The sequence below is a fragment of the Aeromonas sp. NJAU223 genome, assembly GCF_051125555.1.
GTDB classification, from domain to species: domain Bacteria; phylum Pseudomonadota; class Gammaproteobacteria; order Enterobacterales; family Aeromonadaceae; genus Aeromonas; species Aeromonas veronii_G.
Map to the genome: position 1 here is coordinate 1,240,590 of NZ_CP144204.1, position 113,019 is coordinate 1,353,608.

Below are 113,019 nucleotides of genomic sequence, written 5' to 3' on the forward strand. Positions count from 1 at the left end.
CAGGGTGAGGTGCATGGTGTCCACCAGGGCCCGGCGCAGGGGCTCGTCATCCTGCTGGCGGATGAGGTTGTCGGCCAGCGATCGGAACTCCCCCCCGAGCCGGCTCAGCTCGCCCAGCAGCTGACCGTCCTCGATGATGGCCTGACGGGAGAGACTCTTTAGGGCATTCTCCAGCGCCATCACCCGGTTGTCATCGGGGCTCGCATCGCTGCTGAGGGTGAGGGCATAGGCACTCTGACCGCCGAGGCTGATGGGCAGGGCACGGGCGTTGAGCTCATCTTTCTGCCCGGCCACCAGGAAGCTCAGGGAGCACTCCTGTTGTTCATCCAGATCGGGCCATTGGTGGGCCAGCGGCGTGGCCAGCCACTCGTCGAGGGATTGCCCTTCCATGGCTTCCGGTTCCTGGCCGAGCAGCCGCGCCAGCACCCGCGAAGCGAACAGCACAGTGCCCCGGGGATCGATGAAGACCATGGGGTCGGCCCCCTCACCGAGCAGGGCCAGCAAGCGTTCCTGATCCTGATGGAGCTGTCCCTGCAGGCGCAGACGGTGCTCTATCTCTTGCTTGAGCAGGCGGTTTTCCACCAATGAGGCGCGACCGGCGCTCGCCTCCAGCAGGGCCTTGACCCGGGCAAACAGCTCCTCCTTGCAGAATGGCTTGACCAGGTAGTCGTTGGCCCCGGCGTTGAAGCCCTCCTCGATATCTTTTGGCTGGTTGAGGGCGGTGAGCAGCAGCACCGGCAATTGATCCTTGGGGTGCTGCTCCCGCAGGCGACGACAGACATCGAAGCCCGACAGGGTCGGCATCATCACATCCAGCAGGATGAGGTTGACCGGCTCCTGGGCCAGCTTGGCGAGGGCATCGTGGCCATCGCTGCTCGGCAGGATGCGGTAGCCGCAGGGTTGCAGCAGATGGCGCAGTATGTGCAAGTTGATGGGCTCGTCGTCCACCACCAGGATAAGGGGGGCGCCATCGGGGGGGATAGGCAGATCATCGCTCTCCCAGTCCGGCAGGATCAGGGGCTGCTGGCGCACCAGCTGATGCTCTATCTGGCGGCTGTCCAGGGTCAGGCTGCCCGCCTTGCCGCTGGCAAGGGGTAGGGTGAAGGCGAAGGTGGAGCCGACGCTGGGCTCGCTCTCCACCTTGAGCTCTCCCCCCATCAGGTGGACCAGCTGGCGGGTGATGGAGAGGCCGAGCCCGGCCCCCTGTTTGCCAAGCTCCGGGTTCATCTGCACCAGGGGCTCGAAGATGTGTTCCAGATGTTCCCGGGGGATGCCGATGCCGGTGTCCGTCACCTTGATGCGCAGGAACTGGCCTTCGACCTGTGCGCTCAGCACCACCTTGCCCTGGGGGGTGTACTTGATGGCGTTGCCCACCAGGTTGTAGAGCACCTGTTCGAGGCGTTGTTCGTCCGCCAGCACGGGGGGCAGTTCGGCCGGGCTGATATCCACCAGGGTGAGAGGCTTGGCCTGCACCAGGTGCTGGCAGAGATCCAGCACCAGCCGGATGACCCCCTTGGAGGAGACGGGCTGGGGGTGGATCTCCAACTGGCCGTAGCGCATCTGGTGATAGTCGAGCAGATCGTCTACCAACCGGGCCAGGCCGTCGGCGCTCTTGATGATGAGGCCGAGCTGTTTTTGCTGGCCCTCGGTCAGGCTCTGCTGGCTCGCGAGCATGGACTCCGCCATCCCCTTGATGCCGTGGATGGGGGTGCGCAGCTCGTGGGAGGTGTTGGCGAGCAGCTCATCCTTGAGTTTGTCGGCCTGTTGCAGGCTCTGGTTCTGCCTGTGGGTCAGCTTGACCTGCTGTTGCAGTTCCTGGGTCTGGCGCTCGATGAGTTCGATCTTGTCCTTCACCGAGCGCTGCATGTGACGAAACGCCTGGGCCAGGCGGTCGATGTCATCGTCGGTGCGGGGAATGGTGATGGGGTGATCCAGGGCGCCGTCGGCCACCTGCTCGGCGGCGGCGGTGAGGGATCGCAGGGGCGCCGTGATGGAGTGGGATAGCCAGCGGGAGAACAAAATGAGCAGTAGCAGGGAGGCGGCTCCCAGCAGGATCACCAGCGTCTCCAGCTGGCGAATGGGGGAGTAGGCCTCGCTGGTGGAGATCTCGGCGATGAAGGCCCACTCGGTATCGAATACCTTGACCTGGGTATAGGCGGCCAGCACCTCGTCATCGTGGTAGGAGAGGAAGGGGCCTACCCCCTGCTCGCCGGAGAGCGCCGTGAGGATGAGCGGAGTCTGCAGCGGCCTGAAGTTGGGGCTGAAGCTGTTCTCCACGCTGAATTCCGGGGCCAGCCAGGCGTCGGCCCGCATCCGCTTGTCCGGGCCGATGAGGATGGTCTCCCCCGTGTTTCCGAGTCCCTCGCGTTCGGCCATGATCTGGTTCAGCTTGTCCGGCAGCAGCTCGAAGATCACCACGCCGCGCACGTCGTCGTATTGCATGACGGGGGCGGCCAGGTAGGCGACCACCTTGCCGGTCAGCTCGTTGCGACCGAAGTCGGTGAACTCGAAGATCTGCCGCGGTGGCTGGCCGCCGTCAAGACGGCGTTTGACCTTGGCGAAGGTGTTGCCGAGTCCGCTCGCCTGATAGGGACCGGAGAGCAGATTGGTGGCGAAGTTGGGCTGCTTGGTGACGGAATAGACCACGTCCCCGTTGAGATCCACCAGGAAGATGTCGCTGTAATTGCTCTTGCGCACCATGTCGGCGTAGCCGCGGTGGAAGCGCTGATGGACCCGGCCATACATCTCGTCCGCCAGGATGAGGGCACTGATGGAGGGCTCGATGACCAGCTTGCTGTCCGGCTGCTGCAGCTTGTCCCAGGAGCCAGGCACATAGCGGGCCTGGGCGCGGGCGCGGGCACTTTGCGGCGTGGTGCCGAGCTTTTCGAAGGCGCCGGTGAAGCCGTAGAAGCGGCCTATGCTGTCGCCGGCAAAGTCCTGCTGGGAGAAGTTGGTGATCTGTTCTTTGAGGTTGCCGAAGTAATCCTCCAGCTGGCTCTTCTTGATGTTGCGCACCGAGACTAGATGGTTGGAGGTCTGGGTGGTGAGATCCTTGCCGTGGCTATAGAGGAAGAAGAGAGTAATGACCAGAAAGGGCACCATGGCCAGCATGAAAAACGCCAGCATCAGCTGCGGTCTGAGCCCACGAGGCCTGAAGGTCCATTTCATTTTGTGATTTTCAATTGAGAATCCAGTTACTAAGCCATGTAAGTTTCTGATTAAAGGCTAATTATTTCAATGACTTTATCCCGGATTCGCCTGTCAGATCACAAGGATTGGAGGGATTTTCGAGCAAGCCGTTTAAAGCCTGAGCAAACAGTCGGCAAAAGCGCTGAAACTCATAAAAAAGGGTTGTGCCCGGGCTCGGGGTACGTATAATGCGCCTCGTTGTCAGGTAACTGGCATCAGGCAGTCAGGCGGGAATAGCTCAGTTGGTAGAGCACGACCTTGCCAAGGTCGGGGTCGCGAGTTCGAGTCTCGTTTCCCGCTCCAATTTCTCATGTTCACCAAGCATGAGTATCACTCTCAAGACACTTGTCTTGCAGCATGGCGCGTTAGCAAAGCGGTTATGCAGCGGATTGCAAATCCGTTTAGTCCGGTTCGACTCCGGAACGTGCCTCCATATCTCCCCATTGTTTTCATCTTCTTGTCCAGAACGCTTCGGTCGGATTGACCCGTCTTCACTGATCCGCAATCAACTGATCGCACCCCTGCAGTCGCCACTCCTTTTGCAGATAACGCTCCAGATCGGCGATGGCCTGACCGCGAAACTGGTACTGCATCTCGGCCGAATGTTCGCCCAGCTGCCCCATCTTTTGTTTCAGCTGACCACATTGCCACAGGCTGACCGTGGGGGCGCCATGATAGGCGATCTCGATGGCGTCATTGCGATTGAGCTCCCACTCCTGCCACTGGGCCCGGATCAGCAGCGCCAGCAGCCCCAGGATCGCCACTTCTGCCAGTTTCATACCCTGTTCCTCCTTGCCGCTCCTCTCGTTGATTAACTCTGAACCAGCCCAGGCCTTTTGCCACTCTTGTTGTATTTTGGTTAATGAATGTAACCGACTTTCATTTACCTCCTGAAAAGGCATTTTTTCATAAAAAAATGGCCTTCATGGTGTAGTAATCCTACAATTTATGGCGTAATCTTTGTTCAGTGGTCTTACCAGTGAGGTGTTCATCATGTTTCATCCCTTCTCTCTGACTCAGATAATCCTTCGTCGCAGCTTTGCCATGCTGGTGGGTGTGCTGGCCTTTCCGGTGATGCTGTTTCGCAGCGATCGTGCCCGCTTCTACAGCTATCTGCATCGCATCTGGAACAAGACCAGCACCAAGCCGGTGTGGCTCAAGATGAGTGAAAAGGCAGACCGGATCTTCTACTGATCCCGGCATCGAATGAAAAAAGAGAGCCTAGGCTCTCTTTTTTATGGGCGTTTGTCACTGACGAGCCAGGCGCTTACGGGGTTCGTGGTGTGATCCCCATGAGCGCCGTTTGCAGACGAGCCAGCCCGATGGGTTTGAACAGACACTCGTTCATGCCGGCGGCGAGGCAGAGCTCCCGCTCCCTCGGCAGGGCATGGGCGGTGAAGCCCCAGATGGGGAGATCATGGCCGTAGGCCCGCAAGCGACGGGCGAGCTCGAATCCATCCATCACCGGCATCTGGCAGTCGGTGATGACGAGATCGAAGTGGCTGCTGTGGATGGCCCTGAGCGCCTCGGCGCCGTTGCCACGCACGCTCACCCGGTGTCCAAGGTGTTTGAGCTGCTGGCGCAGCAGGGTCTGGTTGGTGTGGTTGTCATCCACCACCAGGATGCGTAAGGGGGGGCGATCCATCGGGGCCTGCTCGGCGGGCAGGGGATGAGGGGGCATGACCTGGGCTTGTGCCAGTTGCAGGGGAATGCTCACTTCGAGCCGGGTGCCTGCCCCGAGAGTGCTCTCGACCCTGATGTCACCGCCCATCATCTGGCACAGGATGCGGGAGATGTTGAGTCCAAGCCCGCTCCCCTCCTGAGGCTGGGAGCTGCGACCACGATAGAAAGGGGTGAACAGCCGCGGCAGCTGATCGGCGGCAATGCCTACCCCGCTGTCATGGATGGAGATAAGGAGCAGCGGATCCTGCCCGTGGGTATCCAGCCTTGCCGCTACGCTCACCTCTCCCTGATGGGTGAACTTGATGGCGTTACCGAGCAGGTTGAAGAGGATCTGACGCAGGCGCAGGGGATCCATGACCACCTGGGGCAGGGCGTCGGTGGCGATCTCGACGCGATAGCCGAGCCCCTTGTGCTCGGCCATGCCCTGGAATGCCCGGCAGACCGAATAGAGCAGGGGGCTGAGGGTGCAGGGAACGGGGTTCAGTGTCATCTGACCCGCCTCTATGCTGGAGATATCCAGCACATCCCCGATGAGATCCAGCAGCCCGAGTGCCGACTCCGAGGCAATGCCCAGCTGCTCCGCGCTGCGATGGTTCAGAGCCGGATCCTGGCTGACCAGCTCCAGCATGCCGAGGATGGCGTGCATGGGAGTGCGGATCTCGTGACTCATGGTGGCGAGGAAGTCGCTCTTGGCACGGCTCGCCCGATCGGCCTGCTCCTTGGCCAGGCGCAAGTCCTCCTCCAGTGTCTTGCGATCCGTGATGTCTATCCAGCCATCGATCACCCCGCTGACGACCCCCCCGGCATCGAAGTAGGGCACCATCCAGTGATAGATGACGGAGCAGTGCTCCCCCTGGTGGAACAAGCGATCCGCGAAGATGGGCTCGGCCGTCGCCAGCACCTGGGCAAAATCCTGTTCCAGTACGGCGATGTCTTCGTCATTGACCCGGCCGGCGAGCCCCTCTGCGAAGGCATGATCCAGCACCCGCTCCCGCCTCGCTCCCAGCTGCGTCAGAAACCGGTTGTTGCACATCAATACCCGGCCATCCCTGTTTCGCACCACCATGGGGTGGGGCAGGCTCTCCCCCAGCGCCTCGATGAAACGCACATGGGCCTCGAGCTGATGGCGCGAGTGTTGCTCGGATTGCGCCAGCCGCTTGAGCATGCGGTTGCGATAGCACAGCAGCAGGGCCAGCCCGAACAATGCCGCAAACAGCAGGTAGAGGTAGTGGGCATGGCGATCGATGAAGCTGGGCGCTGGCAGGGTTCGGTTGCGCCACTCGTAGTTCATCATGGCCAGCTCGCTTGGCGAGATGGAGAGGATGGTCTTGTCGAGGATCTGCATCAGCATGGCGTTGCGCGGCATGCCGGCAAACCCCATCTGGATGGGCTCGTCACTGGCGGGGCCGGTGATGCGCAGTTGGGCCTCGCTGCTCCCCATCATGTGCTGGGCGAAGTAGAGCGGCACGATGGCGGCATCGAGGCGCCCCAGTTTGAGTGAACGTATCGCCTCGGCCGCGCTTTCCGTGAGGGTGAGTCGGCTGCTGCCAAGCCGCTTGGCGAGAGGATTGTGGCGGGTCATGCCCACCTGTTTACCTGCCAGATCCCCCATGCCGTGGATGCTGGCATCTGACGATTGGGCCAGGATCACGTAGATGTCGTCGGCGGCATAGGGGGCAGTTGTCTGCAGGCCATAGTGCTGGGCAACGGGGCGGGAGATGGCACCGATGAGATCGACCTCCCCGTGGCGGACCGCCTCGCTCAATTGCTGTTCCGAGTGATAGGAGACGAAGTTGAAGTGCAGGCCGGTGCGCTTGCTCACCTTGGTCAGCATGGCGACCGCCATGCCGGTCAGCTGATCGTCATAGTCTCTGGCGCCATAGGGGTAGAGGTTGTCCATCAGCCAGACCTTGATGGTGGGAGCCTGGCGTAGCCAGGCGAGTTCATCGGCATCAAAGAGGTTGGCCGGGCTGTCTACCGTATCCCGGATGGGGCCGCTCCACTGGCTGAAGATGAAGTAGCGGGTCAGATCGCCGAGATCTTTCAGCGTGGTGTTGATGAGGTTCAGCAGCTGGGGGGCCTGGCTGGAGACGGCGAAGCGAAATGCGCCGGGGGCAAGACCGGATTGGGCTTCGCCGCGCGCTCTGAGCTGATCGAAGCGTTCGCCATTGAGGTAGCGCATGGCATAGGCATCGCTCAGCAAAACGTCCTGATGACCGAAGAAGACCGCATCGAAAGCCGCCTTGTTGGAGGGATAGGTCACCAGTTTCAGGGTGGGGTAATAGCGCTTGAACTGGGCTGCATCCGCATAACCGGCGACGGTGGCCACGCTCTGACCCGGGGTCAGCAGGGGACCCTGGCGCTGCCTGAGGGCGGAGAAGATGGGGGTGCTGCTGAAATAGGGGCGACTCAGGCTGATGCCGGTCTCCTGTTCATCCAGGGCCTGGTTGCCGATATTGGCGATGTCGAGTTTGCCTTCGCGCAGGGCCGACAGCATGGCGGTTTTATCTGCATACACCGTGAATGACAGGGGTTTTTTCAGGGATTTTGCGATGATATCGAGATAATCGGCTGATACACCCTCGAAACGGTCATCCGGGATGAGAATGCTGAACGGTTTGTAGTCGTGGCGCAGTATGCCGACCCGCAACTGCGGGGTCTGTTGCAACCAGCGTGCTTCGGCCGGTGGCATCGGGGAATAGACAGGCTGGAAATCGTGGCGACTGTGCAGGATCAGCGCCTGCGCGGGCAGGGCGAACAGCAGGCAGAGCAGGATCAGTGATCGAAGAGGGTTCATCATGCCACCTGGAATGCGACAGCCATCCTTGCCAGTCGATATTACCCGAAAGAGGGCATTCTACCGGAAGTTCAGCACGATGAGTCTCTTATTAAGTCATTTATCGGCGAAAACGACGGAAAAAAATGGCGGGAGTGACCCGCCATGCGCAGAGATGATTGACCCCCTTGTCGGGGTCAGCCGAAGCGGTAGGCACCCATGTAGAGGCTGCCGTAATCCCAGCTGTCGTGCAGTTTCGAGGGCTTGTCACTCCCTGCCGCCCCCAGCGCCACAAACAGCGGGCGCAGGTGATCGTCATGGGGGTGGGACTCCACGGCCCCCGGGGCGCGGGCCCGGTAATCTTCCAGCGCGGGGCGGTCCCCCGCCGCCATGGCCTGCTCCAGCCAGTGGGCAAAGTCGCTGGCCCAGCCGGGGACCGGGGAGCCGTCCGGCCCGAGGGCCCGCAGGTTGTGGGTAATGGCGCCGGAGGCGAGGATGCCGATGCCCTGTTCACGCAGGGCTTGCAGCGCTTCGCCCAGTCGCCACAGCTCCGCCTGGCTGAAGCTGGCGGGGATGGAGAGCTGCACCAGGGGAAGCTCGCTCGCCGGATCCATCAGGGAGAGGGGAGACCAGACACCGTGATCCAGCTCGCGCTTGACCGGAGTGGCGGGCAGGCCGCTCAGTAGCAACTGATCGCTCACCGCCTCCTGCAGCCAGGCCGGAGTGCTGGCAGGCCAGCGGATGCTGTAGAGGGGTTCCGGGAAGCCGTAGAAGTCATACATCAGGGCCGGATTGGGCTCGACGTTGATCTGCAGCTCGGTGCGGCTGAACCAGTGGGCCGAGATCACCACCAGTCCCTTGACCCCTTCGAGGCGCAGGCTTTTCAGAAATTGGGTCGCCGGTTGATCCCGCAAGACCAGATCCGGGGCGCCGTGGGAGATGAACCAGACGGGAGCGATAGCCATGATGAGACTCCTGGTTGGCGGTGTAGGCACAACCGGCCGCAACCGCATGATAGGGGGTCAGGGCAGGATGCCACTGACATTGAAGTCATTATCTGCCCAAGTATCATGGTTAACAATCTGGTGATATGTATAAGCACTGTTCACTATTAATTGATAGTGGCCGGGGTCTGGCGAGGAGTATGGGTTCAGAGAAGGGGAAATAAACCAGGCCAGCGGAGCTGGCCTGGTAGAGAATAGTGGGTACTTGCCCGGGGTTACTGGATGCCGAGCAGCTCCACGTCGAAGATGAGCACGGCACTCAGTGGGTACTTGCCCGGGGTTACTGGATGCCGAGCAGCGCCACGTCGAAGATGAGCACGGCACTCAGTGGGAGCTTGTCCCGGGGTTACTGGATACCGAGCAGTTCCACGTCGAAAATGAGCACGGATCCCGGCGGGATCTTGCCGGCGGCTCTGTCGCCATAGGCCAGGTTGGCGGGGATGTAGAAGCGGGTCTTCTCCCCTTCCACCATCAGTTGTACCCCTTCGGTCCAGCCGACAATGACTTGATTGAGGCCAAACTCGATGGGCTCACCGCGGGCGACCGAACTGTCGAAGACGGTGCCGTCCAGCAGCTTGCCCTCATAGTGCACCTTCACCTTGCTGGTGGCGGTGGGATGGACTGTGCCTGTGCCCGGAGTCAGCACCTCGTATTGCAGACCGGAGGCCGTGGTGGTGACAAGGGGCTTTTCCTTGTTGCTGGCGAGGAACTCGGCCCCGAGCCGGACGTTCTCGGCCGCCACCTTCTTGTTGTTGGCGCTGGAGTAGAAGTAGTAGGCGACCCCGGCAACCAGCAGTGCTATCAGAATGAATTTCATCAGTTTTCCCTATTCCCTGTCATACAAAGAGAGCAATGAGAGCGGCATTTTATCCCAGCGGGCCAGAGAGGGCGAGCGGGAGCGTGGAGGATGCGACCGGGCAGACAAACAACGAGGGGCAACTCGAATGTTGCCCCTCGCTGCACAGCATCTTCCCTTACTTGACCGCCACCATCATCAGGGCAGGCAGGGCGAAGAAGAGGCCAGCCACGTAACCCAGCGCCAGCAGCTTGTTTTCGCTGCCGACCCGGGCCAGGGTCTCGGCGGCCTTGATGGGCAATTCCCGCAGGAAGGGCACGCCATAGATGAGCGCCACGGCGAAGACGTTGAACAGCACATGCACGAAGGCGATGGTCAGCGCCAGCTGGGCGCCGGCGCCGCTGATGGCGGTGGCCGCCAGCAGGGCCGTGATGGTGGTGCCGATGTTGGCCCCCAGGGTGAAGGGGTAGAGCTGACGGGTGTTGAACACGCCGCCGCCTGCCAGCGGGATCATCAAGCTGGTGGTGGTGGAGGAGGACTGCACCATGACGGTCACCAGGGTGCCGGAGGCGATGCCGGTCAGGGGACCACGGCCCAGCGCCTTGTGCAGCAGCTCCTTGGCACGACCCACCATGACCCGTTGCAGCACCTTGCCGAGGGCGGTGACGCAGCCGAGGATCAGCAGAATGCCGATGACGATGGTGGCGATGGCGGGGCCCTTGCCCGGCAGGAAGGCGACGGCGCTGTCGATGAGATCCAGAGAGGGGGAGATGATGGGCTTCATGAAGTCCATGCCCTTCATGGACATGTCGGCGGAGCCCATCAGCAGACTGGACAACCACTCGGCGCTCTTTTGCAGCAGACCGAACATCAGCTCCAGCGGCAGGAAGATGAAGACGGCCAGCAGGTTGAAGAAGTCGTGCACGGTGGCGGCGGCAAAGGCACGGCGGAACTCGCCCCTGTCACGGATATGGCCGAGGGAGACGATGGTGTTGGTGATGGTGGTACCGAGGTTGGCCCCCATTACCATGGGGATGGCCATGCTCATGGGCAGGCCGCCCGCCACCAGGCCGACGATGACGGAGGTGACGGTACTGGAGGATTGCACCAGGGCGGTGGCCAGGATGCCGAGCAGCAGGGCGACGAAGGGGTTGTTTGCGAAGGCGAAGATCTGGGCCGCGCCCTCGGCGCCGCCGGAAAACCCTTTGAAGCCGTGTGAGACGGCCCCGACGGCGACCAGGATCAGGTAAACAAAGGTGATCACCGCTAGCCAGTTGAACAGGGGGCCGGTAGCGCGGGTCTGCGGGGATGACGGTTTGCTTTGCATGGTGCCTCTTGGGACGTCTGCGTTGAATTGGACGGGCGCATTACAGCAGTGCTCTATGACAGAAATATGACAAAGTGACACTTTGATGATGATTTGATGACAGGGGGCTCGGGATTGGCGGCCCAGATGGGGAGAGTAGTGATTAATTCTGATTATTTTGCTGTTTGAAGTGAATTGGTCTGCCGAATGTAGGGATGCGTTAGAAACTGACGGACTGGGTGCCACCCGCTGGTGGATCCTGTGCCGCCACTCTGCCAATGGGAGTAGACTGCCTCGTCATTTCATCAGTAATTGCGAGTCTGTCATGAAACATTGGTCCCTTCTTCTCCTGCCCCTGGCGATGGCCTCTCTCTCCTCTCATGCTGCCGTGTTGCCCTCCGATTGCAGCTCCAAAGACGTGGCGATCGGCTCGGCCGTCAACAGCGCGACCGGGGTCAACAGCCATTGCTCCGCGCAGAGCGCCAAACAGCGTGTGGACAACGCGGTCAACGATCCCGCTGGCTATGCCAAGCGCAAGGCGGCCCAGGCCACCGGCGTGGATGACGCCTACTACAAGGCCAAGAACACCCAGCAGCGGGTCGAGAATGCGGTGGACAATCCCGGTGACTACGCCAAGCGCAAGGCCGCCGAGGCTGCCGGTGTGGGCGAGACCTACAACAAGGCGAAGAACACCCAGCAGCGCGTCGAGAACGTGGTGGACGATCCCGCCAAGGCGGCAGGCCGCGCCGTGCTGCGCAAGACGGGCACCTACTGAGGGGAAACCCGGCAGCGGGCGATGCGTCGTGCAAACAAGAGAGGGGAGCCCGTGGGCTCCCCTCTTTGCATCTTGCCATCGAGATGGCTTATTGGCCGTCGGCCGCTTCCTCGTACTGACGGAAGGGGATGCGGAACACCGCCAGACGCAGGAACAGATAGGTCACCCCCAGTCCCGCCCAGATGAGGCCAAGCTCCAGGGAGCTCTTCTCCAGGTTGATCCACAGCGCTCCTATGGTGGCGGCGCCGAGCAGCGGCAGCACCAGGAACAGCAGGTGATCCTTGAGGCTCTTGTTGCGCTTCTCGCGCACCCAGAACTGGCCGATGACGGAGAGGTTGACGAAGGTGAAGGCCACCAGGGCGCCGAAGTTCACCAGGGCCAGCGCCATGTCCAGGTCAAACGACACCGCGGAGAGGGCCAGGGCTCCCACCAGCAGCACGTTGATGGCCGGAGTGCGCCAGGTGGGGTGAATGTAGCCAAACACCCGCTCCGGGATCATGCGATCACGACCCATCACGTAGAGGATGCGCGACACCCCGGCGTGGGCGGCCATGCCGGAGGCGAGTACCGCGACCGTGGTGCACACCAGCACCACGCTCTGGAACAGGGTGCCGCCGACGTAGAGGGCGATCTCCGGCAGCACGGCGTCCGGCTCCTTGAAGCGGGCCAGATCCGGGAAGAACAGCTGCAGGCTGTAGGAGACGGTGACGAAGATGATGCCGCCGATGAGCGCCGTCAGCACGATGGCGCGAGGGATCACCTTGCCGGCGTTCGGGGTCTCTTCAGACAGCGAGCTCAGGCCGTCGAAGCCGAGGAAGGAGAAGCAGAGGATGGTGGCGCCGGTGAACAGCGGCAACATGCTGGCGGACTCCACGTGGAACGGGCGGCTGCTGAGCAGGGTGCCGGCTCCCTCACCCTGGGTCAGGCCCCAGCCGATGAGGCCGAGGAAGGTGAGGATGATGGCGATCTGGATGAAGACGATGACGCCGTTGAAGTTCGCCACCAGGTTAATGCCGCGCAGGTTCAGGAAGGTCATCACGGTCACCAGACCGAAGATGAAGATCCAGGGCTCGACGCCGGGGAACATGGCGGTCAGGTAGATCTTGGCCAGCAGGATGTTGATCATCGGCATGAACATGTAGTCCAGCAGGGAGGACCAGCCGACCATGAAGCCGATATAGGGGTTGAACACCTTCTGGGCATAGGTGTAGGCGGAGCCCGCCGACGGGAAGCGGCGCACCAGATGGCCGTAGCTGAAGGCGGTCAGCAGGATGCCGCCCAGCGCCAGCAGATAGGCAGTGGCCACGCGGCCATCGGTGATGTCGCCGACGATGGCGAAGGTATCGAACACCGCCATGGGAGTGAGGTAAGCCAGACCCATCACCACCACCTGGAACAGGGTGAGCGTCTTGAGCAGCTTGGCACCGGCCATCATGCTTGCTCCTCTGCACACGCCCGGGAGGCGAAGGGGGACGGGATCAGGGACGCGGCGGCGCGTGCCTGGACACAGGGGGCGCCAGTCTGGGATAAAGACGGGTGGCGCACGCCAGCGGGGACCGGCAGGAAAGCAATGAAATGCCCCATGTATTTCCTCACAATGTCGGGAGATTGTTTGGCAATCTCGGTATCAATTCCGGCGCAAAGTCCGGCCTCTTGGTGAATGGTGGTTTGCCCCTAAAAAGCAAAGAACCGATGTTGCAAAAACATCGGCTCTCAAGGGGCGGCGTATTGTGCCCCCAGAGGGGGGGGGTGACAAGCAAAAAAGGCCGCTTTTGGGCATTTTGTTGACGGGGGTCAGGGTGGTGCCGTTGCCTGTGCCAGATGCCTCGAAAGCGGGGCGCACCAGGGGCTGCGGCCGGACGGTCGATGACGGCTGTCCGGGGGAAGGTATCCAAAAGAAGAGCCCGCACGGGGCGGGCTCTGTGGGCAGGGGGATGGCTCAGGAGGCATCCGTCTTGGGCTGGCGCAACTGGACCCCGAAAATGGTCAGGCGCAGCAGCAGATAGAGGGCGCCGAGGGCGGCCCAGATCAGCCCCAGCTCGAAGGAGGCAGGCTCCAGGTTGAGCCAGAGCACCCCGATGCAGGCGGCGCCGCACAAGGGGAGCACCAGGAACAGCAGGTGATCCCGCAGACTCTTGTTGTGGCCGAGCTTGAGGTAGAAGTGGGCGATCACCGCCAGGTTGACGAAGGTAAAGGCCACCAGGGCGCCGAAGTTGATGAGTGCCAGCGCCATCTCGAGATCGAACGACACGGCGGAGAGGGCCAGGGCCCCTACCAGCAGCACGTTCAGGGCCGGGGTCTGCCACCTGGGGTGAACATAGCCGAAGAAGCGGCTCGGCAGGGCCCGATCCCGTCCCATCACGTAGAGCAGGCGCGACACCCCGGCGTGGGAGGCGAGCCCGGAGGCGAGCACCGCCACCGTGGTGCACACCAGTACCACCGCCTGGAACAGCTTGCCGCCGACGTAGAGGGCAATTTCCGGCAGCACCGCATCCGGCTGCTGGAAGCGGGAGATGTCCGGGAAGAACAGCTGCAGGAAGTAGGAGACCGAGATGAAGAGCACGCCGCCGATGAGCGCCGTCAGCAGGATGGCGCGGGGGATCACCCGATCCGCATTGGGGGTCTCCTCGCACAGGGTGCTGATGGCGTCGAAACCCAGGAACGACAGGCAGAGGATGGAGGCGCCGGTGAACAGGGGCACCAGGTGCATCTGTTCGGAGAAGAAGGGGCGACTGCTCTGGAGGGTGCCGAGCCCCTCGCCGTGATAGACGCCCCAGGCGATGAGGCCGATGAAGACGGCGATGATGCTGAACTGCATCATGACGATCAGGCTGTTGAAGTTCGCCACCAGCTTGATGCCGCGCAGGTTCAGGAAGGTCATCACCGCGGTCAGGGCCAGGATGTAGGTCCAGGGTTCTACGTCCGGGAACAGGGCCTCCATGTAGATCTTGGCCAGCAGCATGTTGATCATCGGCATGAACATGTAGTCGAGCAGGGAGACCCAGCCCACCATGAAGCCCACATAGGGGTGGAACACCTTCTGGGCATAGGTATAGGCGGATCCCGCCGAGGGAAACTTGCGCACCAGGTGGCCGTAACTCATGGCGGTGAACAGCATGCCGACGAGGGCGAACAGGTAGGCGGTCGGCACGTGGCCTTCGGTGATCTCGGTGACGATGCCGAAGGTGTCAAACACGGCCATGGGGGTCAGGTAGGCCAAGCCCATGATGACCACGTGCCACAGCTTGAGGCTTTTTTTCAGACCGGTGGGGTGAGCATGCATCATGCGTTCCCCTCTGCCTTGGCCGGGGGGATCAGGGTGACCTGCGGGTCATCCTGTACAGTGGGGGCGCCAATGTGTTGCACAGACGGCAGGCGCAGACCGGCATGGGCCGGCAGGAAAGCGGTGAAATACCCCATGGTGTTCCTCACTCAAGAAGCGGGTGTCGTGAGATGGCAGCCCATCTCGCTATCATTTCCGGTCGGTTCCGGCCTCGTTATGGATTTGGTTGCCGCAAAAAAAGACCGGGCTGCGATGAGCGGACGGTCCTTGAAAGCGGAGGCGCATTGTGCATTCGTGATGCCCCCCTGACAAGCATATCAAGGGGGAAAAAACGCATTTTTTAGCACAAACGCGAGGTGCTGGTGAGCAACCTAGGCACTGGCGGCTGTCAGCGCCTGTTCGAGCAGGGCCAGGCCCTCATCGACGATGGCCGCCGAGGCGGTCAGGGGGGCCAGGAAGCGGATCACGTTGGCCCGCACACCACAGGCCAGCAGCACCAGGCCGCGTTTGCCCGCTTCGGCCACCAGGCGTTTGGTGAGATCCGGGTCGGGCTGGCTGGCATCGCGCCCCTTGACCAGCTCCATGGCCACCATGGCACCGGGGCCGCGGATATCGCCGATGCAGTCGAAGCGCTCCGCGAGTTGATGCAGTCGGGCCTTGATCTGTTCCCCCTGGGCCAGCGCCCGCTGGTTGAGCTGCTCCTCCTCGATCACCTCCAGCACCGCCAGGGCGGCGGCGCAGGCGATGGGGGAGCCGGCATAGGTGCCGCCGAGTCCGCCCGGCTTGGCGGCGTTCATGATCTCGCTCTTGCCCACCACGGCCGAGAGCGGGAAGCCCCCCGCCAGACTCTTGGCCAGGGTCATGATGTCCGGCTCCACGCCGCTGTACTCGGTGGCGAAGGTCTTGCCGGTGCGACAGAATCCGGTCTGGATCTCGTCGCAGATGAGCACGATGCCGTGCTGGTCGCAGATCTTGCGCAGCTCCTGCAGGAAGCTCGGGCTGGCGACATAGAAGCCCCCCTCACCCTGGACGGGTTCGATGATGATGGCGGCAACCCGGGCCGGTTCGATGTCGGCGCTGAAGCAGAGATCCAGCGCGGCCAGGGCATCGGCCTCGCTCACCCCCAGGTAGTCGGCGGGGAAGGGCAGGTGATAGACCTCCCCCGGGAAGGGGCCGAAGTCGGTCTTGTAGGGGACCACCTTGCCGGTGAGCGCCATGCCCATCATGGTGCGGCCGTGGAAGCCCCCCTTGAAGGCAATGGTGCCGCTGCGACCGGTGTGGGCGCGGGCAATCTTGATGGCGTTCTCCACAGCCTCGGCACCGGTGGAGAGGAACAGGGTGCGCTTGGGGGTGGGGCCCGGCACCAGGGCGTTCAATTTTTCCGCCAGTTCGATGTAGCCGGGGTAGGGGGTGACCTGGAAGCAGGTGTGGCTGAACTTCTCCAGCTGATCCCGCACGGCGGCGACCACCCTGGGGTGGTTGTGGCCGGTGTTGAGCACGGCGATGCCGGAGGCGAAATCGATGTAGCGATTGCCCTCCACGTCCCACAGCTCGGCGTTTTTCGCCCGCTCGATAAAGACCGGCAGCAGGGTGCCGACCCCCTGCACCACGGCCGCTTCACGGCGGGCCTGCCATGCCTGATTGTGGGCCCCGTTACTCTGTGAATGACTCATCTTTCCTCCCTGAGGGGCTTTGCCCCGGATCTTCCTGTGCCGTCTGGCTATCAATCAAATCGCGCACTGCCAACGGGCAGGGCGACATGTCTGGTGTGGGGGCTGGCTGCGCCCTGATGAGCCTATCTGGCTCACGGAGACGGTGGCCATCCCCCCCTTTTCTATCTATAAAAGCGATGGATTGGTGCCTAAGGCATCTTTTCTATAGATGCCTTTGCCCCGCACCGGCCTCAGCGAATGCCGCCAAAGCAGAGATACTTGGTCTCGAGATACTCTTCCAGCCCCTCGGCGGCCCCTTCCCGGCCGAGCCCCGACTCCTTGATCCCGCCAAAGGGGGCCAGCTCGGTGGAGATGATCCCCTCGTTGATGCCCACCATGCCGTACTCCAGCTGCTCGGCTACCCGCCATACCCGGGCGATGTCCCGGCCATAGAAGTAGGCGGCCAGCCCGTAGGGGGTGTCGTTGGCGAGCGCGATGGCCTCGGCCTCGGTCTCGAAGCGCACCAGGGGGGCCACGGGCCCGAAGATCTCCTCAGCCAGAATGGGGTTGCCCTTGGCCACCTCGGTCAGGATGGTGGGACTGTAGAAGAGCGGGCCGGCGCCGTGGGGTTCGCCACCGACCAGCACCTTGGCGCCGGCGGCCTCGGCCTGCTTGACCAGGCTGGCCACCTTGTCGACGGCGGCCGGGTTGATGAGGGGGCCGATCTGCACGCCCTCGCCCAGACCATCCCCCACCTTGAAGGCCCGCACGGCGGCGGCCAATTTGTCGGCGAAGGCATCATAGACGCTGGCTTGCACCAGGATACGGTTGGCGCAGACGCAGGTCTGGCCCGCGTTGCGGTACTTGGAAGCCAGCGCCCCGGTGACGGCAGCGTCGAGATCCGCATCGTCAAACACGATGAAGGGGGCGTTGCCACCGAGTTCCAGGGAGAGGCGCTTCATGGTGTCGGCACACTGGCGCATCAGCAACTTGCCGATGCGGGTGGAGCCGGTGAAGGAGAGCTTGCGCACCCTGGGGTTGGCGCACAGCTCATTACCCACCGCCGAGGCCTGATGGGAGGTGACGATGTTGATGACCCCGGCCGGGATCCCTGCCGCTTCCGCCAGTGCCGCCAGGGCCAGGGCGCAGAGTGGGGTCTCGGCGGCGGGTTTGATGACGATGGTGCAACCGGCCGCGAGCGCCGGCCCCGCCTTGCGGGTGATCATGGCGATGGGGAAGTTCCAGGGGGTGATGGCGGCGACCACGCCCACCGGTTGCTTGATGGTGGCCAGGCGTCTGTCCCCGGAGAAACCGGGGATGGTGCGACCATAGGCGCGCTTGCCCTCTTCCGCGAACCACTGGATGAAGCTGGCGCCGTAGGCGACCTCGCCTTTGGCCTCGGCCAGCGGTTTGCCCTGTTCGGCGGTCATGAGGCGGGCGAGCTCGTCCTGATTGGCCATGATGAGCTCGAACCAGGCATATAGCCTGGCACTGCGTTCCTTGGCGGTGAGGGCCGCCCAGGGGGCCTGCGCCTGGTGCGCCGCCTCGATGGCACGACGGGTATCCGCTTCGTTCATGTCCGGTACCCGGGTGATGAGCTGACCGTTGGCCGGGTTCAGCACCTCGAACTGGCGACCATCTTGGGCCTCGCACCAGCGGCCACCTATATAGGCAAGAGACTTGAGCAAGGGATGAACGGGTTGTGATGCTGACATAAGAAGCCTCGATTGTGGGTTCAGGTGGCCGACTCGTCCCAGGTGCCACCGTATAGAATAATAAGCACACAACGACCATAAATTGAGCTGAAATGTTTTTCAAGTGTTAAATATATTTGAGTAAATCGGACGTGGCATGCTAGAAATGGAGCTGTCAGGACGATTCTACCGGTTTTTATCGAAACGGCTGTGCAAAATAATGAACAGCTTGGCCTGTGAAGGATAACGAACACCGGGACGGAGTTGGTCCACTATTTTAACCAGATAACAGCGCACTCGATCGGCACACAGGGAGGTGGGCGATGCAGCAGTCACACGGAGAGGCCAGATGGCAGGCCATGACGGACAATCCCCTTGCCCCGCAAGACGCAGAAACTGGGCACGACAAGCGGGTCGAGGAAAGAGGTGAGTCGAGCATGGGAGAGCGGCTCGCCGCCACCCGCCGCCGGCTCGGGCTTTCCCAGCGGCGTGCCGCCGAGCTGAGTGGCCTGACCCACGGTGCCATTTGCATGATAGAGCAGAACAAGGTGAGCCCCTCGGTGGCTTCCCTGCAAAAGCTGCTGAGTGTCTATGAGCTGCCCCTGTCGCGCTTTTTCGCCGAAGAGGAAGGACGCAGCCCGAGCGTGGTGATCAAGCCTGATCAGCTCATCGAGCTGGGCAGTCAGGGGGTCTCCATGAGGCTGGTGCACAACGGCAACAACCGGCGCCAACTCGGTTTCATGCTGGAGACCTATGCCCCGGGTACGGGCACAGGGGGTCAGGTCAAGCATCTGGGGGAGGAGGTGGGAACCGTGCTGGAAGGGTCGGTGGTTCTGACCCTGGGCGGGCAGAGCTACAGCCTCAGCGCCGGAGACAGCTACGTCATCGACACCGGCGAGCCCCACAGTTTCAGCAACCCGTCCGGGGAGACCTGCCGCATCGTCAGCGCCCATACCCCGGCCAGTTTTTAATGTTTTGATGCCTCTGATTTGGAAAAGAACCGGTAAGGAAGCAAGGATCATGACCGAACATGTAAACAGTTACTACACCGCCAGTGCCAATCAACATACCCCCTATCCGACCCTGACCGAGCAGCTCGAGTGCGATGTCTGCATCATAGGCGCGGGTTACACCGGCCTATCCAGCGCGTTGCACCTGGTGGAGAAAGGCTATTCGGTGGTGGTGCTGGAGGCGGCCCGTGTCGGCTTTGGCGCCAGCGGTCGCAACGGCGGCCAGATAGTCAACTCCTACAGCCGTGACATCGACACCATAGAAGCGAATTGCCCGCCGGATCAGGCGAAGCTGCTCGGCTCCATGTTGTTTGAGGGGGGGGACATCATCCGCGAGCGGATCAAGCGCTACAACATCCAGTGCGATCTGCAGCAGGGGGGCGTCTTTGTCGCCGAGAGCGAGAAACAGCTTCATGAGCTCAAGGCCCAGCACGATCGCTGGCAGCGTTGGGGCAACGAGGAGTTGACGCTGCTCGATGCAGAGGGGGTGCGCGAGGTGGTGGCGAGCGATCGCTACGTCGGTGGCCTGCTCGACAAGCGGGGCGGCCATATCCATCCCCTCAATCTGGCACTGGGGGAGGCGGAAGCCATCCGCATCCAGGGGGGCAAGATTTTCGAGCAATCCGCCGTGACGGCCATTACCCCGGGCCAGCCCGCTCTGGTGAAGACCGCCAAGGGGGCGGTGAAAGCGCGCTTCGTGGTGGTGGCGGGCAATGCCTACCTCGGCAACCTGGTGCCCGAGTTGGCGGGCAAGAGCATGCCTTGCGGCACCCAGGTGATCGCCACCGAGGTGCTGGGGGAGGAACGGGCCCGCTCCCTGCTGCCACAAAACTACTGCCTGGAGGATTGCAACTACCTGCTCGACTACTATCGCACCACCGGGGATCATCGCCTGCTGTACGGCGGCGGCGTGGTCTACGGGGCGCGGGATCCGGCGGATATCGAGCGGCTGATCATCCCCAAGATGCTCAAGACCTTCCCTCAGCTTGCAGACGTCAAGGTGGAGTACACCTGGACCGGCAACTTCCTGCTGACCCTGTCACGGTTGCCCCAGTTCGGCCGTATCGGCCACAACATCTACTACATGCAGGGTTACAGCGGCCACGGAGTGACCTGTACCCATCTGGCGGGCAAGTTGCTCTCCGAGGTATTGAGTGGTCAGGCGGAACGGTTCGATGCTTTTGCCAAACTCCCTCACTACCCCTTCCCGGGAGGGCGCCTGTTCCGCATCCCCTTCACCGCGGCCGGTGCCGCCTGGTATACCCTGCGGGATCGCTTGGGGGTTTAAGCGGGAGGGTATGATTGGCTGATTGGCTGATTGGCTGATTGGCTGATTGGCTGATTGGCTGATTGGCTGATTGGCTGGGCACACCTGAAGACTGGGGCTAGCTGACGACAATCGATTGCGGGTGACGGGGAATGGCTGAATCGGCAATGCGCCTTCAACGAGTCCCATGCTTTGAGCGGTCTCTATTGAGGGAGATTGAATACCCGCTGGCCGGAGTGCATCTTGCTGTAGGTCGAGGTTGCTCAGGGATGATTTGCATCGATAGACAGGGGGAGGCGATATGCCTCCCTCTCTGTTTGACCTGTTTGTCGAGCGCCATGGGGGTTGTTGGCAGGCTCGACAGCCTGGTGGTGGTTGAGTACTGGCCGCTGCCTATCAGAAGCGATAGGGGAAGCGCAGCCCAATGCTGTAGTCCGGCGCGTCCGTGGTGAGACCGGCAGACCAGTTCACCGCCATGGAGAGGTTGTCGGTGATGGCCCAGGTCGAGCCCATGCCGAAGCTGGCGGCATTGGCATCCGTCCCCGTGACTTTTTCCATGTCGAAGCCTTCGCTGCCCTGTTCGGATTCCCGCGTGATGCGTTGATTGATGTTGAAGGAGAGGCTGAAGCGCTCGTTCAGCGCAAAAGCTACCCCGAGTCCGTATTCATACCAGTCACCGAGCTGGATGCTGCCAGGTTGGTTGCCCGGCAGATAGGAGATGTCGTCAAAGTCTTGCTTGAGGCTATGACCATAGTTGAAGTTGGCAAACAGGATGGCGGGATCCAGCGTTCTGACCAGGGAGAAACCCGTGGACAGTTCCCAGAGTCCGTTGCCGGTGGCGAGCTCTTTGGGCGTATTGAGGTTGCCCGATGCCGAGGTGTTGAATTCAATCCCGTAGGGATCCTTGCCCGTGGGGGCCTTGGCTCTCAAGTTCCACACCAGATCCGGCCAGTTTTCATCCTCGGCCAGGACGCGATAATAGACGGCCATGCTGAGATCGCCGAGGCCACCATCACTCACGCTCTGCTCCTCAAAGTCCCGGCTGGAGTTCTCCTTGCCGGTGCTTTGATAGTTGGTGTTGCGATACAGATAGGGGATGGCGAGCTCCAACTGCCAGCGATCGTTGAGGGTGTAGCGGGTAACGAGATCCGCGGTCCATTGATCGGAGCGTACCCTGTCCAGATTGATCTCCCCGAGGAAGATGGCATCCAGCGCCAGGAAGCCACGCAAGGCGAGATCCTTGCGATTGTAATGCTGGTAGGATAGGCCGAAATCCAGAGTCAAGGCCCGGTCGAAGACGTTGTGCTGCTCCAGCATCAGGTCTTCGGTACTGCGGCCTGCTTCCGGGGTGCGGCGAGTCGCCGAATCTTGTGGGGCGGTGGCTGCGGTGGCTGCGGTGGCGCCAGCGACAGCGCCTGTGGCGGCTGCCGTGGTGTTCGTGGCGCCGGCAGCCTTGACTGCTTCCAGTCGGGCCTGTAACTGATGGAGTGCCTGATTCTGCTGGATCAGTTGCTGACGCAACTGGTCCAGCTGTTGTTGTAGGGCTTCTTCCTCTGCGGTTGCGCCCCAGCAGGTGATTGGGGCCAGCGCAAGCAACAGCACGGTAGACTGTTTCATCGCATCACATCCTTGTTGTTTATTGTCCTTCTATTACACAAGTCCACTGGATGCATCAGGGCTAACGGGAGAGCCAGATCCTGGTCTGATTCAGCGTTTGAAAACCATCACCCTTGACTCGGTTGAGTTGCAACAGGCCTCGGCTGAAGTCGGTCCCTCTCAGGCTCTGTTCCAATTGGACTCGTCCATCGGACGAGTTTAGCTGCAGCCCTGCATAATTGCCGGAAACCCGATAACTGGAGGTGCCCAGACTGCCTTGGCTCTCGTAACTGCCGATCGCGACGGTTTGCCCTGTCATGACGGGGGCTGTCAGTGCAATACCGGCCTGGTTGACTGAGCTGTTACCGGCCCCTTCCAATTGCATCACCTGCACCAGTCCCGAACCCTGGATGGGGGCGTTCTCGGGGGGGCTGGTCACCGTCTTGACGTCATCCTTGATCCGGATGTCGAGCTTGGGTTGATTCTGCACCACACTCAGGGCCAGATTCATGGCTGCCGTCTGCTGGGCCTGGACCGTGGTCAGGGTCGAAATAAATTCGATGCCGAAATAGCTGATCCCGCGAGGGGTGACATAGCGACCCCGCTGACTGGCCAGCTCGCCGTCTGCCATCTCGGGCGCGAACTGATCTGACAGCAGCGCCAATGGGTCAGAGGCGGCCATGAGTGGGCAGGCAACACCACCTAGGCTACAGATGAGGCATAGAGCGGGTCGGGTGTTCATGTTGACCTCACATTAGCTCTTTGGACTGGAAACCGAATTCCAGCAAGGATGTTTCGTTGAGGGGGGCAAAGAGTCCATCCTTGCCCCTGACAGAAAGTGGCGGGGCGGGATTGGCCAGAGGGGCATCCGCGCGGTAACCGGAGCCGATGACGGCCAGGAGGATCCCGTTCCAGCTATCTTTGAATTCTTTGAACGTGATGACACGATTGCCGAGGGCTGGATCGGCCAGGTAGACGCGATCATGCCGGTCGATGGCGCGCAGCACGGCGAAGTGCTGATAGCCACGAATATTGAGCAGCACTATGGTGGGCACTCTCACTTCACGTAGTTTGGCATCGCTCAGGCGATAGCCCCGGGCGCGCATGCCGAGCATCTGTACATATTGCTTCATGTCGAGCATGGAAAACCCGTAGCGTTTGACCAGCGCCGGGTCGGCCATGGCCATCATGCCATCCATCACCCAACGTTCGTTGGTTGCCTGACCGTAGGAGTAACGCAATATGGTGGCGACGGCGGCAGCGCCGCAGCTGAAATCCGTATGCTGGCGCTCTATATTTGCGTACTTGCGCTCCAGCAGGCTCTGTACTGGTTTGTTGAGATCCCCCAATCCCGAGAGGTGCTCTCCCATGGGCAGGGTGGCGGTCCAGGCCATGGGGCAAAACAGCAACAGCAGTAGCCAGCGCATCTGTCTCTCCTTATCCCTGGAAAAAGGGGGCACCAAGGCCCCCATGCAGTGTGTTATTTGGCAAATCCGGCAGCCAGCGAGAGATTGTTCGCTTGCAGGTTGTTGCTGCCAGAAGAGACGTTCACCCCGATGTTACCCACGGCACCGTTGAAGGAGCCGCCATCGATAGTGGCGTGGTTGAAGGTCTCACGACTGGTGTAGGTGTTGACCACGGGGATGTAGCCGGTGGCATAACCACTGAGCTTGATATCCCCCTCTTCCTTGAACTCGAACTTGCCGTCGTTTTTACCTTCATTGTCGTAGTCGATGTGGCCCCACATATTGCCACCACCCGGGTGATCCCCACTTTGCCAGATTTCCGGATAGACGTCGTTGGACTGCTTGCTGGTTCCCTTGTAGTCACCATCAGCTTTGAGCTTGAGGTAGATCGGGTTGTAGTCCACGGTCTTGGTGGCGCTGAGGCTCTTGTTCTCGGTCAGGTTCTGGGAGACGCTCTGGCTGTTGGCGACGGTTGCGACAGCCATGTTGCCGGTGGAAACGGAGGCTGCCATGTTGTTGGCCTGCACGTTACCAGAGCCTGAAGTCACGTTGACCCCGATGTTGCCTGCGGCATCCTTGAAGGCACCATCGCCGACACTTGCCTTGTTCTGATGTCCCTGATTACTGGTCCAGTTGTGGTTGGCGCTTTGGTCGGAGAAGATCTCGGCATCTGAGGAACCACCCGCGGTTCCGTGTTGCTGACTTCGTCCCATGACAAATTCAGCGTCGGCATCGACCTGGTCGTAGGCGGCCAAGGCTGCACTGTTGCCTTGGACGTTGGAGTCACCGGCCGCGACGTTGGCGCCGACGTTACCGGATGCATCTTTGAAGGAACCGTTAATCTTGCTGGTGTTGTCGGTTCGGGTGTTGGCAGTGCCGATCATGGTGCTGGATTGCTGGTTGTCCACGACCGCCATGCCAAGCTTGTTGACATTGATGTAGCCACCAACATTGACCCTGCCTTCATATTCCACATCGACTTCTGCCTTGACCTTCTTGGTCAAGGTTGCCCCTGTCTCATCTCTGTCACCGCGATATTCGGCGTATGCGGTGCCCGACATTGCCATGACGACCGCTGCGGCTAATGAGCTATAGATAAGTCCACGCATAATGAGTCTCTCCATTGAACTTTCTGTGGAAGACGGTTCCAGCGGCCAATCCTCTGTCACCAGATCCGGTTTCCAATCCTTGCGGCATCATGGTGATACCGTTACTGCGCCTGCCAGAGGCAAGGAGACCATGTTGACTGCCTGGTTTCCTTGTCCCGTGACCTGGTTCACCTGGATGACCCCTTTGGTGCCCGTCAGGGCGTTGTCATCCAGATAGATGCTGGTGGTGCTTGGTGCTGAACCTTTGCCAGTGGGAGAGGTCGCGACGCTGGTGCTGAGGTTGATGTCGGTCACCACCCCGATACCGCTGTCGTCATTGAGGGAGAGGGCGAAGGCGTTGAGCTGTTGATTGGCCTCACCAGCACCTTGATTGATGCCGACGAGTCCTTGGTTGTGGCTGAGAGCCGACCCCAGAATGGCCACGCTCTGGTGGCCGGTGAGATTGGTAGTAGATTGATTTTGCTGGCTAAATTGAATGACTGCCGGACCGGAGATGGCGATGGCGGCAAGGTTGCCTTGCTGGTTGTTGTCACCGGAAACCATATTGACGCCCATGGCGCCCCGGATATTGCTCAATGCTTGCGAGCCCAGATCCACGCGGTTTTCCGCTCTGGCCTGGCTTGCCAATACCGAAAGGGAATACAGTGCCACTGCAATATAAATCTTCATGCTTTTTCTCCATTTGCCACTTGGGCAAATCAGAGAGAGCAATGGATGTGCCAAAATATAATCATTTGATTTTTAACTGTTTTTTAATTGCCTTCATTGTAATCAAGTCTCAGTGTTGAGACGAATTTCTATACCAGTCATTAACACACTGTTTATCAATGGTTTTATTCGTTCTCACTCATAAAATGACGTTCTCATTATTGTGGTGCTATTAGTCTATAAATGGGATGAGTTATAGTTAACATCGTCTGGCGATGGGAGATTGGCGTCATTTGAAAGCGTTAATATGTCTCCGAGAATAAAAAGAGTGAGCCCTGATGCATCATGTTCCGGCTCTCTCGTTTTTAAGGCACATCGTGGAGGTTCCCATATGACCGAAACGGCATTGTTACTCATCAACTCATGCGCCGTGCTGGAAAGCCTGTTGGTGGAGGGGGAGTGGCGAATCGAGCGGGCGGCCTCCCTGGCGGTGGCAGAGAAAAAACTGAAGGAGCATGACTATCCGCTGGTGCTGGTGGCGATAGAACCGGATCAGCACGAGGCGCTGCACAGCCTGATTGCCGATCATGCCAGCAGCCTGTGGATTGGCTTGATCCATCGGGACTGCCTGGCGAGCGAGCCGCTGCGCAATCTGCTTGCCGCCTGCTTCCATGACTTTCACACCTTTCCCCTCGAGCCGGACAGGCTCGCCCACAGCCTGGGGCATGCGCTGGGAATGGCGCAGCTTATCCGGCGTCATCGGCCCAAGTTGCCGGCACAGTTGCGCTTCATTCAAGGGGAGAGCTCCCCCATCCGGGAGCTTCGGGATCAGATCATGCGTTTGCAGCATTGTCGCCTGCCGGTGCTGGTGACGGGGCCGAGCGGTACCGGCAAGGAGCTGGTCGCCAGGGAGCTGCACTACAGCACCTTCGGGGAAGAGAGCCCCTTCGTCGCCGTCAATTGTGGCGCCATGTCCCATCAGCTGATCCAGTCCGAGTTGTTCGGCCATGTGAAGGGGGCCTTCACCGGTGCCCAGAGCCGCAAGATAGGCAAAATAGAGGCGGCCGATGGCGGCACGCTGTTTCTGGACGAGATAGGTGAGTTGCCGCTGGAGGATCAAGCCACCCTGCTGCGCTTCTTGCAGGAGCAGAGCATAGAGGCGGTGGGCAGCCACTTGTCTCGCAATGTCGATGTCAGGGTCATTGCCGCCACCAATATCGATGTGGAGCAGGCGGTCGCCAATGGCGGCTTTCGCATGGATCTCTACTACCGGCTCAACGTGGTGAGGTTGCGCACCCCCGCCCTGCGCGAGCGAACCGAAGACATCCAGCTGCTGGCTGATGACATTCTGGCCGAGGTGCGCGGTGGGCGGGTGCTGAGTTTCACCCACAAGGCGCGCCAGGCCATGCAGTCTTACGGCTGGCCGGGCAATGTGAGGGAGCTGCGCAACCGGGTGCAGCGGGCAGCCGTCATGTGCTCCGGCCCCTATATCGAGGCCCACGACATGGAGTTGACCAATATGGACTCCCTGCTGCTGGATGGTTCTCTCAAGGCGGTGCGGGAGGCGGCAGAGCGCCAGGCCCTGCAGCAGACCCTGGCACGTTTCCCGGATCAACTGGAAGAGGTCGCTCGTCAGCTCGATATCTCCCGCGCGACCCTCTATCGGCTGCTGGACAAGCACGATCTGCTGTAACCCCATGGAGGATGTGCCTGCCACCATGTAAATCGCCCGGGTTATTGACCCGGGCGATTGTATTCATGGTTCATGTCATGCTGGCATGGCCTGCATAGAGAGGGATCAGGTCGGCTGAGTCGCCAGTTGACAGAGGCGGCGCGCGGCCTCCTCTTCCTGCTGCACGACCTGATGTACCCCGCGTACCCGCAGATGATGCACCTCTTCGGCTTGCTGGCCACAGGCGGCAATGCGCAGCAAGGCACCCTGTTCCCGAGCCGCAGCAGCGATTTCACCTGCTAGCAGGCTGTCTTCCAGGGTGATCAGTAACCAGCTGGCATTGGGCAGGGCCACCGACAACAGATCCTGCTGGATAGGATGACCGGTGAGGCAGGTGATCCCCTGTGCGCGCCAGGGCTCCAGCAGTCGCTCTTCCGTGTCGATCACCACCATCTCCCGCCCTTGCTCGTGCAACTGCCGAATGAGATGGCTGCCGATGGCCTCGGCCCCCACCACCACGACATGTCCCTGCAGGGCGCACTGAGGAGGAACCTCGTGTGGCTCCGGACTGCGCTTTAGCCAGCGCTCGGCCTGGTTGAATACCAGGGGGTTGAGCATGATGGAGAAGCAGGCCCCGACCAGCACCAGATCACGGGCGACGTCCGGCACCAGTTCCAGCATGACCCCGAGTCCCATCAGGATGAAGGAGAACTCCCCCACCTGGGCCAGGCTGGCGGAGATGGTCAGCGCCGTGCGCTGGCTGTGGCCAAACAGTCGCACGATGGCGAAGGCGGCCACCGACTTGCCGAAGACGATGACGAAGATGGTCGCCAGCACTGCCAAGGGCTCGCGCAGCAAGATGGTAGGGTCGAACAGCATGCCCACGGAGACGAAGAAAAGCACGGCGAAGGCATCCTGCAATGGCAGGGTATCGTTGGCGGCCTTGTGGCTGAGGTGGGAGCTGTTCATTACCACTCCGGCGAAGAAGGCGCCGAGGGCGAAGGAGACCCCGAACAGCTTGACCGCACCGAAGGCGATGCCAAGAGAGCAGGAGAGCACGGCCAGGGTGAACAGTTCGCGGGAGCCGGTGGCGGCGGTGCGGGCCAGCAGCCAGGGGATGAGACGTCGACCGCCGATGGCCATCAGTGCGATGAAGGTGGCCACCTTGGCCAGGGTAAAACCGATATCCCGCAGCACATGACCCAGGGTCAGGCTCTCGTCCCCCTGTTGCAGGTTGGCGAGGATGGGGAGCAGCACCAGCGCCAGCACCATCACCAGATCCTCGACGATGAGCCAGCCGATGGCGATGCGCCCCTCGTTGGTATCAACCTGGCCCCGGCTCTCCAGGGCCCGCAGCAGCACTACCGTGCTGGCGGTGGAGAGGGCCAGACCGAATACCACCCCGGCGGTGATGCTCCAGCCGAGCAACTGGGAGAGGCCGAGGCCGAGCAGGGTCGCGAGCGTTATCTGGACGATGGCGCCCGGGATGGCTATGTGTTTGACGGAGAGCAGATCTTTCACGGAAAAGTGCAGGCCGACCCCGAACATCAGCAAGATGACCCCGATCTCGGCGAGCTCGGGTGCGAGCTGCAGATCGGCGACATAACCCGGGGTGAACGGGCCGCATATGACTCCGGCGGCAAGATAGCCCACCATGGGGGAAATGCGCAGGCGGCTTGCCAGCATGCCGAAGATATAGGCCAGCACCAGGCCGCCAACCAGGGTCGTGATAAGGGGGAGTGAGTGGTCCATGTCGTCACCTCGCTAATGGCAGTCAGGGGCTACCAGATCGCTTGGTGGCGAAGAGGGCAGCTGTCAATGAGCAGGGGGCGAAAGAGACAGTGTTGGCCGCAGCAAGCAGGAAACTGGGGGACAACAGTTGCCGTTTCTATTGAAAAATAATGTATTTATCTTTTTGGAACAACACTTATCCAAGTTTAAGACGTAAATTGAGATAAAAGGCGCATAAATATAATTATTATGGAGAGAAATGGTGTCTTTTCTTCTTCCCTTGGCAGATTTAATCAATCGGTGATGAGTTGTCGTGCTAAATAGAAAGGCGGCCCCAGGCCGCCTTCGTCGTGATGGAAAGACCACGTTATATGCGAGTCGTTACTCGCCCCTGGCGACCCCTTCGCGCCGGGGATCGGCGGCGCCAAACCAGCCGCTGGCGTTGCGCTCCACCCCCTGCAGTCCCGAGGTCTGCTCGTTTAGCACCACCTCGTGCCCTCTGGCCTTGAGCCCCTCGATGACGGTGGCGGGGGTTCGCCCCTGCTCCAGCTCGGTGGGGCCGTTGCGGCTGCCAAAGTTCGGCAAGTCGATGGCTTGCTGCAGATTGAGTCCCCAGTCCTGGGTGCCCAGCAGCGCCTTGCCCACGTAGTTGATGATGGCGGAGCCTCCTGGCGAACCGAGGCTCATCTCAAGCTCCCCGTTTTGCTTGTCAAACACCAGCAGGGGGGACATGGAGGAACGGGGGCGCTTGCCGGGCTCTACCCGGTTCGCCACCGGCAGGCCGGCCGCATCCACCGAGGTGAAGGAGAAGTCGGTGAGTTGGTTGTTGAGCAGGTAACCGTTCACCATCAACCTGGCGCCGAAGCCATCCTCGATGGAGCTGGTCATGGAGATGGCCATCCCCGCCTTGTCGACGATGGAGACATGGCTGGTGGAGGGAAGTTCCGGGGTGGCATCCCGGCCACGGGCGAGCGCCTGGGGCGGGTTGCCGGGTTTGGCCACTCCCATGGAGCGCGGCCCGATGAGGCTGCCCCGCTCGGCGAGATAGCCTTTGTCCAGCATGCCCGCCACCAGTACGGAGACGACGTCGCCGTCGGCCACATATTGATTGCGGTCGGCAAAGGCGAGTCGCGCCGCCTCGCTGTAGAGGTGGATGGCCTCGGCGGAGGCGGCGAGTTTGCCGTCAGGCCCGGTCACCGGCTTGAGGGCCGCCATGTCCCGGCTCTCCAGCATGCCGAAGATCTGGCCGAGGGCGATGGTGCCGGACGAGGGGGTGGGGAAGCCGCAGATCTCGCGCTGGCGATAATCAAAACAGAGGCCGTCCCGCAGTTTGGCGCTGTAACTGGCGAGATCCGTCGCCGCCAGCACGCCCGGATTGGTGGGGTGCCGCTGTACCTTGGCCACCATGGCGTCGGCGAGCGGCCCCCGGTAGAAGGCATCGGCCCCCTCATTGGCCAGGGTCTTCAGTACCTTGGCCAGGGCCGGGTTGGTCAGCCTGGTGCCGGCGGGCTTGGGGGAACCATCCGGTTGATAGAAGTAGGCGCGGGCCTCGGGGTCGCGCGCGAGATAGGGATCCTTGGCAATCAGGGTGGCGAGACGCGGGCTGATGACAAACCCCTGCTCTGCGAGCGTGATGGCGGGTTCAAACAGGCTGGTCCAGGGCAGCTTGCCATAGCGATGATGGGCCATCGCCAGGGCGCGCACCGTGCCCGGTACGCCGACGGAGCGTCCCCCCACCACACCGTCGTAGAAGGCCATGGGCTTGCCGTCCTTCATGAACAGTTGATCCGTGGCCGCCGCCGGCGCCGTCTCCCGGCCATCCACCGCCATGACCTGTTGACCGTCCCACACCAGCAGCAAGGAGCCGCCCCCGATGCCGGAAGATTGCGGCTCCACCAGGGTCAGCACCAGCTGCACCGCGATGGCGGCATCGACGGCGCTGCCACCGGCCTTGACGATCTGGTAGCCCGCATCCACCGCCAGCGGGTTGGCGGCGGCCACCATGAAGTCGTGGCCCTGCCAGCCGGGCTTGTCGGTCCAGCCGCTGGCCGCCTCGGGGGCGATCAGGGTCTGGGAGGGGGGCACATAGTGGAAGGCACTCTGGGGGGCGCAACCTGCGAGCAGGCCAAGGGCTACCAGCAGGCCGAGGGGCTTGAGGGACATGACACTCTCCTTGTCGGTTTCTTGTTCAACCATCGAAATCTGTCACAACTTGAACACTATTGAAAGATTGTCTTTCTGCTCATATGGTTACAAATCTATCAATGATTGAATGCCAGGTTCCAAGGGGGAAGAATGAGAAATGCCGTGATGGGCTTGCTCTGTCTGCTGCTGGTCGGGTGTGGTGAGTCCGAGTTCAGGCCTTTGGGCGCAGGAGAAACCATTCTGGCCTTCGGCGACAGCCTGACCGAGGGACGCGGAGTCAACCCGGCCCAGAGTTACCCCAGCGTGCTGGCGACACTGAGCGGTCACCCCGTCATCAACGCCGGCGTCTCGGGGGAGCTCAGTGAGGCGGGCAGGGCCAGGCTGCCCGCCTTGCTGGCCGAGCACAGGCCGGCGCTGGTCATCCTGCTGGAGGGGGGCAACGACATCCTGCGGGGCAGCGGGGAGGGGGCCCTCAAGGCCAATCTCGCCGCCATGATAGAGATGGTACAAGGCAGCGGCGCCCAGTTGCTGCTGGTGGGGGTGCCTCGCAAGTCCCTGTTCGCCGATGGGGCGCCCCTCTACGGGGAACTGGCGGATCAGTATCGGCTGGTGCTGGACAACGAGAGCATCGGTGAGTTGCTGCGCAGCCCGGCCCTCAAATCCGATGCGGTGCACTTCAACGAGCAGGGCTACCGAACCCTGGCAGAGCGGCTGCACGGGCTGTTGCAGGAGCGCGGAGCCCTCTAGTGCGGCGAAGGCCGACGAGACATGAAAAAACCGCCAGCTGGCGGTTTTTTTACGCTAGATCCTGTCGTCAGGGCGGCGTTCTCAGATGGATTGCTCTTCCCCACCCAGGGCGGCGAACAGCGCCGGGATGAACTGGGCGAGCTCCGCGGTCACCAGGGCGAAGTCGGCATCCAGACGGGCGGCGGGATCCTCGCTGGTGACATCGTCATTCTGCTCACGCAACTCTTCGCTGAACTTCAGCCGCTTGATGGAGAGATCGTCCCCCAGCACGAAGCTCAGGGTCTCGCCCCAGTTCAGGGCCAGCTTGGTCACCAGCTTGTCGTTGGCCAGGTGGTTCTTGATCTCGTCGCTCATCAGATCCTGCTGCTTGCAGCGGATGATGCCACCGTGTTCCATGGCGCTGCGCAGCTCGGCCTCGTCCTCCAGGGTGAAGCTGGCGGGCAGGTTGCCTTCGTTGAGCCACTCGGTCATGGTGATCTCGGGCGGATTCTTGAGGGCCACCGGCACCACCGGCAGGGTGCCGATGGATTTGCGCAGCAGCGCCAGCAGATCGTCCGCCTTCTTGGCGGAGCCCGCATCCACCACCATCAGGTTGTCGGCGGGGTTGATCCAGGCGAAGGTCTGGCTGGTGCGGCTGAAGGCGCGGGGCAGCAGGGTATGCATGATCTCCTCCTTCAGCGCCTCCTTCTCCTTCTTCTTGAGGGCACGACCCTGTTCGAACTCGATAGCCTCGACCTTCTCCGCCAGCATCTCCTTGACCACGGTACCCGGCAGCATCTTCTCTTCCTTGCGAGCGCAGATGAGCAGGTGGCCAGCGGCCGCGTGGGTCAAGGTGGAACCGAATTTGCCGAGGGGCTTGACCCAGCCGAAGCGAGAGATGTCCTGGCTGCCACAGGGGGTGAAAGCGCAGGCCTCAAGCTGGGTTTCCAGCTGCTCTGCGGTCAGCTCGAAGGGGCGGGTAAAGCGATAAATCTGCAGGTTTTTAAACCACATGGCGTCCTCGGTCTCATAGATTGTCCGGCCGGCATTGTACTAGAGAGGCGCTTTGTGATCAGCCAATCATTCTCGCTAAATAAAGGATGATCATGCTCACAGGGCACCATATTGCTCCCCAAAATCAGCAGGAAACTCCCCTAGACTGCATGTGTTCAGCTTGTTAACAAGGATAAAAAAATGTTGAGACTGAGTCGGCCGGAAGACATGGAAGAGATCGTCGAAATCTGGCTGCTGGCCTCCTTGCAGGCCCATGATTTCGTCGACGCTTCCTGCTGGTGGCAGGCTCAGGAGGACTTGCGCACCCGCTACCTCGATCATGCCCGTATCTGGGTGTTTGAAGAACGGGGTGATCTGCTCGGTTTCACGGCATTGGTGGAGGATTTCCTGGCCGCCCTCTTCGTGCGCCCCGACCGTCAGGGGCGAGGGGTGGGCCATGCCTTGCTGCAGGAGGTGAGGGCTCAGGGGCGGGAGCTGCATACCCGGGTATTCGTGGAAAACGAGCCGGCGGTGCGCTTCTATCGCCGCCATGGCTTCGTCATCGGTGATGAGGTGTCCGATCCCCTGACGGGCCATCTGCAGTACAAGATGTCTTGTCCGGCCCTCTGACACCGAGGCTAGTGCCCTGATTTAGCGGGCTGTCTTGCTTGAAAAAAGGGAGCGCTGTCCGCATCCTGTCTGCACAGGGTAGCGTGACTACCTCCCTCTTTATCCGAGCCGCTTTCTCATGAAGATCCTGCACACAGCCGATTGGCACCTTGGCCATCAACTCCATGGCCATGAGCGCCGTTTCGAACACGATGCCTTCCTCGACTGGCTGGCCGATACCATCAAGACGCGGCAGATAGACGCCCTGCTGGTGGCCGGCGATCTGTTCGACACCGCCAACCCTCCCGCCAGCGCCTGGCAACAGCTCTATCGCTTCCTGGCGCGGCTGCGCGCCGAGCTGCCCCATCTCAACATGGTGCTCATCGGTGGCAATCACGACTCTCCCTCCAAGCTGGATGCCCCCCACGAGCTGCTGCGTGCCTTCGATCTGCACCTGGTGGGCAGCATCAGCCGGGACGCCGAGGGGCGGCTCGAAACCGAACGTCTGCTGGTGCCGCTGCAAGACAAGACGGGCAAGGTTGCCGCCTGGTGCGCCGCCGTGCCGTTCCTGCGCAGCAGCGATCTGCGGGTCGAATGCCTGGAAGAGGGGCAGGACAGACTGATAGAAGGGGTTCGCCAGGTTTATGCCGCCGTGCTGGATGCCGGCCGGGCGCGCTGTGAGCCGGGCCAGGGGCTCATCGCCATGGGTCACGCCTATCTGGCGGCGGGCCAGCTCTCCGAGCTCTCCGAGCGGCGGGTACTCGGCGGCAACCAGCACGCCCTGCCCGCCGACATCTTCGCCCTGGCCGATTACACGGCTCTGGGGCATCTGCATCTGGCCCAGAGCCCGGCGCCCGGGGTGCACTACAGCGGCTCGCCGCTGCCGTTGTCTCTCGCCGAGGCGAATTACAACCATCAGGTGCTGGAGGTGACGCTGGAGGAGGGCAAGCTGGCCGGGCTGGAGCGGATCCCCGTGCCCCGTGCGGTGGAGATGATCCGGCTGCCGGAGAGCGCCCTCGATGAGGCGCTTGACGCCATCGCCGCGCTCGAGGTGCCCCCATTGCCCGCAGAGGCCCAACCCTTCCTCGAGGTGCGACTGCTGCTGCCCAAACCCGAGGCCCGGATCCGCGAGCGCGTATTGGCGGCCATGGCGGGCAAGCCGGTGCGTCTGGCCCGTATCAGCACCCGCTATCAGGGTTCCGGCCAGGGGCTTGCCGACGGGGTGAGTCGACGCAGGCTGGACGAGATCTCCCCCACCGAGGTGTTCAGGCTCTGTTATCAGCGTCAGTTCGAGGGGGAACCCTCTCCCGAACTAGTGGCCTCGTTTGAAGAGATCCTGGTGCAGGTGAAGGAGGAGCAGGCATGAAGATCCTTTCCCTTTCTGGCGAGAACCTCGCCAGCCTGACCGGTCAGTTCACCATCGACTTCAGCCGGGGGGCCCTCGGCGCCGCCGGCCTGTTTGCCATCACCGGCAACACGCGGGCTGATGGGGGCAAGAGCATGCGCGACATCGGCTTGCCATGGATGGAGGCGTGAACGCATGAAGATCCTTTCCCTTTCTGGCGAGAACCTCGCCAGCCTGACCGGCCAGTTCGCCATCGATTTCAACCGGGGGGCCCTCGGCGCCGCCGGCCTGTTTGCCATCACCGGCAACACGGGCGCGGGCAAGAGCACCCTGCTCGATGCCATCTGCCTTGCCCTCTATGACGAGATGCCGCGTTTTATCGCCAATCGCAAGAATGTTGAAAAAATTGGCCGAGCAGATGAGGACGAAAAAGAAAAACTAACAGCCAATGATGTTAAAAACATCCTCAGCCGCGGTCATGCCAGCGGCTTTGCCGAGGTGCAGTTTCGTGGCTGTGACGGCCGCCGCTACCTGGCTCGCTGGGCAGTGCGCCGTGCCCGCAACCGCGCTGAAGGGCGTTTCCAGGCTCAGGAGCGCAGCCTGACCGATGTCGAGAGCGGCCAGGTCTTCTCCGGCAGCAAGCGGGAGCTGCAGGATCGCATCGACGAGCTGGTGGGCCTCTCCTGGGAGCAGTTTCGCCGGGCGGTGATCCTGCCCCAGGGGGAGTTTGCCGCCTTCCTCAAATCGAGCGCGGACGAGCGCTCAGCACTCTTGGAACGCATGACCGGTACCGAGCTCTACTCCGCCATCTCCATCCAGACCCATGAGCGGGCCCGGGCCGAGCAGCAGGCGTTGGCCACACTGGCACAGCGCCTCGGCGATGTGCCCCTGATGGACGAGACGACCCGCGAGGAGTGGGTCGCTCGCCAACAGAGCCTTGCCACCGAACTAAAGCACGAGCGCCAGCAGCAGCAGTTGCTGCAGGATTTTCGCGATCTGGGCGAGCGTATCGCGGCGTTGAGTCAGGCTTGCCAGGCCGGCCAGACTGAACTGGCCGCCGCCGAGCTGGCCCACCGTGAGGCGGCCCCCTTGCGAGAAGAGTTCACCCGCGCCGAACAGGCCCAGGTGGCGCGTGCCGACCATGACGAGTTGGCGCGTCTTGAACGTGAATTGCAGCAGCAAGCACTGCTCATTGGCCAGTTGGGGCCTGAGTTGATCCAGGTTGAACAGGCGCAGCAGCAGGCCGTGCTGCATGAGCAACAACTGTTGGCACAAAAGAGTGCGACTGAGCGCGAATGGGGGGCCATGCAGCCCGAACTCAAACGGGCTCAGGATCTCGACACCCGGATCAGGGAAAAAGCCGACCTGCTGCAGGAGATCAAGCAGCAGGGCACCCAGGCCCGGGCCCTGCAAGTTGCGTTGCAGCAGGAGTGCCAGCAGCAGCGCGAGCAGGTGCAGGCACTGGAAGAGAGCCGCCAGCGCTGGGCTAACAGGCTCGATGAGCGCAAGACGCTGATCCCGCTGGCGCCCCAGTGGCAACCCCTGCTGGCCGCCATGCAGGACTGGGCAGAGGGCAAGGGACAATTGCAGCGCCTGCGTCAGCTCCATGAGCAGCGGGATCTGGCCCTGCGAGAGTTGAAGGCCGATCTGGAGCAGGGGCAGCAGGAGCGGGACTATTGGCAGCAGGAGCAGATCCGGCTGCAACAGCAGCACGATCAACGGCTGGCCGAGGAGTGGGATGTCAGAGTCGCCAGCGTGCAGGAGCAGCGCCAGGCCGATACCCAGCAACTGGCGCGGGTGCATCAGTTGCTGGAGCTGGCCCGAAGCGGGCGCAGCCACAGCGAGCAGTTGGAGCGTCTCTGCCAGGAATTGAGTCAGCTTGAACAGCAGCTCGCCCGTCTCGCAACCCTGCATGACGAGCGGGAGCCCGTGCTGACTCGCCTCGCCATCCAGCGCGACGAGGCACGCTTGGCGCTGGAGCAGGCCCGGGCCGTGGCCAGTTTCGAGCAGCATCGCCATGAGCTGCAAGATGAGATGCCCTGCCCGCTCTGCGGCTCAACCGACCATCCCTATCGCCAGAGCCAGCCCCAGGTCGCGGGCATTCTGGCCCAGCAGGGGGAGCGTGCCCGTCAACTGGCGCTGGAGTGGGAGCAGCTCAATCACTTGCATATCCAGGGGCGGAGTGAGCAGGCCGAGCTGACCCGCCAGCTGGCGGCCCGCCAGCAACAACGGCCTGAACTGATGGCAAGATCCGAACAACTTGCCCAGCGCTGGGCCGAGCTCGGGGGGCAGCGTCTGTCGGGGCTGTCGTTGCCGCCTAACCCGAGCCCGGCTGAATGGGCCGAATTGCAGGCCCGGCTGCTGACAGAGGGAGAGTCGCTGGAGCAGCGCCTGGCGGCGTATGAGCAGCAGTTGCAGCAGGCCCGGCAGGGACAGCAGGCGCTGGCGGGCTTGCGGGAGCAGCTCGCCCAGCTCGGTACCCGCCTGCAGGCCTTTGAGCTGCGCTGGCACGAGCAGGCGCGGCAGAAGGCCGAGTGGGAGGCCGAACTGAAGGGGCTGGAAGAGCAGGAGGCGGGCCTGCGCCAACGACTGGTCCAGGGAGAGGCCAGGCTGGATCGGCAGATGGGAGCAGAGCCCTGGCGTCCCTGGGCCGAAGGGGCTCGCTGGCAGGCGTGGCAAGAGAGTTGTGAGGCCTGCCTGCAGGGACAGAGGGAGCGGGAGCGGCTCGGCGCCGAGGTGGCGAATCTGACGCCCATGCTGAGTGCACAGGAGGCGCGGACGGCGAGCCAGAACGAACTGCTGCACAAGCTGGAACGGGATTACAAGGAAGGGGAGCTGCAGCGGCAAGGATTGCTCGCCAATCGAGACGCCTGCCTTGCCGGGCGCCCCATAGCCGAGGTGGAGGAGGAGTGGCAGCAGCGGCTGCATGGGCTGAACCATCAGCTGGAGGCAGCGACCCAGGCTCTGCATGCCCTGCGGGAAAAACACACCGAACTCAAGACTCGCCTGGCCCATCTGGAGCAGGACAAGCAGATAAGCAGCCGTCGTCAGCGGGAGGTGCTGGGTCATTGGGCCGCCCATGCCAGCAACCTCGGCATCGCCGAGTACGAATTGCGCCGTCTGCTGGCTCTCTCCGCCGAGGATCTCAAGGGGCGACGTGCGGCCCTGCAGCAACTGGACGAGGCCCTGGCCGAGGCGCGCACCCGACTCGGTGAACGCCAGCGAGCGCAGGCGCAGGAGGAGGCCAAGCTCGAGCGTTATCGCGAACATCACGGCGAGCTCTGCGCTCTCTCCGTCGAGGCGCTCGGCCAATCCCTGATCATCAGCGAAGCCCGTTGCCGCGAGCTGGAGGAGCAGTTGTTCCAGTGCAAGAGCACCCAGGCCCAGGCCGAGGCGGCGCAGGCGCAGGCGGGCAGCCTGCAAGCGGCGCTGGCGCGCCAGCAAGGGGTGGCGGATCACTGGCAGCAGCTCAGCGATCTCATCGGCTCCGCCAGCGGCGCCAAACTGCGCACCTTCGCCCAGAGCCTGACCCTTGAGCGTTTGTTGCTGGAGGCCAATGCCCAGCTCGCCGAGCTCTCTCCCCGCTATCGGCTGGAGCGGGTACCCGGCACGGATCTGGCGTTGCAGGTGGTGGATCTCGACATGGGGGATGAGGTGCGCTCGGTGGACTCCCTCTCCGGTGGCGAGAGCTTCCTGGTGTCGCTGGCGCTGGCGCTGGCCCTCTCCAGCCTCTCGTCACGCCAGACCCAGGTCGAATCACTGTTTATCGACGAAGGGTTCGGTACCCTGGATCCGGACAGCCTGGATCTCGCGCTCTCCAGCCTCGACTCCCTGCAGGCGGCGGGGCGCCAGATCGGCGTCATCTCCCATGTACAGACCCTGGTGGAGCGCATCGGTGTGCAGGTGAGGGTCGAGGCCCTGGGCGGCGGTGAGAGCCGGATATGCCTGCCCTGACTCGGCGGTGACGGCCATCACAACCCTGCCGGATGAAGATCTGGCAGGGTTTTTTATTGGGTATTTTTGTTTTGCGGTGTGTTGCTGCGGTCAGTTGCCGGATGGGTGGATATCTATGCTGACATGGTTGATGGTCTCTGACACGGGACCATAAAAAAACCGAAGCCCAGGGCTTCGGTTTTTTGTTGCAGTCACTGGCGCGAGGCCAGGATCGCATTACTTCTTGATGCGGATCACCGGGGTCTCACCGACGGTCACGGCGCCAGTCATCTTGATCAGCTCTTTGATCTCATCCATGTTGGAGATGACCACAGGCGTCAGGGTAGACTTGGCTTTGGCTTCCAGTACGGCCAGATCGAATTCGATGATGGTGTCACCGCGCTTGACCTGCTGACCTTCCTGGGCGATACGGGTGAAGCCTTCGCCTTTCAGCTCAACGGTGTCGATACCGAAGTGAACGAACAGCTCGATACCAGAGTCGGATTCCAGAGAGAACGCGTGGTTGGTCTCGAAGATCTTGCCGATGGTGCCGTCGCACGGCGCGACCATCTTGTTGCCAGCCGGCTTGATGGCGATGCCATCGCCAACGATCTTCTCGGCGAAGACCACATCGGGCACGTCTTCGATCGGTACGATTTCACCTGACAGGGGGGCAAAGATCTCGATGCCACCGGTGTCAGAGCTGTCATCGGAAACCAGTTTCTTCAGTTTATCAAACAGACCCATAGTAAAAGCTCCTAGAGATGATTGTCGCTGTTTGCAGCGATCTTAGCAGACTGCCTTCTGCTTAATAAAGTTATCTACACAGGCTTCGATTTCGGCGGCGGTCGCATAGCTCAGGGCCTGGTCTGCCATTGCCTTCACATCTTCGAAGTTGGTGTTACGGATAAGCTTCTTGATACGCGGTACAGAGATGGCGCTCATGGAGAACTCATCCAGACCCATACCCAGCAGCAGCAAGGTGGCGCGTTCGTCACCGGCCAGTTCGCCGCACATACCTGTCCACTTTCCATTGTCATGGGAAGCGTCGATGACCATCTTGATCAGGGTCAGGACGGAAGGTGACAGCGGGTTGTACATGGCGGAAATCATCTCGTTACCACGGTCGACGGCCAGGGTGTACTGGGTCAGGTCGTTGGTACCGATACTGAAGAAATCCACTTCCTTGGCCAGATGATGTGCCATCACGGCTGCAGCCGGGGTCTCGATCATGATACCCACTTCGATGGATTCATCAAAGGCTTTGCCTTCGGCGCGCAGTTCGGCTTTGAGCGTCTCCACGGTGGCCTTCAGGCTGCGGAACTCTTCGACGGAGATGATCATCGGGAACATGATGCGCAGCTTGCCGAAGGCAGAGGCACGCAGGATGGCCCGCAGCTGGGCGTTCATGATGTCGGCGCGATCGAAGAAGATCCGCACGGCACGCCAGCCCAGGAAAGGGTTCATCTCTTTCGGGAAATTCATGTAGGGCAGTTCTTTGTCGCCGCCGATGTCCATGGTACGGACGATGATCGGCTGATCCGGCATGGCCTCTGCCACTTCTTTGTAGGCCTTGAACTGCTCGTCTTCGGTCGGCAGCGCATCACGGTCCATGAACAGGAACTCGGTGCGGTACAGACCCACGCCTTCGGCGCCGTTGCGGATGGCGCCTTCGGTATCCTTGACGGTACCGATGTTGGCGCACACCTCGACCTGGTGACCGTCCAGGGTGATGGCGGGCAAGTCTTTCAGCTTGGCCAGCTCATCTTTCTCTGCCTGGAACTGGGCCTGCAGCTCTTTGAACTTGGCCAGTTGTTCGGCGGTCGGGTTGAGGACGATCTGATTGTTGATCGCATCCAGTACCAGCACGTCACCATTCTTGACGCGCTCGGTGATATCGTTTGTCCCCACGATGGCCGGCAGCTCCAGGGAGCGGGCCATGATGGAGGTGTGAGAGGTACGGCCACCGATGTCGGTAACGAAACCCAGCACGTATTTCAGGTTGATCTGAGCGGTTTCGGACGGGGTCAGGTCTTTGGCGACCAGGATGACCTCTTCGTCGATGGTGCTCAGGTTGACAACGGCGATGCCGAGCACGTTCTTCACCAGACGGGTACCGATGTCACGGAAGTCGGTGGCGCGCTCACGCAGATAGGGGTCATCCAGCTCGGCCATCATCTTGGCGTACTGCTCGATCACCTCGTAGATGGCTTTGTCGGCGGATGCCTTGTTGTCTTTGATGAAGGATCTGATATCCCCTTCGAGCTCCTCGTCTTCGAGCAGCATGATGTGGCCTTCGAAGATGGCCTCTTTTTCTTCACCGAAGGTGCGACCGGCCATCACCTTGATGGCTTCCAGCTGTGCGGCTGACTTGGTGCGGGCTTCGAGGAAGCGGTTGATTTCGGCGTCAATCTGGTCAACAGAAATCTTGCCCTGATTGATAACGATTTCATCTTCTTTCAGAAGAAGCGCCTTGCCGAATGCGATACCGGGGGACGCAAGAATGCCAGATATCATAATCCTTCCTATTAAAACGACTGTGGGGGAGGAATAAAGCTGGATTACTCCAGCTCGTCCATCAGGGCAACCAGCTTCTCAACGGCTTTCTGTGCGTCCGGGCCGTCGGCCTGGATGGTCACGTTGGTGCCTTTGGTCAGGCCCAGGGTCTGCAGCTTGAACAGGCTCTTGGCGCTGGCGGATTTGCCACCGGAGACCACAGTGATCTCGCTTTGGAATTCTTTGGCTTCCTTCACGAACTGAGCTGCAGGACGGGTGTGCAGGCCGTTTTCAGCAGTAATAACAACAGACTTCTCGTACATGGTTTCACCCCATATTATTGATATTGTGTGGAGAGGTGGTCGCTTTTGAGGCTTCCAGTCTCACCGTGTCAGTATGGATATGTTGTAAAGTAACGAAATAAGACCTGCAATGGTTTAATCCAGGTCAATTTTCTGTGCAGTATTCAGCGCCCCGGCTAACTCTTTTTCGTTATCGCTCTACAGGCCGCATCAGTACTGGCTTGAGATTAATTTATAACGAAAAATAACACTTTGTTACCTTGTGATACCTAGCCGGGAATCACCTCGTGACGGGGCACAGGATATGAGATTTATCACAGAATGTCTGCTTTTTTTGTCATCCCGGAATTTGTTATTTTACCCCAAAAAATAAGGGTCGTCTGACACTGTCGGCTACAGAGTTTAGCTCATAAAGAAAACGGCGCTCCGAAGAGCGCCGTTGTTTTGATGTAAGGGGATCAATTATTGCTGCAGTTCCTGCTCGCTGAACACCCCGGCGAACAGGGCGCTGGAGAGGTAGCGCTCGGCGGCGCTCGGCAGGATGACGACGATGGTCTTGCCCTCGAATTCCGGCAGTTCGGCCAGACGGGCGGCGGCCACGACGGCGGCGCCAGAGCTGATCCCAGCCAGAATGCCTTCCTCTTCCATCAGGCGACGGGCCATCTCGATGGACTCCTCGCTGCTCACCTGCTCGACGCGGTCCAGCAGGGTCAAGTCCAGGTTGCCCGGGATGAAGCCGGCGCCAATGCCCTGGATCTTGTGAGGACCGGGTTTGATCTCCTGACCGGCCAGTTTCTGACTGATGACAGGGGATTCTGACGGCTCGACGGCGACGGAGACGATGGCCTTGCCCTTGGTCTGCTTGATATAGCGGGAGACACCGGTGATGGTGCCGCCGGTGCCGACGCCCGCCACGAACACATCGACGTCACCGTCGGTGGCTTCCCAGATCTCGGGGCCTGTGGTCTTTTCGTGGATCTCCGGGTTGGCGGGGTTTTCGAACTGTTGCAGCAGCACATACTTGCCCGGCTCGGATTCGAGGATCTCGTTGGCCTTGGCGATGGCGCCCTTCATGCCGAGTGGGCCTTCGGTCAGCACCAGATTGGCCCCTAAGGCCTTGAGCAGCTTGCGGCGCTCCAGGCTCATGGTGGCGGGCATGGTTAGGGTAATGGGATAGCCGCGGGCGGCGGCCACGAAGGCCAGAGCAATGCCGGTGTTACCGCTGGTGGGCTCGATGATCTCCTTGCCCTTGGTCAGCACGCCGCGCTTTTCGGCATCCCAGATGAGGTTGGCACCGATCCGGCATTTGACGCTGAAGCTCGGGTTGCGGCTCTCGATCTTGGCCAGCACGCGGCCCTTGGTAACACGGTTGAGACGAACCAGCGGGGTGTTGCCTATGGTCTGGCTGTTGTCCTCAAAAATTTTGCTCATGGTGCTATCCCTGTGTTTGTTAAGGCGATGAAACAAGATTACCCTGTGATTTCTGAATGAGAAGTGACGAATCGTTATAACAATATGTTATTACAACATATAGAACTTATTCTTTATTACCGAGGTCCAGCCCGGGCCTTGTGCTACCAAGGAAATGGACACCATGGGATTTGCAGGAAGCGATCGCTATCTCGCCTCTAAAGAGCTGAGCATGGCCGTCAACGCGGCCGTGGTGCTGGAGAAACCGCTGCTGATCAAGGGAGAACCCGGCACCGGCAAGACGGTGCTGGCGGAGGCGGTGGCCGAGTCACTTGGCGCTGAGCTCATCGCCTGGTACATCAAGTCCACCACCAAGGCTCAGCAGGGGCTCTATGAATACGACGCCGTGGCGCGGCTGCGGGACTCCCAGCTCGGGGATCCCCGGGTGGGGGATATCAATCACTACATCCGCCGTGGCAAGCTGTGGCAGGCTTTCGCTGCCGAGCAGCGGCCCGTGCTGCTCATCGACGAGATAGACAAGGCGGATATCGAGTTTCCCAACGATCTGCTGCTGGAACTGGATCGCATGGAGTTCGACGTCTACGAGACCGGCGAGCGAGTGAAAGCGCGCCAGCGCCCCGTGGTCATCATCACCTCCAACAACGAGAAAGAGCTGCCGGATGCCTTCCTGCGCCGCTGCTTCTTCCATTACATCCGCTTCCCCGACAAGGCCGAGATGCAGGCCATCGTCCAACTGCACTATCCCGGATTGAAAGCGGCGCTGCTGGACGAAGCCATGGCCCTGTTCTTCGAGCTGCGGGCGGTAGAGGGGCTGCGCAAGAAACCCTCCACCTCGGAACTCCTTGACTGGATCCGGCTGCTGCTGGCGGATGACATATCCCCGGAGGCGATGCGGACCCGGGAGCCGGGCAAGCTGGTGCCGGCCCTCTACGGTGCCCTGCTCAAGACGGAGCAGGACTTGCACCTGTTCGAAAAGCTGGCCTTCCTGGCCCGGCGTGGCGGCTGAATGCTGGTTGATTTCTTTCTTCATCTGCGCCGTTACAAGCTGCCCTGCAGCCTGCGCGAATTGCTGGACTTGCACGGGGCGCTGGCAGCGCGGCTCGCCAGCCTCGACATGGATGAGTTCTACCTGCTCGCCCGCTGCCTGCTGGTGAAGGACGAGGCCCACTACGATCGCTTCGATCGCGCCTTTGCCGAGTATTATGACGGGCTGCAGGCCAGCCCCTTGTTGCCGGAGTCTCTGCCGGACGACTGGCTGCGCCAGGAGCTCACGCGGCTGTTGAGCCAGGAGGAAAAAGCCCTGCTGCAATCCTTGGGGGGGCTCGACAAGTTGCTGGAGACCCTCAATCAGCGGCTGGTGGAGCAGAAAGAGCGCCACGCCGGTGGCAACAAGTGGGTGGGTACCGGCGGCAGCAGTCCCTTCGGTCACGGTGGTTTCCACCCCGAAGGGATCCGCATGGGGGGCGAGGGGCAACATGGCCGTGCCGCCAAGGTGTGGGAGGCACGCCACTTTCGCAACTTCAGCGACGATGACTCCCCCCTGGGTCAGCGCGCCATCCAGTTGGCCCTGCGAAGTCTCAGACGCTGGGTGCGCAAGGGCAATGCAGACGAGCTGGATCTCGATGACACCATTCGCAGCACGGCCCGTCAGGGCTGGCTCGATGTGAAACTCAGACCCGAGCGCCACAACGGCGTCAAACTGCTGGTGTTTTTCGATGTGGGGGGCTCCATGGACAGCCACGTGGCCGAGGTGCAACGGCTGTTCTCGGCCCTGCGCCACGAGTTCAAGCACCTGGAGTTCTTCTATTTTCACAACTGCCTCTATGACTTCGTCTGGCAGGACAACCGCCGCCGTTTCGAGGAGCGCTTCGACACCTGGCGTTTGCTGCGCACCTATGGCAGCGACTATCGGGTGATCTTTGTGGGGGATGCCAAGATGGGCCCCTATGAGATCACCTGGCCCGGTGGTGCGGTCGAATACTGGAACGAAGAGGCGGGTCAGGTATGGCTCACCCGGCTGCAGCACCAATACCCCAGACTGGTGTGGATCAATCCCCTCCCGAGGCGGGAGTGGCTCTGGCATCCTTCCATCAAGCTGATGAATGACCTGATTGGCGGGCGTATGCACCCGCTGACACTGGCCGGTCTCGCCGAGGCGATCGACAGGCTATAAACCCTCATCCTACAAAACAGACAAGCCGGGATTGCACCCGGCCAGGAGCAAAGATGACTTCCATCGTGATCAGTGGCTCAGGCCTCTATACCCCTCCCTTTGCCGTCAGCAACGAAGAGTTGGTGGCCGCCTTCAATCAATATGTGGATCTCTACAACGAAGAAAACGCCTCCGCCATCGATGCGGGCCAGCTCGATGCCAAGCAGCATTCGAGCTGCGAGTTCATCGAGAAGGCCTCCGGCATCAAGAGCCGCTATCTGGTGAGCAAGGAGGGGGTGCTGGATCCGGACATCATGCAGCCGCTGCTTCCGGAGCGCCCGGACGACAAGCCCTCCATCATGGTGGAGATGGCCGTGGCTGCCGCCGAGCAGGCGCTGATCGCCGCCGGTCGCGAGCCGGGGGAGATCGATCTCGTCATCGTCGCCGCCTCCAACATGCCGCGGCCCTATCCGGCGCTCTCCATCGAGCTGCAGCATTACCTCGGTGCGACCGGCATGGCGTTTGACATGAACGTGGCCTGCTCGTCGGCCACCTTCGGTATCAAGACGGCGGCGGATCTGCTGGCGGCGGGCTCGGCCCGGCTGGCGCTGGTAGTAAACCCGGAGATCTGCTCGGGTCACCTCAACTTTAGAGATAGAGACAGCCACTTCATCTTCGGCGATGCCTGCACCGCCGTGCTGCTGGAGCTGGCGGAAGATTGCAAGGTGGCCAATCCCTGGCAATTGGTGACTAGCAAGCTGGTGACCCAGTACTCCAACAATATCCGCAACAACTTCGGCTTCCTGAACCGCTTCAGCCCGCGCACCCGCTACGGGGATGACAAGCTGTTTCGCCAGCAAGGGCGCAAGGTGTTCAAGGAGGTGCTGCCATTGGTGTGCGATCAGATTGCCGGCCAGCTGGCCGAGCAGGGTTGGCAGGCAGGGGAGCTGAACCGACTCTGGCTGCATCAGGCGAATCTCACCATGAACCAGTTCATCGGCCGCAAGCTGCTGGGGCACGATGCCAGTCAGCAAGAGGCACCAGTGATCCTCGACCGTTACGGCAACACCAGCTCGGCGGGCTCCATCATCGCCTTCCACCTGTTCAATCAGGACTTGCCGAGTGGCGCCCGGGGTGTGCTCTGCTCCTTCGGTGCCGGTTATTCGATAGGCAGCCTGCTGCTGGAGCGCGGGTGAGGAATCTTGTGATATGACGATACTTGCTGTCGATTTGGATAACGTTCAGGAGAAGACTCTGGGGCGCAGCACCCTGCATCACGGGGTCGCCTTGCTGCTCTTTTGCCTGTATGGCTTTCAGGTGTGCCCGTTTCTGGACACCCTGACCCTTGCCCAGCTTTTTATTCCCACCCTGGTTGTGTTCGGGATCATGGCCGTCGCTCGCCACATATTGCTCAACCGTCTGACGCTGCCAGAGGTGGAGTTCAGCAGCTTCGGGCTGGAGCTTGGGATCTATCTGCTGGGGGCCGTGCTGCTCTGCATCTATAACGGATTGCTTTTTGGCAACTTTCCCCTGGAAAGCTACCTCAAGATCCTGCTCGGCATGTTCACCCTGGGTTTTCTGGTTGCCGCCGATCTCTCCCTCGAGCGGGATTGGGAGCTGGCCAGGCAGCGTGAGAAAGAGGGCATTTTTGCGTTGACCCAGTCGTCGACCATGGCGTTTTCCCGCAAGTTTTCCCTGTTTGCCTTGGCCACCCTCACGCTGCTGGGAGGGGTCATCTTTCTATTGATCAACAAGGATCTGGAGTGGTTTGTGACGGTTGGCAGCGACTTGCCCCGCGGTCTTGCCCAGCGCTACATATTGCAAGAGGTCGCCTTCATCATGGTGGTGACCTTCGGCTATCTCTGGCTCATCATTCGTGCGTTCAGCCGCAATCTTGCCTTCTCCCTGACCCATCAGATCCAGGCCATGGCGCAGGTTCAGCACGGCAATCTGGAGGTGCGGATACCCGTGACCCGGGACGATGAGTTTGGTCTGATCGCCGCGAGCACGAACGAGATGATCGAGGAGCTGAAGGCGCGCAACGACGAGATCAACCTGACCCGGGATGTGGCCATCCTCGGCCTGGCCACCCTGGCAGAGACACGGGACAACGAGACCGGCGCCCACATCATCCGCACCCAGTACTATGTCAGGGTGCTGGCGGAGCATCTGAGCCAGGCCGATCCCGCGCGCTACCCGCTGGACCAAGAGACCATAGAGCTGCTGTTCAAGTCGGCGCCGCTGCATGATGTGGGCAAGGTGGGCATTCCAGACGCCATCTTGCTCAAACCCGGCAAGCTGACCGATGAAGAGTTTGCCATCATGAAGCGCCATGCCTCGATCGGCGCCGAGGCGCTGGCCAATGCCGAATCGCAGCTCGGTTCCAACTCCTTCCTGCGACTGGCGCGGGAGATAGCGCTCACCCACCACGAAAAATGGGACGGCAGTGGCTATCCGAATGGGTTGAAGGGGGAGGCAATCCCCATTTCAGGCCGATTGATGGCACTGGCAGACGTCTATGACGCCCTCATCTCAAAGCGAGTCTACAAGCCTGCGTTCAGCCATGAACAAGCCAGGGAGGTCATCCTCAAGGGACGGGGCAGCCATTTTGATCCCGCCGTGGTCGACGGGTTCCTGGCTTGTGAAGCCGCCTTCCAGCAGATTGCCGATCAGCACAGAGATCATGATTGACATGGCCTGGACCGTAGCAACACATGCCATGGTCAAGGCCCCACCATCGCCAGTCACTCAGCGGGGCGCTGATCAGGGCGGCCATCAGCAGGGGGTGATGGCCAGCACCAGGCACTCAGGCTCGGTTATCTGGAACCTGACGTTCAGGTCGAACAATCTCACTCCGTACTCTTTCTCATCCGGCTTGCCCTTCTTGTAGGCCGGACGCGGATCCTGGGCCAGCACCTCGCTCACCAGCTGGCGCAGCTCGGGATGGCGGGGGGCGAGTTGACCAAGCTGTTGCTCTGCCTCCTGGCTGAAACTCACCATCAGCGGCGGAGTGGGGGCGTCCGGCGCAAAACCGCCGCGGGCATCCGGCAGGCTGTCGGCGTAGGGAATGTAGGGCTTGATGTCGACGATGGGGGTGCCATCGAGCAGGTCGACTGCCCCGAGTTCGAGCCACAGCTTGCCGCGCTCACGGCCTACGCCGTGCAGCTCGACCACAGAGAGGCCGAGCGGGTTGGGACGGAAGGTGGAGCGGGTGGCGAAGACCCCAACCCGTTCGTTGCCACCGAGGCGCGGCGGGCGCACCGTCGGGTGCCAGCCCTGGGCCATGGTCTGGTGGAACACGAAGCTGAGCCAGAGGTGGGAAAACTGCTCGATGCCGCGCAGCACGTCCGGCTGATCGTAGGGAGGCAGCAGCTCGAGGCGGGCGCGGGCCGACTTGACCAGGCCGGGCTGGCGGGGAATGGCGAACTTCTCCTTGTAGGGAGAATGGATGATCCCCAGGGTGTCGATTTCGAACTTCATGGCACACTCGTGGCTAAAAACCCCGGCAATTTAGCACAAGCAGCCCCAAAACGCAGGCTCACTGCCTCGCCCATCCCTTCGATACCATAGTGATCCCCGTCCCACCCCTGCCCGCTGGGGGCTGCCTCTTGGCGTCGACTTGCGTAGGGTAGGGGCAGGAAAAACGATCGCCATCCGGCCGTGACGCTCAAGGTCGCCGGTATGGCTGACAGGGAGTCACAGGATGAAACTGCTTATCATCGGCGGCACGGGATTTCTGGGCCGCTATCTCAGTGCGCTGGCGCTGGACTGGGGCCACGAGGTCACCTTGTTCAACCGCGGCCATCGTCAGCACCCGGACTGGCGGGATCTGGTGCAACTGCACGGAGACAGGGATGGCGATCTCGGGGCCCTGCACGGGGAGGGGCTGCACTGGGATTTGGTCATCGATACCTGTTGCTATCGACCCGAGCAGGCGGCCAGCCTCTCGGCGGCGTTGCTTGGGCGCTGCGAGCGCCTCATCTTCATCTCCACCATCAGCGTCTACCGGGACTTTGCCCGGCCCGGAATGGATGAGTCGGCCCCTTTGCACGAGATCCCCCAAGGGACGATGCCGGATGACTACGGTCCCCTCAAAGTCTTGTGCGAGCAAGCGTATCAGGCCCGCTGGGGGGAGCGACTGTGCATCCTGCGCCCCGGGGTTCTGTGCGGCCCTCACGATCACACGGGTCGCCTTGCCTGGTGGGTGAGACGAGTGCAGCAGGGCGGCCCCTGGCTGTTGCCGGGGGAGGGGCAGGACAGGTTGCAGTATCTGGACGTACGGGACTGCGCCGAATTCGTGTTGCGGGCCGCCGAGCAGCGCCTTGGGGGCGTGTTCAACCTGCTCAAGCCCGGCATATTGCTGGGGGACTGGGTGGAGCGTATTACCGCCCGTCTGGCCCCGGCGTCGCCCATCCAATTCGAATGGGCACCCTGGCCAGCGCTGCTGGCCGCCGGGGTTGAGCCCTGGCAGAGCTATCCGACCCTGCTGCCAAACGAGCTGGCCGAGTATGGGGGGTATGGCCGGATCAGCGCCGAGGCCGCGATCGTGCAGGGGCTCAACTTTCGTCCCCTGGAGGAGACGGTGGCGGATGTCGCCCTCTGGCTGGCGGAAGGGGGGCAAGGAGAGGCCGCAGGCATGACGGCCGAAGAGGAGGCGACGTTGCGCCAACGGGTGCTGGCTGCACACGCCATGCAGTAGGCAAGTCATGCTTGCAGCCTGAGCACGGCGCCATGTGTACCGGAAAGCCGAATCAAAGAGAGGGCACCCCATGGGGCGCCCTCTCTTTTTGCAATGGGACTGCAGGATTTAGCGCAAGACAGCGCCACAGCCGGCCAGCAACTCTTTCAGGATGCCGCGATGACAGCGGGATTCATGTTCGCAGTAGCAGCCCACCGAGAGATCCGTGTGGTGGGAGAGCGCTGCCAGCAGGGCCAAATCGTGCTTTGCCGTCGGCGTGGTCATCTCGGCCTTGTACTGTTTGCAGAAGGCGGCCCACTGGGCCGGCGTCTCGGCACCCTGACCGAGCTTCATGGTCTCGGGGCTGGGAGCCAAGTTGGGGAACCAGACGTCGTACCAATCCTGGCTCGCAAATTCAGCTTTGGGCACGCCCCGGGGCGGGCGACGCACCGTGCCGATGCGAAGCCCCTCACCGGGCAGGCGAGGGGTGCCGAGACGGACGACGGCGAGAGCCACAGGCTTATTTCTCTTCGGCGACTTTCAGCGCCTGGCCATAGCAGATCACCTGCTTGAGGCAGCCCGGCACATCGCTGAACTCGGCGCACTTGTCAAAGCTCACGCCGTTGCCCCCCATGTCCGCCACCCGGCGGCGAGCCAGGGTGCGGGCTTCACCGGCATTCGGCACCGCCTGGTTGGCATCGCTCTGGCAGGATTCCCCCTCGACGGTACCGAGATAGAGGTAGTTGAGATCGGCCAGCTCGCCCTGTTCATAGATCCGCACGCTCCCGGGCTTGAAGTACTCGTCGAAGTTTTCCTTGTCCAGGTTGCTGTTGAAGGAGAAGTAGGAGCAACCGGAGGCGAAGAGGGGCAGCAGCAATAGAGTCAGGCGTTTCATGGCGATGTCTTGTTGAACAGTGAGGGGGTCATTATAGGGGCCAGTCGCAGCTGGCGACCAGCCCCATTTTTAGCCACCGGGACGGGGGGTGACCAAGAGCTGGCCTGGCGCGACATCGGGGTCGGCAGGTTGTCATGAGAATGGCGTCTTGCCAAAAGTAGAGAGGGGGCATGATGCCCCCCTTTGCACTTAACGGATTCAGACCGGCGCGAGCCGCTGGTGCAGACTGCGGTAGTAGTCATCGCTCAGCAGCTCTGCGTGAGGGGCGCACAGGCGAATGCGCCCCTCTTCCATCAGGGCGATCCTGTCCATCTGCTCCAGCCCCAGCAGGCGGTGGGAGATAAACAGCAGGGTGCGATCAGCGCCCAACCTGAACAGCAGGGCCATGATTTCCCGCTCGGTCTGGCTGTCGAGCCCCTCGGTGGGCTCGTCCAGCAGCCAGAGCGGGGCGTCGTGCAGCAGGGCGCGGGCGAGGCCGATACGACGACGCTCCCCGCCGGAGAGCGGTCGACCGCCATCCCCGAGCCAGGCATCCAGTCCCCCTTCCGCCAGCTCCTCCGGGTTGTCCAGGAGGCCAGCGAGGCCCACCTGCTCCAGCACGGCGACGAGTTGCTCGTCGCTGGCTGTCGGCGCCGCCAGCTTGAGGTTGCCGCGCAGGGTATCGGCAAAGAGGTGTACCCGCTGGCTCACCACCGAGAAGGAAGCCCGCAGCGCCTCTTCGCTGTAATGAGTCAGCGGTTTGCCATCCAGCAGGATCTCCCCGCTCACTGGAGTCCACTCCCGGGTCAGCAGCCCCATCAGGGTGGATTTGCCACAGCCGGTCTGGCCGAGCAGCGCGAGTTTTTCCCCGGCCTTCAGTTGCAGGGAACAGCCGCGCAGCACGGGACTGGCGTCTGCATCAGCATGGGCACTGGGGTAGGCGAAGGTGAGGTCGTTTATCTGCAGGCTGCCCGCAATGGCAGGTTGTTGCTCGCTACCCCATTCCGGGGCCTTGGCCTCCTGCAGGATCTCGTTGAGACGACGGGCCGAGGTGAGGCTGGTGGAGAGATGCTGGAAGGCTCCCGCCAGCGGCAACAGGGCCTCGAAGCTCGCCAGGGTGGCGAACACCATGAGCGCCGTGATGGGGTCCGGGGTGGCACCGCCGACCCCGTGACCGGCAAGCCAGAGCATCAGGGTCAGGGTCCAGCCGCTCAGCAACTGGACGGAGGCATTGGCCAGCCCGCTCACGCTGGCCATGCGGGCCTGGGCGCGGATCAGGGCCTGCTCCGCCTGTTGCAGTTCATCGAGGGCCTGGGGGGCGGCGGCAAACATCTGCAGCTCGGCCTGTCCGTCCAGGTAGTCCACCAGTCGGGTGCGCAGGCGGGACTTCTCGGCGATCAGGGCCTGACCGGGTTTACGACCGAGGAAGTAGAACACCAGGGGCAGGGCCAGCATGCCGACCAGCAAGATGGCTCCCAGGGTCAGGGCCAGTTCGCTGTCGAAGAAGGAGAGGAAGAACACCAGACCGGCGGTGCTGAGCAGGGCCGCCCCTATGGGGGTGATGAGGCGCAGGTAGACGTGATCCAGCGCATCGATGTCGGTCACCAGCCGGTTGAGCAGATCCGTCTGGCGGAAGCTGGCCAGGGTGCCGGTGGAGAGCGGCGAGAGCTTTTGCCAGAACCAGACGCGCAGCCGGGTCAGCACCCGGAAGGTGGCATCGTGGCTCACCACCCGCTCTCCCCAGCGGCTGGCGGTGCGGATGATGGAGAAGAAGCGCACCCCTCCGGCCGGGGTCATGTAGTTGAAGGTGTCGCGGGTGGCGACAGCCAATCCGGCCACGGCTGCGGCGGAGAGGAACCAGCCGGAGAGGGACAAGAGCCCCATACCGGCCACCAGGGTCACCAGGGCCAGCAGCAGACCGGTGGAGAGGCTCAGCCAGTGCTGGCGATAGAGGCGCAGGAAGGGCAACAGATCACGCATCGAGAGAGTCTCCATTGGTTTGGGACTGGTGTTGCGACAGCAGCTTCGCGAAGGGGCCCGCTGCCTGGCTCAACGAGGAGAAGCCGCCCTGCTCCACCAGTTGGCCGCGCTCCAGCACCAGGATGTTGTCCATCTGGCTGAGCTGATCGAGGCGGTGGGTGATCATCAGCAGGGTCTGACCCGTCGTCGCCTGCTCGAGGGTGCTCATGATGGCGCGCTCGGAGTGGCGATCCAGGCTGGCGGTGGGTTCATCCAGCACCATCATCTGGGTCGTCTTGAGCAGGGTGCGGGCGAGGGCGATGCGTTGGGCCTGACCCACCGAGAGCCCGCCTGCCTGATCCCCGACCCGATAGTCAAAGCCTTTCTCCTGTACGAACTCCCAAGCCTGCGCCCGTTTGAGCACGGCTTCGAGCTCGGCGTCACTGGCCGTGGGCTTTGCCAGCAGCAGGTTGTCGCGCAAGGAAGCGTGGAACAGCTGGGGGCTCTGTGAGAGCCAGCCGAGCTGCGATCGCCACAGGCCCATGTCGAGCTCGGCGAGCTCCTGGCCGTTGACCCTGAGGGAACCGCGGTAGGGGGTGAAGCCCAGCAGGGCATTGACCAGGGAGCTCTTGCCCGCACCACTGATGCCGACCAGGGCCGTGCGTGAACCGGGTTCCAGCTGGAAGTCGATGGGGCCGACCAGTACCTTGCCCTCGGCGCTCAATACCTCGAGTGCGCTGGCCTCAACCCGGATAGGGCCCCGGGTATGGAAGGGGGCCGTGCCGGAGGCGGGTTCGCTGACGTCGGCCTCCAGGAATTCCAGCAACTGTTCGGCGGCGCCGATGGCCTGGGCCTTGGCGTGATAGTGGGCGCCGAGCTCTCGTAGCGGTGCATAGAACTCGGGGGCGAGGAAGAGCACGAACAGGCCGGTGAACAGGGTGACCTTGACGCCGTAGCTGCCAAAGTTCAGGTGGTCGATGTAGGAGAAACCGAAGTAGACCGCCACCAGAGCCACGGCGAGGGCGGCGAAGAACTCCAGCACGGCGGTGCTGAGGAAGGCCAGTCGCAGTACCTCCATGGTGCGCTCCCGAAAATCTTCCGAGGCGTCGCGAATGGCTTCCCCCTCGGCCTGGGTGCGCATGAAGAGTTGCAGGGTGCGCAATCCCTTGAGCCGGTCGAGGAAGTGGCCGGAGAGGCGCGCCAGGGAGAGGAAGTTGCGGCGGTTCGCATCGGCGGCGCCGACCCCCACCAGGATCATGAACAGCGGGATCAGGGGAGCCGTGCCGAGCAAGATGATGCCGGCGGCCCAGTTGACCGGGAACACGGCCACCAGGATCACCAGGGGAATGAAGACGGCGACCGCCATCTGGGGCAGATAACGGGAGAAGAAATCCTGCATCTCTTCGATCTGTTCCAGCAACAGGCTGGCCCAGCTGCCTGCGGGGCGACGCTGGATATAGGCGGGGCCGAGGCGGGCGAGGCGGGTGAGTACCAGCTCGCGGATGGCCAGGCGCACCGCGCTGCCCGCCTTGAAACTGGCCACTTCACGGCCATAGGCCAGCAGCGCCTTGGCCGCAGTGACCAGCAACAGGCTGATGAAGAGGGGAATGGATTGCTCCGGGGTGCTGCCTGCGATGATGAAGCCATGGAGCAGGGTAGCCAGCAGCCAGGCCTGTGCCACCATCAGCATGCCCTGACCCAGGCCCAGGCCGATGGAGAGACCGATCCAGCGTCGGCCATGGCTCGATTGCTTGCGCAACCAGCCATAGAGATGTTTCTGCGTACCTTTGTCCATTACCACCCTCCTCAAACGAGTGGCGCAAGACTATCGTCGCCCCCAGGGCTTGGCAACCTTGTCGATGCGGGAGTCTGGAGTCGGTTGCCTGAAAAATAGACTTCATGCTCATTAGTTGGTCGAACAGCTTGATTTACGGCAAAAAATACCAGGGTGGTGATTGCGCTCGCCGGCAAAATGCATATAGTAGAGGCCACTGACGCGGGTGTAGTTCAATGGTAGAACGGTAGCTTCCCAAGCTGCATACGTGGGTTCGATTCCCATCACCCGCTCCAATTTCAAGACCTGATAAAGCGCCAGTCTCGTTCCTGCCTCTGCCTAGCACGCCATCCTGACGTTGACCCCATATCCGGTACTTACTGCTAGTTTTGATGCCTTGCGGGCATCGTATAATGGCTATTACCTCAGCCTTCCAAGCTGATGATGCGGGTTCGATTCCCGCTGCCCGCTCCAGCTTTCATGCAAAAAGCCCACTCCTGCGAGTGGGCTTTTTGTTTGCCGCATCCTTGTGGGAAAGCGGGATTGGCAGTGCCTTTCTCCTGTACCTCGTGGCCGTCAAATGCCAGAAACAGCAGAGGCGCCATCGGCGCCTCTTTTCAACCACACACATCATCCTGAACGGATTATTCCTGCTCCAGCTCACCACAGAAGCGGTAGCCTTCGCCATGTATGGTGGCGATGATCTCCGGGGTGTCGCCCACGCTCTCGAAGTGCTTGCGAATGCGGCGGATGGTGACATCCACGGTGCGGTCGTGGGGCTTGAGCTCACGACCTGTCATCTTCTTGAGCAGCTCGGCACGGGTCTGGATCTGGCCCGGGTTTTCGCAGAAGTGCAGCATGGCGCGGAACTCGGAACGCGGCAGCTTGAACATGTCGCCAGCCGGACTGACCAGGGCGCGGCTGTTGATGTCCAGGGCCCAGCCGTTGAACAGGTAACGTTCGACCAGCTTCTTCTCTTCACCACCGGCGGCCACGTTCATGGTGCGGCTCAGCAGGTTGCGGGCACGAATGGTCAGCTCACGGGGGTTGAAGGGCTTGGTGATGTAGTCATCGGCACCGATCTCCAGACCCAGGATCTTGTCCACTTCGTTGTCACGACCGGTCAGGAACATCAGGGCGATGTTGTCATCTTCACGCAGCTCGCGCGCCAGCAGCAGGCCATTCTTGCCCGGCAGGTTGATGTCCATGATCACCAGGTTGATGGTGTGGGCGGTCAGGGCCTGGTGCATCTCGTCGCCATTGTTGGCTTCGAGCACAATGTAACCCTCTGCCTCGAAAATGCTCTTCAGGGTATTGCGGGTAACCAGTTCGTCTTCGACGATCAGTATGTGTGGTGTTTGCATTGAGTATTCCCAGATTCTTATCAGTTAATTTTCGAAATTTTAACACTCTTTGGCGTTATCCGACCGGCCCTGAAAATTTATTACGTCATCCTGGGTATGAATATCGGGTCGAATCATCGCGAATTTGGTCACTGTGCCGGCAAACATCCATATGCCACAGACGGGGTCTCAACAAGCCTGATTGAGCGGTGCCCTGAAAGGTAGTCCATTGCAAAAGTTGCTGCATTTTATCAGTTAACAGGCGCATAACAACACTCTTTGCTGTCAGATAGCAACTTTTTAACTCTGGCTTGATATAAGTCAAACCCTGAGTTATCTGCATGATACTTGGGCTTGGCTCCATTTTCGCCCCTATGAAATGTAATGAGATGCAACATATGGTTGACATGACTTTGTGGGAAAACTACAGAAAAGTGTGCTTTATTGCCCCTTTTTCGCCGCCGGACTGGCCTGACTATGCCATCGTCACGGCCTGGAATCCGGGAAGCCAGCCCACGGGAAGGCGTCGCAACACCCGCCGCCAGCATGCCCTTCTGCGTGTCATCCATCGCTCCGACACCTTGTCTGCCATGGGGCCGGTATGGGGCAGTGCTCTTGATGAAAACTGGCAGGAGGAGTCCTGGCTGCTGCGCGCTTCTCGCCTTGATGCCACCCGGTTGGCGGCCGCCTTTGGACAATATGCCCTCTACCGGGTCGAGCGGGGAGAACTCTGGCTGGAGCCTGCGCTGCTGAATGTGCCTCCCTGCCATCTGGGGCCCCTTGCCGCTCACTGGATTGTCAGAGCGCCGACATGATGGAAGAATGGCGACTCACCTGTGTGTTTATCACTCACCCATGGAAGGATGACGATGATGCTGGATTTACTGCCCGATCTCTGTGATGAACACCTCGATAATGTGCAAGTGGCCGAGCCGCTGTTTCGCGATTATGGCGGCAAGCCGTTGTTTCATGGGGAGGCGGTGACGCTTTCCTGTTTCGAGGACAACAGCCTTGTGCGGGAGCTGGTGAATCGCCCGGGCCATGGCAAGGTGATGGTCATCGACGGTGGCGGTTCCCTGCGCCGTGCCCTGCTCGGGGATCAACTGGCCATCAAGGCCGCGGAGCAGGGATGGGAGGGGATCCTCGTCTATGGCGCAGTGCGGGATGTGGGCACCCTGGCCACCCTGTCGCTCGGGGTCAAGGCGCTGGCGGCCTGCCCGGTCAAGACGGAAAAGCGTGGTCTGGGCGAGCTCGATGCTACCGTCTCCTTCGCGGGGGTGACCATATCGCCGGGGAATTATGTCTATGCCGATCTCAACGGCGTGCTGGTGAGTGCCAGCCGGCTGATCTGAAAGGCTAGAAATGCAGCCCGAGCCCCAGCATGAGGAACTGTTCCGTGCTGAAGGCGCTGACACCGTAGTTGGCGGTGAGCGCCAGCTGGGGCGTCAGCAGCAGGCTGCTGTTGAGCTCCACCAGGGTGCTGGGCTTGCTCGTCTCCAGCTGCTTGACCTGACTGCCGATGTTGAGGGACGGGGAGAGCTGATAGCGCACCCCGGAACTGATGTTGAAACCTGCCTGATCGCTGCGGGCACCGAGGGCGGGGCCTGCCTCCATGTAGAGGCTGATGTCCTCTTCAAGCGGATATTGATAGCCGGTATTGATGAGCCAGATGTCGAAGCTGTCGCTGGGGTGGGTCTGAGTGCCGAGCAATACGCCGGAATAGCTTTTGACGTAGAGCTGGCTGTCGGTATCGTCCTGGAGAAAACTCCAGTCGGCCGCCTGGGCCGAAAGCGCGAATGCAGATGCGAGTGCGATGGCGAGAGATTTGACCATTCGTTTCCCCTCCCTGGGTCCGAACAGGACTACAAGCATGGCACATCGCTTCTGCCTGTAAAGGCTACTTTCGTCACAATAAAAGAGTTTAAATTGGCACCCGACTCATGCTACACAGGCCCGGTCACTCTGAGTCTTCATTAATTTTCTTCATCAAGAGGCGATCTCATGAACAAGAAACTGACCCTGCTGGCCGCCCTGGCCCTGGGAGGCTGCGCCATGGCAACGGGTTCCAATCTGGCTAACTTGCAAGCATCGACCTGGCAGTTGCAAGGGGCGAGCGGCGATACCTTCACCTTGCAACTGGCAGGGGACAAGGTGGCTGGCAAGGGCGGCTGCAACCGCTACTTCGGCGCCATCAAGCAGCAGGGGGATGGTGTGCTGGCCCTCGGTCCCATGGGGGCGACCCGCATGATGTGCATGGGGGATCTGGCAGGCAAGGAGATGAATTACCTGCAGGCCCTGGAGAAGGTCGCAAGCTTCGAGATCAAGGGTCAGCAACTGGTACTGCGTGATGCCAGCAAGGCACCCCTGCTCACCTTCGATGCGATGAAATAAGTCGAGGTACCGTCAATGGCTGTCGCAACCCGGCCGTCATGTCGTGCACACAAAGAGGGACGCCGCGGCGTCCCTCTTTGCATTTCGTGAAGATCCCTATCGGACCTCTTCATCCCCCGCGCTGGAAGCGAAACCGCTTCTTGCGCCGGTAGGGATAGACGTCCTCGAATACCCCTTCCTTGATGTTGCTTTGCAGCATCTTCCAGTAGTTGGCATCAAACAGTTCCTTGTGCAGTTGCATCATGATCTCCCGCACCTGGGGTTTTTGCAGCAGGAAGGTGGCGAACTCCTCGGGGAAGATGTCGTTCGGTGCCACCGAATACCAGGGTTCGGCGCTCCACTCGTCTTCCGGGTAGCGCGGCGGCGGGATCTGGCGGAAGTTGCACTCCGTCATGTAGCAGATCTCGTCATAGTCGTAGAACACCACCCGGCCGTGGCGGGTGACGCCGAAGTTCTTGAACAGCATGTCACCCGGGAAGATGTTGGCGGCCGCGAGCTGTCTGATGGCGTTGCCATATTCCTCCAGCGCGAGCCGGGTCTGCTGCTCGTCCGCTCTGTCCAGATAGAGGTTGAGCGGGATCATCTTGCGCTCCGTGTAGAGGTGCCTGATCACCAGTTTGTCGGCGGTGATGGCCAGCGCAGAGGGGGCCACCGTCTTGAGTTCCGCCAGCAGCTCGGGGGAGATGCGATCGAGGGGAAACTCGAAGTTGGTGAACTCCTGGGTATCGGCCATGCGGCCCACCCGGTCGTGCTGTTTGACCAGCCGGTATTTTGCCTTCACCTGCTCGTGGCTCACGTCTTTCGGGGGCGTGAACTCGTCTTTGATCACCTTGAACACCACGTCGTAGGAGGGGAGGGTGAACACGCTCATCACCATGCCCTTGATACCGGGGGCGATGACGAACTGCTCCCGGCTCTCGCCGAGGTGCTGTTGATAGTGGCGATAGAGTTCCGTCTTGCCGTGCTTCTGGCAGCCGATGGCGTTGTAAATTTCGTAATCGGGCTTGCGGGGCATGATCTGGCGCAGAAACAGCACATAGAGGGCCGGTACCGGGGCATAGACCATGAAGTAGGCACGGGCGAAGCCAAACACGATGGAGGCGAGCTCGGGCTCGAAGATGACGGTATCCACATAGATGCTCTGGCCGGTGCTGAGCAGGGGCAGGATGAAGGGATACACCTCCTTTTTTACCCGGATGAGCCCCACCAGATAGGCCCCCTTGTTGCGGTAGAACACCTCCCTGAGCAGCTCGATGGCGAAGGGTTCCTCGTGCAAGATGGCCGGGCCGTTCTCGGCCAGATGGCGGTGGATGTCGACAATATCCCGCTGTTTGTCCTCATAGGGCAGGGTAAAACTGTAATCCCCCAGCAACTTGCTCAGGGTCTGGGGCAAATGGGCCAGATCGGTGCGATAGATTCGCAGCAGGCTGCCGAGATCCGGGTGTTCCCCCCGGCTCACGAAGGGGTGGATGTAGAGGTTCTCGTCGCGGATGTTGCGATGACGGAAGATGCGGCGGTAGACGGAGTTGAAGAAGGACTCCGCCACCTCGAAGTTCTCGCACTGGGGCAACAGATCGCTGAAGGCCCCCTTCACCTGCTTGAGCAGTCCCTGGCTTGGCAACTGTTCGCCCATCATCTGCTTGATCTGGGTCGTGGTGGCGCCCACGTGGTGATCGTAGAGGCGGATGCGCTCGCGCCCTGCGAGCTGGACGCCCAGCCAGTCGCTGTTCTCGAAGCGGCTCTTGCTGCCCTGGGTTATCTCGAGAAAGCGGCTGTAAAACGACTCGAAGCGCTGCAAGATCGTCTCGGCGACCGCCTGTTCCAATGGCTGCTGCATCTCTCTCTTCCTTGTGATCTGTCCATCCGATGGCGTCTGCACTTGTCTGCAGTTTGTTCACATATCGGGCCACTATGGCAACATTCAAACATCCGTTCAAGTGGCATTTTTCGGGGATAAACGGTAGATTGCGCCCCTGTTTTGCCGATGGTCCCACGCCCTTTTCGACCGCGGCCCCTCCAGGAGAAAACCCGATGAAACTCTATTTTGTACTGGTGGCACCGGCCCGCGCCGCCAACGTGGGGGCCGCCGCCCGCGCCATGAAGACCATGGGCTTCGATGCCATGCGCCTGGTGGCGAGCCGGGTGCATGAAGAGGATGAGGCGGGCTGGGTGGCGCACGGGGCGCAGGAGATCCTGACCGAGGCCGAGGCGTTCGATACCCTGGAGGCGGCCCTCGCGGACATGGATCTGGTGATTGCCACCACCGCCCGCCAGCGTGGCCGTTATCAGCACTACCTCACCCCGGCCGAGATCCGCGATCAGATCCGTGCCAAACCGTCGTTGAACAAGGTTGCCATCGTGTTTGGCTGCGAGGAGTCGGGTCTCTCCAACGAGCAACTCGCCCAGGTGGATCTCATCAGTTACCTGCCCCTCAAGGTGAGCTACCCCTCCCTGAACCTGGGGCAGGCGATCATGCTGTATGCCTACGAGATGAGTCCGCTGCTGGATGAGCCCGAAGCCGTAGCAGAAAATTTTGATAACCTTGGACAGGTTCGGGTACTGAAATCAAAAACAGCAGAAATTCTCGGTGAACTCGGTGTTTCGCAGGATGAAAAACTGCATCAATGGGTGATGGACCGAGTGCCCATGCTGCCGCAGCGGGATCTGAATATGCTGCATCTGCTCTGCAAAGACCTCGTTCGCCGTTTTGAACGCAAGGAGTGAAGCGGTTTAAGTTGACAGCCCATCGCCCGGCGCGGTATTGCTAAAAGCCAGCTTCGTTCAAGAGTGTTCGTCATGCAGTCATTCATCAACGTCATCACCACCACCATTATTACCGGTACCACCACAGGTGGCACTGGGGCCGGTTGATGCGCTGACGAACAAGCACAGAAATCAGAAAAGGCCCGTACCCACCCAGTACGGGCCTTTTTGTTGGATGATTTTCGGGTCAATTTGTCGGTCGGTTTGCAAAAAAATACAGGGAGAGAAAGCGATGAGAGTGTTGAAGTTTGGCGGGTCGTCACTGGCCGATGCAGAACGTTTCCTACGGGTTGCCGATATCGCGGTGAACACCCATGGTCAGTCCCAGGTCGCCCTGGTGTTGTCGGCCCCGGCCAAGGTGACCAATCATCTGGTGGCCCTGGTAGAACAGACCAGTCGCGGCATGGATGCCAGTAGTACCCTGTTCGAGATCAACGGTATCTTCTCCCGCCTGCTGGCAGGGCTCAAGGCGGCCTATCCGGCCCTGGATGACAAGGCCCTGCTGGCCCGTCTGACCAGCGAACTGGATCAGGTCGAGCGGTTGATGCAGGGCATCCGGCTGCTCGGGCTCTGCCCGGACAACGTGCAGGCCCGCATCCTGAGCCGGGGCGAGAACCTCTCCATCGCCTTCATGCACGAGCTGCTGCGGGTACGTGGTCTCGAACTGGATCTCATCGTGCCGGAACAGTTGCTGGTCACCGACGGCGGCTATCTGGAGGCGCACGTCGACATCGAGGCCTCCCGCCTGCGCTTCGCCGCCAAGGGCCTGCGTTCCGATTGTCTCTATCTGATGCCGGGCTTCACCGGTGGCAGCGACAAGGGTGAGACGGTGCTGCTGGGCCGTAACGGCTCCGACTACTCCGCCGCCGTGCTGGCCGCCTGCGTCGATGCGGAGTGCTGCGAGATCTGGACCGACGTGGAGGGCTGCTACAACTGCGATCCGCGCCTGGTGCCGGACGCCTACTTGCTCAAAACCCTCTCCTACAAGGAGGCGATGGAGCTCTCCTACTTCGGTGCCAAGGTGCTGCACCCGAAAACCATCGCCCCCGTGGCCCAGTTCCACATCCCCTGTCTCATCAAGAACAGCTTCAACCCGCAAGGGCCGGGGACGCTTATCGGGGTTGAGCAGGGGGATGATGACCTGAAAGTGAAGGCCATCTCGGATCTCTCCGGCATGTGCATGTTCAACGTCTCCGGCCCCGGCATGAAGGGCATGGTGGGCATGGCGGGCCGCATCTTCTCCGCCGTCTCCCGCGCCGGGGTCAGCATCGTCCTCATCACCCAGTCATCCTCCGAGTACAGCGTCAGCTTCTGCATCCACAGCTACGATTGCGACAAGACCCGCAAGGTGCTGGAGCGCGAGTTCGAACTGGAATTCAAGAACCAGCTGCTGGATCCCCTCGAGATCATGACCGATCTCGCCATCATCTCCCTCATCGGGGACGGCATGCGCACATCCAAGGGGATGGCGGCGCGCTTCTTCACCTCCCTGGCCCAGGCTTCCATCAACATCGTCGCCATCGCGCAGGGGTCGAGCGAGCGCTCCATCTCCGCCGTGGTGCGGGATCGCAAGGTGGCGGAAGCCATCAAGGCCTGCCACCAGAACTTCTTCGGCAGCCAGCAGTTCATCGATCTGTTCGTGGTCGGGGTCGGCGGCGTCGGTGCGGCCCTGGTAGATCAGATTGCCCGTCAGCAACCCGTGCTGGCCGAGCAGGGCACCGGTCTGCGGGTGGTCGGCATCGCCAACAGCCGCCAGATGGCGGTCAACAAGGATGGTCTCAACCTCGCCAACTGGCGTGAACAGCTGGTGGAGGCCCGGGACAGCTTTAGCCTGGAGTCGGTGAAAAAAGCGGTGGAAGAGAGTCATCTCATCAACCCGGTGATCGTCGATTGCACCTCCAGCGAAGCGGTCGCCGTCCAGTATGCGGACTTCCTGGCCGCCGGTTTCCACGTGGTCACCCCGAACAAGAAGGCCAACACCGGTTCGCTCGATTACTACAAGGCGCTGCGCCGCACCGCCCGCCAGACTCGCCGCAAGTTCCTGTACGAAACCAACGTCGGCGCCGGTCTGCCGGTCATCGAGAACCTGCAGAACCTCATCAAGGCCGGCGACAAGCTGCGCGCCTTCGACGGCGTGCTGTCCGGGTCGCTCTCCTTCATCTTCGGCAAGCTGGACGAGGGGATGAGCTTCTCCGAGGCCACCGGCATCGCCCGTGGCAACGGCTTCACCGAGCCGGATCCCCGCGACGATCTGAACGGCATGGACGTGGCCCGCAAGCTCTTGATCCTGGCCCGTGAGGCCGGCATGGCGCTGGAGCTGTCCGATGTGGAAGTGGAGCAGGCGCTGCCGCCGGGCTTTGACGTCAGTGGCGATGTGGAGGCCTTTATGGCCCGTTTGCCGGAGGCAGACGGCTGGTTCCGTGACCAGTTCGCGGCTGCCCAGCGTGAAGGCAAGGTGCTGCGCTACGTGGGCTCCATCGAGGGGGGCAAGTGCAAGGTCGCCATCAAGGCGGTCGGCGCCGATGAACCGCTGTTCAAGGTCAAGGACGGGGAGAACGCGCTCGCCTTCTTCTCCACCTATTACCAGCCCATCCCCCTGGTGCTGCGTGGCTATGGCGCGGGCACCGAGGTGACCGCCGCCGGTGTCTTCGCCGACGTGCTGCGCACCCAGAACTGGAAGCAGGAGCTATAAGCATGAGTTCAGACATGTACCAGAGCCGCAGTGTAGTGGCTTATGCCCCGGCCTCCAGCGCCAATCTGAGCGTGGGCTTCGATGTGTTGGGGGCGGCGCTCGCCCCCGTGGATGGCTCTCTGCTCGGGGATCGCGTTCAGGTCAAGGCGGCGGAGGTGCCGTTTGCGCTGTCGGCGGTGGGGCGCTATGCCCACAAGTTGCCGGACGATCCCAAAAAGAACATCCTCTACGACTGCTGGGTCGGTTACGGCGAGGCGCTGGCCAAGCTGGGCAAGGCACTGCGGCCGCTGGAAATGGTGCTGGAGAAGAACCTGCCGGTGGGTTCCGGCATGGGCTCCAGCGCCTGCAGCGTGGTGGCGGCCCTGGAGGGGCTCAACGCCTTCCACGACAACCCGCTGAGTGAGCACGATCTTCTGCTGCTGATGGGGGAGATGGAAGGACGTATCTCTGGCTCCGTGCACTACGACAACGTGGCCCCCTGCTATCTCGGCGGCATGCAGCTGATCGTGGAAGAAGCAGGCGTCATCAGTCAGGGCATTCCGGTGTTCGAGGAGTGGTACTGGGTGGTCTGCTACCCGGGCACAGTGGTCTCCACCGCCGCCGCTCGCGCCATCCTGCCGGCCCAGTATCGCCGCCAGGATTGCCTCACCTATGGTCGCCGGCTGGCCGCCTTCGTGCATGCAAGCTACACCCGCCAGGAGGGGCTGGCCGCCAGCGTCTTGAAAGACGTGATTGCCGAGCCCTACCGCGCGGCCCTGATCGAGGGTTTCAACGAGGTGCGGGCCCAGGCCGCCCAGAACGGGGCGCTCGCCACCGGCATCTCGGGTTCCGGCCCCAGCGTCTTCGTGGTGATGAAGGATCTGGCCCAGGCCGAGCGCATGAAGGATTGGATGGACGCACATTTCGTGCAGAACGAAGATGGATTTGCCCGGGTCTGTAAATTGGACATGGCCGGGGCACGGGTAACAGGAAGCGAGCTATGAATCTTTACAATATCAAGGACAAGAGTGAACAGGTCAGCTTCGCCCAGGCGGTGCGCCAGGGGTTGGGCCGCGAACAGGGGCTCTTCTTCCCCGAGAAACTGGAACCGCTGGCCGATGTGGATGCCTTGCTGGACTTGCCGCTGGCCGAGCGCTCGGCGCGCATCATCAGCCACCTGCTGGGGGATGAGGTGCCCTTGCCTAAGGTCAGCGAGCTGATCAGCGCCGCCTTCACCTTCCCGGCGCCCCTGGTGAAGCTCAAAGACGGCACCTATGCCCTGGAGCTGTTCCATGGCCCGACCCTGGCGTTCAAGGACTTCGGCGGCCGCTTCATGGCCCAGTGCCTGGCCGCCTTCCGCACCAACGACAAGATCACTATCTTGACCGCCACCTCCGGCGACACCGGCGCCGCCGTAGCCCACGCCTTCTATGGCCTGGAGGGGATAGAAGTGGTCATCCTCTATCCCAAGGGCAAGATCAGCCCCTTGCAGGAGGCGCTGTTCTGCACCCTGGGCGGCAACATCCGCACCATCGCCATCGACGGCGACTTCGACGCCTGCCAGGCGTTGGTGAAACAGGCCTTCGACGACGAGGAGCTGAAAAAGGCCATCGGCCTGAACTCCGCCAACTCCATCAACATCAGCCGCCTGCTGGCCCAGGTCTGCTACTACTTCGAAGCCGTGGCCCAGCTGCCGCGATCCGAGCGCCATAAAGCGGTCATCAGCGTGCCGTCCGGCAACTTCGGCAACCTGACCGCGGGCCTGATTGCCAAGGCGCTGGGGCTGCCGGTGAAGCGCTTCATGGCCGCCACCAACGCCAACGATACCGTGCCGCGCTACCTGAAATCCGGCCAGTGGGAGCCGCACCAGACGGTCGCAACGCTCTCCAACGCCATGGACGTGAGCCGCCCCAACAACTGGCCTAGGGTAGAGGAGCTGTGCCGCCGCAACGGCTGGGCGCTGGAAACCCTGGGTTCAGGCATGCGTGACGATGCCCAGACCCGGGATGCACTCAAACGCCTGCACCAGCTGGACTACCTGTGCGAGCCCCACGGCGCCATCGCCTGGGATCTGCTGAATGAGCAGCTTGGGCAAGACGAAGTGGGGGTGTTCCTCTGCACCGCCCATCCCGCCAAGTTCAAGGAGTCGGTGGACGCGATCCTGGGGCTGGATGTGCCGCTGCCGGGGCCCCTTGCCAAGCACGCCGTGCTGCCGCTCTTGTCCCACAACCTGCCGGCGGAATTCGCGCCGCTAAGAGCCTTCCTGCTCGGTTAAGCAACCTGAAACATCCCCCGGCTTCGGGGGATGTTTGTTTTCGGCCAGAGGCTGAAACCGTCTTGGATTAACCCAGAGGATTGAGGAGCAGAGCATGAGCCAGCATCCCCTTCGCACGCTTATCGAAACCTGCGACGCCGCCATCTCCCGGCGCGACTTCGACGCCCTGATGGCCTTCTACGCCGAGGACGCCGCCCTGGTGGTCAAACCCGGCATGGTGGTGCGCGGCATCCCCGCCATCCGCCGCGCCTTCGGGGCCATCTCGGATTACTTTGACGGGCAGCTTGAGGTGACTCAGGGCGCCATGGAGGTGATCGAGGGGGCCGACAATGCGCTGGTAATTATGGAGACCCGGCTGCGCTACCCAGACGGGCAAGGTGACTGGATCGATGAGACCCGCCGGGCCACCTATGTGTTTCGCAAAGAGCCTGATGGGCAGTGGCGTTGCACCATCGACAACTCCTACGGCACTGCACTGCTGGCGGCAGAGGGGTTCTTCCACCATTGATGCCGGGGTAACGCCTTGGTCATAAAAGGCTTTTTCTGGTGTGAGCTCAGGATCACAGCCTGGCTCCCGACACAAGACCCCGAATGGATGCCCATCACAACCTGCTGCCTGCAGGTTTTATGGCAGTGGTTGCTGTTGTCTGGTCATGGTTTGGTGATCACTTCTGCTATCAAAACCGGCCCCATAAGGACAATCAATATCGAGGTATAGACAGGGTCACAGAAGCCCTATTGACCCTATCCCTCCCGGCTGTTAATCAGGGGGCTGCTTGAAAACCATCATGGACGAGCAAGGCCGCAGACTTCCCATGGGCGCGGCCGACTGACAACAACAAAACCACAGTGCAGGGAGCAAACCATCATGTGGCCGTACCGAAAGATAGTGACCCAGTCCCTCAAGACGCCGCTGGCGATCGCCAGAATCATGTTTTACCTGGCCCTGTTATTGGTATTCCCCCCTGCCAATGATGATGCTATCGGACTCTCCGGCGGCAGAGATCGGGCGTTTCTCTTACGTCCTGGTGACGTTTCCCATCGCCATGGGGCTGATGTTGATATCGAGCTTCATGGCCATCCTGATCGCCATGGTGGAGGCGAAAAACAGGAGTCATCCCCGCGGCGAGTGGTGATGCAGGGGCTGTCGTTTATCGGCGGCCTTGCACAAGGCTCTGTCATGGCCGTTATTCATGTCCAACAGCCGCCCTCGGGATGGGGGCGGCTTTCGCCCGTTTTTGAGGTGAATCAAGCGCCCCTTGAGTGTCGGTTGACCTTGCTGCCGGCATTGGGTTAGCCTCTGGGCTCCCTTGATACCCGAGTATTTCCTCCGATGCGCATTTAACCTGTCCGCACCCCTTATCGTCTTTGCCCTCGCTTTGCGAGGCCGGGTGCGTCTTTACCGTGACAGGTTGATGTTGATTCCTCATTGCTTCGTATCCGTGGACGCACGTCCCTGTCATTTGGCTTGGCTCTTGGCTTGATGCTCCGGCATTGACCCACAGGAGTACAGATGACCCCTATTTCATGTCATATCAAACAGTTGCAACTGCCTTATCTGCCCGGCATTGCGCCCCTCACGTTTTCCCTGCCCCAGGCGCCCTGTACCCTGATCGGTCGCAATGGCATCGGCAAGAGCCTGCTGCTGGCGGTGTTGGCCGGTTTGCGCTCCCCCGTATCGGGCAAGGTGGAATGGGCTCAGCCCATCGCCTGGCTTTCCCAATTCGCCCCCGACCGTGAAGGCTCGGTGGCTGACCTTATTGGCTGGGGGGAGGCCCTGGGCGCCCTTGAGCGCATCGAGCAGGGCAGTATCGACAGTCGAGATTTCGATCTGTTGGCAGAGCGCTGGACCCTGCGAGAGGATCTCGCGGCGCTGCTGGCTAAGGCCAATCTGGCTGTCGATCTCAAGCAACCCCTGACCCGTCTAAGTGGCGGTCAACTCACCCGGCTAAGGCTGCTAGCGCTCTTCGCCAACCCGGATCACTTCCTGCTGCTGGATGAGCCTGACAATCATCTCGACACCGAGGGTATCGACTGGCTCGGGCAGCAACTGGCGCGTCACCCTGGCGGTTATCTGCTGGTGAGCCACGACCGGCGGCTGCTCAATCAGGCCCAGCAACTGTTCGAGTTAAGCGAGCAGGGGCTGCAAAGCTCGCAGCTTTCATTCCAGGCCTATCTGCAGCAGCAGGCACAGGAGCAGGCCGCCAGACATGCGCGCCTGGATCAGGCCGCGCGCAACGAGAAGGCGGCGGCCCAGGCGCTGCAAAGGGTGCGCGAGCAGGCGGCAAAACGCGCCAGTCAGGGACGGCGGGATCGCGGCTCTCAGGCCAAGGTCCTGCTGGATTTCAACGCGGATCAGGCGGGCAAGTCTCTTGGCAAGGTACTGGATCGCCATGAGCGTGGTCATCAACAGCAACTGGGCCTCAAGGCAGATGCGGCCGCCGCGCTGGCGGCGGTGCAGCCCCTGCGCATGCAGTGGCAGTATGGAGCCGATGCCCGCAAATCGGGCAGTGCCCAGCCGCTGGCTATTACGGCGGCCAGTCACCTGCGCTGGCATAACCAGAGCGTCAGTCTGGTGCTACAGCGGGGAGATCGCTGCCTGCTCAGCGGCAAGAACGGAAGCGGAAAATCGAGCCTGCTCAAGATGCTGCGCGGGGAGCTGGCGCCCGAGTCGGGTTCCTACCGGATCAGCGGCAGGCTTGCCTGTCTGGATCAGGGATTGAGCCTCATCGACAAGACGCTCAGTCCGCTTGCCAATCTGCTGGTGGCTACGCCTGATTCGGCTGAGAGCGAGGCGAGAACCCGGCTGGCGGGTATAGGATTGCGGCGAGACAGAGCCTTGCAACCGAGCCACGGCTTGAGCGGTGGCGAGCGGTTGAAATTGGGCCTCTTGATGGTGCTGGCCCAGCAGCCAGAGCTGCTGTTATTGGATGAGCCGGACAACCATCTGGATCACCCTTCACGCCAGCTGCTCACTCAAGTATTGGCCGACTATCCGGGCACCTTGCTGCTGGTCTCCCACGATCCCGACTTTGTAGCCGGGGTGGGAATTGAAAGAGAGTATTGGTTGGAGGGATAGGGGGTTAAATCGTGAGCCAGCCGAGTAATGGCTGGCTCAGAAAGGTGGTACGCCGACATTGCTTCTATGACTAGGTAGAAATGAAATGAACTTCAATAACTGATATGGCTTTGCCTGGCCGAGTATTTCTACTATCAGGTTTTATTGCGATTTGATCGCCTTCTTTTAATCTACTCCACTCCCCCCAGCTGCCATTGACTAGTTTGTCATAATGAACAAAATAATCTTGACTTGATTCATCGGTTGTAAATATGAAAGTGTTAGGGCCGGAATTACGACCTTTAGGGTTGTTATCTCGATCATCAAGAACCAAGTGACTTGAGCAATAAACCAGTTCAACCTATTCAACAGACCTGCAAGGCAGAAAGCCTTGCCACACTGACCAAGTAATTTAACCATCCGATACATTCATCTAACCAATGGGGCTATCAACCCCCAGCCTCCGGCGGGCTGTGCTCCGGCGCCGCGCTCAGCAGATCCTGCCCCTCATCCTGGCTTAGCACCAGATAGCGTTCGTACTGGCGCAAGACGTCTGCGCTCAGCTCGTCCCGGGTCAGATACTGGATGCCGTAACCGGCGCAGCCATCGGCGAAGAAGGTCATGGGCTCGGAGATGCGGGTGTCCGGGTCGTGGTTACGAGTCGCCTCCAGTGGGTTGAAGGCGGAGGCGACTCGATATTCCGGGTTCAAAGCACCGCTGGCGTAAATAAAAGAGGGGAGCCTGGGCTCCCCTCTTTTATTGCTGATGACTTTTTCAGGGATACCCCAGGGTCCCCTTGATCGTCACGAGCTGGGCTGCAATCCAGGCGGGGTTGATGGGGCCCCAGTCGCTGATGCGATAGTGCCCCTGCAGGTGGCGAGCCCCCTCGGTCTGCTCGAACAGGCAGAGGATGTCGAGTTCCGCCAGCGCCGTCAGGGTATCCTGGGCGGTGCGCCTCGGCATGCCGGTGGCGGCCATGATGGCGGGGACGGTGTCCGTCCCCTGGCTTATCAGATAGGCGACATAGAGGCGCCGGTAGAAGCTGGTGCGGGTCTTGCTGGGTTCTGTCATGGTCGATTCCTGACGTCGTTCGCGCTCAGACGGGCCGGTTTACAGCTCATCCTCGAGCCGGTCGAAATAACGCCAGGTGGCAATGGCGGCCTTGCCCATCACCAGGGCCCAGACTCCGAACCAGAACCAGCGGAAGAAGCTCCAGGTGGAGGCGTCGGGCTGGGTGCTCTCAATCTTGGTGACGTTCGGGAACAGGGAGAACATGTTCACGCGCCAGCCGTAGGAGGTGATGATGGCGAGACGCTTCTCGAATTCCATGGACTTGGCCTTGGCCTGCACATCCGCGGCATTGAACTTGAAGTAGAAGGGCCAGCCCCACTGGGTATCCTCATTGCGAAACACCCGGATCTTCTCACCAGGGCGTTCGGTGTAGATGTAGTAGACATCGGTGATGGGGCCGTCGGCCGGGTTCTTCTGGCTGATGGGGCCATCCTTGTCGGTACGCTTCACCTCCACCCCGGTGATGGTGGCGATGGTGTGTTCCGGCAGGTAGAAATCGAGCCAGATAGCGGAGAGCAGGGCGATGAGGCCCAAGGCGATAAAAGCGGGTTTCTTGAACTTCAGGCTCATGGTGTTCTCTGTGAGGGGCAGTGACGTGCCTCTACCATACCCATATTTGCCTGAGTAGCACAGCCCCTAATGAAGCCTGAAATTCAAAAACTCGTTTAAAACGTGGGGGCCCATGGCGCTGAAAGGGGATGAATGAGGGCGACAGCGCCGCTGTGCCGCGCCTGGCTGTTGCCCTGACCCCACCGCCGGAGGGCGGATTGATGTGAGGCCCGCTGGGGCTCGGGTGGATTCATGATGTGCGGGCCTGCGCCAGGTTTTGCACATCAGCGCGGGGGAACCGGGGGAGGGGCGGTGATAATCACTGAAATCCGGCGGCGGCTCAGGTTTTTACTTGTGCGTATGGGGGGCGATGGGCAAGATTGATGGCTTGTTACCATGGAGGTGTAGTGTGTCCCACTGGATTGATCCCGCTATCTTGGCGCTGTTTATTCCCACGTTCTTCTTCGTATCCGTTACCCCCGGCATGTGCATGACCCTGGCGATGACCCTCGGCATGAGCCTGGGGGTGCGCCGCACCCTGCACATGATGTGGGGCGAGCTCATCGGCGTCGGCCTGGTGTCCGTACTCTCCGTGGTCGGGGTGGCTGCCGTCATGCTGCACTACCCGGCCATCTTCGCGGCCTTCAAATACGTGGGCGGTGCTTATCTGTTCTGGCTCGGCATCCAGATGTGGCAGGCCAAGGGCAAGATGGCCATTCCGGCAGATTTATCCAAGGAGCAGGAGACAAGCCGGCTGGGGTTGGCGCTGCAGGGCTTCGTCACCGCCATCGCCAATCCCAAGGGCTGGGCCTTCATGATCTCCCTGCTGCCCCCCTTCATCAACGCGGCCAAGCCGATGGTGCCCCAGATCAGCGCCCTGGTGGGCCTCATCCTTGTCATCGAGTTTTCCTGCCTGCTGCTCTACGCGGGCGGTGGTCGCACCCTGCGCCACTTCCTCGCGAAAAGCGGCAATGTCACCCTGATGAACCGCATCGCGGGTTCCCTGATGCTGTTTGTCGGCGTCTGGCTGGCCTTCGGTTGAGAGCCGGATCTGGCGAGTCAGTTCCATGGGCCATTCTTCGACGTGAAATCAATGGCTTATGTATGTAGATGGGCTCGGGTTACTGCGGGGCCAGTTGGCAGTCTGCCGTGACAGACAGGTGAATGTCACAGTGTAAAAAGGCCACCCTCTGCCGTGCAGAGGGTGGCCTTTTTCGTGAACGGCGAGCGCCTTACTCAGTCGGTCAGGCAGTCCGGGTCGAACACATATTCCCCGGCGAGCCAGCGCAGGATCTCGTCCACGCAGATCTGATCCTGGAATGGCAGGTAGCGGGCCTTGAGGTAATCCTGCTGCTCCTGGGTGAGCAGACTCAGGCCGACATCCTGGAACAGCGGCAGATCGGCCTGGATCATGGCGGAGATCTGCGGGCCGCAGGTGGCGTTGAGAGAGGCATGCAGCGCCTTGTCCGGATCGTACTGTTTGCCGAGCTTGTAGCTGATGGGCAGGGTGGCGAGGGGCAGCACCGAGAGGGCCGCCTGCTTCATGGGATTGACCGCATGGCCTGCCACCAGGTCCCCGAGCTCGGTACGGTTCTCGAAGGCGCGCAGGTGCAGGAAGCTGCTGGCCTTGCTACCGTCGTTGACCGGGTAGTTGTCCCAGAGGAAAGGCTTGCGGTGCAGCCAGTCGGCGGCCTGCTTGAGGTGCGCCGCCGGGTATTCGCTTGAGCAGACTTTGGGGCCGGTCCAGAAGATGTCGAACCGCTTGTCCAGCCCTTGTCCCAGATCCTGCAGATAATGGGGGGGCATGGCGCCGAACACCTTCTCCAGCACGGGATCCGTGGAGTAGTAGCTGGGGCAGAACAGCAACCGGCTGGCGCGGGTGTGGGCGGCGATGTCGTGGGCGATGGTGAGCTGCCAGTGGGCGAGATCCGGAGTATCGCCCTTCATGTCGTCAAACAGCACCGCCAGTATGTCGGGTTTGAGCGCCTCTTCGATGAGTCGCACCTTCTCCAGCAGGGCCGGGCGCTGACGATCGTAATCGTGATGGGCCCCCATGGGGCTCAGGCCCACTCCGAAGGCCAGGCCGTTGTCACGGCACTGCTGGGCGAGCTGACGGAGGGCGGCCAGCTGATCCGCAGGCCAGGGCTTGGCCCAGTGCTTGCGCAGATAGCCGTCTTCCTTCGGGGCATAGAGGTAGAAGCCGTAGCCGTGGCGGGGCAGCCACTGGGCGTAGCGGGCGCGGGCGTCCCAGCTCCAGGCCTTGCCAAAGAAGCCCTCAATGAGGCCGAGCCTGGGGGAGGGAGGGGTAAGACCAGACAGCAGTGTTTGGTAAGGCATGGGCAACTCCCTGCTCGCTGAGCATATTTTTATGGGCAGACTCGCGTCTTAAACCGGATCTTCTTCCAGGAAGCGTACCCCTATCTTGCGAGGCTCACCCTCTTCCATCTCGGCCACCGTCCAGAGCAATCCTTGCCAGGCAAAGTGGTCACCGACCACCAGATTATCGCCCAACTGGCCGGCGATAAAGTCGCCGAGGGTCAGATCCGCCACTTCGCTCACATCCAGCCCGTAGAGCGGGGCGAGATCCACCAGCTTGGCACCCGCCTCCAGCAGGAAGTCACCGAAGAAGCGCGGGCCCAGATCCTGCTCGGGCGCCTGGCTGAACAGCTGGCCGAGGGCGGGGAGATCGCGCTCATGACCGATGACGCAGAGGATGTCATCGGACTGCAGCCGGGTACTGCCCGAGGGGTGCAGCAGTTCCTGGCCCCGGAACAGGGCGCAGATGCGGGTCCCTTCCGGCATGCGCAGCTCCCGCAAGGGGGAGCCGATGCACCACTTCTCATCGCCCAGGCGATAGACGAAGGTCTCCCACTGGCTGTCGAGATCGATCTCGAGACCCGAGCGGTTGATGGGAGAGGGAGGGGCCGGTACCTCGACTCGCGCAAGACGGGAGGCGAGCGGCAGCGAGCTGCCCTGCAGGATGAGGGAGACCAGCACCACGAAGAAGGCGACATTGAAGTAGAGCTGGGCGTTGGGCAGCCCCGCCATCATGGGGAAGACCGCCAGAATGATGGGCACGGCGCCGCGCAGCCCCACCCAGGAGATGAACCAGCGCTCCCGGGGGGCGAAGTTTTTAAACGGCAACAGGCCAATCCAGACCGAGATGGGGCGGGCAAACAGTATCATCCACATGGCCAGCACCAGCGCCGGCAGGGCGATGGGTAGCAGGTTGCTCGGGGTGGCGAGCAGCCCCAGCACCAGGAACATGCCGATCTGGCTGAGCCAGGTCAGGCCATCGAGCACCGACAAGGTGGTGCTGCGGCTGCGCAGGGAGAGGTTGCCGAGCAAGAGGCCGGTCAGGTAGATGGCGAGAATGCCGCTGCCGCCGAGCGCCGTGGTGAGGGCGAAGATGAGCAGGCCGCCGCTCACCGTGAGCAAGGGGTAGAGGCCGGGAGCCAGGCGAGCGGTGTTGATGAGGCGCCACAGCAACCAGCCACCGGCGAGGCCGATACCGGCCCCGAGGCCAAACTGCTTGCCGAGTTGCAGCAGCAGGAAGGTCCAGTCCAGCCCCTGTTGCTGGGTGGCCAGCACCTCGATCAAAGTGACGGTGAGAAATACCGCCATGGGATCGTTGCTGCCGGACTCTATCTCCAGGGTGGCGCTGACCCGCTCGTTCAGGCTGCGCCCGCCGAGCAGGGAGAAGACCGCTGCCGCATCGGTGGAGCCGACGATGGCGCCGATCAGCATGCCCTGCATCAGGTTCAGATCGAACAGCCAGGCGGCGGCAAGGCCGGTCAGCCCCGTGGTGATGGCTACCCCGACGGTGGCGAGCGACAGGGCGGGCCAGAGGGCGACCCGAAACGACGAGACCCGGGTGCGCATGCCGCCGTCCAGCAGAATGATGGCGAGCGCCAGGTTGCCCACCAGGTAGGCGACCGAGTAGTCGGCGAAATGGATACCGCCGGGGCCATCCTCACCGGCCAGCATGCCGACGGCGAGGAAGATGACCAGGATGGGGATGCCGATACGGGAAGAGAGCGCACTTAACAGGACACTGCATCCCACCAACAAGGCTGCGACAAAGAAGAAACTGTTGATGGTGGTGGCATCCAATGGCGAACTCCTTATGGCGGGCTGCAAAACAGGCACATTATATGCAGTTTGCGTCCCCTTGTGTGGCTTAATCGTGCATTAATTTGCACTTTTTTACCTTTCGGTGCTGTTTTTAAGCAAAAAGAAGGCGTGAAGAAGCAAGAATGAAATGAAAATGAAACAGTAACGATTGGTGCTGGTTTGGCGCTGGGATGGGGGCGGGAAGGAGAGGGCAGGCAGGTTCGGGCGGCACTAGAAACGGGCTCCGGAGGTCGTTCGGCGCCCGGAGCCTGGGGGTCAGTCGTCTTCGTCGTCTTTGACTTCCCGGATCTTGTCCCTGTATTTGGGGAGCTGTTTCTCGAGCTGTTTCATGTCCTTGATGGCGTTGAGAAACAGACCGAGCAGGAACAAGAGCGGCAGCCCTATCCATAACCACAGACTCATGGGTGCGTCCTCATTTTGCTAAGACAGGGGGTGACGTCATGACTGACCTGGCGCTGGTCGAGCCGGGTCAATCGGCCTTCCATAAACCCCGTCTTCATGGGTGATTCCTCGCGTCGAGACCGGGAGTGACGTAACGAGCCAGGATCTCGTCCAGATGGGCCAGTATGCACTCCTTGCCTTCAATATCCGCCTGCTGCAGGCAAAGCGCCAGTGCATCCGGATCCAGCTGCAGATCGGCTGACTCCAGCCGGAAGCTCAGGTGCCAGGGTTCGTAGGCGACCCCGCAGCCCGCGCCAGAGAGCTGGGCATAGGGGAGGAAGAAGCCGAAGTCGTTCATGTGATCCCCGAGCCAGGCGCTCAGCTCCCCAAACCAGCCGTTTCCCTCGTATTCCCAGGGTTCCAGCGCCAGCTTGGTGCCCGCAGGCAGACAGTCCGGATCATAGATATCCAGATCCGTCCCCCAGTGGTGACGACTGGTGCCGGGCAGGGCGCTCCAGCGCAGGATGGCGTGCAGCCGCTCGGTCTCGTCGAGTTGCAGTGCATCCAGCGGCTGGCCCCTGGCGTCCAGCAATGGCCGCTCGCCGCGCCACTTGCCATTCCAGATGGCGAGCTGGCGTTCGAAACCGCGCCAGCTGGAGGCGGGTTGCAGGTTGTGGCCCTCGTAGGCGGCGGCCACCTGCATGTCGTTGAAGGCCGCCGCGGTGGCGACGGTGAGGCGGTGGGGACCGCGCCCCAGCAGGGTCAGGTGACTGTCGTCCAGCCCCAGCAGTTGATCCTGGGTCATGTCCGCTCCTTTGTGATGAGATGGCAAGCCGGGCCGGCCCACAGCCAGCCCGGTCGGTGTGGCTTGGTCATGAGGCCAGCAGGCGCGCCAGCACCCCTTGGTACATGTCTGCCAGCAGATCCAGATCCTCGGCCTTCACGCACTCGTTCACCTTGTGGATGGTGGCGTTGACGGGACCCAGCTCGATGACTTCGGCGCCGGTGGGGGCGATGAAGCGTCCATCGGACGTTCCCCCCGTGGTGAGCAGGGCAGGTTGCTGACCGTTGACCTGCTCGATGGCCGCCACCGCCGCGTCCAGCAGGGCGCCGGTGTCGGTCAGGAAGGGCTGGCCGGAGAGGGTCCATTTCAGTTCAAAATCCAGCCCGTGGCGGTTCAGCAGAGCCTCGACCCGCTCGCGGATATCCTGATCGGTGAGCTCGGTGCTGAAGCGGAAGTTGAACTGCACCTGCAGCTCGCCCGGGATGACGTTGGAGGCGCCGGTGCCCCCCTGAATGTTCGCTATCTGGAAGCTGGTGGGGGGGAAGTAGGCATTGCCCTCGTCCCAGACGGTGGCGGCGAGCTCGGCCAGGGCCGGGGCCGCTTTATGGATGGGATTGTCCGCCAGATGGGGGTAGGCGACGTGGCCCTGCACCCCGCGCACCAGCAGATCGCCGGTGATGGAGCCCCGCCGGCCGTTCTTCACCACGTCCCCTACCTCGCTGGTGGAGGAGGGTTCGCCGACGATGCACCAGCGGATCTTCTCGTCTCTCGCCTCCAGCGTTTCGATCACCCGCACGGTGCCGTTGATGAAGGGCCCCTCTTCATCGGAGGTGATGAGAAACGCGATGGAGCCCGCATGATCGGGATGGGCCGCGACGAAGCGCTCGGTGGCCACCACCATGGCGGCCAGCGACCCCTTCATGTCGGCGGCGCCGCGGCCATAGAGCATGCCGTCCTGGATGGTCGGCTCGAACGGCGGGGTGTGCCACTTGTCCAGCGGCCCGGCCGGCACCACGTCGGTGTGACCGGCGAAGCAGAACAGGGGGCCCTCGGTGCCACGACGAGCCCAGAGATTGGTGGTGTCTTCGAACACCATGGGCTCGATGACGAAGCCCAGACGCTCGAGGCGCGCCGCCATCAGGGTCTGGCACCCCTCATCCAGGGGGGTTACTGAGGGGCGGCGGATCAGATCCTTGGCCAGTGCGATGACATCCGACATCGGCGTTCCTTAAAAGAAGAAGTTAACGAGAGAAGAGGGATTGATAGTGATCGGCCTTGAAACCCAGATGCAGCTCGCCGTCCTTGTCCAGCAGCGGGCGCTTGATCATGGCCGGGTGAGCCAGCAGCAGGGCGCGGGCACGGGCCACGTCGAGCCCCTGCTTGTCCGCCTCCGGCAAGGCGCGGAAGGTGGTGCCGCGGGTATTGAGCAGAGCCTCCCAGCCGAGGCTCGCCAGCCAGCCATCCAGAGCGGCGGGATCCAGGCCGTCGGCTCTGTGATCGTGGAAGCGGTATTCGACACCGGCTTCGTCCAGCCACTTGCGGGCCTTCTTGATCGTGTCGCAGTTCTTGATGCCATAGAGGGTGGTGGCCATGGGGATCCTTAAATCGCGGGGCCAGCGGCCCTGAATAAATGCAAGGCCCGATTCTGGCATCCCGATCTTCCGATGGCAACGGCGGCGCCCCGCGCCCAGGCTTTTTACACAGGGATTTCGACCAGATGGAGAGCCCCTGTTAGCACAAAACGCGCCAGAGGGCGCGTTTTGTCGTATGGATGTCCAGCCATGTGGCTCAGGGGGAGACGGGCCACTGGTAATCGAATACCCGGGCACGCTCCCAGGGGGCCCCCGGCAGGCTGGAGGAGAGGCCGCCGTATTTGCCCACGTCATCCACCACTATGGTGGAGAGGATCGGCAGCTCGTGCTCGGTGCAATACATGCGGATGCGCTGCAACAGGGTACGCAGCTCGTCCTGGCTGCTCTCCAGCCCGGCCCGCTTGGCCAGTTTGGAGTAACGAATGGTGGTGCGCTCCTTTGCAGACTCGACGAGGATGTCCCACAGCTTGTAGTCGCAGTTGGTGCTCTCTACGGTGGCCAGGTTTGTCATAACTCTCTCCGGTGCGAAATGGTCGCTTTGTGTCGATGGGCATCTTGGCCAGTTCAACCACCCCGGATGTTGATCCAAAGCAAAAAAAGTTGAGGTTATTGGCCCAAACCCCACGAAGAGGAATTCTAGAACCTTATTGCTGGATTTAATGGCTATTTTTTGTGACTTAAGTGGAATTTAATGCTGCAAATGTGCATTCAAACAACCTTTATTGATAGGGATCAATAGGAAAGCCCGGCCTCACCACTAGATTTCGCACCTCGATAACCTTATCAGGAGCGCACTTTGGAACTCTTATTCGTCTCGTTCGTGCTGATGGCCGTGGTCTACGGCATCGTCAAGGACTACAACCCCCAGGCGGTGCTCGCCCTGGCGGGGATGAGCCTGTTCACCCTGGCCTACTGGCTCGGTCTGCATCCCATCCTGCCGGCGGAGAAGAGCACGGGGTTTGCCCTGTTCGACCTGTTCGAGGTGTTCAAGGGGATCTTCTCCTACCGGGCGGCGGGGCTCGGCCTCACCATCATGGCGGTGGCGGGCTTTGCCACCTACATGTCCCACATCGGCGCCTCCCAGGCCCTGGTACGGGTGGCGGTCAAACCGGTGGCGGGGATCCAGTCCAGCTACCTGATGCTGGCCATCTGCTACCTGGTGGCGGTGTTCGTCTCCCTGTTTGTCACCTCGGCCACCGGCCTGGGCCTGCTCTTGATGGTCACCATGTATCCGGTGATGCGCAACCTCGGCATCAGCCCGGCCTCCGCCTGCGGCGTCATCGCCACCTCCCAGGCGTTCGAAATCGGCCCGACCCAGACCAACGCCATCTTCTCCGCCGGTCAGTCCGGCATGGATCCGACCAGCTACTTCGTGGATTACCAGATCTGGCTGGTGGCCCCCATGTTGCTGGTGACCATGGTGCTGCACTTCTTCTGGCAGCGTCACTGTGACCGCCAGGATGGCTGGGATCCCGCCAAGCACCGCGGTGATCACGCCGAGCTCGACGAGCAGGGGACGGATGAGGTGAAGGCGCCGACCTGGTATGCCCTGCTGCCCATCATCCCCTTCGTGTTAATGATGACCTTCTCCAAGCTGCTGGTGGATGACATCAAGATGAGCGTGGAGGTGGCCATGCTGCTGTCGGTGTTCCTCGGCATGCTGTGCGAGCTGCTGCGTAGCCGCTCGGTGCGCACCGCCTTCGCGGGGCTGTCCAGCTTCCTCGACGGCATGGGCAAGGTGTTCGGCCCCGTGGTGGCGCTCATCGTCTGCGCCGAGCTGTTCGCCGAGTCCCTCAAGGCCATCGGTGCCATCGACACCCTGCTCCATTCCGCCAGCAACGCCGGTATCGGCAGCGGGCTGATGACCCTGGTGATGGTGGGTCTCATCATGGTGGCCGCGGTCATCATGGGCTCCGGCAACGCCGCATTCCTGAGCTTCTCCACCCTGGCCCCCGCCGTGGCGGCCAAGTTCGGGGTGCCGGCGGTGACCATGCTGCTGCCCATGCAGCTCGCCTCCAGTATCGGGCGCAGCATCTCCCCCATCGCCGCCGTGCTCATCGCCTGCGCCGGCATCGCCAAGGTCTCCCCCTTCGTGGTGGTCAAGCGCACCAGCGTGCCCATGGTCGGTGCCCTACTGACCGCCCTGGCACTCAATTATCTGCTGTTTATGTAATCAGGTGGCGGACGGCTGGGCCGTCCGCTCTTTTCACTCGGCTGTTGGCTGGGGAGCCTGCCTCCCCATCCCATGGAGACGATGATGACAAACATTCACAACGATTTTTCCCTGGACGACTATCTGGCGAACCTTGCGCCGCTGATCAACCTCGATTGCGGCACCCGCACCCCGGCCGGGGTGGCCAGGGTCGCCGACATCATGACGGAGAAGTACCAGGCCATCGGCTGGCAGGTGGTGCGCCACCAGTTTGCCGACGAGTGCGGCCCTTGCCTTGAGATCACCAATGCCCCCGGCGCTACCCACTATGACGTCATGCTGGTGGGCCACATGGACACCGTCTTCCCGGAAGGCACCGTCGCCAAGCGACCCCTCAAGGTCGAGGGCGATCAGGCCTTCGGCCCCGGCGTGTCGGACATGAAGAGCGGCCTGCTCTCCACCTGGTATGCCTTGCAGGGTATGGATCCCGATGTGCTGGCCAAGTTGAAGGTACTGGTCTGCTGCAACTGCGACGAGGAGATTGGCTCTCCCTGGTCCAAGGATTGGTTGGTGGAGAAGGCAAAGCAGAGCGCCTGCGTGCTGGTGGCCGAGGCGGCCCGCCCGAGCGGGGATCTCATCAGCGCCCGCAAGGGCAACGCCAAGTATCGCATCCGCTTCCACGGCAAGGCCTCCCACGCGGGCTCGGCCCTGGCGGAGGGCATCTCCGCCATCACCGAGCTGGCGAACTGGGTGCTCGCCATCAACGAGCAGGTGAACATGGAGACGGGCACCACCATGAACGTGGGGGTGATACAGGGCGGAACCGGGGTCAACGTGGTGCCGGACTTTGCCGAGGCCATCGTCGACCTGCGCTTCTGGAGCAATGAAGAGGCCGCCGCCGTGCATGACCGGCTCGGCTTCATGGCCAAGAACCCCTTCCTCGCGGGTTGCCGGGTCGAGGTGGAGCGCCAGACCTTCAAGCCGGCCATGCGCCCGAGTGCGGATACCCAGGCGCTGATGGCGCTGGTGGAGGCGGCCGGGCAGGAGGAGGGGATCCCCTTCAACTGGCTGGAGGCCGGTGGCGGCTCGGATGCGAATTTCACCGCCGCGGCCGGGGTGCCCTCCCTTGACGGTTTCGGCCCCATGGGGGGCGGCTTCCACTCGGAGGCGGAGTTCCTGCTGCTGGACAGCATAGAGCCGCGCATTCGTCTGCTTAAGCGCGTACTTGCCAAATTAGCGCGCTAAAAAACAACGTGAAGGCAGTGCAAACGGGAGGCTCAGGCCTCCCGTTTTTTATGTATTCCGGGTGGTCCGGTGTTGTGCTAACCGGCCCGGTCACTCACGCCTGGTTGACTAGATGGCTGACGCCTAACTGACTAATACCTAACTGACTAATACCTAACTGACTAATACCTAACTGACTAGATGGCTGGCGTCCTCTTCAGCCAGATAGGCGAGATGTTCCTGTCTGCGTACCTGCCAGCCGTCGAGGGCGAGGGGGGCGGCAAAGCCAGGCCCGTCCGTCACCATGGTGTGATATTCCCCCTGCTCGCCGCAGGCATCGAAACCCTGCGCCGCGGCCAGCTGCTGCAACTCGGCGAGGGCGGCTGCGTCCAGCACGCGCCCCACCCAGGCTGGCGCCAGCACCCTGGTATCGACGCAGGAGAGATGGGCCACAATCCCGCGCGCCTGCAGGTCCGCCAGCAGCGCCTCTCGGGATTGCTGCCAGAGCGGGGTATGCACGGAGAGGCCGAGCGGCCGGCAGCGGGCGCAGATCCAGTTGTCGGCGCCATTGACCCGGTCGATATCGCCGGTGACCACGCCTTCTATCGCCCACTCTCGCTGCAAGTCGGCCAGCGCCTGCTCGTAACTCTGCTCGAAGGGGGCCGTGATGGTCACCAGCCGGTGGGGCAGGCCCAGCGCCTCGGCCTGACGGCGCACCAGGGGCAGGGGATGGGCGAGGAACCGGGGATTGGGCGGGCCGAAGGTGACCAGCGCGACCACCTGATGGCCCTGCTCACGGGCATGGCAGAGCGCCTGCATGGCATCCTTGCCGCCACTCCAGAGTACGATGACGCGGGACATGGGCTCTCCTTGGAAGATGAAAGGAGGGCATGCTAACCCGCCGCGACCCCTTGGCAAAGCGCCGGAAAGCAGACAGGCCCCCGCAATGGGGGCCTGTCTGGTCGAGGGATGCGCGATTACAGCAGCACGCTGGTGAGCAGGTAGCCCAGGGTACAGGAGGTGGCGACCCCGATGAGACCCGGAATGATGAAGCTGTGGTTGATGATGAACTTGCCGATGCGGGTGGTGCCGGAGCGGTCGAAGCCGATGCAGGCCAGATCGCTTGGGTAGGTCGGCAGCACGAAGTAGCCGTAGCTCGCCGGCAGGAAGGCGATCAGCAGCTTGGGCTCGACCCCGAGCGCCAGCCCCATGGGGGCGATGGCGGTGAGGGCGGCGGCCTGGCTATTCACCAGCTTGGAGATGAGGAACAGCACCAGGGCATAGGTCCAGGGCTGGGCCTGTACCACGTGGGCCAGGGTCTCTTTGAGCAGCGGCATGTGGGCCTGGAAGAAGGTCTCGCTCATCCAGGCGACCCCGAAGACCGAGAAGATGGCGACCATGCCCGCCTTGAACACGGCGCCGTTTGAGATGTCACCGGGCTTGACCTTGCAGCGCATCAGGATGAGGGCGCCGGCGATCAGCATCATCATCTGGATCACCAGGTTCATGGAGAGGGGGCCCGTCTTGCCCTTGATCTCGAACACCGGGCGCAGGGAGGCATCGGCCCCCAGCACCACCACGGCAGCGATGGCAGCGAAGAAGATCCAGGTCGACCAGTAGGCCTCTTTCGGGAACTTGGTGCCCAGCAGGGTCTCGCCGCCGCCGTAGATGAACTCACGCTGCTGCGGATCCTTGATCTTGGCCTGGAACTCCTCGTCCTTGTCCAGATCCTTGCCGCGGCGCAGGCTCCAGAGGGCGGCGACGATGACCCCGGCCAGGGAGGAGGGGATGGCGATCATCAGGATGTCCAGCAGACCGTAGGCCTGACCGATGCCATGACCGGCCGCCAGGATGGAGACCATGGAGACCACGGCCACCGACACCGGCGAGGCGCAGATCGCCATCTGGGAGGCAACGGATGCCACTGCCATGGGGCGCTCCGGCCGGATATTCTTCTGCAGCGCTATGTCGGCGATGATGGGGAACATGGTGTAGACCACGTGGCCGGTACCGCACAGGAAGGTGAGGGTCCAGGTGGTCAGCGGCGCCAGAATGGTGATGTACTGGGGGTGGCGACGCAGCAGTCGTTCGGCCACCTGCATCATCAGGTTGAGGCCGCCTGCGGTCTGCAGGGTGGCGGCGCAGCCGATGACCGCGAGTATGGTCAGCATCACCTGTACCGGCGGCTCACCCGGGGTGAGGCCGAACACGAAGGTCAGCAGGAACAGACCTATGCCACTGATGAGACCCAGTCCCATGCCCCCGAAACGGGTACCCAGCAGCAAACAGCCGAGTACCACCATAAATTCCATGAAGATCATTCCATTACCTCGTGTGATTCAATCCATGCAGGCGCAGCGCCCAGGACGACATTGTCTGTTGTTATTTAGCCCTAAAGGGTTAGTGGTTATTCTGCCTACTCAAAAGGGGTAAAAAATTGAGGTGGTTCAATAACCCATGTTTTTCCGATTTAAGTGCATAAAAACTACGGACAAGGGGTTGCAGTGGTCATCACGGCCACAAATCAACTGATTCGTTAGTCAAAAGAGATGCATAAGAGACTGCTCGCTTGCACGAATGGGTGCCCGATCAGGCGATGGAGGTGTCATCGATGGGGCCCGGCGTGCGGGAGGGATAATGGCGCCTTGCCGGACGGCGTGAGCGTGTGGGTTGTCAGATTCGGCCGCATCAGGGGCGACTCGTCATCAGCCCGAATGGCGGTTCAGCGGGAGTGCATGAAAAAAGCCGACCCTGGGGTCGGCTTTTATGATCTTTGCGTGCAGTTCGCGGCTTAGAACTCGGCGGTGCGAGGGGTGCGCGGGAAGGGGATGACGTCGCGCACGTTGCCCATGCCGGTCACATAGACCACCAGGCGCTCGAAGCCCAGGCCAAAGCCGGAGTGCGGCACTGTGCCGTAGCGGCGCAGGTCGCGATACCACCAGTAGTCTTCCTTGTTCAGGCCCATCTCGGCCAGGCGGGCGTCCAGCACGTCGAGACGCTCTTCACGCTGGGAGCCGCCGATGATCTCGCCGATGCCCGGGGCCAACACGTCCATGGCGGCGACGGTCTTGCCGTCGTCGTTGAGGCGCATGTAGAAGGCCTTGATGTCTTTGGGGTAGTTCTTGACCACCACCGGGGACTTGAAGTGCTCCTCGGCCAGGTAGCGCTCGTGCTCGGAGGAGAGATCGATGCCCCAGGAGACCGGGAACTCGAAGCTCTTGCCGCAGTTTTTCAGCACTTCGATGGCGTCGGTGTAGTCAATCTGGGCGAAGTCGGAGGCGACGAAGCGCTCCAGACGGCCGATGGCATCCTTGTCGATGTGCTGGGCGAAGAACTCCAGATCGTCGCGGCGCTCGGCCAATACGGCGTTGAAGACGTACTTCAGCATGGCTTCGGCCAGGGCGGCGTTGTCTTCCAGATCCGCGAAGGCGATCTCCGGCTCCACCATCCAGAACTCCGCCAGGTGGCGGCTGGTGTTGGAGTTTTCGGCGCGGAAGGTCGGCCCGAAGGTGTAAACCTTGGACAGGGCGCAGGCATAGGTTTCGACGTTCAGCTGGCCGGACACGGTCAGGAAGGTCTCCTTGCCGAAGAAGTCCTTGTCGTAGTCCACCTTGCCTTGCGGGGTGCGCGGCAGGTTTTCCAGATCCAGGGTGGAGACGCGGAACATCTCGCCGGCGCCTTCGGTGTCGGAGGCGGTGATGAGCGGCGCGGCGATCCACAGGTAGCCTTCTTCATGGAAGAAGCGATGGATGGCCTGGGCCAGGCAGTTGCGCACGCGGGTCACGGCGCCGACCACGTTGGTACGGGCGCGCAGGTGACCCTGCTCGCGCAGGTACTCGATGCTGTGGCGCTTGGCGGACATGGGATAGGTGTCCGGATCTTCGACCCAGCCCACCACCTTGACCTCGGAGGCTTGCAGCTCGAAGGATTGGCCGCTGCCCTGGGACTCGACCACCTGGCCGGTCACTTCCACGGAGCAGGCGGTGGTCAGACGCAGCACTTCATTCTCGTAATTGGCCAGGGTATTGGGGACGACGGCCTGTACCGGATGGAAACAGGAGCCATCGGATATGGCCAAAAATGAGATCCCCGCCTTGGAATCGCGGCGGGTCCGGATCCACCCTTTGACTGTCTGGGTGGTGCCGACCGCATACTTACCGGTCAGCACATCTACTACGGATGCGTGCGTCATCGAAAATTTGTCTCCAGCTTGTTCTTGCAGCGCTATTTGCAACACTCGGGGTCTGGCCCGGGCACAGGTGGCCCACCATGGCAGACTGAGCCGTTCATCTTACCCGCGCAGGTGTGATAAACAAGCAAAAATGTCTGCTTCCTGCGGGCTTTTCGGCAGCAAGCATGGGGGATTGTGCGATGAAAGGAGAGAGGGCGTGAAGGAGCGAAGATCGGGGCCGGATGGGCTGATAAGGCTGTTGCAGGGGCTGGTCATCCTCTGCTGGGGTGGCTTCATCGCGCTGCTCTCCCTCTATCACCATGCCAGGCCGCCCACCCTCTTTGGCTATCTGGTCTATGGGGGCGTCAAGGTGCGCAAGGAGTGGGATCCCGTCCTTGCGACCTGGTTATTATACGGGCTCTGGGGCTGCTGTCTGCTGACCCTGGGGGTCTTACTGCTGTCGCGCCTGCGCGGCCGACGCCAGGAGGATGCCCGCCAGGTGCATCTGGGGATATTGCTGCTGATCCTGCTGGCCAGCCTGCTGTTTCACTATCTGGCCTAGCGATCCGGCCATCCCTTTGCCGGTTCTGGCTAGCCGGCCTGGTTCTGACGCTCCGGTGAGCTTGGCTGCTCCGGTTCAGGCTCTCCCGGCGCCGCCATGGGGCGCTTGCCGAGCTGGCGCTCCACGCTGTCGAGCATCTGGTTGTAGGCGAGCGCCACCCGGCCAATCTCGTCCCCTTCATCGCCCTCCAGCCGGTGACCGAAGTCATGGCGATCGGTGGCCTCCTCCATGGAGCGGGTCAGCTGGTTGAGGGGGCGCACTATCCAGGTGCGGATCACCCAGAGGGTCAGCAGGAGTCCGAGGCCGAAGATGACGGTGAGGCTGAGGGCCGAGGTGAGGATGTTCTTCTCGACCCGGGTGAACAGGGTGTCGAGGGAGTAATCGAAGCGCACCGCTCCCAGCACGGTGTTTTCAGGCACCTGATGGCAACTGGTGCAGTCGGTGCCGCGAAAATCCTTCTTGGCCAGCAGCGGGCGGGTCACCACCAGGCGACTGTGCAAGCCGTCATGAACGACTTCCAGGCTGCCCTTGCCCGACAGCGCCAGGGCATCGAATCTGTCCTTGGGGGCTTCGATGTCGCGTCCTGGGCCATATTGCTTGTTGACCGGCGCGCCGCGCACGATGCGGGCATCCTCCACATGGGCATGGGCGAGGAACTTGTTGCGCAGGGTGTCGCGGGCCTCCATCTTGTTGGTCAGCATCAACATGTTGAGGCCATCGAAATAGGCCTCGGTCTGCTCGTGGCTCTGCTCCTTGATGAGGGTCAGGATGAGGTCGCGTTCACGCACCGCCTGATAGGCCGCGGAGAACACCAGCACCATGGAGAAGATGAACAGCAGGAAAAAATTGATCTTGGCAGCGATGGAGAGGCGCATGGGAAAGGTACATCTGTTGGGTAAAACCCACACAGTCTACACCCCCTTGCTCCCGGGCTTCTGATGGTTTGCTCACATTCTGATAAAAAAGAGCCAAAAGACCCCGCGCCATGGCGGGGCCGCCAGGGATCAGAACTCGCCGTCGGCGATGGCCGTTGCGATGGCCTGGGTCAGCACGCGCAGCTCCGCCTCGGTGATGACGAAGGGGGGCATGAGGTAAACCAGCTTGCCGAAGGGGCGGATCCAGGCACCCAGCTCGACGAACCTGCGCTGGATGCGTGCCACGTCCACCCGCTCCTTCATCTCCACCACGCCGATGGCACCGAGCACCCGCACATCGGCGACCGCCGGGTGCAGGGTCAGCTGGACCAGCTCGCTTTTCAACTGATGTTCGATGGCCTTGACCCGCTCGGCCCAGGGGGAAGCCAGCAGCAGATCGATGGAGGCGTTGGCGACGGCGCAGGCCAGCGGATTGCCCATGAAGGTGGGGCCGTGCATGAAGACGCCCGCTTTCCCATCGCAAATCGTGCGGGCCACATGCTCCGTGGTCAGGGTCGCCGACAGGGTGAGGTAGCCGCCGGTCAGCGCCTTGCCCAGACACAGGATGTCCGGGCTGATGCCGGCCCAGTCGCAGGCAAACAGCTGGCCGGTGCGGCCAAAGCCGGTGGCGATTTCGTCGGCGATGAGCAGCACCCCGAACTCGTCGCACAGGGCGCGCACCCACTGCAGGTAGCGGGGGTGATAGAAGCGCATGCCACCGGCCCCCTGCACGATGGGCTCCAGCACGATGGCGGCGATCTCCTCGTGCTTGTCCGCCATCAGGGTGGCGAGTTCCACCACGCACTCCTCATCCCACTGCGCATGGAAGCGGCAGCTCGGCGCCTCGACGAAGTGGTGCTCGGGCAGAAAGCCCTTGTAGAGCTCGTGCATGCCGCCGTCGGGATCGCAGACGCTCATGGCGCCGAAGGTGTCGCCGTGATAGCCGCCGCGCAGGGAGACGAACTTGGCGCGCGGTGTCCCCTTGGCGTGCCAGTACTGCTGGGCCATCTTGAGGGCCACCTCCACCGCCACCGAGCCGGAATCCGCCAGGAACACCCGATCCAGCCCGGCCGGGGTGATCTCCACCAGTTTGCGGCACAGCGCGATGGCGGGCTCGTGGGTCAGGCCGCCAAACATGACGTGGGACATCTTGCCGAGTTGGGCGGTGGCGGCGGCGTCCAGCTCGGGCACCTGGTAACCGTGCACGCAGGCCCACCAGGAGCTCATGCCATCCACCAGCTGACGGCCGTCGCTGAGGGTCAGGGTCACCCCCTGGGCGCTGGCTACCTCGTAGCAGGGCAGGGGCTGGGTGAGGGAGGTATAGGGGTGCCAGACGTGGCGCAGGTCAAATTCTTGGTTGGTCATTATCTGTTCTATTGTCAATTCATATGATCTGGTCGGTGTTGACAGTCTACGCCTGCTGCTTACACTAGCCAACAATTTCAGCCACTTACTCGGTTGCTGATGCGGCCACCGACGGCAGTCTTCGGGACTGCGTCCTGGCACTGAGGCGATCCGCCCCATCAAGAAGGCGAAGTCCTTCAACATCACTGGAAGCCATTCATGCATTCACTCCCGACGGGCCAGCCGGCCTTGCGTCACGACTGGACCCACGACGAGGTGCAGGCCCTGTTTGCCCTGCCGTTCAACGATCTGCTGTTCCGGGCCCAGACGGTGCACCGCGCCCATTTCGATCCCAACGAGGTGCAGGTGAGCACCTTGCTCTCCATCAAGACCGGTGCCTGCCCGGAGGATTGCAAATATTGCCCCCAGAGCGCCCGCTATCATACCGGCCTCGAAGCCGAGCGGCTGATGGAGGTGGAAAAAGTGCTGGAGCGGGCCCGGGAGGCCAGGGCCAACGGCTCGTCGCGCTTCTGCATGGGGGCCGCCTGGCGCAACCCCAAGGAACGGGACATGCCCTATATCCTGCAGATGATCGAGGGGGTGCGTGGGCTCGGCATGGAGACCTGCATGACCCTGGGGATGCTCACCGCGGATCAGGCCGCGCGTCTTGGCGCCGCCGGGCTTGATTACTACAACCACAACCTCGACACCTCGCCGGAGTTCTACGGCGACATCATCACCACCCGCACCTATCAGGACCGTCTCGACACCCTGGAACATGTGCGCGGCGCCGGCATGAAGGTCTGCTCCGGCGGCATCGTCGGCATGGGGGAGCAGGCGCGGGACAGGGCGGGTTTGCTGATCGCGCTCGCCAACCTGCCGCGCCACCCGGAGAGCGTCCCCATCAACATGCTGGTGAAGGTGAAGGGCACGCCGCTCGAGAACGAGGAGAATCTGGATCCGTTCGAATTTATCCGCACCATCGCCGTGGCGCGGATCCTGATGCCCGCCTCCCACGTGCGTCTCTCCGCCGGGCGGGAGAAGATGAACGAGCAGATGCAGGCCATGTGTTTCATGGCGGGTGCCAACTCCATCTTCTATGGCTGCAAGCTGCTGACTACCCCGAACCCCGACGAGAACAGCGACATGCAGCTGTTCAAGCGTCTCGGCATTCGCCCCGCAGAGCGGGCCCAGAAGCCGGACGCGGTGCAGACCGAGGAGCTGGAGGCCGAACTGCGGGCCCGTGCCGCCAGCCAGCCGGTGAGTGGCGATCTGTTCTACGACGCCACCCGCCAGCGCAGGACGCTGTCATCAGCACAATCCACTGTCAAATCGGTATGAAATCTGCGCATGTGACTGCCCATTATGGCCCTTTCCCCCTGAGCGAGGCGCTGGCCACCCGGGCGCAGCAGGATTTGCTGCGTCGCCGTGTTCCGACCGAAGGGCCGACCGGGCCAAGGCTTTGGGTGGATAGGCGGGCGTATCTGAATTTTTCTGCCAACGACTACCTGGGGCTGGCGGGGGATGAGGCCATCAAGGCCGCCCTGGTGGCGGGCGTCGAGCAATATGGTGCCGGTGCTGGTGCCTCCCCCCTGGTGACCGGTTACAGCCGGGCCCATCAGCGACTGGAGGAGACCATCGCCGAGTGGTTGGGGCTGGAGGCGGTACTGTTGTTCAACTGCGGTTTTTCGGCCAACCAGGCGGTGCTGGGGGCCCTGCTCGGCAAGGAGCACCTGCTGTGGCAAGACAGGCTCAATCATGCCTCCTTGCAGGAGATGGGGAGCCGGCTGCCCTGCAAGATGCGGCGCTTTGCCCACAACGACATGGCGGCGCTGGCGCGGCAGCTGGAACCCGGTCGGGGGCTGATCGTCTCCGAGGGGGTGTTCAGCATGGACGGGGATCAGGGTCCCTGGCCCGAGCTTGCCCGCCTCGCCGCCCAGAGCCACAACTGGCTGATGATCGACGACGCCCACGGCCTCGGCGTGCTGGGGCCAGAGGGGCGCGGCACCCTCGCGGCCCAGGGGGTTAGCCCGGATAGCGTTCACATCCAGATGGGCACCTTTGGCAAGGCGCTCGGGGTGGCCGGCGCCTTCGTCGGTGGCAGCCGCGAGCTGGTGGATTATCTGGTCAACTTCGCCCGCCACTATGTCTACAGCACCCACATGCCCGCCGCCCAGGCCTTGGCGGTGAGCGAGAGCATCGCCTTGGTACGCGGTGCCGATGAGCGTCGTGCCCACTTGAACCATCTGATCGCCCGCTTCCGACAGGGGGCGGAGCAACTCGGCTGGACACTGGGTGCGAGCCAGACTCCCATTCAGCCGCTGCTGGTGGGGGAGAGTCGCGCCGCCCTGGCCCTGAGCGAGCGGCTGCGAGAGGCCGGCCTCTGGGTTGGCGCCATCCGCCCCCCGACGGTGCCGGCGGGCACGGCGCGCCTTCGCATTACCCTGAGCGCCGCCCATCAGGAAGCGCACATCGATCGCTTGTTGGACGGCCTCGGCCTCGCATCCAATGAGGGAGGGCAAGCCCATGGATAAAGCCCCGTTCCACGAGGCCCCGTCGAGCCCCCCTTGTTCGCAAGGCCGGATCCTCAATGAGGTCGGCAGCGTGGCCCCCTTCCAGCGGGTGGACAAGGTGCAGCTGGCGCGGCGTTTCGGCGCCGCCGCCCGCCACTATGACGCCCATGCCCGCTTCCAGCAGGAGGTGGGGCAGGCGCTGCTGGAACGCATGTCGGCGGGGGAGTGGTCACCGAGCGGGCAGGCGATTGATGCACACACGGCCCTGTGCTTGCCCGAGATAGGGTTGGCTCATGACGTGACCGTGCCCCGGCGCTTGCCCGCTGATCTACCCGAAGCTGGCCTGGATCTCGGCTGCGGCACCGGCTTCTTCCTGCCCGCGCTCGCCGGGCGCTGCCGGCAGCTCTACGGGCTGGATCTCGCCCCCGGCATGCTGCAGGAGGCAACAAGGCGCCAGAGCGGGGCCCGATTGGTGTGCGGCGATGCGGAGGCGCTTCCCTTCGCCGATCATAGCCTTGACTGGATCTTCTCAAGCCTGGCCCTGCAGTGGTGCGAGCAGCCGGCTCTGGCCTTCGCCGAGCTCCATCGGGTGCTCAAGCCCGGCGGCCAGCTGTTCTTCTCGACCCTGCTCTCGGACTCCCTCTGGCAGCTTCGTGAGGCCTGGCGCACGGTTGACGAGTCTGCCCATGTCAATCGCTTCCTCGGGCTGCCACAATTGCGCAGGGCCGTGGCCGACGGTGGTTTTGCCGACATCCAGCTGGCATCCCTGACCTGGCAACTGGCCTATGGCGATCTCGGCAGCTTGCTTCGGGATCTCAAGGGGATAGGGGCGAGCCAGGTCAACGACGGGCGCAGCCAGGGCCTTGGCAATCGCCAGCGCCTGCGGCGTCTGGGGGAGGCCTATGAGCGGTATCGCCAGCCAGACGGCCTGCTGGCCGCCAGCTATCAGGTTTGCCTCGGGCGGCTCGTGCGCCAATGACCGGTGCCCATCCAGGATGGGTTAGCGCGCCGGCCACAGGCTGGCACGTTTGCCTACATTGCCATCAGTCGACCCTGCGGGGTCGGCCTCTTTATCACCCCATATCATGAGTGCGATGGGCGGCCGGAGGGTCGCCCGCCATCACGCCGAGGAGTCATCATGGCCACATCCTTCTTCATCACCGGCACCGACACCGACGTGGGCAAGACCCTGGTCGCCCGCACCCTGCTGCAGGAGTTTTCAGCCCTCGGCCTTCGCTGCGCCGGTTACAAGCCCATCTCGGCGGGTTGCACCCGCACTCCGGATGGCCTGCGCAATCAGGATGCCCTGCAACTGCAGGCCGCCGCCAGCCTCAAGCTCCCCTACGAGCAGGTCAATCCCTTCGCCTATGAACCGCCCATCGCCCCCCATATCGCCGCCAGGGAGGTGGGAGAGACCATCGAGATGGCGGGGCTGAGCGCCGGCCTGCGAGCCATCGAGCAGGCGGGGGCCGAACTGGTGATCGTGGAGGGGGCGGGGGGCTGGTTCCTGCCCCTGGACAGAACCCACCTGCTGTCGGACTGGGTCAAGCAGCAGAATCTGCCGGTGATCGTGGTGGTGGGGGCCAAGCTCGGTTGCCTCAACCACGCCCTGCTCACGGTGGCCGCCATCCGCCATCAGGACTTGCCCATCGCGGGCTGGGTCATCAACCGGCTGGATGAGCACATGAGCCACTATCCGGAGAACCTGGATACCCTGAGGGGCTTGATGCCGGCGCCGTTTTTGGGTGAAATACCCTTTGTAAACAATCCACTCGATGCAGATCTGCGCGGTTGTCTCGACGTTTCCCCTCTGCTTTGAGGGGCACATTCAGCAAACATTCATCGCGTCTATCTATTATCTGGGACAGAAGTGGGACCGGCGCGACGATGGATCGGGCCTGACCACATATCTATCTTTCAAGGAGTCAATATGAAGCGAATTATGCTATTCCTGGTGACCAACCTGGCCGTCATGCTGGTGCTGGGGGTGGTACTCAATATCCTGTTCTCGGTTCTGGGGATCAACAAGTCCAGCATTTCCGGTCTGTTGGTGTTCTGTGCCGTGTTCGGGTTTGGGGGTTCCTTTATCTCCTTGCTGATGTCCAAGTGGATGGCCAAGCGCAGCTATGGCGTCCAGGTCATCGAGCAGCCCCGCAACGAGACCGAGCACTGGCTGGTGAGCACGGTGGCGCGTCAGGCCCGTGAAGCCGGCATCAAGATGCCGGAAGTGGGGATCTATGACTCGCCCGAGATGAACGCCTTCGCCACCGGCGCCCGTCGTGACGACTCGCTGGTCGCGGTGTCGTCCGGCCTGCTCTACAGCATGAGCCGTGACGAGGCGGAAGCCGTGCTGGCCCACGAGGTGAGCCACGTGGCCAATGGCGACATGGTGACCCTGACCCTGATCCAGGGGGTGGTGAACACCTTCGTGATGTTCTTCGCCCGCATCGTGGCCGGCGTCATCAGCAACTTCTTCAGCTCCAACAACGAGGAAGAGAGCAGCAGCACCGGTGGTTTCGCCTATATGATCACCGTCTTCGTGCTGGAGATGATCTTCGGCGTGTTGGCCTCCATCATCGTCATGTGGTTCAGCCGTCAGCGTGAATTCCGCGCCGACGCGGGCGCCGCCAAGCTGGCCGGTCGCGACAAGATGATCGCCGCCCTGCAGCGCCTCTCTCGCGGTGCCGAGCCCCAGATGGAAGGTTCCATGATGGCCTTTGGCATCAACGGCAAGCGCTCCATGAGCGAGCTGTTCATGAGCCACCCGCCCATCGAGCAGCGTATCGCCGCCCTGCGCGGTTAATCCTGCCCCCAATGAAAAATGGCTGCCCTCGGGCAGCCATTTTTGTTTCCGCCTTGGCGATGAACCGGGCGGGATCGTTATCGCGGCCGGGGCAGCCCGCAGGTTGCCCTATTCAATCACCAGATCGGTCAGCGGCACGGCGCAGCAGGTGAGGATCCTGCCCTCGGCCCGCTCCGCGGCGGTGATGGCCGGCGCCTCTGGATGATCCACCTCTCCCGAGAGCAGGGTCTGCTTGCAACTGCCGCAGATGCCGGCGCGGCAGCTCCAGGGCAGCTCCACCCCCTGCTTGTGGGCCTGATCCAACACTGTGCCCTGGTTGTTGCCCATGAAGCTCTGCTCGCCGATGCGCAGTTGCACCGCCTGATGGGGCCTTGCCACCGAGAGGATGGCGCCGCCGAAGCTCTCCTGCTTGATGCGATCGGCGGGCACGTCCAGCGCCCGCAACAGCTTGACCGCCTCGCCCATGAAGCCATGGGGGCCGCACAGGAAGATCTCCCGGGTCGCGAGATCCGGCAATCGGGCCAGGTGTTCCTTGCTGAGGCGACCGCGCAGCCCCTGCCAATGGCTCCCCGGTTGACTCAGTATCAGGGTGAGGCCCATGCCGGCCTGGCGCAGGGCATTGAGTTCGGCGGCGGCCGGGATGTCGGCCTCGCTGCGGCACAGGTGCATGAAATGGACTTCGTCGAGTTCATGGCGCAGTTGCAGGGTGCGGGCGATGGCGAGCATGGGGGTGACGCCGGAACCTGCCGAGAGCAGCAGCAGCTTGCGCTCGCGCCCCAGATGGAAGTCCCCGGCGGGGGGGGAAGCCAGCAGCCGGTCGCCGACCTTGAACTGGCCGTGCAACCAGGGGGAGAGGCGACCATCTCCGATGCGTTTGACGCTGATGCTGTAACGCTCCGGCAGATCTGGCGTGGAGCTCAGGGTGTAGCGCCGTTGCTGCCGCTCTCGCGCCTGCCCCTGACCGATATCCAGGCTGATGGGCAGGTGCTGGCCGGGCAGGTAATCCGGCAGCGGTTCCCCATCGGCGGCCTCGAACCAGAAGGTCTCCAGATCCTGGGCCAGGGGCTCGCGCGCCACGCAGACCAGTTCTCGCTTCTTCGGCGCGCCGTTGGGATAGACGGGGGGACGGGTGCGCTCCAGCACCTCGATCTCGCTGCCCGCTTCAATCCAGCCCTCGTTCAGGGCCACCAGGTTCTGGCCGAAATAGACCTCCCCGTCTTCGCCTCGGCGATAGCGGGTGAGGGTGGCGAGCGGCTCCTTGAGGGCGTTGAATCTGTCGCTGCCGGGCTCCACCGTGGTCATGATGCAGCGGCTGCAGGGCTTGGCCACCAGGAACTCCACCTCACCGATGCGGATCCGCTTCCAGCCATCTTCCTCGAACGGCTTGGTGCCGCTCGCCACCAGGTTGGTCCTGAACTGGCTCATCTGGTGCAGGGCATCGGATCTCAGGTTGAGATCCTCAAGGGAGGCCTGGCTTATCAGCAGCAGGGGATAGCCGTCGGCGAAGCTGACCCGGGTGCCGGTCTTGGCGCGAAAACGCTCGGAGCGCTCGCCGAGCCAGAGCAGGCGTACCGGCTCACCGGCCACGCGACTCAGCCAGTCATCCGCCTGATCGTGGGTGTGCAGGGCCTGGAAGCTGTCACCCCAGACCCCGGTAGCCTGGGGGGTGCGACTGAAGTCGCTCTCGTGCAGCGCGAGGGGCGCCATGCCCGGGTAGCGCAGCTGCAAGCCGCCCTCCATGGGCGTGGCCACCACCAGTTGCAACTGGGGATGGGTGCGGGCCGTGATGAAGCTGCCGTCCGGCTTGACCACCATGTAGCGGCGATCCCCGAGCAGGCCTTCTTCGATCACCCGGGCGCGGGAGAGTGGCATGCCTGCCGTCGATTTGATGGGGTAGAGGTGAATGCTGTCGAGCCTTGGCATCTGAAATCCTTGTGCGTGGCGGGTTCCGGTGAGGCGGGGGCGGGCCCCGCGAGCACGGCCGCCCCCATGATCAGGCGCGAAGAGAGATGAGAAGGACAGGCCTGGTCGCAGACGGCGGAACGTCATGGGCAGGATGTTACATGCAATGGCGGGGGAGCAGCCACTGCTCATCGAGGGAGGCGGGCAAAAACGTGGCGACAGTTGCAAACCAGCAAGCGGGCCCGTGGGCCCGCGATGGATGGTTTACACAAGGTGATCAGGGTGTGAGGGGGCGAGGCACCTGGAGTGTCAACTTACGCTCCTGATGGGCGGCGATCTCCTCGTCGGTAAAGCGCATGGGCTGCCACTGTTGCCGGGCAAACTGTTCGGTCTGATCGATGAAGTGCGGGCTTTCGGGGTCGTGGGACTGGCCATAGCTCAGGTAGCGCTCGGCCTTGGGGCCGTCGGCATCGAACTGCAGGGCCAGCACGAAGCTGGAGCCATAGTTGGCGCGATAGCGCAGATCCGGCTGACCATCCCCATCATCATCCCGGCTGCGCAGCGTGGTGCCTGGTACGGCCTGGCCGGTGATGATGTTGGCCAGATCCGAGGTGCTGCGCGAGGGCATGTTGGTCTGCACCATGTTGAACATGCCTTCGAACGAGTTGCCACCGGGCAGGGCGACAGGAGCCAGGCCGCTGGCCTTCTGCACGAACTGCAACTCGCCGAGGGAGGCATCCAGCGCTATCCGGGCGCCTTGCAGGCGTTGCTGTGCCCCGGCCAGAGCCAGCAGGGCCGGATCCTGATCCGGGTTGCCGGACCAGGGGGCCAATCCGCGAGGCGTCGTGGCGGGGTTGGTCGGATCGAAGGGGAGGGCAAACAGGGTGTCCTTGATGTCCCTGTGACCGCCGGTGCGAAATGCCGTCAACCACTCGCGCATCAGGTGGGCACCCCGGCTGTCCAGTTGATACTCCCCATCCCAGCCGGCCAGGGCATTGCAGCTCGGGCTCAGGTCCAGGGGGCCCGTGGTCAGCTGGATCAGGGGATGAGTCTGGCAGCGGGCCAGCAGGGGCTCTTTGAGCTCGCGGGCAAACAGGGAACCGTTGTGAGTGACCACCCGTTGCAGATCCGAGAGGGTGAAGCGGCGATCCGGGCCGGTCAGCCCCTGGCTGTCCGGGTGGGTGATGAGCAGGGCGTTATAGCGGGTGCGCGGGCTGCGTACCGTCTGCTCGGGGCCGTAAAGGATAGAGTAGCCCTCGAGGGGGGCATCGAGGTTGGTGAGCCAATGGCTGCTGTTGGCGTTGTAGACATAGTCGCTGCGGGTCTGCCGGGGGGCCTGACTCAGGGGGACCAGACCGGGAGCACGGGTCTGGCCGCTGTCGACCCACTCGAAGTCGGGGTCATTGCCAGGCAGCAACACGCTGCCCTCACCGTCGAGCCAGATGGGGGCGAGCTGCGGGCTCTGGGAAGCCGTGCGCCACCAGGCTTCGGCCTTGGCGCCGAGGCGGGGAACCTGGGTAGCATCTACGTAGCTGGCCTCTCCCTGCTTGTCGACCAGCAGGGTATTGACCCAGGGGATCCCCTGATGTTCAGCAAGGGCGTCGAAGAAGGCCGGGGTGCTCTGGGCCCTGGCCATGGCCAGCCACTGTTCCAGCATCTTGTAGTTGCCGGCATTGGCATCGCGGAAACTGATGGCTGTGCTGCGGCTCCAGCCGAGGGCTGGCGAGAGGGAGGCCAGGTTGACCATGGGGCCGAAGTGGCTGGCATAGACGGTCTTGCTGTAGGATTGCAGGCTGCCGTCGGCCTGGCGCACCTCGAGGCTGACAGTCTTCTGGCTCATCTCCCGCCACTCGTTGCCGTAGCGATAGCACAGGGGATTGTCCGGATCCAGTGTCAGTTGATAGAGGGTGAAGCGCTTGGATTGGGAGACGGTATGGGTCCAGCCGAGTTGCTCGTTGAAGCCGATGAGTACCGCAGGGAAGCCCATCATGGTCGCCCCGGTCACGTTGAGCGTGCCCGGGATCTGCAGGTGCTGTTCATAGAACCTGAGCTCGCCATCCCAGGGGAAATGCGGGTTGCCGAGCAGCAGGCCGCTGGCATTGCGGCTGCGATCCGCCCCCAGTGCCCAGCCGTTGCTGCTGATCCCCTCGGAGGTGAGCAGCCACTCAGACTCCAGTGTCGGGGCTGGCAGGGCACGGGCGGTGACCTGAGGACTGGGAGGCTGGGCCGCCGCCATGGCGGAGATGAAACTGCGACCGCTGGCGAGCTGGGCGAGATCCAGATGATAGGCCAGCAGCTGGGTGGGGGTGATAGGGGTGACCCACTCAGCCCCGCGGCAGGGAGAGGGATAGTCTGCCGGACTGGTCCTGGCCGCGAGTGAATGGTTGAAACCCGCCACATAACCTTCGATGAGATCCCGGGCATCGGGGGAGAGTTTGTCATAAAGGCCCCTGGCCTCATCGACCAGCGCCAGGGTGCGATAACCCACGTCGGAGAGCAGGTTGCGCTGCTGCTCGCCAGCACCGAACCAGCGAGACTTGTCACCCTGGAGTTTCATGATCTGCTCGCTCAGGGTGCAGAGGTTCTCCTCGGCGTGGGCATAACCGGCGCCAAAGCCGAGGCTGGCGTAGTCATCCGCCTTGATGTGGGGAACCCCTTGTTCCGTGTAGGTGATGGCCACCTTGTAGTGGCTGCGGGGATCCGCTTCGCTGCTGTTGTCCTGACAGCCTGCCAATACCAGGCAGCCGAGCAGAGGGAGGGAAAAAGGGGATCGCATGTCAGTTCCTTCTGTGGTCTCTGTTGTTATGAACTTGTTGCTTTTTGCGTGGGGGAGAGGGTATTTAAGTGCAGGGGAACCGGGATGTCGCCCCGTTGGATGGAACCGGTCATCGGTATAAATAGTCAATTAAATCAAGGATAAACAGGTTCGTCTCGATGGAGCCGTACCTCAAGGAGCGGGTATGCAATGGGAAGGAATGGCGGCGGTGCTCAGTCTGAGCCTGGGATCCATGCTGCTGCTGGCGGTGATCAACTGGTGGCGGGCCCGCTGGGATGGAGCTTCCGGCTACCTGTTGGCCCTGCTGATGCTGAGCAGCCTGCAGGCTCTTGAATACCTCTACCATCAGCAGCAGTGGTTCATGTACTGGCCCCATCTGCTCAAGCTGGCGGATCCCCTGGTGGTGATGATCCCCTTCTGCCTCTATGGCTACATCCGAGCCCTGCAAGGGGAGGCCGTGCTCGGTCGCTGGCGTGAAAAGTTGGGTCATGGCCTGCCGCTGCTGCTGGTCGCCCTGCTGGATCTGCCCTATTGGCTGCTGCCGGCGGAGGAAAAAATCCGCAGGATCTTGCTCGGCGCGCAAGATGAGGCGCTCTGGTTCGGGCCGACGCCTTATGGCAATCAATACCTGCTCATCATCGCTCTGCTGGGGCTGGGATACTGGTGGCAGCAGCGGCGACTCGGGGTCGCCAGCCGCAAACCGGCGCTGCGAGCCTGGGTGATGCAGCTGCAAGGGCTGCAACTGCTGGTGGCCTCGCTGCTGCTGGTGAGGATTGTTGTGAGCTGGCTGGACTGGTCCTTCTCCACCGCCTACCTGCAGGCCCCGGTCATCGCCTGGCTGCTGTTGCAGATCCTGGCTCACGCCCGTCTGCCACAGCCATCGCCCGTTGTGGCGACCCCCTCTCATGAGGCCTCATCGGTGAGCCCAGAACCCGAGGCCCCCTGCGGGATGAGGGGCTGTCGTGCCTGTTTGCCGAGCTGGAACGCCAACTGAGGAGCGGTGCCTATCGGGATCCGGCCCTGTCGCTTGGCAAGCTGGCGGGGGAGTGCGGGATCAGCACGCATCAGGCTTCCAGCGCCATCAACGCCTGTTCGGGGGGACACTTCTACGACTGGATCAACCGCTACCGGGTGGAGGAGGCCAAGCGATTGCTGCAAGGGAGCGAGGAGACGGTGGCCAGCATCTGCTACCAGGCCGGTTTCAACAGCAAATCGACCTTCAACACCGCATTTCGGCGCCACACCGGCCTGACCCCCAGCGCGTTCCGTCGCCAGGCTCCCTCCGATGCGCTGGGCGCCGCTTCGTGAGCGAGCAATAAAAAGCCCGGCGCAGAGGCCGGGCTGGGGGATAAGTTGCTTATCCGGGTATTCGTCGAGGCGTCTAGTGTGGATGTTGTTTGAGGATGTCGTATATCTCCTCTTTCAGTTTAAGTTTCTGTTTTTTCAGATCCTTCACCTCGGAGCTGTAATCGCTGGCGTGATGCTTCTCCAGTTTTCTAATCTCCGCATCCAGGTCGTTGTGCAAGTCAAACTTCTTCTGGAAATGGACATCACTGCTCTTCAGTTTCGAGATGAGCTCTCTGTACTCTGGGAACATGTAATGCGGCCTCCTTGTTGCTGTTTGATTGTGCCTTGACCTTCAAACTACCCCTAAGCGGGTCACAGAAACGTGATCCAATTCAAATTCGGGGGCAATGATCGCCGCTCTCGAAATGTCGATGGCTAACTGTTTGAATCACAAGCTGATAAGCAGGCTCACCATCCACAGCGAGTCCAAAAACTGCCGCTGGGATCACAACTTGGCAGCCTGATGACGGGGGAAGCGCCGCCGGGCGGGCAGCAAAAAGGGGCCTGAGGCCCCTTTTTAGATAACGACAGCGATGCTTATTCTTTTTTCTTTTTCTTCTCGGGCAGGGGCTTGCCGTCACGGGCGATCACCTTGCCTGCCTCGAAACCGATCTGCGCCGCCAGCTCTTCCAGATCCGGTGCCTTGGCCTCGTTGCCAATGGCGTACTGGTAGTTGGCGATGGTGATCCTCTCCGCCACCGGAGTGCCGGGGACGATGGGTTCACGCCAGCCCTGGCCGATATGGGCCACCAGCGTGCCATTCATGATGAGTTCGCCGACGATCTCCTGGGTGGGGATACCCTTGCCATAGGTCAGGCCCTGGGCGTGCTTCTTGCCCACCAGGGGGTCGGTACTGGCAGGGATCAGCTTGGTGCGGATCAGCCACTTGGGATCCTTGGTCTTGCCCACTGCCTTGCCGGTCTGGTACTCGTTGATCTTGATGGTCTTGATCATCTGAGCCATGAATTCCTTGGTCAGCGCCTTCTGGGCCTCGCTGCTCTCATCGATGGCGATGGGGGCCACATACCAGGTCTGGGGGGCCGGTGCCTTGGGGGCCTTGGGCGCGGTCTGCGCCATGGCCAGCGGGCTGAGCAGCAGGGCTGCCAGCAAGAGTCCGATTTTCTTCATCATGATTCTGCTTATGATTCCACTGATGGTTCAACGAGGATTTTGTTTTGCCAGCGACGGCTGCGCCAGCGCCAGAACATGGCCAGACCGCGCACCCATTCGTCACAGGCGAGCGCGAGCCAGATGCCGACCAGCCCATAGCCCTGCATGATACCAAGGAAATAGGCCAGAGGAACGGCAATTCCCCACATGGAGACCAGCGCCATGTAGAGGGGGAAGCGGGCATCCCCGGTGGCGCGCAGGGCGTTGATCACCACCAGGTTGAAGGTGCGGCCGGGTTCGAGGATGAGGCTGATGAGGAACAGCTGGGCCACCTGGGTGATGATGTCGGCATCGTCGGTGAACAGACTGATGATGGCGCGCCCGTTCAGGGCTGCGGCGATGGCGATGAGGGTGGTGACGATGAGACCGAGCTTGAGGCTCTTGAGCAGTTGCTTGTAGGCCTGCTCGAAGCGCCGCGCCCCCGCCAGATGGCCGATGATGATCTCGTTGCCAAGGCCGATGGAGAGGCCGAACAGCAAGATGAACAGGCAGATCTGGAAGAAGTAGGACTGGGTAGCCAGAGCCTTGTCGCCGAGCAGGCCGACGAAGGCGGTCACCACCATGAACTGCAGCATCCAGGAGAGGTTCTCCCCCGCCGCCGGCAGGCCGATGTGCAGCACCTTGTCCAGCATGGCACGGCTCGGCCGAACGATCTCGGGCAGACGCAGGCGGATGCCGGTCTTGCGGGCCACCAGCCACACCAGCAGTACCACGCCGACGATGCGCCCCGCCACCGTGCTGATGGCGACCCCGGCCACCCCGAGCTGGGGCAGGCCGAACCAGCCATAGAGCAGCAACAGGTTGCCGACGAAGGTGATGAGGTTGACGATCAGGGTCACGTACATGGCCTGACGGGTGTGGCCGTGGGCGCGCAGGGTGGCTGCCAGACAGAGCGCCGCCGCCTCCGGCAGCAGACACAGACCGATGATCTGCAAGTAAAGGGTGGCATCCCCCATCAGGTGGGCAGGCAGGTTCATCAGCGCCAGCATGGTGCTGGCGCCGGCCATGACCCCCACCGCCGCCACCAGTCCCACCAGCAGGTTGAAACCGATGGCGGTATGGATGACTATGCGCGCCTTCTCTTTGTCGCCTGCTCCCAGATACTGGGTGATCACCACGCTGGTGCCGATGCTGACAAAGCTGAACAGGGTGATGGCGAGATCGAACACCTGGTTGCCGACGGCGAGCGCCGCCACTCCCTGATAAGAGACATGGCCCACCATGAAGGTGTTGAGAGCCCCGGTCAAAAAGTGCAGGGCGAGATCGATAAAGAGCGGCCAGGTCAGGGCGAAGAGGGTGCCGGGGCCTGCATGGGATTGAGTCTGCATGGGGTGTCCACATACTGATGATGGCCCTCGTCAGGGCCATCTGGACGGGCATTTAACACCAAGAGCCTGAGCGGTGCAATGGGGATCCCCTCACCCCTGTCCGTGGGGGAGGGGTGAGGGGAGAACGGATCAGGCCGGGGTGGCACCGGCCTCCTGCTCAGAGGGCAGGGTGTGGCGCGCCGAATCCGGCAGCATCTCATCTCGCGGCCAGGAGGGCGCCGGGCTGTCCGGAATGGTCTGCTGCACCTCATCATCCTTGAATACCGGCTCGCGGTAACAGCGGGTCAGGCGCAGGGCCTGATACATGTCGGGGCTGAGCAGTATGCCCTCCTCGCCGACCCGGATCCCCGCCTGCTGCAACCAGTGGGTCATCTGGCCGTGACGACCGGCCATCACCATGTGAATGCCGCGCCGCTTCAGATCCTTGTGCAGCTCCCCCACCATGCTCATCACGCTGATGTCCTGGTGGGTGAAACAGGCGACGGCGTCGATCACCAGGCATTTGGGGCTGTGGGGATCCTGCACCAGCAGGGCCAGCACCCGCCGCTTGAAATAGGGGGCGTTGAAGTAGGTCAGCGGCGAGTTGAAGCGATAGACCAGGATGCCGGGGATGGCCTTGGCCTGTTCGTTGTCCCCCAGGGTGCGCACCACCCCTTCATCATCCATGCCGAGCAGCTGATCCGTTGGGCGCATCACGTTGCGCAGGAACTGGAACAGGCCGAGCAAGACCGCGAGGGTGATCCCCGGGATGACCCCCATGGTCAACACGCTGATGAAGGTGATGAGGGCCAGCCAGAAGGCGGCACGGTCGGAGTTGCGCAGAGCCCAGAGGCCGCGAAAATCGGTCAGCGACAGGGAGGCCATCACCAGCACCACGCCGAGGGCGGCGGTGGGAATGTATTGCAGGGGGGCCGTCAGGTAGAAGGTGACCAGGGCGATGACGATGGCGGCGATGATGGAGACCAGCTGGCTCTTGCCGCCATTGGCGTCGTTGACTGCGGTGCGTGAGTCCGCCCCGCTGATGGCAAAGCCCTGGGAGGCGGCGGCCGCCAGGTTCGCCATGCCGAGCGCCCGAAACTCCTTGTCCGCGTCAATCTCGTAGCCGTTCTTGGCCGCGAAGCTGCGGGCGGTGAGCATCATGGAGACGAAGCTCACCATGGCGAGGTTGAGGGCGGGCAGCACGAGTTCACGCATCAGACCGGGGGGAAATTCCGGCATCTGGAAGGCAGGCAGGCCGGAGCCGATGGCCCCCAGGGTCGCGATGTCGAATCGCCAGAGGTCGAAGGCCCATACCAGGGCCGCGGTCACCACCATGGCGACCATGGAGGAGGGCCAGGCCGGCTTGTAGCGCTTGGCCAGCAGCAGGGTGAGCAGGGTGATCAGACTCATGGCCAGGGTGGGCAGATGGGTCTGGGTGATGTAGTGGGTGCCGTTGAGGATCCGCTCGATGAGGTAGCGTTCGCTGAAGGTGAAGCCGAAGATCTTGGAAAGCTGACCCACCATGATGGTGATGGCGACCCCGTTGAGCAAGCCCATCAGGATGGGACGGGAGAGAAAGTCTGCCAGCACCCCCAGCTTGAAGCGGCTGGCGATGAGGCACCAGAAGCCGGTCATGGCGGTCATGGTCATCACCAGTTGCCAGTGACGGGTGGCGTCCCCGGCGGCCAGCGGGGTCACCACGGCGGCGATGACGGCGCAGGTGGCGGCGTCCGGCCCGACGATGAGCTGGCGGGAGGTGCCGAACATGGCATAGACCAGCATGGGCAGGATGCAGGAGTAGAGGCCGACGATGGCGCCGACGCCGGCGAGCTCCGAATAGGCGATGGCCACGGGCAGTGCCACGGCGGCCACCGACAGGCCAGCGCGAAGGTCCGGCACCAGCCAGGCCCGCTGATATTGCAGCAGGGCGGCAAGGCCCGGCAGCCAGCGTTCGAGAGAGAAGAAGTCGCGCATTAATTAACCCATTGAGTAATAAACAGCTTTTTCGTAGTTTGCCCATGCATGGCGGGGCATTGCAACGGCGTTATGACCAGATCACCTCAAGGTCGGGCCAGATCTGCTGCCAACGTTTCGTCAGGATGCGTTGCACGAACACCTGGTGATCCTGGCGGCATCTCGGGTTAGCGTTCACTCGCAGTGACCAGTTATGACCAAAGCCATAGGGCGCCAGCCAGGCGAAGCTATCATCGGCCAGCAAGCGCACCCCGATACAGGTGGGGATCTCTACCCAGTGGCTGAGTGCCTCCTGGCTGCTGTGAAAAGGAGGCACCCGCTGGCGAAGATGCATGCGGGCCTGGTTGCGTACCTCCCAGCGCTGATCCGGCAGACGGGCGTACAGCCAGGCTTCATGATCCCCCTCTGCCAGCCCTTCCGGATCAGCGGCATCGAGATAGATGAGGTCGATGTCGTTGAGGGGCGTTGGCACTGTCTTGCCGTGCAAATGGTCCCAGACGAGGTTACGGACAAAACCGGCCCCCAGGGCCCAGTCGGACAAATCCAGTGTCCGAGCGGTGCGCAGGCAGGCCATCCGCAGCGGATCGGCCCTCAGCAGCGCCTCGGTCTTCATCTGCAAGGCGATCTCCTGGCGAGTAATGACGTCACTTTGCATTGCGGCGCAGCCAGACCTCGATATAGCTGCAGGTCGGCACTATGGTCAGTCCCTTCTCCTGGCTCCAGTCATAGAAGGCGCGAGCCAGTTTGTCGGCGATCCCCTGTCCCCGCAGCTCACTCGGAACCTGGGTGCTGTATGCCTCGACCGTGCCGGCATCCCGTGGCCGGTAGGCGAGGCGGGAGAGCTGGCCGTCGACAATGCAGACGAATTGGTGCTCATCGCTCTGATGAAGGATCTCGCTCATGATGGCTCCTCGAATTGTGATAGGGGTGATGAGAGCATGATGGGGGTCATTTGCCAACCGCACTTTAGGCCAAGGGCCCGCTTTGCCTATCCATCCCGCTCGCTTACACTGGCCGCCAGCCCATGGCGAGAGCCTGGGGGTTGATAAGCCAAGGTATAGAACAGTTAACAGAGGATGGATCCCGTCATGGCCTTCGCCACCCTGGAGAGTTTGATCGGCAATACCCCGCTGCTGCGGTTGCAGCGCATCAACCCCCATCCAGAGGTCACCCTGCTGGTGAAGCTGGAGGGCAACAACCCTGCCGGTTCGGTCAAGGACAGACCGGCCCTGAACCTCATCAAGGCGGCAGAGGTGAGCGGTCACTTGCGCCCCGGCGACACCCTGATCGAGGCCACCTCGGGCAACACCGGCATCGCGCTCGCCATGGTGGCGGCCGCCCGGGGCTACCGGATGCGGCTCATCATGCCGCGTACCATGAGCCAGGAGCGGCGCGACGCCATGCAGGCCTATGGCGCCGAGCTGGTGCTGGTGGACGATGGCATGGAAGGGGCGCGGGATCTCGCGCTGGCCATGCAGGCGCGGGGGGAGGGGCTGGTGCTCGATCAGTTCAACAATCCGGCCAACCCGGATGCCCACTATCAGTCGACCGGCCCCGAGATCTGGCAGCAGAGCGAGGGGGCGGTTACTCACTTCGTCTCCGCCATGGGGACCACGGGCACCATCATGGGGGTTTCCCGCTATCTCAAGGAGCGTAACCCCGCCATCGAGATCGTCGGCCTGCAACCGGCTGAGGGGAGCCAGATCCCCGGCATCCGGCGCTGGCCCGCTGCCTATCTGCCCACCATTTTCGAACCCGCAAGGGTCGATCGGGTGCTGGATGTGACGCTGGATGAGTCACTCGCCATGATGCGCCGTCTGGCCCGTGAAGAGGGGATCTGCTGCGGGGTCAGCTCCGGCGGGGCCGTGGCGGGGGCCCTGCGGGTGGCGGCGAGCCTCGAGCGCGGGGTCGTGGTCGCCATCATCTGTGACAGGGGAGATCGCTACCTCTCCACCGGGGTGTTCGGCAACTGATCCCCATTCGCCCGGGTGGCGCACAAGGCGGGATCAGGAAAATCTGATCCCGCAGATCATAGTGAGCGTCGCCCCGCTACTCCCACACCCGCTCCAGCAGGGCCAGCAACTGCTCCCTGTCGGCATCCTTGCGGTTATAGAGCAGGGCCCCGTCGTTGATGGCGAGATCCCGTATCTCCTCCAGCAGGGAGCGGTCTGTCACCCCGGCCTCCGCCAGAGTGCGCGGCAGGCGCACTGCCTCCCACAGGGTGTCTCGCAGGCTATTGATGGCATCCAGGGTGGCCTGTGGCCGCAGGGAGGGGGGCGTGGCGGCGAAGCGCTCGGCCCCCGCCAGCGGCAGCAGCAGGCGGGCGAGCTCCTCATCGATCTGGGGCCTGTTGTAGTCGAGCACGGCAGGCAGGAAGAGGTTCATGCACAGGCCATGGGGCAGATGACAGCGGGCCCCCAGGCTGTGACCGAGGGCATGCACCAGCCCCACCATGGAGTTGGAAAACGCCATGCCCGCCAGGGTCGACCCTTCCGCCAGTTGCAGCCGCAGCCCCTTGTCCTGCGGGGAGCCCAACACCTTCGGCAGGGCGTTCGCTATCTTCCCCACTGCCCCCAGGGCCAGGGCGTCACTCACCGGATTCTTGCCGTTGCCGATGAAGGATTCGATGGCATGAGTCATGGCATCCATGGCGGTGGCGGCCGTGATGGGCAGGGGCAGCCCCTGGGTGAGGCGCGGATCCAGCACCGCCAACTGAGGCAGCAGGAAGGGGGAGGTGAAGGGCACCTTACGACCGCTGTGCTCGTCCCGGATCACCGCCACCAGGGTCACCTCCGAACCTGTGCCCGCCGTGGTCGGTATCACGGCCAGGGGATTGAGCGGGCGGGTGAGGCTGCCGGCACCGGCATGATCCATCAGGTTGTTGCCGCCCAGGGTGGCGAGGATGTTGACCGCCTTGGCGGTATCGATGACGGAGCCACCCCCCAGGGCCACCAGACTGTCACAGTCGAGGGTGCGATAGCGCACGGCTATCTGCTCCACCACGGCGGTGGAGGAATCGGCCGGGATCTCGTCCCAGCAGGCCACCGCCGGCAGGTCTCCCTCGGCCAGCATCTCCTGTACCAGGGTTGCCAGGCCACTGCCACTGACCCCCTTGTCGGTGAGCAGCAGGGGACGGCTCGCCCCCAGTGCCATCAATTCGCTGGCAACTTGCTCCAGCGCCTGCTCCCCTGCCAGCAGTTTGACCGGGCAGAAGAAATCGTAGTATCGGCTCATCGCGAGACTCCCTGTGTGCGAGTGATTGAAAGATCGGAATGAAAGAGGCCGAGGTCAGCCCGTCAGCAGCCCCAGATAGATGCGACCTGCCCGCACGCCCTTGCTGACTGGGGCCGGATAGTGGCGCATCAGGGGCCTGGCGATGAAGGCGGGCAGGATCAGGGCCTGCAATTGCTCGATGGCCCGCACCAGGTGCATGGCGGTGGTGAGATCCCCCTCCACCTGCAACCGGTTCTCGCAGAAGGCCTGGTTGATCCCGAGGCGAAAGCTTAGGGCCCGAAAGGCGATGGCCGGATGCTTGAAGCGCACCCGCAGTGGATGCGGCGCAGCCTGGGCAGGGGCGCCGCAGTGCCAGCGACCGTCCTGCTTGTACAGGTCGAGCCCGTGCCGGTAGCCGCTGATCTCCAGCCGGATGCAGGTGCCGTCGGCCAGGGGGGAGAGCTCGCGGCGCACCGACTCATCGATGCGGGCGGCCCGGCACAGGGTTCGCCCCAGTACCCAGAGCAGGCAGAGATTCCAGAGGCGGTGGCCAGTTTGGCGCAGGCGTTCAAGTGTCATGGGTGCTCCTTGCGATGGTGGACCAGAACAGGGTGAAGGCGCCTTCTTGCCAGTCGGCATCTTGCCCAAGTGTCGGCTTGTCGACGAAGAGGGAGGCGCAGGCGAGAAACTGGCTCTGGCATACCTCCAGCATCAGTTCGGGCGGGACGGGGTGCAGCGCTCCGCTGGCCTGGCCCTGGGCCAGCAGCCGGGGCAGGAAGCGCAGGGTGTCGCTCAAGATCTGGCTGCGCAAGGGGCGAGAGAGCAGGGGAGAGTGGAAGAAATCCAGCACGAACTTGAGCTCATATGGATGCTCGATCATCCAGACCATGGACTGGCCCCAGTAGTGGCGGACCTGCTCCTTCAGCGTCAGCGCCGGGTCCGCCTCGCTGATGGCGGCGCCGAGACGCTGTTTGATGTCCTGATAGAGCTGCTGGATCAGCACCTCCTTGCTCGGGAAATGGTGAAACAGGGTGCCGTTGGCGACACCGGCGGCCTTGGCGATGCGGGCGGTCGCGGCCCCCTGCAGACCATCTTCTGCGCACAGGGTGAGAGTGGCTTCCAGGATCTGGCGGCGTTTGTCGGTCATGGGAGCTCCTAGCGCAGAAACAGGGCCATCATCAGCCGCTGATACCAGCGGTCATAAGGGGGGTGAACCAGGGTGCCCGGGTTGAACTTGCCCCGGCGCAGCACGGTTTTGGCCTTGGAGAAGGTGAGGAACCCCTCGCGGCCATGATAGTGGCCCATGCCGGAGGGGCCGATGCCGCCAAAGGGTGCATCGTCCGCCGCCACCTGGAACAGGCTCTCGTTGATGGCCATGCCGCCGGCATGGGTCTCCCCAATGACGCGGGCCTGCAGCGCCGGATCCAGGGTCATCAGATAGAAGGCCAGCGGGCGGGGACGGGCGGCGACATAAGCCAGGGCCTCGTCCAGCTCATCGTAGGGGATGAGGGGCAGCAGGGGACCGAAGATCTCCTGCTGCATCAGCTGGCAGTGCTCGGGCACCTCGGTCAGCAGATGGGGGGCCAGCCGCCGGCTGGCATCATCCCGGGCCGGTGACGCGCAGGGGTGCAGCTGGGCTCCCGCCTGCTCGGCTTCCGCCAGCCAGGCGGTGAGCCGTTGATACTGGCGCTCGTTGATGATGGCGCCATAGTCCGGACTCGCCACCCCCTTGGGGTAGAGGCGGCTGAAGTGGTCTCGATAGGCATCAATGAAGGCCTGCTCCTGGCCGCGAGGCAGCAGCACATAGTCGGGGGCCACGCAGATCTGGCCGGCGTTGAGACTCTTACCGAAGATCATCCGCTCCACCGCCAGGGCCATGGGTATGTCGGGGGCGATGAGACAGGGACTCTTGCCTCCCAGTTCCAGGGTCAGCGGCGTGAGCTGAGGTGCCGCTGCCGCCATCACCTGTTTTCCCACGGCGGTCGAGCCGGTGAACAACAGGTGATCGAAGGGCAGGGTGCTGAAGGCAGCGGCCACTTCTGCATCCCCCTCGATGACGCACACCTGGTTCTCATCGAACACCTCGGCCAGCAGGGCGCGCAGGGCGGCATTGGTGTGAGGGGTGAACTCGGAGAGCTTGAGCATGGCCCGGTTGCCGGCGGCGATGGCGCTGATGAGGGGGCCGAGGCTCAGCATCACCGGGAAGTTCCAGGGCACCATGATGCCCACCACGCCGAGGGGCTGATAGTGCACTTCGATGGAGGCCGGCGCCAGCAGCAGGCCGGCGTGGCGACGCTCCGGCCTCATCCAGCGGCGAAGGCGCTTGTGGCAGTAGTTGATCTGCATGACACAGGGCAGGATGTCGGCGATCAAGGAGTCATGGGCACTGCGCTGGCCATAGTCGCGGGTCAGGGCCTGGCAGAGCCTCTGCTTGTGGGCGAGCAGGGCTTGCTTGAGTCGCAGTAACTGATCCTTGCGGCTATCCAGGCTCGGCATGGGGTCGGCCTGATAGGCCTGCTTGAGACGAAGCAGCCGATCTGGCAGGGCAAATTTGTCGGTCTCTGTGGATTGCAGCGGTGTGGCTTCCATGAAAGGCTCCGTTCGAAAAATGGCCGACTGATTAGTCGGTCTGAATCTACCCTGATGTTGATATTTTGTAAACATCCGACGGCGTTCATGCTGCCGGAGGGAGGAATGGGGGGCGGGAACTGTGTCCTGAGCCACAGTTTTTGGGCGCACGGATTGGGTTTCTATCTAATAGTGGGTAGTTTTGAGGTGTCTATTTTTATGGAGAGCAGCGATGACCAAGGAACTGCACAGCCTGTTGAGCAGGCTCGACGATGTGATCGAACGCATGCCCGAGAGTTTCAATACCTACGAGTTTGCCCAGAAGCTGGCGCTGAAACACCAGCGGGAATATTTCGCCGCCGGTCACTCCCTCGCCGGGCAGGAGGGGTGCCTGTTCCGGGCGCTGCATCAGAAGATTGCCGAGGCACTGGCGGGTAACGACGGGGTGATAGAGGGGGCCCTGTTGCCTTGCACGACCCCCTGGGGAGAGCGCGCCACCTCGCCCCGCTGGCACCGCAAGCACTGAATCGATCGATAAAAAAACAGGGCCCGGCGGGCCCTGCTTTTTTATCGATGCCGTCACTGGGTGAGGCGACGGGCCTGCCAGTAGCGGCTGTTCCAGTAGACGTTGTCGAGGCGGGAGCGGATCACCCCCTTGCTGGTGGAGGCGTGGATGAACTCCCCCGCCCCGGTGTAGACACCGACGTGATACTGCTGCCAGCCGGTCTTGAAGAACACCAGATCGCCGTATTGCAGGCGGTAGCGATCCACCGGTCGACCCAGGCTGGCCTGGGACTCCGTGGTTCTGGGCAGGTTGAATCCCAGCACCTGGCTGTAGGCGAGCTGGGTGAAGGCGGAGCAGTCGAGACCGGCGCGATCCTCGCCCCCCATACGATAGGGAACGCCGCGCCACTGCTGATAGAAGCCGTCGAAGGCTCCGCTCTGACGGGGGGCCACGGGTTGTGGCTTCGGCGTGCTGGAGCAGGCCGTCAGCAGCAGGGCCAAGAGGGGAGGTAGCAGCGAGGTGCGAAGCATCCGGACTCCTTCATGGGATACGAGACTCATCATAGCCGCGTGATTCTGCCTGTAACCTGAATATCGATAGCATAAAGTGCTGCATTGTGCAGATATTTTGCTAGCGACAAGCTGCCATTCAGCCCATTCCTACTCGGTTTTCTCCCTAGCGGGAGCGATCAACGGTGTCAGCAGCTCCGACAGTTTGTAGAAGGTCTGTACCCGGGTGGTGCTGGGGCGCCACACCAGACCGATTTCCCGGTAGGGCTTCTCCCCGGGCAGGGGAATGGCCACCAGATCCGAGTTGTCCAGGATGCCGGCATCTATGGCCATCTGGGGCAGGAAGGTGGTGCCAAGGCCGGCCCCGACCATCTGCACCAGGGTGTGCAGGCTGGTGGCGGCGAAGGGATTGATCTTGCTTTTGTCCCGCAGCCGGCAGGCGCTCACCGCATGCTCGGTGAGGCAATGTTCCCGCTCCAGCAGGAAAATGCTCTGGTTGGGCAGCTCCTTGTAATCGAACGGCATGTGCAGACCCGCCGCCATGTGGGAGGGCATCACCATGTGGAAGGGATCCATGCCCACCACCTTGCTGTGGAAACCGCCGATCTCCACCGGCAGCGCCAGGATCAGCAGATCCAGCTGCCCCTGCTCCAGTTGCTTGAGCAAATTGGTGGTCGTGTCCTCCCGCAGCAGCAGTTCCAGCTCCGGATAGGCCTTGCCGCACACCTGCAACAGCTTGCTCAGCAGGAAGGGGGCTATGGTGGGAATGCAGCCGAGGCGCACCGTGCCGTGCATGACCCCGCCCTGCTGCTGGCCGAGTTCCATCAGATCCCGGGCGTCGGAGAGCAGGTGGCGGGCGCGCGTGACGATCTCCATGCCGACCGGTGTCATGATGAAGCTCTTGTGATCCCGCTCCACCAGTTGCAGACCCATCATGTCCTCCAGGGTCTGGATCCCGGTACTCAAGGTGGACTGGCTGACATGGCAGGCCTTGGCGGCGCGATTGAAGTTCTTGTGCTCATCCAGAGCGACCAGATATTGCAGCTGTTTCAGGCTGGGCCAACGTTGCATAAAGAAACCCGATAGTTGCTATCTATTTGATTTAATTAATCTACCATCGGCAAGCGGGTTTGTCGCCGGGATTAGGCGCCAATCTGGTTGCAGGCAGGGCGTGAAGCGCATCCCTGACGGAGCCGCCGTGGCGGGCAGACGCAAGGGCTCTGGCAGCTTATCTTCTTCGCTTGTGCCGTTGAAGCGCCCAGGCGAGGGGATGTGATGGGGATCCGCATCAGAGGTGCGTCCCCGCCTGTTCATGGCGTGAAACCATAAAAAACGCGCCGATGGGCGCGTTTTTGCGAGGGCAGCACATTGGCTACTCGTCGAAGATCCCGAAGTGATCCTTGGCGAAGTTGACCCGCTGATCCACCGTCATCTTGACCTGACCCAGCTTCTCGATGGTCTTGAGGTTGGGCACCAGGCCGCGGCCGTTGGCGATCTGGATGGCAAGGCCGGGACGGGCGTTGAGCTCCAGCAGCATGGGGCCGCGGAACTTGTCGAGCACCATGTCGGTGCCGATGTAGCCAAGGCCCGACATCTCGTAGCAGGAGGCGGCCAGTGTCAGCAGGGTATCCCAGTGGGGCACCTTGAGATCGTAGAGATCGAGGCCGGTGTCCGGGTGGTGACGCAGGGGGCTGCCAAACTGCACCGCCCGCAAGGCACGGCCGGTACGCAGGCACAGACCCACCCCCACGGCGCCCTGGTGCAGGTTCGCCTTGCCGTCGGAGGCCGAGGTGGAGAGGCGCATCATGGCCATCACCGGGAAACCCTTGAAAATGATCACCCGGGCATCGGGTACCCCTTCAAACGAGTAGCCGTCGAACACGTCATCGAAGTTGATGAGGCCTTCCACCAGCGCCACGTCGGGCTTGCCGCCCAGCGAATAGAGCCCTGCCAGGATGTTGGAAACATGACGCTCCAGATCCTGGCCATTGCTGGCGCTGCCGTTTGGCTTGTAGAAGAGGCCGTCTTCCTGGCGCAGGATCACCAGGATCCCCTTGCCCCCCGAGCCGCGGGCCGGCTTGATGCAGAAGCCCGGCCACTCCTTGACCAGCGCGGTGATCCGGCCCACATCGTGCTGCTCGCGGATGGTGCCGATGAGCTCGGGCACCGTCACTCCCGCATCCAGCGCGATGCGCTTGGTCTTGAGCTTGTCATCCACCAGCGGATAGAGGCTGCGCGGGTTGTAGCGGCTGATGTAGGAGTGGTTGCGCTTGTTCATGCCGAGGATGCCTGCCTGGGACAGGCTCCACGGACTGGTGTATTTCTGCCAGAACCACATCTGTTACTTGTCCTTACCCGGGGTACCGCCGGACTTCATCTCGTCGACCAGCGGCTTGAAGCGCTTGAGCTCGCTCAGCTTGTAGCCGGTGTAGTTACCCATCAGCAGCACGGTCGCCATCAGCACCAGCTGCAGGCCGAGGAAGTTGAAGGTCAGGTGACGAATGAGCTCGTTATCCATGGCCAGGTAGGCGATGACCGCTACCAGCAGGGAGCCGCCACCCTGGCGTACCACCTCTTTCGGACCCTCTTCTTCCCACAGGATGGACATCCGTTCGATGGTCCAGGAGAGGATGATCATCGGGAAGAAGGTGATTTTCATGCCATCGGTCAGCCCCAGCTTGAAGGCCAGCGCGGAGAAGATGCCGATCATCGAGATCACCATGATGATGATCGCCGATATTCGGGCCACCAGCAGCAGGTTCAACCTTGAGAGGTAGGATCGGATGATGAGGCCGGTGCCGACGATGAGCAGGAAGCCCACCAGACCCGTGATGAGGGAGGTCTGGATGAAGGCCACCGCGATCAGCACCGGCATGAAGGTGCCCGAGGTCTTGATACCCACGATGACCCGCAGGAACACCACCATCAGCACGCCGATGGGGATCAGCAGCAGACCCTTGAACAGGGCTTGCTCTTCCA

At 62.2% G+C, this 113,019-nt stretch carries 99 protein-coding genes, 4 tRNA genes and 1 pseudogene (2 of these 104 running past the window's edge); 42 read left to right on the top strand and 62 right to left on the bottom strand.

Annotated elements, in window-relative coordinates:
• Positions 1-3,168: the 5' portion of an ATP-binding protein gene (locus VZC39_RS05815; protein WP_434666513.1), read on the bottom strand. It extends 270 nt beyond the left edge of the window; the window shows 3,168 of its 3,438 coding nt (coding positions 1-3,168); its start codon is at positions 3,166-3,168; its stop codon lies off the left edge, out of view.
• A gap of 248 nt (positions 3,169-3,416) precedes the next feature.
• On the opposite strand from VZC39_RS05815, the gene VZC39_RS05820 reads away from it, so the two are divergent.
• Together VZC39_RS05820 and VZC39_RS05825 are read left to right on the top strand one after the other, a co-directional pair.
• Positions 3,417-3,492: transfer RNA gene (locus VZC39_RS05820), tRNA-Gly, on the top strand.
• Positions 3,493-3,548: 56 nt separating this feature from the next.
• A tRNA-Cys gene (locus tag VZC39_RS05825) sits at positions 3,549-3,622 on the top strand.
• Between the two features lie 58 nt (positions 3,623-3,680).
• Here the strand turns inward: VZC39_RS05825 and VZC39_RS05830 are convergent.
• Complete coding sequence (locus VZC39_RS05830) at positions 3,681-3,968, bottom strand: hypothetical protein (protein WP_434666515.1); 288 nt, start codon at positions 3,966-3,968, stop codon at positions 3,681-3,683.
• A gap of 214 nt (positions 3,969-4,182) precedes the next feature.
• On the opposite strand from VZC39_RS05830, the gene VZC39_RS05835 reads away from it, so the two are divergent.
• A complete protein-coding gene (locus VZC39_RS05835) occupies positions 4,183-4,383 on the top strand; it encodes a YbfA family protein (protein ID WP_349921489.1) in 201 nt (66 codons plus the stop codon).
• A gap of 73 nt (positions 4,384-4,456) precedes the next feature.
• On the opposite strand, the gene VZC39_RS05840 is transcribed toward VZC39_RS05835, so the two are convergent.
• The 4 genes from VZC39_RS05840 to VZC39_RS05855 all read right to left on the bottom strand — a co-directional run bounded on the left by VZC39_RS05840 (position 4,457) and on the right by VZC39_RS05855 (position 10,775).
• Positions 4,457-7,669, bottom strand: coding sequence for an ATP-binding protein (locus VZC39_RS05840; protein ID WP_434666517.1), 3,213 nt, complete (start codon positions 7,667-7,669; stop codon positions 4,457-4,459).
• A gap of 176 nt (positions 7,670-7,845) precedes the next feature.
• A complete protein-coding gene (locus tag VZC39_RS05845; RefSeq protein ID WP_434666519.1) occupies positions 7,846-8,613 on the bottom strand; it encodes a DODA-type extradiol aromatic ring-opening family dioxygenase in 768 nt (255 codons plus the stop codon).
• Positions 8,614-8,998: 385 nt separating this feature from the next.
• On the bottom strand, positions 8,999-9,469 hold the full coding sequence (locus VZC39_RS05850; RefSeq protein ID WP_434666521.1) for an FKBP-type peptidyl-prolyl cis-trans isomerase: 471 nt from the start codon (positions 9,467-9,469) through the stop codon (positions 8,999-9,001).
• Between the two features lie 157 nt (positions 9,470-9,626).
• The gene (locus VZC39_RS05855) at positions 9,627-10,775 is read right to left on the bottom strand and encodes a Na/Pi symporter (RefSeq protein WP_434666523.1); all 1,149 of its coding nucleotides are present in this window, start codon (positions 10,773-10,775) and stop codon (positions 9,627-9,629) included.
• A gap of 304 nt (positions 10,776-11,079) precedes the next feature.
• Between VZC39_RS05855 and VZC39_RS05860 the strand changes: the two genes are divergently transcribed.
• The gene (locus VZC39_RS05860) at positions 11,080-11,529 is read left to right on the top strand and encodes a hypothetical protein (protein WP_127464653.1); all 450 of its coding nucleotides are present in this window, start codon (positions 11,080-11,082) and stop codon (positions 11,527-11,529) included.
• Positions 11,530-11,617: 88 nt separating this feature from the next.
• On the opposite strand, the gene VZC39_RS05865 is transcribed toward VZC39_RS05860, so the two are convergent.
• The 5 genes from VZC39_RS05865 to VZC39_RS05885 all read right to left on the bottom strand — a co-directional run bounded on the left by VZC39_RS05865 (position 11,618) and on the right by VZC39_RS05885 (position 18,179).
• Positions 11,618-12,961 carry an APC family permease gene (locus VZC39_RS05865; RefSeq protein WP_349921493.1) on the bottom strand — a complete coding sequence of 448 codons (1,344 nt, stop codon included), beginning with the start codon at positions 12,959-12,961 and terminating at the stop codon, positions 11,618-11,620.
• 507 nt (positions 12,962-13,468) lie between these two features.
• The gene (locus VZC39_RS05870) at positions 13,469-14,812 is read right to left on the bottom strand and encodes an APC family permease (protein ID WP_349922400.1); all 1,344 of its coding nucleotides are present in this window, start codon (positions 14,810-14,812) and stop codon (positions 13,469-13,471) included.
• Positions 14,812-14,949, bottom strand: a complete 138-nt coding sequence (locus VZC39_RS05875; RefSeq protein ID WP_434666525.1) for a hypothetical protein — start codon at positions 14,947-14,949, stop codon at positions 14,812-14,814. The genes VZC39_RS05870 and VZC39_RS05875 overlap by 1 nt, the downstream gene beginning before the upstream one ends.
• Before the next feature lie 234 nt (positions 14,950-15,183).
• A complete protein-coding gene (gene gabT, locus VZC39_RS05880) occupies positions 15,184-16,485 on the bottom strand; it encodes a 4-aminobutyrate--2-oxoglutarate transaminase (protein WP_434666527.1) in 1,302 nt (433 codons plus the stop codon).
• A 230-nt stretch (positions 16,486-16,715) separates the two neighbouring features.
• Positions 16,716-18,179: an NAD-dependent succinate-semialdehyde dehydrogenase gene (locus tag VZC39_RS05885; RefSeq protein ID WP_434666529.1), complete on the bottom strand. Its 1,464-nt coding sequence runs from the start codon at positions 18,177-18,179 to the stop codon at positions 16,716-16,718.
• A 302-nt stretch (positions 18,180-18,481) separates the two neighbouring features.
• On the opposite strand from VZC39_RS05885, the gene puuR reads away from it, so the two are divergent.
• Both puuR and VZC39_RS05895 read left to right on the top strand, forming a co-directional pair.
• A complete protein-coding gene (gene puuR, locus VZC39_RS05890; protein WP_434666531.1) occupies positions 18,482-19,129 on the top strand; it encodes an HTH-type transcriptional regulator PuuR in 648 nt (215 codons plus the stop codon).
• Positions 19,130-19,178: 49 nt separating this feature from the next.
• Positions 19,179-20,456 (top strand): NAD(P)/FAD-dependent oxidoreductase, encoded by a 1,278-nt coding sequence (locus VZC39_RS05895; RefSeq protein WP_434666533.1) that lies wholly within the window; start codon positions 19,179-19,181, stop codon positions 20,454-20,456.
• 375 nt (positions 20,457-20,831) lie between these two features.
• Here VZC39_RS05895 and VZC39_RS05900 read toward each other — a convergent pair whose 3' ends face one another.
• From VZC39_RS05900 to VZC39_RS05920, 5 genes are all read right to left on the bottom strand, one after another.
• Positions 20,832-22,052, bottom strand: a complete 1,221-nt coding sequence (locus VZC39_RS05900) for a transporter (RefSeq protein WP_434666536.1) — start codon at positions 22,050-22,052, stop codon at positions 20,832-20,834.
• A gap of 61 nt (positions 22,053-22,113) precedes the next feature.
• Positions 22,114-22,713 (bottom strand): hypothetical protein, encoded by a 600-nt coding sequence (locus VZC39_RS05905; RefSeq protein ID WP_434666539.1) that lies wholly within the window; start codon positions 22,711-22,713, stop codon positions 22,114-22,116.
• Positions 22,714-22,780: 67 nt separating this feature from the next.
• On the bottom strand, positions 22,781-23,458 hold the full coding sequence (locus VZC39_RS05910; protein WP_434666540.1) for a C39 family peptidase: 678 nt from the start codon (positions 23,456-23,458) through the stop codon (positions 22,781-22,783).
• Between the two features lie 53 nt (positions 23,459-23,511).
• On the bottom strand, positions 23,512-24,501 hold the full coding sequence (locus tag VZC39_RS05915; protein ID WP_434666542.1) for a hypothetical protein: 990 nt from the start codon (positions 24,499-24,501) through the stop codon (positions 23,512-23,514).
• 192 nt (positions 24,502-24,693) lie between these two features.
• Positions 24,694-25,275, bottom strand: coding sequence for a hypothetical protein (locus tag VZC39_RS05920; RefSeq protein WP_434666544.1), 582 nt, complete (start codon positions 25,273-25,275; stop codon positions 24,694-24,696).
• A gap of 370 nt (positions 25,276-25,645) precedes the next feature.
• Between VZC39_RS05920 and VZC39_RS05925 the strand changes: the two genes are divergently transcribed.
• Positions 25,646-26,947, top strand: a complete 1,302-nt coding sequence (locus VZC39_RS05925) for a sigma-54 dependent transcriptional regulator (RefSeq protein ID WP_349921504.1) — start codon at positions 25,646-25,648, stop codon at positions 26,945-26,947.
• 105 nt (positions 26,948-27,052) lie between these two features.
• On the opposite strand, the gene ybaL is transcribed toward VZC39_RS05925, so the two are convergent.
• On the bottom strand, positions 27,053-28,678 hold the full coding sequence (gene ybaL, locus VZC39_RS05930; RefSeq protein WP_434666549.1) for a YbaL family putative K(+) efflux transporter: 1,626 nt from the start codon (positions 28,676-28,678) through the stop codon (positions 27,053-27,055).
• A gap of 360 nt (positions 28,679-29,038) precedes the next feature.
• Positions 29,039-30,820, bottom strand: a complete 1,782-nt coding sequence (gene ggt / locus VZC39_RS05935; protein WP_434666552.1) for a gamma-glutamyltransferase — start codon at positions 30,818-30,820, stop codon at positions 29,039-29,041.
• Positions 30,821-30,952: 132 nt separating this feature from the next.
• Between ggt and VZC39_RS05940 the strand changes: the two genes are divergently transcribed.
• Positions 30,953-31,549: a GDSL-type esterase/lipase family protein gene (locus VZC39_RS05940; RefSeq protein WP_434666555.1), complete on the top strand. Its 597-nt coding sequence runs from the start codon at positions 30,953-30,955 to the stop codon at positions 31,547-31,549.
• A gap of 81 nt (positions 31,550-31,630) precedes the next feature.
• Here VZC39_RS05940 and rdgC read toward each other — a convergent pair whose 3' ends face one another.
• Positions 31,631-32,542: a recombination-associated protein RdgC gene (rdgC, locus tag VZC39_RS05945; protein WP_349921507.1), complete on the bottom strand. Its 912-nt coding sequence runs from the start codon at positions 32,540-32,542 to the stop codon at positions 31,631-31,633.
• 180 nt (positions 32,543-32,722) lie between these two features.
• On the opposite strand from rdgC, the gene VZC39_RS05950 reads away from it, so the two are divergent.
• From VZC39_RS05950 to VZC39_RS05965, 4 genes and pseudogenes are all read left to right on the top strand, one after another.
• Positions 32,723-33,151 carry a GNAT family N-acetyltransferase gene (locus tag VZC39_RS05950; protein WP_349921508.1) on the top strand — a complete coding sequence of 143 codons (429 nt, stop codon included), beginning with the start codon at positions 32,723-32,725 and terminating at the stop codon, positions 33,149-33,151.
• Positions 33,152-33,269: 118 nt separating this feature from the next.
• Positions 33,270-34,496, top strand: coding sequence for an exonuclease SbcCD subunit D C-terminal domain-containing protein (locus tag VZC39_RS05955; protein WP_434666558.1), 1,227 nt, complete (start codon positions 33,270-33,272; stop codon positions 34,494-34,496).
• Positions 34,493-34,630 (top strand): annotated as a pseudogene (locus tag VZC39_RS05960) (exonuclease SbcC); the annotation flags it as partial. The gene VZC39_RS05955 and the pseudogene VZC39_RS05960, both read left to right, overlap by 4 nt.
• A gap of 40 nt (positions 34,631-34,670) precedes the next feature.
• A complete protein-coding gene (locus VZC39_RS05965; RefSeq protein ID WP_434666561.1) occupies positions 34,671-38,429 on the top strand; it encodes an AAA family ATPase in 3,759 nt (1,252 codons plus the stop codon).
• A gap of 216 nt (positions 38,430-38,645) precedes the next feature.
• On the opposite strand, the gene crr is transcribed toward VZC39_RS05965, so the two are convergent.
• From crr to cysK, 4 genes are all read right to left on the bottom strand, one after another.
• The gene (gene crr, locus VZC39_RS05970) at positions 38,646-39,155 is read right to left on the bottom strand and encodes a PTS glucose transporter subunit IIA (protein ID WP_042061931.1); all 510 of its coding nucleotides are present in this window, start codon (positions 39,153-39,155) and stop codon (positions 38,646-38,648) included.
• Positions 39,156-39,197: 42 nt separating this feature from the next.
• Positions 39,198-40,925 (bottom strand): phosphoenolpyruvate-protein phosphotransferase PtsI, encoded by a 1,728-nt coding sequence (gene ptsI / locus VZC39_RS05975; protein ID WP_349921512.1) that lies wholly within the window; start codon positions 40,923-40,925, stop codon positions 39,198-39,200.
• Positions 40,926-40,969: 44 nt separating this feature from the next.
• Entirely contained in the window at positions 40,970-41,227 is a 258-nt protein-coding gene (locus VZC39_RS05980) for an HPr family phosphocarrier protein (RefSeq protein WP_005303128.1), read from the bottom strand.
• Between the two features lie 441 nt (positions 41,228-41,668).
• Complete coding sequence (gene cysK, locus VZC39_RS05985; RefSeq protein WP_349921513.1) at positions 41,669-42,637, bottom strand: cysteine synthase A; 969 nt, start codon at positions 42,635-42,637, stop codon at positions 41,669-41,671.
• A gap of 163 nt (positions 42,638-42,800) precedes the next feature.
• Between cysK and VZC39_RS05990 the strand changes: the two genes are divergently transcribed.
• Genes VZC39_RS05990 through VZC39_RS06005 form a run of 4 tightly spaced genes read left to right on the top strand, consistent with a single transcriptional unit; the run spans position 42,801 to position 47,480 of the window.
• Complete coding sequence (locus VZC39_RS05990) at positions 42,801-43,643, top strand: AAA family ATPase (protein WP_434666572.1); 843 nt, start codon at positions 42,801-42,803, stop codon at positions 43,641-43,643.
• Entirely contained in the window at positions 43,644-44,810 is a 1,167-nt protein-coding gene (locus VZC39_RS05995; RefSeq protein ID WP_434666575.1) for a vWA domain-containing protein, read from the top strand.
• Between the two features lie 53 nt (positions 44,811-44,863).
• Entirely contained in the window at positions 44,864-45,985 is a 1,122-nt protein-coding gene (locus VZC39_RS06000; RefSeq protein WP_434666577.1) for a beta-ketoacyl-ACP synthase III, read from the top strand.
• 13 nt (positions 45,986-45,998) lie between these two features.
• On the top strand, positions 45,999-47,480 hold the full coding sequence (locus VZC39_RS06005) for an HD domain-containing phosphohydrolase (protein WP_434666579.1): 1,482 nt from the start codon (positions 45,999-46,001) through the stop codon (positions 47,478-47,480).
• Positions 47,481-47,564: 84 nt separating this feature from the next.
• On the opposite strand, the gene tsaA is transcribed toward VZC39_RS06005, so the two are convergent.
• On the bottom strand, positions 47,565-48,269 hold the full coding sequence (tsaA, locus tag VZC39_RS06010) for a tRNA (N6-threonylcarbamoyladenosine(37)-N6)-methyltransferase TrmO (protein ID WP_434666582.1): 705 nt from the start codon (positions 48,267-48,269) through the stop codon (positions 47,565-47,567).
• Between the two features lie 223 nt (positions 48,270-48,492).
• Between tsaA and VZC39_RS06015 the strand changes: the two genes are divergently transcribed.
• The gene (locus VZC39_RS06015; protein ID WP_434666585.1) at positions 48,493-49,488 is read left to right on the top strand and encodes an NAD-dependent epimerase/dehydratase family protein; all 996 of its coding nucleotides are present in this window, start codon (positions 48,493-48,495) and stop codon (positions 49,486-49,488) included.
• A 108-nt stretch (positions 49,489-49,596) separates the two neighbouring features.
• On the opposite strand, the gene VZC39_RS06020 is transcribed toward VZC39_RS06015, so the two are convergent.
• The 4 genes from VZC39_RS06020 to cydD all read right to left on the bottom strand — a co-directional run bounded on the left by VZC39_RS06020 (position 49,597) and on the right by cydD (position 54,095).
• Entirely contained in the window at positions 49,597-49,983 is a 387-nt protein-coding gene (locus VZC39_RS06020; RefSeq protein WP_349921521.1) for a DUF488 domain-containing protein, read from the bottom strand.
• 4 nt (positions 49,984-49,987) lie between these two features.
• Complete coding sequence (gene rcsF / locus VZC39_RS06025; protein ID WP_349921522.1) at positions 49,988-50,362, bottom strand: Rcs stress response system protein RcsF; 375 nt, start codon at positions 50,360-50,362, stop codon at positions 49,988-49,990.
• Positions 50,363-50,560: 198 nt separating this feature from the next.
• A complete protein-coding gene (gene cydC / locus VZC39_RS06030) occupies positions 50,561-52,321 on the bottom strand; it encodes a heme ABC transporter ATP-binding protein/permease CydC (protein WP_434666587.1) in 1,761 nt (586 codons plus the stop codon).
• On the bottom strand, positions 52,314-54,095 hold the full coding sequence (gene cydD / locus VZC39_RS06035; protein WP_434666589.1) for a heme ABC transporter permease/ATP-binding protein CydD: 1,782 nt from the start codon (positions 54,093-54,095) through the stop codon (positions 52,314-52,316). Before cydD ends, cydC begins: the two co-directional genes overlap by 8 nt.
• A gap of 201 nt (positions 54,096-54,296) precedes the next feature.
• Here cydD and VZC39_RS06040 point away from each other — a divergent pair.
• Positions 54,297-54,370, top strand: a tRNA-Gly gene (locus tag VZC39_RS06040).
• 103 nt (positions 54,371-54,473) lie between these two features.
• Positions 54,474-54,548 (top strand) — tRNA-Gly (locus VZC39_RS06045).
• A 170-nt stretch (positions 54,549-54,718) separates the two neighbouring features.
• On the opposite strand, the gene arcA is transcribed toward VZC39_RS06045, so the two are convergent.
• A complete protein-coding gene (gene arcA / locus VZC39_RS06050; RefSeq protein ID WP_349921525.1) occupies positions 54,719-55,438 on the bottom strand; it encodes a two-component system response regulator ArcA in 720 nt (239 codons plus the stop codon).
• Between the two features lie 377 nt (positions 55,439-55,815).
• On the opposite strand from arcA, the gene VZC39_RS06055 reads away from it, so the two are divergent.
• The gene (locus tag VZC39_RS06055) at positions 55,816-56,232 is read left to right on the top strand and encodes a DUF3293 domain-containing protein (RefSeq protein ID WP_434666593.1); all 417 of its coding nucleotides are present in this window, start codon (positions 55,816-55,818) and stop codon (positions 56,230-56,232) included.
• 57 nt (positions 56,233-56,289) lie between these two features.
• Positions 56,290-56,769 carry a putative 4-hydroxy-4-methyl-2-oxoglutarate aldolase gene (locus VZC39_RS06060; RefSeq protein ID WP_349921527.1) on the top strand — a complete coding sequence of 160 codons (480 nt, stop codon included), beginning with the start codon at positions 56,290-56,292 and terminating at the stop codon, positions 56,767-56,769.
• A 4-nt stretch (positions 56,770-56,773) separates the two neighbouring features.
• Here VZC39_RS06060 and VZC39_RS06065 read toward each other — a convergent pair whose 3' ends face one another.
• Positions 56,774-57,250: a hypothetical protein gene (locus VZC39_RS06065; RefSeq protein WP_349921528.1), complete on the bottom strand. Its 477-nt coding sequence runs from the start codon at positions 57,248-57,250 to the stop codon at positions 56,774-56,776.
• 168 nt (positions 57,251-57,418) lie between these two features.
• On the opposite strand from VZC39_RS06065, the gene VZC39_RS06070 reads away from it, so the two are divergent.
• Complete coding sequence (locus tag VZC39_RS06070; protein ID WP_434666595.1) at positions 57,419-57,808, top strand: META domain-containing protein; 390 nt, start codon at positions 57,419-57,421, stop codon at positions 57,806-57,808.
• 109 nt (positions 57,809-57,917) lie between these two features.
• On the opposite strand, the gene aceK is transcribed toward VZC39_RS06070, so the two are convergent.
• Positions 57,918-59,645, bottom strand: a complete 1,728-nt coding sequence (gene aceK / locus VZC39_RS06075) for a bifunctional isocitrate dehydrogenase kinase/phosphatase (RefSeq protein WP_434666598.1) — start codon at positions 59,643-59,645, stop codon at positions 57,918-57,920.
• 194 nt (positions 59,646-59,839) lie between these two features.
• Here aceK and VZC39_RS06080 point away from each other — a divergent pair, with 194 nt between their 5' ends.
• The 7 genes from VZC39_RS06080 to VZC39_RS06110 all read left to right on the top strand — a co-directional run bounded on the left by VZC39_RS06080 (position 59,840) and on the right by VZC39_RS06110 (position 68,596).
• Complete coding sequence (locus tag VZC39_RS06080; RefSeq protein WP_349921531.1) at positions 59,840-60,532, top strand: tRNA/rRNA methyltransferase; 693 nt, start codon at positions 59,840-59,842, stop codon at positions 60,530-60,532.
• Between the two features lie 271 nt (positions 60,533-60,803).
• Entirely contained in the window at positions 60,804-63,263 is a 2,460-nt protein-coding gene (thrA, locus tag VZC39_RS06085; protein WP_349921532.1) for a bifunctional aspartate kinase/homoserine dehydrogenase I, read from the top strand.
• A 2-nt stretch (positions 63,264-63,265) separates the two neighbouring features.
• Positions 63,266-64,246: a homoserine kinase gene (thrB, locus tag VZC39_RS06090; RefSeq protein WP_434666602.1), complete on the top strand. Its 981-nt coding sequence runs from the start codon at positions 63,266-63,268 to the stop codon at positions 64,244-64,246.
• Positions 64,243-65,517 (top strand): threonine synthase, encoded by a 1,275-nt coding sequence (thrC, locus tag VZC39_RS06095; protein WP_434666605.1) that lies wholly within the window; start codon positions 64,243-64,245, stop codon positions 65,515-65,517. The genes thrB and thrC overlap by 4 nt, the downstream gene beginning before the upstream one ends.
• Positions 65,518-65,611: 94 nt before the next feature.
• Entirely contained in the window at positions 65,612-66,025 is a 414-nt protein-coding gene (locus tag VZC39_RS06100) for a YybH family protein (protein ID WP_434666608.1), read from the top strand.
• Between the two features lie 381 nt (positions 66,026-66,406).
• The gene (locus tag VZC39_RS06105; RefSeq protein WP_434666610.1) at positions 66,407-66,814 is read left to right on the top strand and encodes a hypothetical protein; all 408 of its coding nucleotides are present in this window, start codon (positions 66,407-66,409) and stop codon (positions 66,812-66,814) included.
• 216 nt (positions 66,815-67,030) lie between these two features.
• Positions 67,031-68,596, top strand: a complete 1,566-nt coding sequence (locus VZC39_RS06110; protein WP_434666613.1) for an ATP-binding cassette domain-containing protein — start codon at positions 67,031-67,033, stop codon at positions 68,594-68,596.
• 428 nt (positions 68,597-69,024) lie between these two features.
• On the opposite strand, the gene VZC39_RS06115 is transcribed toward VZC39_RS06110, so the two are convergent.
• The 3 genes from VZC39_RS06115 to VZC39_RS06125 all read right to left on the bottom strand — a co-directional run bounded on the left by VZC39_RS06115 (position 69,025) and on the right by VZC39_RS06125 (position 70,216).
• Positions 69,025-69,285 carry a hypothetical protein gene (locus tag VZC39_RS06115; protein WP_434666614.1) on the bottom strand — a complete coding sequence of 87 codons (261 nt, stop codon included), beginning with the start codon at positions 69,283-69,285 and terminating at the stop codon, positions 69,025-69,027.
• Between the two features lie 64 nt (positions 69,286-69,349).
• Positions 69,350-69,646 (bottom strand): winged helix-turn-helix domain-containing protein, encoded by a 297-nt coding sequence (locus VZC39_RS06120; RefSeq protein ID WP_434666617.1) that lies wholly within the window; start codon positions 69,644-69,646, stop codon positions 69,350-69,352.
• A 39-nt stretch (positions 69,647-69,685) separates the two neighbouring features.
• A complete protein-coding gene (locus VZC39_RS06125) occupies positions 69,686-70,216 on the bottom strand; it encodes a DUF1523 family protein (RefSeq protein WP_434666619.1) in 531 nt (176 codons plus the stop codon).
• 388 nt (positions 70,217-70,604) lie between these two features.
• Between VZC39_RS06125 and VZC39_RS06130 the strand changes: the two genes are divergently transcribed.
• A complete protein-coding gene (locus VZC39_RS06130) occupies positions 70,605-71,237 on the top strand; it encodes a LysE family translocator (RefSeq protein WP_349921545.1) in 633 nt (210 codons plus the stop codon).
• A 194-nt stretch (positions 71,238-71,431) separates the two neighbouring features.
• Here the strand turns inward: VZC39_RS06130 and VZC39_RS06135 are convergent, their stop codons facing one another.
• The 7 genes from VZC39_RS06135 to VZC39_RS06165 all read right to left on the bottom strand — a co-directional run bounded on the left by VZC39_RS06135 (position 71,432) and on the right by VZC39_RS06165 (position 77,597).
• Positions 71,432-72,532, bottom strand: a complete 1,101-nt coding sequence (locus tag VZC39_RS06135; protein ID WP_434666622.1) for a beta-N-acetylglucosaminidase domain-containing protein — start codon at positions 72,530-72,532, stop codon at positions 71,432-71,434.
• Between the two features lie 48 nt (positions 72,533-72,580).
• Positions 72,581-74,308 carry a potassium/proton antiporter gene (locus VZC39_RS06140; RefSeq protein WP_434666625.1) on the bottom strand — a complete coding sequence of 576 codons (1,728 nt, stop codon included), beginning with the start codon at positions 74,306-74,308 and terminating at the stop codon, positions 72,581-72,583.
• Between the two features lie 276 nt (positions 74,309-74,584).
• Positions 74,585-74,731 carry a hypothetical protein gene (locus VZC39_RS06145; protein WP_005325762.1) on the bottom strand — a complete coding sequence of 49 codons (147 nt, stop codon included), beginning with the start codon at positions 74,729-74,731 and terminating at the stop codon, positions 74,585-74,587.
• Between the two features lie 94 nt (positions 74,732-74,825).
• Positions 74,826-75,515: a M15 family metallopeptidase gene (locus tag VZC39_RS06150; protein WP_434666629.1), complete on the bottom strand. Its 690-nt coding sequence runs from the start codon at positions 75,513-75,515 to the stop codon at positions 74,826-74,828.
• A gap of 67 nt (positions 75,516-75,582) precedes the next feature.
• Positions 75,583-76,713 (bottom strand): succinyl-diaminopimelate desuccinylase, encoded by a 1,131-nt coding sequence (dapE, locus tag VZC39_RS06155; RefSeq protein ID WP_434666631.1) that lies wholly within the window; start codon positions 76,711-76,713, stop codon positions 75,583-75,585.
• A 22-nt stretch (positions 76,714-76,735) separates the two neighbouring features.
• Positions 76,736-77,086: an ArsC family reductase gene (locus tag VZC39_RS06160; protein WP_349921550.1), complete on the bottom strand. Its 351-nt coding sequence runs from the start codon at positions 77,084-77,086 to the stop codon at positions 76,736-76,738.
• Positions 77,087-77,282: 196 nt separating this feature from the next.
• A complete protein-coding gene (locus VZC39_RS06165) occupies positions 77,283-77,597 on the bottom strand; it encodes a hypothetical protein (RefSeq protein WP_434666634.1) in 315 nt (104 codons plus the stop codon).
• A gap of 285 nt (positions 77,598-77,882) precedes the next feature.
• On the opposite strand from VZC39_RS06165, the gene dcuC reads away from it, so the two are divergent.
• Together dcuC and VZC39_RS06175 are read left to right on the top strand one after the other, a co-directional pair.
• Complete coding sequence (gene dcuC, locus VZC39_RS06170; RefSeq protein WP_434666636.1) at positions 77,883-79,259, top strand: C4-dicarboxylate transporter DcuC; 1,377 nt, start codon at positions 77,883-77,885, stop codon at positions 79,257-79,259.
• An 84-nt stretch (positions 79,260-79,343) separates the two neighbouring features.
• The gene (locus tag VZC39_RS06175) at positions 79,344-80,483 is read left to right on the top strand and encodes a M20 family metallopeptidase (protein WP_434666639.1); all 1,140 of its coding nucleotides are present in this window, start codon (positions 79,344-79,346) and stop codon (positions 80,481-80,483) included.
• 168 nt (positions 80,484-80,651) lie between these two features.
• Here VZC39_RS06175 and VZC39_RS06180 read toward each other — a convergent pair whose 3' ends face one another.
• The 3 genes from VZC39_RS06180 to asnS form a co-directional block, all read right to left on the bottom strand.
• Entirely contained in the window at positions 80,652-81,323 is a 672-nt protein-coding gene (locus tag VZC39_RS06180; protein ID WP_349921554.1) for a hypothetical protein, read from the bottom strand.
• A gap of 116 nt (positions 81,324-81,439) precedes the next feature.
• Positions 81,440-82,783, bottom strand: a complete 1,344-nt coding sequence (locus VZC39_RS06185; RefSeq protein ID WP_349921555.1) for an anaerobic C4-dicarboxylate transporter — start codon at positions 82,781-82,783, stop codon at positions 81,440-81,442.
• A gap of 470 nt (positions 82,784-83,253) precedes the next feature.
• A complete protein-coding gene (asnS, locus tag VZC39_RS06190; protein ID WP_434666642.1) occupies positions 83,254-84,654 on the bottom strand; it encodes an asparagine--tRNA ligase in 1,401 nt (466 codons plus the stop codon).
• A 196-nt stretch (positions 84,655-84,850) separates the two neighbouring features.
• Between asnS and VZC39_RS06195 the strand changes: the two genes are divergently transcribed.
• Entirely contained in the window at positions 84,851-85,195 is a 345-nt protein-coding gene (locus tag VZC39_RS06195) for a hypothetical protein (RefSeq protein WP_434666645.1), read from the top strand.
• 29 nt (positions 85,196-85,224) lie between these two features.
• Here VZC39_RS06195 and VZC39_RS06200 read toward each other — a convergent pair whose 3' ends face one another.
• Both VZC39_RS06200 and bioA read right to left on the bottom strand, forming a co-directional pair.
• Complete coding sequence (locus VZC39_RS06200; RefSeq protein WP_434666647.1) at positions 85,225-86,070, bottom strand: HAMP domain-containing protein; 846 nt, start codon at positions 86,068-86,070, stop codon at positions 85,225-85,227.
• A gap of 129 nt (positions 86,071-86,199) precedes the next feature.
• Positions 86,200-87,474: an adenosylmethionine--8-amino-7-oxononanoate transaminase gene (bioA, locus tag VZC39_RS06205; RefSeq protein WP_434666649.1), complete on the bottom strand. Its 1,275-nt coding sequence runs from the start codon at positions 87,472-87,474 to the stop codon at positions 86,200-86,202.
• A 198-nt stretch (positions 87,475-87,672) separates the two neighbouring features.
• Between bioA and bioB the strand changes: the two genes are divergently transcribed.
• The 5 genes from bioB (at position 87,673) to htpX (ending at position 92,769) form a co-directional block, all read left to right on the top strand.
• Positions 87,673-88,794: a biotin synthase BioB gene (gene bioB, locus VZC39_RS06210; protein ID WP_434666651.1), complete on the top strand. Its 1,122-nt coding sequence runs from the start codon at positions 87,673-87,675 to the stop codon at positions 88,792-88,794.
• Positions 88,791-89,987, top strand: coding sequence for an 8-amino-7-oxononanoate synthase (gene bioF, locus VZC39_RS06215; RefSeq protein WP_434666654.1), 1,197 nt, complete (start codon positions 88,791-88,793; stop codon positions 89,985-89,987). The genes bioB and bioF overlap by 4 nt, the downstream gene beginning before the upstream one ends.
• Complete coding sequence (locus tag VZC39_RS06220) at positions 89,980-90,945, top strand: methyltransferase domain-containing protein (protein ID WP_434666657.1); 966 nt, start codon at positions 89,980-89,982, stop codon at positions 90,943-90,945. The genes bioF and VZC39_RS06220 overlap by 8 nt, the downstream gene beginning before the upstream one ends.
• Positions 90,946-91,104: 159 nt before the next feature.
• Positions 91,105-91,785, top strand: coding sequence for a dethiobiotin synthase (gene bioD, locus VZC39_RS06225; protein WP_434666660.1), 681 nt, complete (start codon positions 91,105-91,107; stop codon positions 91,783-91,785).
• A 111-nt stretch (positions 91,786-91,896) separates the two neighbouring features.
• Positions 91,897-92,769 carry a protease HtpX gene (gene htpX, locus VZC39_RS06230; protein WP_349921564.1) on the top strand — a complete coding sequence of 291 codons (873 nt, stop codon included), beginning with the start codon at positions 91,897-91,899 and terminating at the stop codon, positions 92,767-92,769.
• Between the two features lie 108 nt (positions 92,770-92,877).
• Here htpX and VZC39_RS06235 read toward each other — a convergent pair whose 3' ends face one another.
• Entirely contained in the window at positions 92,878-94,692 is a 1,815-nt protein-coding gene (locus VZC39_RS06235; RefSeq protein ID WP_434666663.1) for an MOSC N-terminal beta barrel domain-containing protein, read from the bottom strand.
• A 256-nt stretch (positions 94,693-94,948) separates the two neighbouring features.
• Positions 94,949-97,447 carry a penicillin acylase family protein gene (locus tag VZC39_RS06240; RefSeq protein ID WP_434666666.1) on the bottom strand — a complete coding sequence of 833 codons (2,499 nt, stop codon included), beginning with the start codon at positions 97,445-97,447 and terminating at the stop codon, positions 94,949-94,951.
• A gap of 184 nt (positions 97,448-97,631) precedes the next feature.
• On the opposite strand from VZC39_RS06240, the gene VZC39_RS06245 reads away from it, so the two are divergent.
• The gene (locus VZC39_RS06245; RefSeq protein WP_434666669.1) at positions 97,632-98,441 is read left to right on the top strand and encodes a hypothetical protein; all 810 of its coding nucleotides are present in this window, start codon (positions 97,632-97,634) and stop codon (positions 98,439-98,441) included.
• An 86-nt stretch (positions 98,442-98,527) separates the two neighbouring features.
• Entirely contained in the window at positions 98,528-98,755 is a 228-nt protein-coding gene (locus tag VZC39_RS06250) for a helix-turn-helix domain-containing protein (RefSeq protein ID WP_434668377.1), read from the top strand.
• Between the two features lie 73 nt (positions 98,756-98,828).
• Here VZC39_RS06250 and VZC39_RS06255 read toward each other — a convergent pair whose 3' ends face one another.
• The 6 genes from VZC39_RS06255 to VZC39_RS06280 form a co-directional block, all read right to left on the bottom strand.
• A complete protein-coding gene (locus VZC39_RS06255) occupies positions 98,829-99,044 on the bottom strand; it encodes a YdcH family protein (protein WP_108536732.1) in 216 nt (71 codons plus the stop codon).
• Between the two features lie 287 nt (positions 99,045-99,331).
• Positions 99,332-99,922 carry a hypothetical protein gene (locus VZC39_RS06260; protein ID WP_434668380.1) on the bottom strand — a complete coding sequence of 197 codons (591 nt, stop codon included), beginning with the start codon at positions 99,920-99,922 and terminating at the stop codon, positions 99,332-99,334.
• An 11-nt stretch (positions 99,923-99,933) separates the two neighbouring features.
• Positions 99,934-101,292 (bottom strand): MATE family efflux transporter, encoded by a 1,359-nt coding sequence (locus VZC39_RS06265; protein ID WP_349921568.1) that lies wholly within the window; start codon positions 101,290-101,292, stop codon positions 99,934-99,936.
• 129 nt (positions 101,293-101,421) lie between these two features.
• Positions 101,422-103,245, bottom strand: a complete 1,824-nt coding sequence (locus tag VZC39_RS06270) for a SulP family inorganic anion transporter (RefSeq protein WP_434666674.1) — start codon at positions 103,243-103,245, stop codon at positions 101,422-101,424.
• Positions 103,246-103,315: 70 nt separating this feature from the next.
• On the bottom strand, positions 103,316-103,900 hold the full coding sequence (locus VZC39_RS06275) for a nucleotidyltransferase family protein (protein WP_349921570.1): 585 nt from the start codon (positions 103,898-103,900) through the stop codon (positions 103,316-103,318).
• A complete protein-coding gene (locus tag VZC39_RS06280; protein ID WP_349921571.1) occupies positions 103,890-104,147 on the bottom strand; it encodes a GNAT family N-acetyltransferase in 258 nt (85 codons plus the stop codon). The genes VZC39_RS06275 and VZC39_RS06280 overlap by 11 nt, the downstream gene beginning before the upstream one ends.
• A gap of 174 nt (positions 104,148-104,321) precedes the next feature.
• Here VZC39_RS06280 and cysM point away from each other — a divergent pair, with 174 nt between their 5' ends.
• A complete protein-coding gene (cysM, locus tag VZC39_RS06285) occupies positions 104,322-105,218 on the top strand; it encodes a cysteine synthase CysM (RefSeq protein ID WP_434666680.1) in 897 nt (298 codons plus the stop codon).
• A gap of 76 nt (positions 105,219-105,294) precedes the next feature.
• Here cysM and VZC39_RS06290 read toward each other — a convergent pair whose 3' ends face one another.
• The 4 genes from VZC39_RS06290 to VZC39_RS06305 are packed head-to-tail and all read right to left on the bottom strand — an operon-like array spanning position 105,295 to position 109,047.
• Positions 105,295-106,479, bottom strand: a complete 1,185-nt coding sequence (locus VZC39_RS06290; protein ID WP_434666683.1) for an iron-containing alcohol dehydrogenase — start codon at positions 106,477-106,479, stop codon at positions 105,295-105,297.
• 54 nt (positions 106,480-106,533) lie between these two features.
• Entirely contained in the window at positions 106,534-107,037 is a 504-nt protein-coding gene (locus VZC39_RS06295; RefSeq protein WP_434666686.1) for an SCP2 sterol-binding domain-containing protein, read from the bottom strand.
• A complete protein-coding gene (locus VZC39_RS06300) occupies positions 107,027-107,605 on the bottom strand; it encodes a TetR/AcrR family transcriptional regulator (RefSeq protein ID WP_434666689.1) in 579 nt (192 codons plus the stop codon). Before VZC39_RS06300 ends, VZC39_RS06295 begins: the two co-directional genes overlap by 11 nt.
• Before the next feature lie 8 nt (positions 107,606-107,613).
• Positions 107,614-109,047, bottom strand: a complete 1,434-nt coding sequence (locus VZC39_RS06305; RefSeq protein WP_434666692.1) for a coniferyl aldehyde dehydrogenase — start codon at positions 109,045-109,047, stop codon at positions 107,614-107,616.
• 211 nt (positions 109,048-109,258) lie between these two features.
• On the opposite strand from VZC39_RS06305, the gene VZC39_RS06310 reads away from it, so the two are divergent.
• Positions 109,259-109,552: a hypothetical protein gene (locus tag VZC39_RS06310; RefSeq protein ID WP_349921577.1), complete on the top strand. Its 294-nt coding sequence runs from the start codon at positions 109,259-109,261 to the stop codon at positions 109,550-109,552.
• A gap of 53 nt (positions 109,553-109,605) precedes the next feature.
• On the opposite strand, the gene VZC39_RS06315 is transcribed toward VZC39_RS06310, so the two are convergent.
• The 4 genes from VZC39_RS06315 to VZC39_RS06330 form a co-directional block, all read right to left on the bottom strand.
• On the bottom strand, positions 109,606-110,061 hold the full coding sequence (locus tag VZC39_RS06315; protein WP_349921578.1) for a C40 family peptidase: 456 nt from the start codon (positions 110,059-110,061) through the stop codon (positions 109,606-109,608).
• A 129-nt stretch (positions 110,062-110,190) separates the two neighbouring features.
• Positions 110,191-111,111, bottom strand: coding sequence for a hydrogen peroxide-inducible genes activator (locus tag VZC39_RS06320; protein ID WP_434666695.1), 921 nt, complete (start codon positions 111,109-111,111; stop codon positions 110,191-110,193).
• Between the two features lie 301 nt (positions 111,112-111,412).
• Positions 111,413-112,378, bottom strand: a complete 966-nt coding sequence (locus VZC39_RS06325; RefSeq protein ID WP_349921580.1) for an alpha-L-glutamate ligase-like protein — start codon at positions 112,376-112,378, stop codon at positions 111,413-111,415.
• Between the two features lie 3 nt (positions 112,379-112,381).
• Positions 112,382-113,019, bottom strand: partial view of an inactive transglutaminase family protein gene (locus VZC39_RS06330; protein ID WP_349921581.1) — the 3' end only. 901 nt of this gene lie beyond the right edge of the window; the window shows 638 of its 1,539 coding nt (coding positions 902-1,539); its start codon lies beyond the right edge, outside the window; its stop codon occupies positions 112,382-112,384.

What these genes read in the sequence shown, in the direction of transcription:
- ptsI (WP_349921512.1), bottom strand. Translation starts at nt 40,925, where the DNA reads ATGATATCTGGCATTCTTGCGTCCCCCGGTATCGCATTCGGCAAGGCG.
- VZC39_RS06305 (WP_434666692.1), bottom strand. Translation starts at nt 109,047, where the DNA reads ATGGAAGCCACACCGCTGCAATCCACAGAGACCGACAAATTTGCCCTG.
- VZC39_RS06065 (WP_349921528.1), bottom strand. Translation starts at nt 57,250, where the DNA reads ATGGTCAAATCTCTCGCCATCGCACTCGCATCTGCATTCGCGCTTTCG.
- asnS (WP_434666642.1), bottom strand. Translation starts at nt 84,654, where the DNA reads ATGACGCACGCATCCGTAGTAGATGTGCTGACCGGTAAGTATGCGGTC.
- bioF (WP_434666654.1), top strand. Translation starts at nt 88,791, where the DNA reads ATGAAATCTGCGCATGTGACTGCCCATTATGGCCCTTTCCCCCTGAGC.
- VZC39_RS06180 (WP_349921554.1), bottom strand. Translation starts at nt 81,323, where the DNA reads ATGTCCCGCGTCATCGTACTCTGGAGTGGCGGCAAGGATGCCATGCAG.
- VZC39_RS06275 (WP_349921570.1), bottom strand. Translation starts at nt 103,900, where the DNA reads ATGCAAAGTGACGTCATTACTCGCCAGGAGATCGCCTTGCAGATGAAG.
- VZC39_RS06185 (WP_349921555.1), bottom strand. Translation starts at nt 82,783, where the DNA reads ATGATCTTCATGGAATTTATGGTGGTACTCGGCTGTTTGCTGCTGGGT.
- arcA (WP_349921525.1), bottom strand. Translation starts at nt 55,438, where the DNA reads ATGCAAACACCACACATACTGATCGTCGAAGACGAACTGGTTACCCGC.
- VZC39_RS06060 (WP_349921527.1), top strand. Translation starts at nt 56,290, where the DNA reads ATGCTGGATTTACTGCCCGATCTCTGTGATGAACACCTCGATAATGTG.
- VZC39_RS06070 (WP_434666595.1), top strand. Translation starts at nt 57,419, where the DNA reads ATGAACAAGAAACTGACCCTGCTGGCCGCCCTGGCCCTGGGAGGCTGC.
- VZC39_RS06125 (WP_434666619.1), bottom strand. Translation starts at nt 70,216, where the DNA reads ATGAGCCTGAAGTTCAAGAAACCCGCTTTTATCGCCTTGGGCCTCATC.
- VZC39_RS06325 (WP_349921580.1), bottom strand. Translation starts at nt 112,378, where the DNA reads ATGTGGTTCTGGCAGAAATACACCAGTCCGTGGAGCCTGTCCCAGGCA.
- dapE (WP_434666631.1), bottom strand. Translation starts at nt 76,713, where the DNA reads ATGTCGGATGTCATCGCACTGGCCAAGGATCTGATCCGCCGCCCCTCA.
- htpX (WP_349921564.1), top strand. Translation starts at nt 91,897, where the DNA reads ATGAAGCGAATTATGCTATTCCTGGTGACCAACCTGGCCGTCATGCTG.
- VZC39_RS06120 (WP_434666617.1), bottom strand. Translation starts at nt 69,646, where the DNA reads ATGACAGAACCCAGCAAGACCCGCACCAGCTTCTACCGGCGCCTCTAT.
- VZC39_RS06290 (WP_434666683.1), bottom strand. Translation starts at nt 106,479, where the DNA reads ATGAGCCGATACTACGATTTCTTCTGCCCGGTCAAACTGCTGGCAGGG.
- VZC39_RS05865 (WP_349921493.1), bottom strand. Translation starts at nt 12,961, where the DNA reads ATGGCCGGTGCCAAGCTGCTCAAGACGCTCACCCTGTTCCAGGTGGTG.
- puuR (WP_434666531.1), top strand. Translation starts at nt 18,482, where the DNA reads ATGCAGCAGTCACACGGAGAGGCCAGATGGCAGGCCATGACGGACAAT.
- cydC (WP_434666587.1), bottom strand. Translation starts at nt 52,321, where the DNA reads ATGCGTGATCTGTTGCCCTTCCTGCGCCTCTATCGCCAGCACTGGCTG.
- thrA (WP_349921532.1), top strand. Translation starts at nt 60,804, where the DNA reads ATGAGAGTGTTGAAGTTTGGCGGGTCGTCACTGGCCGATGCAGAACGT.
- VZC39_RS05840 (WP_434666517.1), bottom strand. Translation starts at nt 7,669, where the DNA reads ATGAACCCTCTTCGATCACTGATCCTGCTCTGCCTGCTGTTCGCCCTG.
- thrB (WP_434666602.1), top strand. Translation starts at nt 63,266, where the DNA reads ATGAGTTCAGACATGTACCAGAGCCGCAGTGTAGTGGCTTATGCCCCG.
- VZC39_RS06270 (WP_434666674.1), bottom strand. Translation starts at nt 103,245, where the DNA reads ATGCGCGACTTCTTCTCTCTCGAACGCTGGCTGCCGGGCCTTGCCGCC.
- VZC39_RS05895 (WP_434666533.1), top strand. Translation starts at nt 19,179, where the DNA reads ATGACCGAACATGTAAACAGTTACTACACCGCCAGTGCCAATCAACAT.
- bioB (WP_434666651.1), top strand. Translation starts at nt 87,673, where the DNA reads ATGCATTCACTCCCGACGGGCCAGCCGGCCTTGCGTCACGACTGGACC.
- VZC39_RS06280 (WP_349921571.1), bottom strand. Translation starts at nt 104,147, where the DNA reads ATGAGCGAGATCCTTCATCAGAGCGATGAGCACCAATTCGTCTGCATT.
- bioA (WP_434666649.1), bottom strand. Translation starts at nt 87,474, where the DNA reads ATGACCAACCAAGAATTTGACCTGCGCCACGTCTGGCACCCCTATACC.
- VZC39_RS06080 (WP_349921531.1), top strand. Translation starts at nt 59,840, where the DNA reads ATGAAACTCTATTTTGTACTGGTGGCACCGGCCCGCGCCGCCAACGTG.
- VZC39_RS05875 (WP_434666525.1), bottom strand. Translation starts at nt 14,949, where the DNA reads ATGGGGTATTTCACCGCTTTCCTGCCGGCCCATGCCGGTCTGCGCCTG.
- VZC39_RS06310 (WP_349921577.1), top strand. Translation starts at nt 109,259, where the DNA reads ATGACCAAGGAACTGCACAGCCTGTTGAGCAGGCTCGACGATGTGATC.
- VZC39_RS05940 (WP_434666555.1), top strand. Translation starts at nt 30,953, where the DNA reads ATGAGAAATGCCGTGATGGGCTTGCTCTGTCTGCTGCTGGTCGGGTGT.
- VZC39_RS06265 (WP_349921568.1), bottom strand. Translation starts at nt 101,292, where the DNA reads ATGCAGACTCAATCCCATGCAGGCCCCGGCACCCTCTTCGCCCTGACC.
- VZC39_RS05860 (WP_127464653.1), top strand. Translation starts at nt 11,080, where the DNA reads ATGAAACATTGGTCCCTTCTTCTCCTGCCCCTGGCGATGGCCTCTCTC.
- tsaA (WP_434666582.1), bottom strand. Translation starts at nt 48,269, where the DNA reads ATGAAGTTCGAAATCGACACCCTGGGGATCATCCATTCTCCCTACAAG.
- VZC39_RS06005 (WP_434666579.1), top strand. Translation starts at nt 45,999, where the DNA reads ATGACGATACTTGCTGTCGATTTGGATAACGTTCAGGAGAAGACTCTG.
- VZC39_RS06100 (WP_434666608.1), top strand. Translation starts at nt 65,612, where the DNA reads ATGAGCCAGCATCCCCTTCGCACGCTTATCGAAACCTGCGACGCCGCC.
- VZC39_RS06235 (WP_434666663.1), bottom strand. Translation starts at nt 94,692, where the DNA reads ATGCCAAGGCTCGACAGCATTCACCTCTACCCCATCAAATCGACGGCA.
- VZC39_RS06175 (WP_434666639.1), top strand. Translation starts at nt 79,344, where the DNA reads ATGACAAACATTCACAACGATTTTTCCCTGGACGACTATCTGGCGAAC.
- rdgC (WP_349921507.1), bottom strand. Translation starts at nt 32,542, where the DNA reads ATGTGGTTTAAAAACCTGCAGATTTATCGCTTTACCCGCCCCTTCGAG.
- VZC39_RS06160 (WP_349921550.1), bottom strand. Translation starts at nt 77,086, where the DNA reads ATGGCCACCACCCTCTATGGCATCAAGAACTGCGACACGATCAAGAAG.
- VZC39_RS05980 (WP_005303128.1), bottom strand. Translation starts at nt 41,227, where the DNA reads ATGTACGAGAAGTCTGTTGTTATTACTGCTGAAAACGGCCTGCACACC.
- VZC39_RS05910 (WP_434666540.1), bottom strand. Translation starts at nt 23,458, where the DNA reads ATGCGCTGGCTACTGCTGTTGCTGTTTTGCCCCATGGCCTGGACCGCC.
- VZC39_RS06240 (WP_434666666.1), bottom strand. Translation starts at nt 97,447, where the DNA reads ATGCGATCCCCTTTTTCCCTCCCTCTGCTCGGCTGCCTGGTATTGGCA.
- cydD (WP_434666589.1), bottom strand. Translation starts at nt 54,095, where the DNA reads ATGGACAAAGGTACGCAGAAACATCTCTATGGCTGGTTGCGCAAGCAA.
- VZC39_RS06255 (WP_108536732.1), bottom strand. Translation starts at nt 99,044, where the DNA reads ATGTTCCCAGAGTACAGAGAGCTCATCTCGAAACTGAAGAGCAGTGAT.
- VZC39_RS05990 (WP_434666572.1), top strand. Translation starts at nt 42,801, where the DNA reads ATGGGATTTGCAGGAAGCGATCGCTATCTCGCCTCTAAAGAGCTGAGC.
- VZC39_RS05925 (WP_349921504.1), top strand. Translation starts at nt 25,646, where the DNA reads ATGACCGAAACGGCATTGTTACTCATCAACTCATGCGCCGTGCTGGAA.
- rcsF (WP_349921522.1), bottom strand. Translation starts at nt 50,362, where the DNA reads ATGAAACGCCTGACTCTATTGCTGCTGCCCCTCTTCGCCTCCGGTTGC.
- VZC39_RS06135 (WP_434666622.1), bottom strand. Translation starts at nt 72,532, where the DNA reads ATGCCTTACCAAACACTGCTGTCTGGTCTTACCCCTCCCTCCCCCAGG.
- crr (WP_042061931.1), bottom strand. Translation starts at nt 39,155, where the DNA reads ATGGGTCTGTTTGATAAACTGAAGAAACTGGTTTCCGATGACAGCTCT.
- aceK (WP_434666598.1), bottom strand. Translation starts at nt 59,645, where the DNA reads ATGCAGCAGCCATTGGAACAGGCGGTCGCCGAGACGATCTTGCAGCGC.
- VZC39_RS06245 (WP_434666669.1), top strand. Translation starts at nt 97,632, where the DNA reads ATGCAATGGGAAGGAATGGCGGCGGTGCTCAGTCTGAGCCTGGGATCC.
- VZC39_RS06220 (WP_434666657.1), top strand. Translation starts at nt 89,980, where the DNA reads ATGGATAAAGCCCCGTTCCACGAGGCCCCGTCGAGCCCCCCTTGTTCG.
- ybaL (WP_434666549.1), bottom strand. Translation starts at nt 28,678, where the DNA reads ATGGACCACTCACTCCCCCTTATCACGACCCTGGTTGGCGGCCTGGTG.
- gabT (WP_434666527.1), bottom strand. Translation starts at nt 16,485, where the DNA reads ATGAGTCATTCACAGAGTAACGGGGCCCACAATCAGGCATGGCAGGCC.
- VZC39_RS05905 (WP_434666539.1), bottom strand. Translation starts at nt 22,713, where the DNA reads ATGGCCGCCTCTGACCCATTGGCGCTGCTGTCAGATCAGTTCGCGCCC.
- cysK (WP_349921513.1), bottom strand. Translation starts at nt 42,637, where the DNA reads ATGAGCAAAATTTTTGAGGACAACAGCCAGACCATAGGCAACACCCCG.
- cysM (WP_434666680.1), top strand. Translation starts at nt 104,322, where the DNA reads ATGGATCCCGTCATGGCCTTCGCCACCCTGGAGAGTTTGATCGGCAAT.
- VZC39_RS05850 (WP_434666521.1), bottom strand. Translation starts at nt 9,469, where the DNA reads ATGAAATTCATTCTGATAGCACTGCTGGTTGCCGGGGTCGCCTACTAC.
- VZC39_RS06315 (WP_349921578.1), bottom strand. Translation starts at nt 110,061, where the DNA reads ATGCTTCGCACCTCGCTGCTACCTCCCCTCTTGGCCCTGCTGCTGACG.
- VZC39_RS05835 (WP_349921489.1), top strand. Translation starts at nt 4,183, where the DNA reads ATGTTTCATCCCTTCTCTCTGACTCAGATAATCCTTCGTCGCAGCTTT.
- VZC39_RS05830 (WP_434666515.1), bottom strand. Translation starts at nt 3,968, where the DNA reads ATGAAACTGGCAGAAGTGGCGATCCTGGGGCTGCTGGCGCTGCTGATC.
- VZC39_RS05870 (WP_349922400.1), bottom strand. Translation starts at nt 14,812, where the DNA reads ATGCATGCTCACCCCACCGGTCTGAAAAAAAGCCTCAAGCTGTGGCAC.
- VZC39_RS06055 (WP_434666593.1), top strand. Translation starts at nt 55,816, where the DNA reads ATGGTTGACATGACTTTGTGGGAAAACTACAGAAAAGTGTGCTTTATT.
- VZC39_RS06320 (WP_434666695.1), bottom strand. Translation starts at nt 111,111, where the DNA reads ATGCAACGTTGGCCCAGCCTGAAACAGCTGCAATATCTGGTCGCTCTG.
- ggt (WP_434666552.1), bottom strand. Translation starts at nt 30,820, where the DNA reads ATGTCCCTCAAGCCCCTCGGCCTGCTGGTAGCCCTTGGCCTGCTCGCA.
- VZC39_RS05950 (WP_349921508.1), top strand. Translation starts at nt 32,723, where the DNA reads ATGTTGAGACTGAGTCGGCCGGAAGACATGGAAGAGATCGTCGAAATC.
- thrC (WP_434666605.1), top strand. Translation starts at nt 64,243, where the DNA reads ATGAATCTTTACAATATCAAGGACAAGAGTGAACAGGTCAGCTTCGCC.
- VZC39_RS05955 (WP_434666558.1), top strand. Translation starts at nt 33,270, where the DNA reads ATGAAGATCCTGCACACAGCCGATTGGCACCTTGGCCATCAACTCCAT.
- bioD (WP_434666660.1), top strand. Translation starts at nt 91,105, where the DNA reads ATGGCCACATCCTTCTTCATCACCGGCACCGACACCGACGTGGGCAAG.
- VZC39_RS05885 (WP_434666529.1), bottom strand. Translation starts at nt 18,179, where the DNA reads ATGTCAGCATCACAACCCGTTCATCCCTTGCTCAAGTCTCTTGCCTAT.
- VZC39_RS06300 (WP_434666689.1), bottom strand. Translation starts at nt 107,605, where the DNA reads ATGACCGACAAACGCCGCCAGATCCTGGAAGCCACTCTCACCCTGTGC.
- VZC39_RS05845 (WP_434666519.1), bottom strand. Translation starts at nt 8,613, where the DNA reads ATGGCTATCGCTCCCGTCTGGTTCATCTCCCACGGCGCCCCGGATCTG.
- VZC39_RS06110 (WP_434666613.1), top strand. Translation starts at nt 67,031, where the DNA reads ATGACCCCTATTTCATGTCATATCAAACAGTTGCAACTGCCTTATCTG.
- VZC39_RS06150 (WP_434666629.1), bottom strand. Translation starts at nt 75,515, where the DNA reads ATGACCCAGGATCAACTGCTGGGGCTGGACGACAGTCACCTGACCCTG.
- VZC39_RS05965 (WP_434666561.1), top strand. Translation starts at nt 34,671, where the DNA reads ATGAAGATCCTTTCCCTTTCTGGCGAGAACCTCGCCAGCCTGACCGGC.
- VZC39_RS05920 (WP_434666544.1), bottom strand. Translation starts at nt 25,275, where the DNA reads ATGAAGATTTATATTGCAGTGGCACTGTATTCCCTTTCGGTATTGGCA.
- VZC39_RS06295 (WP_434666686.1), bottom strand. Translation starts at nt 107,037, where the DNA reads ATGACACTTGAACGCCTGCGCCAAACTGGCCACCGCCTCTGGAATCTC.
- VZC39_RS05855 (WP_434666523.1), bottom strand. Translation starts at nt 10,775, where the DNA reads ATGCAAAGCAAACCGTCATCCCCGCAGACCCGCGCTACCGGCCCCCTG.
- VZC39_RS06260 (WP_434668380.1), bottom strand. Translation starts at nt 99,922, where the DNA reads ATGAAGAAAATCGGACTCTTGCTGGCAGCCCTGCTGCTCAGCCCGCTG.
- VZC39_RS06145 (WP_005325762.1), bottom strand. Translation starts at nt 74,731, where the DNA reads ATGAGTCTGTGGTTATGGATAGGGCTGCCGCTCTTGTTCCTGCTCGGT.
- VZC39_RS06200 (WP_434666647.1), bottom strand. Translation starts at nt 86,070, where the DNA reads ATGCGCCTCTCCATCGCTGCCAAGATCAATTTTTTCCTGCTGTTCATC.
- VZC39_RS06000 (WP_434666577.1), top strand. Translation starts at nt 44,864, where the DNA reads ATGACTTCCATCGTGATCAGTGGCTCAGGCCTCTATACCCCTCCCTTT.
- VZC39_RS05900 (WP_434666536.1), bottom strand. Translation starts at nt 22,052, where the DNA reads ATGAAACAGTCTACCGTGCTGTTGCTTGCGCTGGCCCCAATCACCTGC.
- VZC39_RS05995 (WP_434666575.1), top strand. Translation starts at nt 43,644, where the DNA reads ATGCTGGTTGATTTCTTTCTTCATCTGCGCCGTTACAAGCTGCCCTGC.
- VZC39_RS06015 (WP_434666585.1), top strand. Translation starts at nt 48,493, where the DNA reads ATGAAACTGCTTATCATCGGCGGCACGGGATTTCTGGGCCGCTATCTC.
- VZC39_RS06165 (WP_434666634.1), bottom strand. Translation starts at nt 77,597, where the DNA reads ATGACAAACCTGGCCACCGTAGAGAGCACCAACTGCGACTACAAGCTG.